Annotated in this window: 95 protein-coding genes, 1 other RNA gene and 3 pseudogenes (1 of these 99 cut by a window edge); 59 read left to right on the plus strand and 40 right to left on the minus strand. The window is 60.2% G+C overall.

The genetic code is table 11. The features are described 5' to 3' along the window. From sctC to AACY42_RS03910, 21 genes and pseudogenes are all read left to right on the plus strand, one after another. On the plus strand, positions 1-1345 hold the 3' portion of the coding sequence (sctC, locus tag AACY42_RS03815; protein WP_339476659.1) for a type III secretion system outer membrane ring subunit SctC. It extends 251 nt beyond the left edge of the window; only the last 1345 of its 1596 coding nucleotides appear in the window; the start codon falls outside the window, past its left edge; its stop codon occupies positions 1343-1345. Then, complete coding sequence (gene sctW / locus AACY42_RS03820) at positions 1342-2448, plus strand: type III secretion system gatekeeper subunit SctW (protein ID WP_339476662.1); 1107 nt, start codon at positions 1342-1344, stop codon at positions 2446-2448. Before sctC ends, sctW begins: the two co-directional genes overlap by 4 nt. Before the next feature lie 23 nt (positions 2449-2471). Further along, on the plus strand, positions 2472-4523 hold the full coding sequence (locus AACY42_RS03825; protein WP_339476665.1) for an EscV/YscV/HrcV family type III secretion system export apparatus protein: 2052 nt from the start codon (positions 2472-2474) through the stop codon (positions 4521-4523). A 14-nt stretch (positions 4524-4537) separates the two neighbouring features. Further along, positions 4538-4945 (plus strand): InvB/SpaK family type III secretion system chaperone, encoded by a 408-nt coding sequence (locus tag AACY42_RS03830; RefSeq protein ID WP_339476668.1) that lies wholly within the window; start codon positions 4538-4540, stop codon positions 4943-4945. Further along, positions 4942-6228, plus strand: a complete 1287-nt coding sequence (gene sctN, locus AACY42_RS03835) for a type III secretion system ATPase SctN (protein WP_339476671.1) — start codon at positions 4942-4944, stop codon at positions 6226-6228. Before AACY42_RS03830 ends, sctN begins: the two co-directional genes overlap by 4 nt. Next, a complete protein-coding gene (locus AACY42_RS03840; protein ID WP_339476673.1) occupies positions 6212-6667 on the plus strand; it encodes a type III secretion protein in 456 nt (151 codons plus the stop codon). Before sctN ends, AACY42_RS03840 begins: the two co-directional genes overlap by 17 nt. Further along, positions 6664-7527 carry a SpaN/EivJ family type III secretion system needle length determinant gene (locus tag AACY42_RS03845; protein WP_339476675.1) on the plus strand — a complete coding sequence of 288 codons (864 nt, stop codon included), beginning with the start codon at positions 6664-6666 and terminating at the stop codon, positions 7525-7527. Before AACY42_RS03840 ends, AACY42_RS03845 begins: the two co-directional genes overlap by 4 nt. After that, positions 7524-8450 carry a FliM/FliN family flagellar motor switch protein gene (locus AACY42_RS03850; RefSeq protein ID WP_339476677.1) on the plus strand — a complete coding sequence of 309 codons (927 nt, stop codon included), beginning with the start codon at positions 7524-7526 and terminating at the stop codon, positions 8448-8450. The genes AACY42_RS03845 and AACY42_RS03850 overlap by 4 nt, the downstream gene beginning before the upstream one ends. Beyond that, positions 8443-9102, plus strand: a complete 660-nt coding sequence (locus tag AACY42_RS03855) for an EscR/YscR/HrcR family type III secretion system export apparatus protein (protein WP_339476679.1) — start codon at positions 8443-8445, stop codon at positions 9100-9102. The genes AACY42_RS03850 and AACY42_RS03855 overlap by 8 nt, the downstream gene beginning before the upstream one ends. Positions 9103-9110: 8 nt before the next feature. Then, entirely contained in the window at positions 9111-9365 is a 255-nt protein-coding gene (locus AACY42_RS03860) for an EscS/YscS/HrcS family type III secretion system export apparatus protein (RefSeq protein ID WP_014337351.1), read from the plus strand. 4 nt (positions 9366-9369) lie between these two features. Further along, complete coding sequence (sctT, locus tag AACY42_RS03865) at positions 9370-10173, plus strand: type III secretion system export apparatus subunit SctT (RefSeq protein WP_339476682.1); 804 nt, start codon at positions 9370-9372, stop codon at positions 10171-10173. Further along, positions 10148-11182 carry an EscU/YscU/HrcU family type III secretion system export apparatus switch protein gene (locus AACY42_RS03870; RefSeq protein ID WP_339476683.1) on the plus strand — a complete coding sequence of 345 codons (1035 nt, stop codon included), beginning with the start codon at positions 10148-10150 and terminating at the stop codon, positions 11180-11182. The genes sctT and AACY42_RS03870 overlap by 26 nt, the downstream gene beginning before the upstream one ends. A gap of 265 nt (positions 11183-11447) precedes the next feature. Further along, positions 11448-11930 (plus strand): type III secretion system translocator chaperone SicA, encoded by a 483-nt coding sequence (gene sicA, locus AACY42_RS03875; RefSeq protein WP_339476686.1) that lies wholly within the window; start codon positions 11448-11450, stop codon positions 11928-11930. A 2-nt stretch (positions 11931-11932) separates the two neighbouring features. Continuing rightward, positions 11933-13702 (plus strand): type III secretion system translocon subunit SctE, encoded by a 1770-nt coding sequence (gene sctE, locus AACY42_RS03880; protein ID WP_339476689.1) that lies wholly within the window; start codon positions 11933-11935, stop codon positions 13700-13702. A gap of 24 nt (positions 13703-13726) precedes the next feature. Then, complete coding sequence (locus AACY42_RS03885; RefSeq protein WP_339476691.1) at positions 13727-15100, plus strand: cell invasion protein; 1374 nt, start codon at positions 13727-13729, stop codon at positions 15098-15100. A 13-nt stretch (positions 15101-15113) separates the two neighbouring features. Then, positions 15114-16214: an IpaD/SipD/SspD family type III secretion system needle tip protein gene (locus tag AACY42_RS03890; protein ID WP_339476694.1), complete on the plus strand. Its 1101-nt coding sequence runs from the start codon at positions 15114-15116 to the stop codon at positions 16212-16214. Between the two features lie 61 nt (positions 16215-16275). Then, positions 16276-16485 carry a phosphopantetheine-binding protein gene (locus AACY42_RS28520; protein ID WP_445261734.1) on the plus strand — a complete coding sequence of 70 codons (210 nt, stop codon included), beginning with the start codon at positions 16276-16278 and terminating at the stop codon, positions 16483-16485. A 1080-nt stretch (positions 16486-17565) separates the two neighbouring features. Continuing rightward, positions 17566-18096 (plus strand): hypothetical protein, encoded by a 531-nt coding sequence (locus tag AACY42_RS03895; RefSeq protein WP_339476695.1) that lies wholly within the window; start codon positions 17566-17568, stop codon positions 18094-18096. A gap of 31 nt (positions 18097-18127) precedes the next feature. Further along, positions 18128-18304, plus strand: a complete 177-nt coding sequence (locus AACY42_RS03900; RefSeq protein WP_339476696.1) for a hypothetical protein — start codon at positions 18128-18130, stop codon at positions 18302-18304. Between the two features lie 21 nt (positions 18305-18325). Next, positions 18326-18574: pseudogene (locus AACY42_RS03905) on the plus strand (IS66 family transposase); the annotation flags it as partial. A 99-nt stretch (positions 18575-18673) separates the two neighbouring features. Further along, on the plus strand, positions 18674-18967 hold the full coding sequence (locus AACY42_RS03910; protein WP_339477063.1) for a transposase: 294 nt from the start codon (positions 18674-18676) through the stop codon (positions 18965-18967). A gap of 266 nt (positions 18968-19233) precedes the next feature. Here the strand turns inward: AACY42_RS03910 and AACY42_RS03915 are convergent, their stop codons facing one another. After that, positions 19234-21135 carry a hypothetical protein gene (locus tag AACY42_RS03915; RefSeq protein WP_339476698.1) on the minus strand — a complete coding sequence of 634 codons (1902 nt, stop codon included), beginning with the start codon at positions 21133-21135 and terminating at the stop codon, positions 19234-19236. A 32-nt stretch (positions 21136-21167) separates the two neighbouring features. After that, the gene (locus AACY42_RS28525; protein ID WP_445261733.1) at positions 21168-21329 is read right to left on the minus strand and encodes a hypothetical protein; all 162 of its coding nucleotides are present in this window, start codon (positions 21327-21329) and stop codon (positions 21168-21170) included. Positions 21330-22150: 821 nt separating this feature from the next. Between AACY42_RS28525 and AACY42_RS03925 the strand changes: the two genes are divergently transcribed. The 11 genes from AACY42_RS03925 to AACY42_RS03975 all read left to right on the plus strand — a co-directional run bounded on the left by AACY42_RS03925 (position 22151) and on the right by AACY42_RS03975 (position 30613). After that, on the plus strand, positions 22151-23332 hold the full coding sequence (locus AACY42_RS03925) for a winged helix-turn-helix domain-containing protein (protein WP_339476700.1): 1182 nt from the start codon (positions 22151-22153) through the stop codon (positions 23330-23332). Then, a complete protein-coding gene (locus AACY42_RS03930; RefSeq protein WP_339476702.1) occupies positions 23329-23793 on the plus strand; it encodes a transglycosylase SLT domain-containing protein in 465 nt (154 codons plus the stop codon). The genes AACY42_RS03925 and AACY42_RS03930 overlap by 4 nt, the downstream gene beginning before the upstream one ends. Before the next feature lie 116 nt (positions 23794-23909). Next, positions 23910-25082: a PrgH/EprH family type III secretion apparatus protein gene (locus AACY42_RS03935; RefSeq protein ID WP_339476704.1), complete on the plus strand. Its 1173-nt coding sequence runs from the start codon at positions 23910-23912 to the stop codon at positions 25080-25082. Between the two features lie 7 nt (positions 25083-25089). Next, a complete protein-coding gene (sctF, locus tag AACY42_RS03940; RefSeq protein ID WP_339476707.1) occupies positions 25090-25350 on the plus strand; it encodes a type III secretion system needle filament subunit SctF in 261 nt (86 codons plus the stop codon). A gap of 59 nt (positions 25351-25409) precedes the next feature. Continuing rightward, complete coding sequence (sctI, locus tag AACY42_RS03945; RefSeq protein WP_339476710.1) at positions 25410-25718, plus strand: type III secretion system inner rod subunit SctI; 309 nt, start codon at positions 25410-25412, stop codon at positions 25716-25718. Further along, positions 25715-26434: an EscJ/YscJ/HrcJ family type III secretion inner membrane ring protein gene (locus tag AACY42_RS03950; protein WP_339476712.1), complete on the plus strand. Its 720-nt coding sequence runs from the start codon at positions 25715-25717 to the stop codon at positions 26432-26434. Before sctI ends, AACY42_RS03950 begins: the two co-directional genes overlap by 4 nt. Then, a complete protein-coding gene (locus AACY42_RS03955) occupies positions 26421-26987 on the plus strand; it encodes a secretion system protein (RefSeq protein ID WP_339476715.1) in 567 nt (188 codons plus the stop codon). Before AACY42_RS03950 ends, AACY42_RS03955 begins: the two co-directional genes overlap by 14 nt. Next, complete coding sequence (locus AACY42_RS03960) at positions 26959-27666, plus strand: oxygen-regulated invasion protein OrgB (RefSeq protein ID WP_339476718.1); 708 nt, start codon at positions 26959-26961, stop codon at positions 27664-27666. The genes AACY42_RS03955 and AACY42_RS03960 overlap by 29 nt, the downstream gene beginning before the upstream one ends. Beyond that, complete coding sequence (locus AACY42_RS03965) at positions 27656-28093, plus strand: hypothetical protein (RefSeq protein WP_445261534.1); 438 nt, start codon at positions 27656-27658, stop codon at positions 28091-28093. The genes AACY42_RS03960 and AACY42_RS03965 overlap by 11 nt, the downstream gene beginning before the upstream one ends. 47 nt (positions 28094-28140) lie before the next feature. Next, entirely contained in the window at positions 28141-29496 is a 1356-nt protein-coding gene (locus AACY42_RS03970) for a hypothetical protein (RefSeq protein WP_339476720.1), read from the plus strand. A gap of 97 nt (positions 29497-29593) precedes the next feature. Next, entirely contained in the window at positions 29594-30613 is a 1020-nt protein-coding gene (locus tag AACY42_RS03975) for a quinone-dependent dihydroorotate dehydrogenase (RefSeq protein ID WP_339476723.1), read from the plus strand. 293 nt (positions 30614-30906) lie between these two features. Here AACY42_RS03975 and rmf read toward each other — a convergent pair whose 3' ends face one another. After that, positions 30907-31122: a ribosome modulation factor gene (gene rmf, locus AACY42_RS03980; RefSeq protein WP_003223300.1), complete on the minus strand. Its 216-nt coding sequence runs from the start codon at positions 31120-31122 to the stop codon at positions 30907-30909. A gap of 531 nt (positions 31123-31653) precedes the next feature. On the opposite strand from rmf, the gene rlmKL reads away from it, so the two are divergent. Together rlmKL and AACY42_RS03990 are read left to right on the plus strand one after the other, a co-directional pair. Then, positions 31654-33924, plus strand: a complete 2271-nt coding sequence (gene rlmKL / locus AACY42_RS03985) for a bifunctional 23S rRNA (guanine(2069)-N(7))-methyltransferase RlmK/23S rRNA (guanine(2445)-N(2))-methyltransferase RlmL (RefSeq protein WP_339476727.1) — start codon at positions 31654-31656, stop codon at positions 33922-33924. A 143-nt stretch (positions 33925-34067) separates the two neighbouring features. Beyond that, entirely contained in the window at positions 34068-36452 is a 2385-nt protein-coding gene (locus AACY42_RS03990; protein WP_339476729.1) for a sensor domain-containing diguanylate cyclase, read from the plus strand. A 71-nt stretch (positions 36453-36523) separates the two neighbouring features. Here AACY42_RS03990 and dacB read toward each other — a convergent pair whose 3' ends face one another. Beyond that, positions 36524-37990, minus strand: a complete 1467-nt coding sequence (gene dacB / locus AACY42_RS03995) for a D-alanyl-D-alanine carboxypeptidase/D-alanyl-D-alanine endopeptidase (RefSeq protein ID WP_339476731.1) — start codon at positions 37988-37990, stop codon at positions 36524-36526. Between the two features lie 230 nt (positions 37991-38220). On the opposite strand from dacB, the gene AACY42_RS04000 reads away from it, so the two are divergent. Then, complete coding sequence (locus AACY42_RS04000) at positions 38221-38565, plus strand: YggL family protein (protein WP_025212695.1); 345 nt, start codon at positions 38221-38223, stop codon at positions 38563-38565. A 116-nt stretch (positions 38566-38681) separates the two neighbouring features. Here AACY42_RS04000 and AACY42_RS04005 read toward each other — a convergent pair whose 3' ends face one another. Next, entirely contained in the window at positions 38682-39872 is a 1191-nt protein-coding gene (locus AACY42_RS04005; protein WP_339476733.1) for a benzoate/H(+) symporter BenE family transporter, read from the minus strand. A 244-nt stretch (positions 39873-40116) separates the two neighbouring features. Here AACY42_RS04005 and AACY42_RS04010 point away from each other — a divergent pair, with 244 nt between their 5' ends. Continuing rightward, on the plus strand, positions 40117-40881 hold the full coding sequence (locus tag AACY42_RS04010) for a GntR family transcriptional regulator (RefSeq protein WP_339476735.1): 765 nt from the start codon (positions 40117-40119) through the stop codon (positions 40879-40881). Positions 40882-41012: 131 nt separating this feature from the next. Here the strand turns inward: AACY42_RS04010 and guaD are convergent, their stop codons facing one another. The 4 genes from guaD to xdhA all read right to left on the minus strand — a co-directional run bounded on the left by guaD (position 41013) and on the right by xdhA (position 47140). Further along, positions 41013-42317, minus strand: a complete 1305-nt coding sequence (guaD, locus tag AACY42_RS04015) for a guanine deaminase (protein WP_339476737.1) — start codon at positions 42315-42317, stop codon at positions 41013-41015. A gap of 19 nt (positions 42318-42336) precedes the next feature. Beyond that, entirely contained in the window at positions 42337-43179 is an 843-nt protein-coding gene (xdhC, locus tag AACY42_RS04020) for a xanthine dehydrogenase accessory protein XdhC (protein ID WP_339476739.1), read from the minus strand. Between the two features lie 114 nt (positions 43180-43293). Then, on the minus strand, positions 43294-45693 hold the full coding sequence (xdhB, locus tag AACY42_RS04025; protein ID WP_339476742.1) for a xanthine dehydrogenase molybdopterin binding subunit: 2400 nt from the start codon (positions 45691-45693) through the stop codon (positions 43294-43296). Next, positions 45686-47140, minus strand: coding sequence for a xanthine dehydrogenase small subunit (gene xdhA / locus AACY42_RS04030; protein WP_339476744.1), 1455 nt, complete (start codon positions 47138-47140; stop codon positions 45686-45688). The genes xdhB and xdhA overlap by 8 nt, the downstream gene beginning before the upstream one ends. Before the next feature lie 345 nt (positions 47141-47485). On the opposite strand from xdhA, the gene AACY42_RS04035 reads away from it, so the two are divergent. The 7 genes from AACY42_RS04035 to ffs all read left to right on the plus strand — a co-directional run bounded on the left by AACY42_RS04035 (position 47486) and on the right by ffs (position 57777). Then, on the plus strand, positions 47486-48145 hold the full coding sequence (locus tag AACY42_RS04035; protein WP_339476747.1) for a GntR family transcriptional regulator: 660 nt from the start codon (positions 47486-47488) through the stop codon (positions 48143-48145). Between the two features lies 1 nt (position 48146). Continuing rightward, on the plus strand, positions 48147-51635 hold the full coding sequence (gene smc / locus AACY42_RS04040) for a chromosome segregation protein SMC (protein ID WP_339476750.1): 3489 nt from the start codon (positions 48147-48149) through the stop codon (positions 51633-51635). Positions 51636-51892: 257 nt separating this feature from the next. Beyond that, on the plus strand, positions 51893-52738 hold the full coding sequence (gene zipA, locus AACY42_RS04045) for a cell division protein ZipA (RefSeq protein WP_339476753.1): 846 nt from the start codon (positions 51893-51895) through the stop codon (positions 52736-52738). 194 nt (positions 52739-52932) lie between these two features. Continuing rightward, entirely contained in the window at positions 52933-55290 is a 2358-nt protein-coding gene (gene ligA / locus AACY42_RS04050; protein ID WP_339476755.1) for an NAD-dependent DNA ligase LigA, read from the plus strand. A gap of 148 nt (positions 55291-55438) precedes the next feature. Then, positions 55439-56599 carry a zinc-binding metallopeptidase family protein gene (locus AACY42_RS04055; RefSeq protein ID WP_339476758.1) on the plus strand — a complete coding sequence of 387 codons (1161 nt, stop codon included), beginning with the start codon at positions 55439-55441 and terminating at the stop codon, positions 56597-56599. Between the two features lie 154 nt (positions 56600-56753). Then, complete coding sequence (locus tag AACY42_RS04060) at positions 56754-57137, plus strand: hypothetical protein (RefSeq protein ID WP_339476761.1); 384 nt, start codon at positions 56754-56756, stop codon at positions 57135-57137. Between the two features lie 543 nt (positions 57138-57680). Further along, an RNA gene (gene ffs, locus AACY42_RS04065) (signal recognition particle sRNA small type) lies at positions 57681-57777 on the plus strand. A gap of 186 nt (positions 57778-57963) precedes the next feature. Here the strand turns inward: ffs and AACY42_RS04070 are convergent. After that, on the minus strand, positions 57964-58278 hold the full coding sequence (locus AACY42_RS04070) for a helix-turn-helix domain-containing protein (RefSeq protein WP_339476763.1): 315 nt from the start codon (positions 58276-58278) through the stop codon (positions 57964-57966). A 339-nt stretch (positions 58279-58617) separates the two neighbouring features. Here AACY42_RS04070 and AACY42_RS04075 point away from each other — a divergent pair, with 339 nt between their 5' ends. Next, entirely contained in the window at positions 58618-60366 is a 1749-nt protein-coding gene (locus tag AACY42_RS04075) for a putative bifunctional diguanylate cyclase/phosphodiesterase (RefSeq protein ID WP_339476765.1), read from the plus strand. On the opposite strand, the gene AACY42_RS04080 is transcribed toward AACY42_RS04075, so the two are convergent. Beyond that, entirely contained in the window at positions 60312-61082 is a 771-nt protein-coding gene (locus AACY42_RS04080) for a substrate-binding periplasmic protein (RefSeq protein WP_339476767.1), read from the minus strand. The two genes, AACY42_RS04075 and AACY42_RS04080, sit on opposite strands and share 55 nt — an antisense overlap. Before the next feature lie 143 nt (positions 61083-61225). Here AACY42_RS04080 and dnaX point away from each other — a divergent pair, with 143 nt between their 5' ends. The 4 genes from dnaX to recR all read left to right on the plus strand — a co-directional run bounded on the left by dnaX (position 61226) and on the right by recR (position 65683). Continuing rightward, positions 61226-63301, plus strand: coding sequence for a DNA polymerase III subunit gamma/tau (dnaX, locus tag AACY42_RS04085; RefSeq protein ID WP_339476770.1), 2076 nt, complete (start codon positions 61226-61228; stop codon positions 63299-63301). Between the two features lie 64 nt (positions 63302-63365). Beyond that, a complete protein-coding gene (locus tag AACY42_RS04090) occupies positions 63366-63704 on the plus strand; it encodes a YbaB/EbfC family nucleoid-associated protein (RefSeq protein WP_339477066.1) in 339 nt (112 codons plus the stop codon). 275 nt (positions 63705-63979) lie between these two features. Then, a complete protein-coding gene (locus AACY42_RS04095) occupies positions 63980-65014 on the plus strand; it encodes an NADP-dependent oxidoreductase (protein WP_339476772.1) in 1035 nt (344 codons plus the stop codon). A gap of 66 nt (positions 65015-65080) precedes the next feature. After that, positions 65081-65683: a recombination mediator RecR gene (gene recR, locus AACY42_RS04100; protein ID WP_339476775.1), complete on the plus strand. Its 603-nt coding sequence runs from the start codon at positions 65081-65083 to the stop codon at positions 65681-65683. Between the two features lie 70 nt (positions 65684-65753). Here the strand turns inward: recR and AACY42_RS04105 are convergent, their stop codons facing one another. The 22 genes and pseudogenes from AACY42_RS04105 to ccoN (AACY42_RS04215) form a co-directional block, all read right to left on the minus strand. Continuing rightward, complete coding sequence (locus AACY42_RS04105; protein ID WP_122567915.1) at positions 65754-66302, minus strand: adenine phosphoribosyltransferase; 549 nt, start codon at positions 66300-66302, stop codon at positions 65754-65756. A 76-nt stretch (positions 66303-66378) separates the two neighbouring features. Next, positions 66379-67113: a fumarate/nitrate reduction transcriptional regulator Fnr gene (gene fnr, locus AACY42_RS04110; RefSeq protein WP_339476781.1), complete on the minus strand. Its 735-nt coding sequence runs from the start codon at positions 67111-67113 to the stop codon at positions 66379-66381. Between the two features lie 94 nt (positions 67114-67207). Further along, positions 67208-68590, minus strand: a complete 1383-nt coding sequence (gene hemN, locus AACY42_RS04115) for an oxygen-independent coproporphyrinogen III oxidase (protein WP_339476783.1) — start codon at positions 68588-68590, stop codon at positions 67208-67210. 185 nt (positions 68591-68775) lie between these two features. Then, a complete protein-coding gene (locus AACY42_RS04120; RefSeq protein ID WP_339476785.1) occupies positions 68776-69459 on the minus strand; it encodes a sulfite exporter TauE/SafE family protein in 684 nt (227 codons plus the stop codon). Beyond that, positions 69452-69670, minus strand: a complete 219-nt coding sequence (ccoS, locus tag AACY42_RS04125) for a cbb3-type cytochrome oxidase assembly protein CcoS (protein WP_003183505.1) — start codon at positions 69668-69670, stop codon at positions 69452-69454. The genes AACY42_RS04120 and ccoS overlap by 8 nt, the downstream gene beginning before the upstream one ends. Positions 69671-69694: 24 nt before the next feature. After that, complete coding sequence (locus AACY42_RS04130) at positions 69695-72145, minus strand: heavy metal translocating P-type ATPase (RefSeq protein ID WP_339476788.1); 2451 nt, start codon at positions 72143-72145, stop codon at positions 69695-69697. A gap of 180 nt (positions 72146-72325) precedes the next feature. Continuing rightward, positions 72326-72865 carry a FixH family protein gene (locus tag AACY42_RS04135; protein ID WP_339476791.1) on the minus strand — a complete coding sequence of 180 codons (540 nt, stop codon included), beginning with the start codon at positions 72863-72865 and terminating at the stop codon, positions 72326-72328. 11 nt (positions 72866-72876) lie between these two features. Further along, positions 72877-74292: a cytochrome c oxidase accessory protein CcoG gene (gene ccoG, locus AACY42_RS04140; RefSeq protein WP_339476793.1), complete on the minus strand. Its 1416-nt coding sequence runs from the start codon at positions 74290-74292 to the stop codon at positions 72877-72879. Positions 74293-74633: 341 nt separating this feature from the next. Further along, positions 74634-74918, minus strand: a pseudogene (locus AACY42_RS28530) (RHS domain-containing protein); the annotation flags it as partial. A 185-nt stretch (positions 74919-75103) separates the two neighbouring features. Further along, on the minus strand, positions 75104-75463 hold the full coding sequence (locus AACY42_RS04150; protein WP_339476798.1) for a DUF6124 family protein: 360 nt from the start codon (positions 75461-75463) through the stop codon (positions 75104-75106). A 648-nt stretch (positions 75464-76111) separates the two neighbouring features. Beyond that, positions 76112-77122: a hypothetical protein gene (locus tag AACY42_RS04155; protein WP_339476801.1), complete on the minus strand. Its 1011-nt coding sequence runs from the start codon at positions 77120-77122 to the stop codon at positions 76112-76114. A gap of 396 nt (positions 77123-77518) precedes the next feature. After that, positions 77519-81473: pseudogene (locus AACY42_RS04160) on the minus strand (RHS repeat-associated core domain-containing protein); the annotation flags it as partial. A gap of 90 nt (positions 81474-81563) precedes the next feature. Then, on the minus strand, positions 81564-81974 hold the full coding sequence (locus AACY42_RS04170) for a type II toxin-antitoxin system VapC family toxin (RefSeq protein WP_339476803.1): 411 nt from the start codon (positions 81972-81974) through the stop codon (positions 81564-81566). After that, positions 81974-82228 carry a type II toxin-antitoxin system Phd/YefM family antitoxin gene (locus tag AACY42_RS04175; protein WP_339476806.1) on the minus strand — a complete coding sequence of 85 codons (255 nt, stop codon included), beginning with the start codon at positions 82226-82228 and terminating at the stop codon, positions 81974-81976. Before AACY42_RS04175 ends, AACY42_RS04170 begins: the two co-directional genes overlap by 1 nt. A gap of 148 nt (positions 82229-82376) precedes the next feature. Beyond that, a complete protein-coding gene (ccoP, locus tag AACY42_RS04180; RefSeq protein WP_339476809.1) occupies positions 82377-83360 on the minus strand; it encodes a cytochrome-c oxidase, cbb3-type subunit III in 984 nt (327 codons plus the stop codon). Beyond that, positions 83357-83542, minus strand: coding sequence for a CcoQ/FixQ family Cbb3-type cytochrome c oxidase assembly chaperone (locus AACY42_RS04185; RefSeq protein WP_003183474.1), 186 nt, complete (start codon positions 83540-83542; stop codon positions 83357-83359). The genes ccoP (AACY42_RS04180) and AACY42_RS04185 overlap by 4 nt, the downstream gene beginning before the upstream one ends. A 5-nt stretch (positions 83543-83547) precedes the next feature. Next, a complete protein-coding gene (gene ccoO, locus AACY42_RS04190) occupies positions 83548-84156 on the minus strand; it encodes a cytochrome-c oxidase, cbb3-type subunit II (RefSeq protein WP_018925301.1) in 609 nt (202 codons plus the stop codon). Beyond that, positions 84156-85598, minus strand: coding sequence for a cytochrome-c oxidase, cbb3-type subunit I (gene ccoN, locus AACY42_RS04195; protein WP_339476815.1), 1443 nt, complete (start codon positions 85596-85598; stop codon positions 84156-84158). Before ccoN (AACY42_RS04195) ends, ccoO (AACY42_RS04190) begins: the two co-directional genes overlap by 1 nt. A 480-nt stretch (positions 85599-86078) precedes the next feature. Next, positions 86079-87032, minus strand: a complete 954-nt coding sequence (gene ccoP, locus AACY42_RS04200; protein ID WP_339476817.1) for a cytochrome-c oxidase, cbb3-type subunit III — start codon at positions 87030-87032, stop codon at positions 86079-86081. After that, positions 87029-87232, minus strand: a complete 204-nt coding sequence (locus AACY42_RS04205) for a cbb3-type cytochrome oxidase subunit 3 (protein ID WP_058544618.1) — start codon at positions 87230-87232, stop codon at positions 87029-87031. The genes ccoP (AACY42_RS04200) and AACY42_RS04205 overlap by 4 nt, the downstream gene beginning before the upstream one ends. A gap of 3 nt (positions 87233-87235) precedes the next feature. Next, complete coding sequence (gene ccoO / locus AACY42_RS04210; RefSeq protein WP_339476822.1) at positions 87236-87844, minus strand: cytochrome-c oxidase, cbb3-type subunit II; 609 nt, start codon at positions 87842-87844, stop codon at positions 87236-87238. A 10-nt stretch (positions 87845-87854) separates the two neighbouring features. Next, positions 87855-89279, minus strand: coding sequence for a cytochrome-c oxidase, cbb3-type subunit I (ccoN, locus tag AACY42_RS04215; protein ID WP_339476824.1), 1425 nt, complete (start codon positions 89277-89279; stop codon positions 87855-87857). A gap of 96 nt (positions 89280-89375) precedes the next feature. Between ccoN (AACY42_RS04215) and AACY42_RS04220 the strand changes: the two genes are divergently transcribed. Then, complete coding sequence (locus AACY42_RS04220) at positions 89376-90068, plus strand: alpha/beta family hydrolase (RefSeq protein WP_339476826.1); 693 nt, start codon at positions 89376-89378, stop codon at positions 90066-90068. 177 nt (positions 90069-90245) lie between these two features. Here the strand turns inward: AACY42_RS04220 and AACY42_RS04225 are convergent, their stop codons facing one another. The 3 genes from AACY42_RS04225 to acnA form a co-directional block, all read right to left on the minus strand. Further along, the gene (locus tag AACY42_RS04225; protein ID WP_339476828.1) at positions 90246-91811 is read right to left on the minus strand and encodes a methyl-accepting chemotaxis protein; all 1566 of its coding nucleotides are present in this window, start codon (positions 91809-91811) and stop codon (positions 90246-90248) included. A gap of 87 nt (positions 91812-91898) precedes the next feature. Then, positions 91899-92687 carry a CPBP family intramembrane glutamic endopeptidase gene (locus AACY42_RS04230; protein ID WP_339476830.1) on the minus strand — a complete coding sequence of 263 codons (789 nt, stop codon included), beginning with the start codon at positions 92685-92687 and terminating at the stop codon, positions 91899-91901. Positions 92688-92971: 284 nt separating this feature from the next. Next, positions 92972-95713 (minus strand): aconitate hydratase AcnA, encoded by a 2742-nt coding sequence (gene acnA, locus AACY42_RS04235; protein WP_339476831.1) that lies wholly within the window; start codon positions 95711-95713, stop codon positions 92972-92974. 172 nt (positions 95714-95885) lie between these two features. On the opposite strand from acnA, the gene rlmM reads away from it, so the two are divergent. Continuing rightward, complete coding sequence (rlmM, locus tag AACY42_RS04240) at positions 95886-96959, plus strand: 23S rRNA (cytidine(2498)-2'-O)-methyltransferase RlmM (protein ID WP_339476832.1); 1074 nt, start codon at positions 95886-95888, stop codon at positions 96957-96959. 248 nt (positions 96960-97207) lie between these two features. Then, positions 97208-97459 (plus strand): sulfurtransferase TusA, encoded by a 252-nt coding sequence (tusA, locus tag AACY42_RS04245; protein ID WP_339476835.1) that lies wholly within the window; start codon positions 97208-97210, stop codon positions 97457-97459. Here the strand turns inward: tusA and AACY42_RS04250 are convergent. Next, on the minus strand, positions 97456-98853 hold the full coding sequence (locus tag AACY42_RS04250; RefSeq protein ID WP_339476837.1) for an MATE family efflux transporter: 1398 nt from the start codon (positions 98851-98853) through the stop codon (positions 97456-97458). The two genes, tusA and AACY42_RS04250, sit on opposite strands and share 4 nt — an antisense overlap. Positions 98854-99148: 295 nt before the next feature. Here AACY42_RS04250 and pdxB point away from each other — a divergent pair, with 295 nt between their 5' ends. Continuing rightward, positions 99149-100303 (plus strand): 4-phosphoerythronate dehydrogenase PdxB, encoded by a 1155-nt coding sequence (gene pdxB, locus AACY42_RS04255; protein ID WP_339476839.1) that lies wholly within the window; start codon positions 99149-99151, stop codon positions 100301-100303. Between the two features lie 195 nt (positions 100304-100498). Here the strand turns inward: pdxB and AACY42_RS04260 are convergent, their stop codons facing one another. Next, on the minus strand, positions 100499-100678 hold the full coding sequence (locus tag AACY42_RS04260; protein ID WP_339476842.1) for a PA1571 family protein: 180 nt from the start codon (positions 100676-100678) through the stop codon (positions 100499-100501). A gap of 249 nt (positions 100679-100927) precedes the next feature. Between AACY42_RS04260 and AACY42_RS04265 the strand changes: the two genes are divergently transcribed. Next, entirely contained in the window at positions 100928-102709 is a 1782-nt protein-coding gene (locus AACY42_RS04265; RefSeq protein ID WP_339476844.1) for an ABC transporter transmembrane domain-containing protein, read from the plus strand. Positions 102710-102912: 203 nt separating this feature from the next. Here AACY42_RS04265 and AACY42_RS04270 read toward each other — a convergent pair whose 3' ends face one another. Next, on the minus strand, positions 102913-104841 hold the full coding sequence (locus AACY42_RS04270; protein WP_339476846.1) for a transglycosylase SLT domain-containing protein: 1929 nt from the start codon (positions 104839-104841) through the stop codon (positions 102913-102915). A 215-nt stretch (positions 104842-105056) separates the two neighbouring features. Here AACY42_RS04270 and AACY42_RS04275 point away from each other — a divergent pair, with 215 nt between their 5' ends. After that, the gene (locus AACY42_RS04275; RefSeq protein ID WP_339476847.1) at positions 105057-106970 is read left to right on the plus strand and encodes an ATP-binding cassette domain-containing protein; all 1914 of its coding nucleotides are present in this window, start codon (positions 105057-105059) and stop codon (positions 106968-106970) included. Between the two features lie 164 nt (positions 106971-107134). On the opposite strand, the gene AACY42_RS04280 is transcribed toward AACY42_RS04275, so the two are convergent. Continuing rightward, a complete protein-coding gene (locus AACY42_RS04280; protein ID WP_339476848.1) occupies positions 107135-107575 on the minus strand; it encodes a universal stress protein in 441 nt (146 codons plus the stop codon). Positions 107576-107677: 102 nt separating this feature from the next. Between AACY42_RS04280 and AACY42_RS04285 the strand changes: the two genes are divergently transcribed. The 5 genes from AACY42_RS04285 to topA all read left to right on the plus strand — a co-directional run bounded on the left by AACY42_RS04285 (position 107678) and on the right by topA (position 115137). Next, on the plus strand, positions 107678-108115 hold the full coding sequence (locus AACY42_RS04285) for a hypothetical protein (RefSeq protein ID WP_339476850.1): 438 nt from the start codon (positions 107678-107680) through the stop codon (positions 108113-108115). 594 nt (positions 108116-108709) lie between these two features. After that, positions 108710-110857, plus strand: a complete 2148-nt coding sequence (gene fadB, locus AACY42_RS04290) for a fatty acid oxidation complex subunit alpha FadB (protein ID WP_339476851.1) — start codon at positions 108710-108712, stop codon at positions 110855-110857. A 30-nt stretch (positions 110858-110887) separates the two neighbouring features. Then, positions 110888-112063, plus strand: a complete 1176-nt coding sequence (gene fadA, locus AACY42_RS04295) for an acetyl-CoA C-acyltransferase FadA (protein ID WP_018604861.1) — start codon at positions 110888-110890, stop codon at positions 112061-112063. Between the two features lie 109 nt (positions 112064-112172). Further along, positions 112173-112409 carry a DUF1653 domain-containing protein gene (locus AACY42_RS04300; RefSeq protein ID WP_339476853.1) on the plus strand — a complete coding sequence of 79 codons (237 nt, stop codon included), beginning with the start codon at positions 112173-112175 and terminating at the stop codon, positions 112407-112409. Between the two features lie 115 nt (positions 112410-112524). Continuing rightward, the gene (gene topA / locus AACY42_RS04305; RefSeq protein WP_339476854.1) at positions 112525-115137 is read left to right on the plus strand and encodes a type I DNA topoisomerase; all 2613 of its coding nucleotides are present in this window, start codon (positions 112525-112527) and stop codon (positions 115135-115137) included. The last annotated feature ends 206 nt before the right edge of the window (positions 115138-115343 follow it).

Raw genomic sequence — 115343 nt, forward strand, 5'->3', positions numbered from 1 at the left:
CTCGGAAATCAAGAGCGCGATGATGTCGCTGCAGACCCTGACCGTCGCCAAGCTCCAGGCGTTCCTGGGGCGTTCGGGCTTGCACGATGCGCGTTATCCGCTGCGCCACGACGGTTTGCGGACCTTCCATGTGTCGGGCCCGCCGATGTATGTCGACCTGGTGGTGCAAGCGGCCGGGTTGATGGACAACCAGCGTTCGGAGCTGTTGCTGGGCAAGCAGCAGATTGGCGTCATCCATGTGCGCAACACCTTCGTCAGCGACCGTAAATATGAGCTGCGAGACGACAAGGTGACCATTCCCGGGCTGGCCACCGTGATCGAAGCGCTGTTGCGCGGCGAGAAGCAGCAGGTCGAGCCAACGGTGGCCCAACCTTCGACCCAGCAGCCACGAGGCGCGATGCCGGTGTTTCCCCTCGAAGGCCTGGCGAACAACTCTTCGGAGCAGGACCCGACGGCACCGCGAATCATTGCGCGTGAGGTGGCCGCCGGCAACATTCGGGTGGTGGCCTACCCGGACACCAACAGTCTGTTGGTCAAGGGGCTGCCCGAGCAGGTGCGTTTTATCGAGAACCTGGTCAATGCCCTGGACACGCCGAAACGCCATGTCGAGTTGTCGTTGTGGATCATCGATCTGCACAAAGACGAACTCAATCAGTTGGGTATCAACTGGCAAGGCGCGGTGAATTCAGGCGGCCAATTCAGCGCCTCGCTCAACGCCGGTTCGGCCACCACCCTCGACGGCGCCTCGTTCGTGACCCAGGTCATGGCGCTGGAGCGGACCCATCGTGCAAACGTGGTCTCGCGTCCGGTCATCCTGACGCAGGAAAACGTGCCGGCGATCTTCGACAACAACCGCACGTTCTACGCCCCGCTGGTGGGGGAGCGCAGCGTTGACCTGCAGCACATCACCTACGGCACGCTGGTCAGCGTACTGCCGCGTTTCGCCCAGGCGGACGAGATCGAGATGTCGCTCAACATCGAGGACGGCAACGAAGTCGAGAACCCCGGCCGGGGTGAGCAACAGAGTGCGTTGCCGACGGTCGGTCGTACCCGCATCAGTACCGTGGCGCGGGTGCCCCAGGGCAAGAGCCTGCTGGTGGGCGGCTTCACCCGTGATGACCATGGTGAGCAGATCGGACGCGTGCCGGTGTTGGGATCGATTCCGTGGATAGGCCGCTTGTTCAGCTATCGCCAGAGCCGCTCGGCGAACACAGTGCGGGTGTTCTTGATCCAGCCCAAGGAGATCCGCGACGCTCTTGAACCCGTGGAGTCGGGTATGCCGTTGCTGAGCCCCGAGCAGCACGAGCGTGTACGTCGAATGTATTTCCGGATGTCAGAGCAATGATCCTGCCACCGGTTTCCAGCGGTGGCCGGGCCGCCCAGGCGCGGTTGAATGCCGAGAAGGCCGCCGAGCATCCGCAACCGCAAGTCGACGCCGAGGCGGCGCTGGACGACAGCGCAACGGCGGCGGTGGCGCAGCGCATCGTGCAGATCAGCGACGAGCTGTCGGCGGCGCTGACGCAGTTCCGTGGCCGACGCTTGTTCGAGCTCAAGTCCGAGACACTGACCGACACCTTCGAACGCGTACTCGAGGACGACACCGTGCCCAAGGCGCGGCAAGTGTTGAGCCTGGCGCGGCTGGCAGACAAACCCGTGGCCTGGTTGCTGCAGATGGCACGAAGCCTGTTCCCCGATGACAGCGACCTGGCGCTGGTGCTGCGGGCGCTGTTGCGCCGCCGGAACCTGGAAACCCGTACCCGCCAACGCCTCGAAACGCTCTTGCAGACGGTGGTCGCCCAAGGCTCGCCCAAGCGCATGAACGCCGGGATCAACGCGGCGCTCAAGGCCAGGTTGTTCGGCAGGAGCATGGCGGTGCGGGCCGGTCTGCTGCGCGAGACCTACCGGGATTTCCTCGAGTCCGACGAAGGCTCGCTCAGTTGCTACCAGGACTGGATTGCCCTGTACGGTCCGGCACAGCGCACGAATGTGCTGGCCTTTATCGAAGCGGCGCTGCTCACCGATATCGGCGCCCAGGACCCCAGTTGCTCGCGCGTCGAGTTCGGCCAATTGTTGAGCCGGGTCACCGACCTCAAGCGCCTGCGCTCGGCCGATGCGCTGTTTATCGGCGCCGTGCTCGGCGATGCACTGCTCTGTCGGCACAACCCCCATGAGGCCGATTGGCTGGTGTTCCTGTTCGGCGTGTTGACCTATCCCGATGACCTCGACCAGTTGTTGCTTGGGGCGTTGGGAGAAGGTGTGTTGCTCAGTGCCCACCGGGAGCGTTCGACAGTGTTACAGGCCGTGCGTCGGCTCAGCCTGCAATTGCCGCTGCAACTGTTTGCCGATGAAGAGGCGCCACAGCGCCTGGCTCTCCAGTTCTCCCGCCTGGCCGACGTTGCCTATGCCCACGAATGCGTCGAACAGCGGCTGCCCGGTGGCCGTCCATGATCTTGTCCTGGAGCCAAGCCTGAATGCTCAATATGTTCTTGCGCAATGTCAGCGCGCGCCCGGAGCTGCTGATCCTCACCTTGATGGTGATGATCATCGCCATGCTGATCATTCCCCTGCCGACGGTGCTGGTGGATTTTCTCATCGGCTTGAACATCGTCATCTCGTTGCTGGTGTTCATGGGCTCGTTCTACATCGAACGTATCCTCAGCTACTCGACGTTCCCGGCGCTGCTGCTGTTGACGACCTTGTTCCGCCTGGCGCTGTCGATCAGCACCAGCCGGCTGATTCTCAGCCAGGCTGATGCCGGCGAGATCATCGCATCGTTCGGTGACTTCGTGATCGGCGAAAGCCTGGTGGTGGGTTTCGTCATTTTTTCCATCGTCACCATTGTCCAGTTCATCGTGATCACCAAAGGCTCGGAGCGGGTCGCCGAAGTGGCGGCGCGCTTCTCGCTGGACGGCATGCCCGGCAAGCAGATGAGCATCGACGGCGACCTCAAGGCCGGCGCCATCGATGCGGCCCAGGCCCGCGAAAAACGCAGCGTGCTGGAGCGTGAAAGCCAGTTGTACGGTTCTTTCGACGGCGCGATGAAATTCATCAAGGGCGATGCCATCGCCGGCATCATCATTATCTTCGTCAACTTCATCGGCGGCATGGCCATCGGCGTCGGGCAGCTGGGCATGGACATGTCCACGGCCTTGTCCACCTACACCTTGTTGACCATTGGCGATGGCCTGGTCGCGCAGATCCCCGCGCTGCTGATCGCCATCGGTGCCGGCTTCATCGTCACCCGGGTCAACGGCGATGACAGCAACCTGGGCCGCAACATGCTCACCCAGATGCTGGGCAATCCGTTCGTGCTCGGTGTCACCGCATTGCTGGCTGTGGGCGTGGGCATGTTGCCCGGTTTTCCGCTGCTGACGTTCCTCTCGATTGCCAGTGTGCTGGGGCTGGTGGTGTTTGTGCGCCATCGCAAGTCCTTGCGCCAGGCCAGCCCGGGCGAAAGCCGCAGCGAACCTGCCGAGCCAGGCGCGGGGCAGGGCGAGTCGGGATTGCTCGATGACGTCGACAACGTTGCCACCGAAACCATCGCCCTGATGCTGCTGGTGCCCCCAGCGCGCCTGCAAGCGTTGGAGAAGGAGCGTTGGGCGGCGCGCTTTCGTAGCCAGTTCTTCGTCGATTACGGGCTGCGCATTCCCGAACCGCGGTTGCGGGCCAGCGATGCGCTGCCGGTCCATCAAGTGGCGGTGCTGATCAATGAAGTGCGCGCCGAGCAGTTCGATATTCATTTCGATCACTGGCGCCTGCTGGATTATTCGCCTGAGTTGGAGCCATTGGGCTTCGCCCTGGTGCGTGGCAACGACAGCAATCGCCTGGGCGGCGTCTGGGTCAGCGCTGCCGACCGGGAACGGGTGCAGCAGCTGGGTTATCACCTGCGGCCTGCCGACGAAGAATGCTATCGCTGCCTGGTCACGCTGCTGGCGCGCAACATCCAGGAGTTTTTCGGCGTGCAGGAAACCAAGCAGTTGCTCGACGAAACGGAGGCGCGCTACCCGGACCTGCTCAAGGAAGTGTATCGCCACGTCACGGTGCAGAAGATCGCCGAGGTGCTGCAGCGCTTGATCGGCGAGCGCATCTCCGTGCGCAACATGAAGCTGATTCTTGAAACCCTCGCCCATTGGGCCACCCGGGAAAAGGATGTGCTGGCGCTGGTCGAGCACGTTCGCGGTGCGATGGCCCGCTACATCAGCAACAAGTTTGCCCAGGGCAACGATCTGCGCGTGCTGCTGTTGTCGGCGGAGTTCGAAGACGTGGTGCGCCGGGGCATCCGGCAAACCTCTGGCGGCAGTTTCCTCAACCTGGAACCGGCCGAGTCGGAAGAGCTGATTGACCGCCTCGGTGTCGGCCTGGACAGCGTGCACATCGCCCACAAGGACATGGTGCTGCTGTGTTCGGTCGATGTGCGGCGCTACATCAAGAAACTGGTCGAGGGACGTTTCCGCGAGCTGGACGTGATGTCGTTCGGTGAAGTCTCCGAGACGGTCTCGGTCAATGTCATCAAGACGCTTTGAAGGAAATCCTGCAAATGGTACCAACGGATATCGCCGAACTCTTACGCCAAGCGCTACGGCACAGCGGCTGCGTGGACAGTCAGATAGGGCATTTCGACAGTCACAGCACGATAGAAATGCAGATGAAGAATCTGCCGGATATCAATGTGGCTGAGGTGGACGGCGATGTGTGGATCTGGACGGTGGTTGCCGAAGCGACGCCCCGGACATTGAACTATTGTGCTTTTGACCTGATGCAGTTGCTGCTCGAAGGCAACCCGTTTTCCCGCACCGGGCAACTGCACTTTTGCGAAGTCGAGGGGCGGCTGGAGTTGCGTTTGATGGCCAGTGCCTATGCCTTGAGCGATGCCGAGCGTATGGCCCAAGCGCTGGATTCCTTTGTGCAGGCTCTGGAAGCACTGCTGGATATCCTGCGTCGATGAGCCTGCGTCTGGAACGACTGGCGGCTCATCCCTTGCGTTTGAGCGGCCCCTTGATCGAAGCCGCACTGAGCGAGGTGGTGGTTGGCGAAATCTGTGAGGTGCGCCGGCATTGGCGTTCGCCCCAGGTCGCCGCCCGGGCGCAGGTCATCGGCTTCAAGCCCGGCGCGGTGCTGCTCAGTTTGCTGGGCGAGGCGAAAGGCTTGTCCCGGGAGTCGATGATCGTGCCCACCGGCTCGACCCTGCAACTGACCTGCAGCGACGCCTTGCTCGGCAGTGTGGTCGATCCCCAGGGCGTGATCGTCGAGCGCCTGGCGCCGTCGACGGCGGTCGCCCAGCGCGACTGCGCGGTGGATGCCGACCCGCCGTCGTACCAGCAGCGGCGGCCGGTGGTGGAGCCGTTGCGCACCGGCATTCGGGCCATCGATGGTTTGCTGACCTGCGGCGTTGGCCAGCGCATCGGCATTTTTGCCGCCGCCGGTTCCGGCAAGACTACCTTGATCAACATGCTGATCGAACACACGGACGCGGAGGTTTTTGTCATTGGCCTGATTGGCGAGCGCGGGCGCGAAGTGACCGAATTCATCGAGCATCTGCGCCAGTCGCCCAAGCGTTCCCGGTGCGTGGTGGTGTACGCCACGTCGGATTTTTCCTCGGTGGATCGCTGCAACTCGGCGCTGCAGGCCACCACCATCGCCGAGTACTTTCGCGACCAGGGCCGGCGCGTGGTGTTGTTGCTGGACTCCTTGACGCGCTACGCCCGCGCTCGCCGCGACCTGGCCTTGGCGGCCGGTGAAGCACCGGCGCGGCGCGGCTATCCGGCCTCGGTGTTCGATGCCTTGCCGCGCTTGCTCGAACGTCCGGGCGTGACCGCGTCGGGCAGTATCACGGCCTGGTACACGGTGCTGCTGGAAAGTGACGACGAGCCGGACCCGATCGCCGAGGAGATTCGCTCCATTCTCGACGGCCACGTCTATCTCAGCCGGGCCCTGGCCGCCAAGGGGCATTACCCGGCCATCGATGTCTTGCGCAGCGTCAGCCGGGTGGCGACGCAAGTCACCTCGCCCGAGGTTCGGCAACTGGCGGCCGCGACCCGCGACACCCTGGCGCGGATTGAACAATTGCAGGTGTTTCTCGACATGGGCGAATACAGCCCAGGCGCGGACGCCGCCAATGACCGCGCGCTGCAACGTCGCGATGCCCTCGACCAATGGTTGCGCCAGCCAACGGATCAACGTAGCGAAGCGGATGAAACTTTACGGAGCCTGCATGAAATCATTGCTTGAGCGACGGCGTCTGCTGGCCTTCAGTCAGTTTCGTCGGCAACGCGGCGAACAGGCGGTGTTGCGTGTCCAGCGCCAATTGGAGCCGCTGCTCCAGGAACAGTCTGGCTTCGAGGAGCAAGAGACTGCGTTGCAACGTTTGTTGATCAGCTATCGGGCGAATGACTGTGTGCTGGATCACGGCCAGTTGTTGGCGCTGTTGCGAACCCAGGCGGTTATCCGTCGGCGCATCGATCTGCTGCGAGTCGAGCGTGACCGGGTGGATCAGCAACGTCGGCAGGTCGAGCAGCAGTTGCAGGTGCAGCGCGAGCAATTGCTTGGGCTGCGGCGTAAACACGACACGTATGAGCGCTCCGTCCAGCAGCTGTTGCGTGTGCAACGGTTAGAGGCGGTGCGCCGGGAAGAGCGGGAGCTGGAAGAGATGATTGGGGTACGACGATGAATCCGGTCCATGCAGTTTCCCCCCGACCGGTCCAGGCACTGGAACCCGTCGACGAAGGTTCGCTGGATCAATGGCTGGACCCACTTGTCCCGGTGCAAGAGGATGAACTACCGCAAGGCGTATTGCAGCTGATGGCGTCGCTGATCCTGCCTCCTCAGCGACCCATGAGCGAAGCCGCCCGGGCGCTGGCCCGGCAGGCGCTGAGTGTCGGTCAGGGCGTGCTGGCGGTTGAGGGCGATGAGGCACGGTCGGTTGTCCAGGAGACGCTGGCGGTTGAGTCCGATGGAAAACGCTTGGCGGCCCGTGAAACCGTGGCTTTTCCACCGCTTCACCCGCAGCTCGGAAAATTGGCACAGCACTCGTTGCCGCAACGCCTGGAACCTGTGGTTTCGGGCATCGATAAAACCATGGGGCCGACGCCAGTCGAGCCGCCGGAGGTGGAGCCTTTCACCGCCCCCCGTCTAGATGAACAACCGCTGCCCCAGGCGCCGTTGAGCGTTCAAGGCGCGCGCCAGATGCCGGCCGTTGCGCCAGCGGCCCTCCCTTCACCGGTACTGCCGCCTGTGCTTGAGGTCACGGTCGAGACGCTGCCGGACACGGGCCGGGGCGTGCTGCAAGTACCGTTCAATAAAGGCGCGGCCAGTGGGCAGATCACGATTACGCGGGGGGCCGAAGAATTCACCCGGAGCCTGACGCTCAACCCCAGCAATGCCTTGGTGTTCGAACAACTCAAGGCGCCTTTCGAGCTCGCCCGGGAACCGGCCTGGCAGTTGTCCGACAGTGGCGGCGAGCAGCCGCGCCAGGATTCGCATCAGGCGCCGGATGAGGAACCGGACGAACAGACTGAGCGGCCGGCATGAGCGCGTTGCAGCTACGCCGGGTCGAGCCTTTGGCCCATGCCCAGGCCCAGGCGATTCAGCGCTGGCGGCGTGCCAGTCGTGAGGCGGGCTTGGGTCGGGTGCCCGGGCACTGTGACTACTTACGCTTTCGCGCCCAGGGCGACGGCGGCGACTGGCAAGGGCTGATCGCGGCCCAAGACTGGCTGTATCGAGTGTTTCCACAATTGCAGTCCATGTTGAAGCTGGAAACCTCGTTGGCGAATGTCCTCGGATTGTTTCGCGCCGCGCCGCGCCCTCTGCTGTTGGAGCTGGGCGAACTGCACGACCGGGCACTGTCCGATATCGAGTGCGTCGTCTCGGCGCGATTGCCCACCTGCCAGTTGCCATGGCTGCAAACCCCTCGGGGCCGCATGTGGTTGCTGCAATTGCCCACGGCGCCCCCCGCTGTGAGCGAGCGCTTGGGCGTTGGGTCGTGGTTGGACGAATTGCCGTTGCGCCTGGAACTGATCCTCGGCGTCAGCCAGGTGAGTCAAACCGGCCGGCTCCGCCTGCATAAGGGCGATGTATTGCGCATCGTCCAGCGCACTCAGCGGTGCTGTTTGGCTGGCCGTTGCCTTGGCACTTTCACTTTTACCCAGGAGGGCCTACAGATGCAGCCGACCGTGACCGATGCCAATCCGGATAACCCGCCGGATGCCGACGCAAAGGTCGACTTGGGAGCGCTCCCGGTGCGCCTGGAGTTCCTGCTTGCGCCCCATGAAACCGACTTGGCGACGCTGTCGCGCATCATCGAGGGGCAACTGATCCCGTTGGCCGAGGACGCGGCACGGCACATCGAGGTACGCGCCAACGGCAAGCCGGTGGCCCTGGGGGAACTGGTGCAGTTGGACGGCCAGTTGGGCGTCGAACTGCTCCAGGTCTATCGGGCCCGCGACGATGAATGACGTTTCGCTGATCGCACTGCTGGCGTTCGCTTCGCTGCTGCCGTTCCTGGTGGCGGCGGGCACCTGCTACATCAAGTTTTCCATCGTCTTCGTCATCGTGCGCAACGCGCTGGGCCTGCAGCAGGTGCCGTCGAACATGGCGCTCAATGCGATTGCCCTGATGCTGGCGATTTTCGTCATGACGCCGGTGATGAAGCAGGGCCATGACTACTACAAGACCGAGGCGGTGGCCTTTACCGACATCGCCTCGGTGGTGGATTTTGCCGAGAACGGTCTGGGCAGCTACAAGGATTACCTGCGCAGATACACCGACCCGGAGCTGGCGCAGTTTTTCGAGCGGGCCCAGGCAATCCAGGATGAAGCCGACCCAGGCCTGCCTGTCGATGACGAGGTCGAGCCTTCGCTGTTTTCGCTGCTGCCGGCCTATGCGCTGAGTGAAATCAAGAGTGCCTTCAAGATCGGCTTCTACCTGTACTTGCCCTTTGTAATCGTCGACCTGGTGATCTCCAGCATCCTGCTGGCGCTGGGCATGATGATGATGAGTCCAGTGATCATATCGGTGCCGATCAAACTGGTGTTGTTTGTCGCACTGGACGGCTGGGCGTTGCTGTCGACCGGGCTGGTCAAGCAATACCTGACCTTGCTGGCGTAGGTGCACCGATGAACGATCTGGTCTATGCCGGCAACAAAACCTTGTACCTGATTTTGCTGATGGTGGCCTGGCCGATCATCGTCGCCACGGTGGTCGGCCTGGTGGTCGGGTTGATCCAGACCGTGACGCAGTTGCAGGAGCAGACGCTGCCGTTTGGCTTCAAGCTGTTGGCGGTGGCGGCGTGCCTGTTCCTGCTCTCGGGCTGGTACGGCGAAACCTTGCTGGATTTCAGTCGTGAAGTCATTCGCCTGGCGTTGAGTTAGGCCGATGTCGTTGACGTTGTTCTTCGAGCTGTACGCCTGGTTCGCTGCGGCGGTGTTGGGCGTGGCGCGTCTGGCGCCGATTTTCTTCATGTTGCCGTTTCTCAATAGCAGCGTGCTGACCGGTGTCACGCGCCAGGCGGTGATCGTGCTGGTGGCGCTGGGCTTCTGGCGCTACGTCGGCGTGCCTACGCCAGCCCTCGACAGCGTGGCGTTCCTCGGTCTGGTGCTGCGAGAGGTGGGTATTGGTGTGCTGCTGGGCGTGCTGCTGGGCTGGCCGTTCTGGGTGCTGCATGCCATGGGCAACCTGATCGACAACCAGCGCGGGGCCATGCTCAGCAGCACGGTGGACCCGGCCAACGGTGTCGACACCTCGGAGTTGGCGAATTTTCTCCAGTTGTTTGCCGCGGCGGTTTATCTCGAAGGTGGCGGCCTGTTGTTGATGCTCGAAACCGTCGGCCACAGTTATCGCCTTTGCGCGCCAGCGAGCAGTTGTGAGCTGCACCTGCCTGCACTCTATTCATTGCTCGATGCACTGGTGAGCAAGACCCTGGTCATCAGTGCGCCGGTGGTGGCGACCTTGCTGGTCAGCGAGGCGCTGCTTGGGTTGCTCTCGCGGTATGCGCCGCAGATGAATGCTTTCTCGGTGTCGCTGACGGTCAAGAGCCTGGTGGCGCTGGTGGTCTTGATGCTGTATTTCGGCGTGCATCTGCCGGACGAAGTGCTGCGCATGGGCGTGCTGTCCGACGGCTTGGCGCAGTATCTGGATGGCGGGGAGGGCGGAGATGTCATCCAGCGCCTCGAAGACTGAAAAGCCCACCGCCAAGCGCCTCAGGGATGCCGCGCGCAAAGGGCAGACGTTCAAGGCCAAGGACCTGGTCGTCACCTGCCTGACCCTGTGCGGTATCACCTACATGGTCTTCAACAGCTCGTTGATCGAGATCATGGAGGTCTACCGGCGCATCATCGCCAGCGATTTTGACGCCGACCTGCAAGCCTACTCGGCGATGCTGGTGCTGGTTGGCCTCAAGGCGTTGCTGCCATTGTTGCTGGTGTGCGTGCTGACCAGTGCCTTGCCGGCGTTGCTGCAAAGCGGGTTTGCCTTGGCCAGTGAAGCGTTGAAGTTGAACCTAGGGGCGTTGAACCCGATCAACGGGTTCAAAAAACTGTTCAGCCTGCGCACGGTCAAGGACACCTTCAAGGCGTTGTTGTACCTGGGCAGTTTCGCCATGGCGCTGTGGATTGTCTGGATCACCCAGCGCCAATTGCTGTTTGCCCAACTGTTCGCCCAGGCGCCGGGGCTGTTCGCGATCTGGGGGCATTTGTTGCTGGTGCTGGTGCTGGCGTTCCTGGCTTGCGTCCTGCTGATCGTTGTGCTCGATGCCCTCAGCGAATACTGGTTGTTCATGAAAGACCAGATGATGGACAAGGATTCGGTCAAGCGCGAACACAAGGAGCAGGACGGTAACCCACAGATCAAGGGGCGCCGCCGCGACTTGCACATGGAGCTGTTGTCGGAGCAGGTCAAATCCGATGTGCGCAGCTCGCGCATGATCATCGCCAACCCCACCCACATTGCCATCGGCGTGTATTTCCGCCCGGAGATCACGTTGCTGCCGTTTATCTCCCTGATGGAAACCAACCAGCGCGCCCTGGCGGTTCGGGCGTACGCCAAGGAAGTGGGGGTGCCGGTGATCAACGACATCGCCTTGGCCCGCCGCATCTTCAAGACCCACCAGCGCTACAGCTTTCTCCAGGTGCAGGAAATCGAGGAGGTACTGCGGTTGCTGATCTGGCTTGAGCAGGTTGAACAGGCGTGAAGTCAAGCAAAGCCAGGCACAGCCCTTTGTGATGGGAACCTGTGGGAGCAAGGCTTGCCCGCGATGCAGCCGCCTCGTACTTGCGCAGACCGCATCGACTTTATCGCGGGCAAGCCTTGCTCCCACAGATAAATCCCCTCGCTACAAGAGCGGTCTCGTCGGCTTGGGTTTTTAGTGGCATGAGCGCAATTTGGCAGCGGCCTCGCCGGCATTTTGGCCCAATGCACCGGTCAGCGACGCTGACGTTTTTTCAGGAGTGTGGCTGATGAGTCGCGATAACAAACAAGACGAGCAGGTGGCCCTGGACGTCGTCGATGCAGTGCTCGGTGGTGCGGCGTTGAAAGACGTGCAAGGCATCAGCGACGAGCACATGGGCAGTCTCTATGCCTTCGCCTTCCAGTTCTATGAACAGGGGCGATTGGACGATGCCGAGAAGTTCTTTCACTTCCTGTGCATCTACGACTTCTACAACAGCCATTACTGGATGGGACTGGCTGCGGTGCACCAACTCAAGCAAAACCACCAAAAAGCAATCGACCTGTACGCGATCGCCTTTGCCCAGGGCAAGAACGACTATCGGCCAATGTTGTACACCGGCCAATGTCACTTAGCCCTGGGTAAGGTCGGCAAGGCCCGGTTGTGTTTCGAATACGTGCTCGAGCAAGCCACGGAAGACGATCTGCGCGAGCAAGCCAAGGTGTATCTCGACACCTTGGCCCACATGGAACAGCACTGTTCGGAGGAGTGAACATGAGTGAAATAAGGACTGCTTTCAACCCGGCGCTTCACGGCGCGATGAGCCGCAGCGAGGCCTTTGAAAAATACGGCGCGGCGGCCAGCAAGGCCGCCAGGACCGCGGATTTTCAGGAGGCCGGTCAGAAAGCGCTGGCGGACCTGATGTCGGTGAAATACGAAGGTCACGACGGCCCGTCCACCGCCAGTACCGGCCGGCCCGCATTGCACCCGCCAGCACCGCGGGCCGATGGCAATAAACAGGAAACCAGCGGCGATCTGTTCACGTTATTGATGGCGATGATCAGCGAGCTGATCGGCGAGGTCGACGTCAAGAAACTGAAAAATCGCCTGGCGATGCTGCAGAGCATGGCTGGCGCCAAGCAACAGGCCCATGAAAACCTATCGGCTGAATACACCGCTGCCGTCGAGGCCATGACGGCGGCCGAGGGCAATGTCGGCAGCAGCCAGGAACACCTCGAACAACTGCGCGATCGGGTCTTGCACTTCCAGGGACTGCTGGATGAAAGCGAGGCGCGGCTGGCGCAACTGGACCCTCAATCGCCTGAATATGCACAGGAGCTGGCCCGTCGCGACCAGCTAAAAGGCGAAGTGGCGAACCATACCCAAGCCTTCAATGTGGCGACCGATGCGCATCTGAAGCTGATCGAGGTCGCCACCGCCTGCGCCAAGGCTGTGGGCACGGTATTCGCGAAAGTGGTCTCATCCAGCGTGAACAGCTCGACCCCCAAGCCAACCGATGAAAAGGCCCTCAGCAGCAGTGCGCTGGCGTTGTTGAACCGCTTGAAAATCATCGAACTGCTTGGCGAGTCGGCGCAGAACAAGGAAGAGCTCAACCAGGAGCTGTTCCAGGAGTTGCAGGCCAGGCTTCAGGCACACATGGAGCGTGAGTCGGAAAAATACCTGGAGGAAGTGCGCAAGGCCGAGGCCTTGCAAAAAACCATGGGCTGCATCGGCAAGATCGTCGGGGCGATCCTGACGGTCGCGACCATCGCCGCCGGGGTCCTGACCGCCAACCCGGTGCTCATCGCCGTGGGCGTGGTCGGCGCGGCCGTGATGATTGCCGACTCGGTGATCCAGGACAAAACCGGCGTGTCGTTCATGGCTGAAGCCATGAAGCCGCTGACCATTGTCATGCAAGAAGCCATCAAGCTGTTCACCGAGATCTACACCAAGTTGCTGATTGGCCTGGGCGTTGATGAAGACACGGCCAAGAAAATCGCGCAGATCGCCGGCATGATCCAGGGCATCGCTTCTACCTTGGCGGCTGTCGCGTTGGTGGCCGTGGTCGGGGTGCAGGTGATCGGGCCGATGGTCAGTGCCATCGCTTCGAAACTGGCCTCGGTGGTCGCCCAGGCCACGCCTGCCGCGATGCAAGCGATGAAGCAAGTGGCAACTTCGGTCGGTAACACCTTGACCCAGATGCTCACCCAGTTGCGCGGGTTCATCACCAATGGTGCTGATCCGGTATTGCTGGCGCGTTACGCCGCCAACCTGGAGATCGCCCAGGCTGTTACCGAGTTCGGCAACGTGGCGGTGCAGGGTGGGCTGCAAATCAAGAGCGGCCAGCACCAGGCCCAGGCCGCCGTGCACCTGGCCGATGTGCGGGTACGCATGGCCATCAGCGAGGAAATCAGCGCCTACCTGACCCAGGTGGTCGAGAACTATGGGCAGGCGATGCAGGAGCGAACCCGGCAAATAGAGCATGTGTTTGCCGATATGCAACGCAGCCATTCCGTCAGCCTGCAAATGGTTCGACATGTCTAACATCATTCTCGAAAGGTATTTCTGATGATTGCTATCGGCGCTACGAACAGAGGCGTACCCACTGTCGTTGAACATGATCCGAGCAACGACACTGCGCTGATTGAGTCAGTCGGCCAAGACCAGGTTTTGAAGAAGCTCAAAAGCGAGGCTCTTTTCGGCTCTTCCGCACTCGACAAAATCACCGCAGAGCAAGTGCTCCGCAACGACAACTTCACCGTGCCTTCGCCTGCGGAACTCGAACGTGCAATCGATGCGTATCAACCCGCGGAATCGGATTGGGAGGATTTCGGCGTGGCGTTGCTGATGGTCAGCGACGAAGTGCGCAACGAGCTGGCCTTCGATCCAGGCGCCTGGGAGAAACACGCCAACGTACTGGTGGCCGCGATCATCGCCCTGAACATCGCACGAGTCGCCAATGCGCAACTGCGCGGCCATTTCAGTGTCATGGCTTCCGAGGCGGCGAAGTCCCAGGGCGCGGCCATCATCGAGTCCGGCAAGGCGGCGCTGAACAGCGCCATTACCGCCGCGGTGGTGTCCGGCGCCATCGCCGGGTTCGCCTTGGTCAAGACGTTCCAGGGCCAGGCGTTGAAGCATGCGGACATTGACCTGCATAAACGCAACGCCATGGACGCCCGCAATATCGAACGCGACCTCAAGCTTGAGCGCAGTCGCAGCGAGTGGAATCCGCAGACCACCTACAAGATCAATACCCTTGACGATTTTGGCCGCCCGACGACAGTTGATTTCAAACTCAATGCTCCGTCCAGATCGCCCGAGGATCTGAAATGGTTCGACAAGGAAATCGTCAAGGCGCAGGAGGTCGGTCGGAACGCCAAATGGCTGAGTGAGACAAACCCCCAGAACCGGTTGAACCTGCACAAGCCTAACGCCCTGCATGCCAAGAACATCGAGCGTGACCTCACGCTTGAGCGCAACCGCACTGATTGGAATTCGGACACCACCTATAAAGTCAGGACGTTCGATGAGTTCGGTCGTCCGACGCTGGTCGATTTCAAACCCAAGGGTTCGCCCCTGTCACCCAAGGATCAAGCCTGGTTCGACAAGGAAATTTCCAAAGTCCAAACGGTCAGCGAGACCTCCGACTGGCTGAGCCAGATGGGCAGCAAAGGCATCGAAAAGAAACTGGAAATCGGCCGCGCGCTCAATGCCATGTCGATGAGCATGAGCCAGGTGGTGGCGAACATCGTGCGCATGAACGAGCACGCCGCCCGTGAAAAAGAAGTGCTGATGCAAAGCGCGCAGAACAGCCAGAAGAGCCTGAGTGATGAGGTCGGCCAGAAAGACGCGGCCGAGGCGGCGTTGGTGCAGAAGCTGATGGAGATGGTGATGCAGCTGTTTCAATCGCGTAGCGAAGTTATCGGTGCCCTGAGGGGATAAGAGGAAGAGATCTATGGAAATCACCCAAACCCTTCATTCGCCAGTCCCATTGTTGCCGAACCTGAAGGCCGTCACGGTTACCGCGCCGCCTGCGGACGTACCTGCCGATATCCAAACGGTCAGTCCTGCGGTGCATTTGCTCGAGAGGTCCATGAACGCGATGAATCGCAGCCTGGGCCATTTGCTCAAGTGCCCATCGATCATTGCCAAGCCTCTGGAAGGCACGGCCGCCGAGTCTGCAACGCAACACCTGGTCGCGGAGTTCGTCGAACAGATCCACTCAAAACGTGACCGAGCGCAAATGTGGGCCGTGCAGGTGCGCCAGTGCTGTGCGGTGATGACCCACAGCCAGAAAACAGGGCCCTTGGATGAAAGTCAGCGCCAGCCGTTCAATGACGAACAAAGCAGGATCCTTCGCGCCCTCCAGGAACATCTGGAAGAGCAGAAGCCCCGTGAGATCGCGGAGGCTTTGGATGCGACGATCAACTCATCGAATGACTTCTTTGAAAAACTGCTCGAACTGATCGACCTGATCAAGAACGGTTACCTCGCCGGCTACGAGCACATCATCGCGGCCTATTCGGACTTTTTTTCCGACTTCAACAGCGAAATCACCGCGATGATGAAGGACTGGATCGAAGGGGCGAACGATGGCAAGGAGGTCACATTGAATGTGGGAGCCTTGTGCAGTGCATTGACCAGGCTGATCAACAAATACTCCCATCCCAACCCGGCCTCTGTCCTGTTCCCGAAACCTGGCGAAGGCGGGGCCAGCAAGGAAGAAGCCGAAAACTGGCTCAAGGCCCTGAGCCTGCCGGCCAGCTGTCTCAAACAAAATGCCGACGGTACCTGGTGTGTCGTTATCGACACCGGGCCGCTGACGACCATGTTAAGTGGTCTGCCGCCGGGTGGCGGCAAGGTGACCTGGGATACCGCCAAATTCAACGCCTGGCAAACCGGCTTCAACGCCCAGGAGGAACGCATGAAGAACATGCTGCAGTCGTTTACGCAGAAGTATTCGAATGCCAATTCTTATCATGACAATTTTAATAAAACGTTGTCGGCGCATTTGAATCAGTATGCGGATATGTTGAGGGCGATGTTGAATTTTTAATTGTGTAAGGAGGGGGTGGATGCATTCGCTAGATGCCGTAGTGTGTCTCGAGTCTGAAGTGATGAAATTGCTGTCTGATTATTTTTTGTCTGAACGGCAGAACATAAGCAGGAATTCACGGTTAATAGAGGATTTAAGCGCTGATTCTGTGGATATAGTGGAGCTTGTTATGATTTTTGAGGGGGCCTTCAACATAGAGTTATCCTCGGGGCAGATAGCTGGATGGCGGACAGTGTCCGATATCGTGAACACAGTGATGGAGGAGTTTTAGACGTGAGCTTGGGAAAGTAGGCGAAGGGTGAGCTGACGGCTTTTTATATGGAAGGGTTTGATAGCGTGGCCGAAACGGTAGAGCCTTTAGTGGGTCATATATCCGGGTCTCCGGCTGAAATTGTACAAGCTTGGGGCGTGCTGCGCGAAAATTAACTCGAATACCAGTTCTTAACATCGCACCAGCAGGAACAACAGCTAGCCCGTGCAGCAGGTGCCGGCGCGTTCCTGGTTGAACTGGGCTACCATAGCGCCGTAGAGGTCCTGGAAGGTACGCTGCTATACACCGGTCAATCGATACGTCACGACAAAATATTGAGCGCAGGATAAAAAAATTCGGACCATCTGTTTGGACAAGGAGCGGCCACCAGTCTGATGTCCGAATTTTTTCAAGCGCACGCGGCAAATGTAATGTAAGCGAACGCGTAAAGAGGCTAGTTTATTTCGTAGTCTGTCAAAAATGGTTCTAATGTTTCTGAAAGGCATTCTGTAATGCACAAGGTAGGGGGAGTGTGGCTTTTTTTGTGTCGTTGGAGTGTAAGCGCTCCATAATGCCCACCTAGTCAGACGCGGGCGGCGCGTTTACTGTGGGGTCGTCAGCAAGTTCTGACTATGGCTAATCACTATCTCATCATGGCGGGAGATAGTGATTGCTTTCTGGAAGTGATGCAACTTAAACCTGTTTGCAGGTTTATAAGTTACTGTCAAAATTTTCTTATGTCTAGCTCTGTAGTCATCATGTCTTGTTGGATAAATCCAACTTTAGCTGCTCGCACGATTCAGTGCGCCATGTGGCCTGCTGCTAATGCGAAAATGTCGAAAAGCCAGGCGGGTATATTTGGTGGTATTTTCAATATAAATTGAATATGGATAAAGATTATGTCGAGAGCAAAGCTATGCATATAAATTCTTCGTTGGCGCCATTCAATACGCGATCAATAACAGACTCTGCGCGGGAGTCCAGATCTATATTTATTACTACAAGCAAAATAGATTATTCCAACATGTCTTACGCTGAGTTATTTGATGAGGCAAAAACACGTATAAAAGCCCTTGGTGTAGATAAAGAAGGTTTATTTTTTTGCAAGGTAACAATGAAGAAAGCCGACCTTTTAGTAACTCTACCGCTCAGGAATTACAAGGATTGCTGGAGGCCTGTGATCGCTCCAGTTCTTTTCAACACATAATTTCTTTTGGTGCTCGTGGAGGAGGTTTCGAAGTAGCCATGCAGATTCAGTATGATCTTCGTAACCGTTCAATTAAAAATACGGATTTATTAGAAAGTAGTCCAGCAGGTAACCATACGACTTATCTCGATGCTACCTCTCTGGAAGGATGTTATGGTACAGGCTACAATGCCGTAGCTGAAGATGTAGATGTAATAAAGATGAGTAATCCGTTCTGGGATGTTGCCTACCAGAATGCCATTCAGAGTGCTACAGCTATGACCTTTCTGATAACTCCCGAATGGGCTGATTCTGGATTCTGCCGACAGGAGTTAAACTGGTCTGAATCCAACCCTGATCTCAATAGAATTTTTATTATGTTTGATGGTATAGAAGATACCGACAAAGGAAAAGAAGCGATAATTGACATAAAAAAGCGCCAGTAGACAATCTCCAGACAAAATTCAATTTGTCACCATGAAGAAAACATTCAACACCGAGATTGGTAGTGTTGCCGTAGAAAAAAGAGATCCAAAAACATCCGAACCCTTGAAAGGTGAGAGTGGAGAAGAAATAAAATTCAAGCCGCTGGAGTTTAAATATGAGCTTGATCGTGAAGCAATTTCAGTAATAAGAGAAAAGTTCAGGCATTAAAGATTTTTCTGAAAGCAGCGGGAGTATCTACAGCCGCTGCTGAACCTGATGCGCGACAAGTTGCTTGAAGCACGCGTTATCCACTGCAATGAAACTTCCGCTCAGGTGCTCAAGGAAGACGGTCGCGCGCCCAGCAGCCAGTCTTGGATGTGGGTGCAACGGGCGGACTGCCCATCACCCCATCACCCTGTCGTACTGTTCGATTATGCCTCCAGCCGTGGACAGGACGTTCCTGTGCGCCAGCTTGAAGGCTATCGCGGCTATGTCATCTTAAAGGGAAAACTGTGAGTTAAGGAAACTCTGAAAAAGACTTCCTGATTTGGCAAAATCACCTGACACCAGTCGTCGAGCTTTTCAATGATGAAACAGATGGCTTTAGCCGACGCCGAGTATGCCGGTAAGCGCAAGCAGACCCGCAAGGAGTTGTTCCTTATTGAAATGGATCAGGTGGTGCCCTGGAAGGGGTTGATCGCCTTGACCGAGCCGCTTCGTGCCAAGGTCGAGCACCCGTTTCGGGTGATCAAGCGCCAGTTTGGCTATGAAAAGGTGCGCTTTCGAGGGTTGGCCAAGAACACGGCTCAGATGGTGACGTTGTTCGCCCTGTCAAACCTGCGGATGGCGCGTCGACATTTATTGGCGGGCACAGGAGAGGTGCGCGTGTAATGCAGCAAATGGGCGCTGCGAAGCGCCTTGCTGCGCCCGGAAGGGCTGAAAAATGAAGATAATGGATCAAATTTCGACCGGGGTCGTTTTTTGAAAAATACTGACGGCTCGATAGCCGGATAGCATCCGGCTATTTCAAACCTTCCCTAAACAGTGTCGTACAGTTGAATGTCGCAGGAGCAGATAGATGTAGGGGTAATATAGCTGAACAGTTGTCGTAATGACAGTCAGCAAAATACCGTTTTGAAACCACTCTGTCTGCTCAATTATTTTTCATGTCGAATAGCATTGTCTAGAGTTTGGGCTACAAATTTACCCAGATTTCTGTATGCGAAGTCGGCGCTGATTTTTTCATCCAAAGGATGCGTTCCGACAATGTCTGATATAAACATTCCGGCTGTAACAGATAACGGGCTTTGATGTTGAAGTAGTGCTTTGAAAATGTGAGCAGTCTCGACATCAACTGTGCCAATGTTCTCTTTGGTGTTGTTTTCTAACCAGTCTGTTGTTTCGACAAGTGGTGAGTCTACCGTGGTGTTGGATGCTGCTTCGCAAGTAACAAAGTAGTCGCGTGGTGCCTGAGCCATCATGTTCTTGGGAAGTTGGAGTGTTTGATTGTTATAATGGCTGCGATTCAGTAATACATAATCGCCGATATTTGCAGTGGTTGAAATACTTCCTCCGGCACCACACATAACAAAATGAGTATACCCTGCGGAGAGGAAGGCCTCTATTGCGTCCTCAGAGAGATCCCCGTTTGGCATTCTGAGAGCCGCTATCTGAAGCTCCTTACCTTCATGGTTGATGGAGGTCACATCAAATACAAAACTGTCAACTGTGTATGTTGACGGTTGTAATTCTTGATAGGCCTCCCTCTCGGTTAGGCTGGGCTCAAGCTTGTTTATATGGCGCGCAACAAACTCTGTGACTTTTCGACGATTGCCAATGTATAGAATTTTGGTGTCGCTGTCTGGAAGTTCTAGAAGTTTTTCTTTTAGGCGGATAGTTGATTCGCTTTTTAAGTCATAAACAGAGCCTAGCATTTTGATTTTATTTACGTCTACGCCGGCGAAGTGTAACTGTAGGAGTTGATGGCGCACGCGTGCTACGGAGGTCATGTTACTCATGACTATACGGCTTTCGCCCGTCTCAGGATGTAACATTAAATAATTTTTTGTTGAGGTGTTGCTTGATATGGAAAACGCCTTGTTAAAGCCCAAGCCTCTATAGTACGAGAGAAGATCTTGCTCGTTGCCCGCACAGAAAAAGTCGCATCGATTGTGCTTGCACGAATCTATGAGCCCAGATGATACGCGGTTGGATATATAGGACTCGATATCAATTGTATGTGCAGCGTCAACGGATGGGAGGTCTACGGGGACCACAGATATTGCTGGATTGGTCTGAAGAGGAACATGCAGATGACTTGGAGGAAAATCCAAGGGGGTACTGTGTATTTTGTTTAGCTGGTGGAGTTGTGCATCCGAGATGCCAGATACTTGGTTTTTGTCGACATTTTGTTGTAGTGAGACTTTAATAATTCCTTCGCCAAAGTCTAGAAGTCCTCGTTTGAAAAGGAAGTTTTTCCTGTCGCCAATGTCGTGGATTTGCTGTTTTAGGGGAGGCCATTGCGAAGACGATTGCAAATTGTTTTTATATGATTCTAGAGGGCGAGCATGGGGTAACGCATCGGGTAGCGTTGTGGCACGGTTAAGTGGGCGTTCTTCCATTGTGTCAATATTTATAAATTCACCACGTCCAGCTGCATGCTTGAGATTGCTATCTAAATCTTTCAGTGTTTGCTTGGGATCAAGGGTGATATAAAATTTTCCTATTTCGGTTTTCTGGGGCAGGATCGACTTTTCATATCCAATCGTCAGTGTGGCGACTCCCATTGTGTTTGCCAATGAAACTATATGGTTCGTCTGATTTTTGGTTTGCGGTGAGACTATAAGTACATTGTTTATTCCGTGTTTCTTCACGGCTGCCTCTACAATGTCTTGTATGTTGGCTGATAACTGAGCAGGATGTGTGCCAGTTGGTTCGCTGAAGCAAATTACATATTTGTTAAGGCAGTGTTTATCAATTTTTTCGCGAGTTGAGTCGAAAGTGTTTTGTGGGGTTTCTTGGTAAAGCCTGAGTGACGAGTCGATGAGTGGGACGGGCATGATATTAATCTCCATAAAAAATTGTTACGCATTTAACTTTTAAGCATTAAAAGATGCTTATGACTTTCGGGGTTCACGTCATCACATGCATGATCGATCAGCCCGGCGAATTCGAGTAGCTGGCCAATTCCGGCAATGCACACGGTGCGATAGCCGTAGCGCGCCGAGTTGCTGGCCGACAGCAGGTTGTTCATATGTAACCCACAAGCAGCACATTCTCTTGAGTGTGGCGCTTAAGTTAGGCAGAGTATCTATTGGGACCCGGATATCGTAAACACTCCATGAACCCCACCTAGTCAAAGGTGAGCGGCGCATTTAACTGTCGGGTCGAGGCATGCAGTTCCACGGCAACGGGGCTTAGTAATCTTCGATCCGATGATGCCTGTGGCAGGCGCTCCAGTGCGAAGATCCTTTTTTGCGATGGGCTCGATATCCGAAATTACTCCTGGATGTTGTTGAAAGCCGAGCTCGGTTGTCTGATTGGAGGTGAGCGTGGTGCTCGCTGATCATTTAACGGGCATTTTTATAAGGTTTTCATTTTCTTAATTTGTAGGGGCGGATTAACTGGCGGTTCTGGTAGATGAGGTTTCATTTGTTGTACGGTCTGTTGCGAGGTTAGATGAGGTGCTTATTTTGTCCATGGATTTGTGTGCTTGGAGTGTGGGTCGGGGTGATAACAATATGTTTCTTTTGAAATGTTAGCTTTTAAAAAGCGCTCATGGTTATTTTTCGATGACTAGTGGCGCAAGAGTCAAGTTTTGATGGTGTATTGATATTTGCCTACAGCCATTGTCGAATTTTCTTACAGCTATAAAGTTAAAGCCCTACGGAATTCCCCTGTGCATCTTCCTATAGTCACGCAGCTCACGATCCCGAGCCTGTGCCCGCCACAGGCTCAATCGCGCTTCAGTAACTTTCTATAGAGAAGTCTCAACGTATGGACAGTGCAACTGATCAAACCCCAGTCAAGTCATTCGTTTTTGACCACTGGCTACTGCAAAGCGATGGAACGCTGATGCGAGATGGACAAGGAGTTCATGTTCCACCCAAAGAACTGCACGTACTGCGCCTGCTGCTGAAGTCGGCGGGTACGGTCGTGAGTAAGGATTATCTGCTTGATCATGTCTGGCCGCGGATGGATGCGGCGGAAGAGTCGTTGACCCGGTGTATCTATGCCTTGCGCAAGTTGTTCAAGGAGCACAAGGGCTACATTGCGACGGTTTACGGCCAGGGTTATCGGTTCACCGGTTCCGTGGTCGAGCTCGATGTGACGAGCCAGGCGAGGGCGGTGGCGCCGTCGTTGGCGGTGTTGCCTTTGCGCAATCTGGACGAGATCGCCGCGCTGGATCTGCAGGATCTGATGATCCGCCAATTGACCACAGCATTCGGTGAGGCGTTGCATGTCATCCCCTCGGGGCTGATCGCGGCCAGCGGTGTATCGGACGATGTGCGGGCGTTGGCCGGGCGGTTGCCGGCGGATTACTGCTTGAGCGGGCGTTTTATCGGTGCGGGCGGGTTGCAACACTGGTCGGTCGAGTTGATTCGTGGCTGCGATCAGTCTCTGCTGCATGGGCAGACGCTGGATGCCTGTGATCTTGGGGAGGCGCTTGGCGTGTTGACCAGCCTGGTGGCCCAGTGTGTACCCGGGTTGCGTCCGGTCGGTGATCGCTGCGGGTCCTATTCGGCGGCGGTGGCGTATCTCAACGGGTTGTGCAGCGTGCAGCAGCACACGGTGCAAAGCCTCGGCGATGCCCTCGTGCTGTTCAGGCAGTGCGTGAAGCTCGACGCCGGGTACGCACCACCCTGGTGTGGCTTGGCGGATGTGTGGCTGGGGCGGGCGATGATGGGCCTGGGTGATCCGGCTCGCGCCATCGAGGAGGCGCATTCGGTGGTCTCCCGTGCGTTGGCACTGGACCCCGCCAGCCTCCCGGCGTTGACGCGCCTGGCGTTGCTCACCAGTTTGCGCGGTTGCGAGCAGGCGGCCCAGGTGTTGTTCCGCCAGTGCCTGTTGTCGGCCGATCAGGCGGACGTGTTGTACTTTCATGCCTGGCATCACTGGTTCTGGCGGCGCAACGAGCAGGCAACGCAGATGATCGACCAGTGCTTGGAGCATGATCCGGGTTGTGTCCGGGCGCAGATCTTGCGCGTGCGCATTCACGAACAGCTGACATGGATCGGCGAGAGGCGCTTGGCATGAAGCGGCGCCGCAAAACCTGGCTGTGCCTGCCGGTGTACCTTGGCCTGGGTTTTGGCATGGCCCAGGCGCATGCCTGGTGCTGGAACAAGGCGGGACAGATGTATGCCATCGAACCCGAATTGCTGCAAGCGATTGCCGATGTGGAATCGGGCCTGCGCTCCGATGCCATCAACCACAACCGCAACGGCACTCGCGACATTGGGCTGATGCAGATCAACAGCATTCATCTATCACGCCTCAGCGCGGAGGGCATTACCGAGCAGCGCTTGCTGGATGAGCCTTGCCTGTCGGTGGAAGTCGGGGCGTCGGTGCTGGCCGGTTTTATCGCCCGCTATGGCTATAACTGGACGGCGGTCGGCGCCTACAACGCCGGCAACGCTCCCCATCGCCAGGCCGCGCGGCTGCGTTATGCGCGCAAGGTCTGGCAGCGCTATCAGGTGATCACTCGGGGGCGAGAGTAACGGCGTCATGAGGGATTCTGATCTTTTGCCACGCGTAATCGGCAGAATCGGATCAGGAATCCCGCGGCCGGTTTTTCTAACCTACCCGCTCATTCGACCTTCCTGGAGTTTGGACGGTGACAGTCCCTACGGCCCCCACGCTACAGCCCTGCATCCTGCGGATCCTCAACGGTCCGTTGCAGGGCTGCGAATTCCCGCTCGGCGAGGGCACGACCCTGTTCGTCGTCGGGGCCGTGGAGGTGTTGGGGGACGGCGCACGTGTTGCCAGCGTGCCGGTGGATGCGATTTTCGTTCCCCTGGAGGAGGGTGGCTGCAATTTCGAGGTCCTGGCCGACCAGGCCACGCCGGACGGTGTGCCGGTGCGCTTGCTCGGTGATTCGATCGAAGTACGTCACTGCGTCTTCCAGGCCCGTATGCAACTCGGCGGGTTGCAAGTGGCTCTGCGCCCAGCAGATCAATCCTGGGCGCCCGAGTGTCTTGGTCCGGCAGATAGTCCGTGCAATACCGCCGCGTTCAGCGGATGGCGTGTCCATTGGACCCGCTGGATTGCCGGTGCTCTGGCGTTGGCTGCGTTGGTCACCGTGGTCAGCCTCTGGTCGATGCCGGGGCCGTCGCCTGAAACCGATATTCGTGCGTTGATCGCCGGCGCCAGTGCGCCCGTCCAGGTGCTGCGCGGTCGTGACAATGCGGTTTATGTCTTCGTGTCTTCCGAGCGCGATGCCGGTTGGAGCCGACAGGTGCTGACACGCCATGCCAGTCTGCACGGCAAGGTCCTGTTGCCGGATCAGGAGCGGCGTCGCCTGGAGCAAGTGTTGGTCGATCACGATCCGCAGCTGGCCTGGCATTTTCTCGACCTCAAGGACCCCTCGGTGCCGCGGCTGCTGCTCAGCGCGCAACGCAATCTGCTCACGCCGGACAAGCAGGCCAGGCTACTCGATACGTTACTCGCGGCGGCACCGTATGCCCGGGACATCGTGGTGCAGATGCAGGACGACGCACTGCTCGCCGATCTGGCGCAGGGTGGCTTGCAGCGTCTCGCACTGACCTTCAGCCGGGTCGAACACACGGATGCTGTCTCGTACGCCATCGGCGGCAATCTGCAGGACGTCGAACTGGCCGCTGCGCGCCAGTACGTCGAAGATTTTTATCGGCAGTGGGGTGATCGCTACGTGCACTTCACGGTCGAGCTCAAGAACGATGCGCTCAAGGGCAAGTCGTTCCAAACCGGCCCGCAGGGCTACGTCAAGACGAGTCCTTCGTCTTGGTATTTTTCCAAACAGATACCGTAGGTGAGCAATGGCTGATATCGGTTTACCCATCAAATTTCCCGACGACTTCCTCGGCGACCAAGCCTCCGCGTTCGAGGAAGGGGCAAAGCTACTCAAAGAAGCTTTGGACGAAGCGCTTATAAAGCTGCAAGGCGATGCCTCTGATCCCGGACTGTTGGCGGCCTACCAGACCGCGTTTTCCTCCTACACGGTGTTCCGCAACGCCCAGACCAACACGATCAAGGGCTTCAAGGACATCGACATGGCGATCATCCAGGCGGCTCGCTGACGCTTTTCCTTTCAACTGGTCATCGCTCGTGACGATGGCCTTTTTCATGAGTGCATCGTATGTCCATCCAGAGTCTTGCCCCGTCGCTTATCGCCCGCTCCGCCTTTGTTGAGTTGCGCGGTCCGCAGGAAGGCCCGATCGTTTCCCTGGAATCGCGCTTGATCGAAGCGTTTGCCGGTTCCGCCGTCGACAGCGCGCAAGACGCTTCGTCGATCAATCAGTTGTTGCAGCGCCCGGATATCACCGACCCTGAAGTATTGGCCCAGTTGCAGGAGCTGACAGGGCAGTACAACGTGGATATCAACTTGCTCAACGTGCTGGTGCGCAAAGCCGTGGGCACGGCAGAAACGCTGTTGCGTGCCTCATGAAGACCGGCGTGCTGGCGTTGCTGTTGTGCCTGGCGCTAGTGGGGTGCCGTCAGCCGAACCTGCTGGAAGGGCTGGATCAGCAGCAGGCCAATGAAGTGCTGTCGGTGCTGCAACGCAACAACATCGCGGCGGTGAAAGTCGACACCGGCAAAACCGGGTATGCGGTGAAAATCGACGCCCTCGATTTTTCTGCTGCCGTCGATCTGCTCAATCTCTATTCGTTGCCATCCCGGCCACGCCTGCAAGTGGCCGAGATGTTCCCCTCGGACTCATTGGTGGCCTCGCCCCGGGCAGAAAAAGCCCGGCTGTACTCGGCGTTGGAGCAGCGCATCGAGCAGTCGCTGGGAGTGCTCGAAGGTGTGATTTCGGCGCGGGTCCACGTCAGCTACGACCTGGATGCCGGCGAGGGCGGGCGCAAGTCGCCGCCTGTCCAGCTCGCGGCGGTGGTGTTGCATGAGCCCGATGCCGAACCGCAATTGCTGATCACCGATATCAAGCGTTTCCTCAAGAACAGTTTCGCGACCGTGGAGTACGAGAACGTCTCGGTGGTGCTGTCCAAGCGCTCGCCGATCCAGCATGTGGCGCCGTCGGCAGTCGCCGCACAGGGGCCTTCACCGTGGCCGTGGTGGGCGGCGATCAGCGCGCTGCTGCTGGCCGGTGGCGGCGCTTGGGTCTATCGCCAGTCAAGCGCAGGGCGGCGTGATGTCGGAGCTTGAGTGCCTGGAACAGATCCTCGCCGAGCCTTTGGCGTATCTGCACCCCCAGCGTCTGGTTGTACCGTCGGGATTCGAAGGCGTCGAGGCACGCACGTTGCTCAACCGGATCGTGCTCGAAGGGTTGGGACTGCAAGGACCGTGGCCTTCGACGCCGGTGACGGGTGTGGCGAAGCAATGGGTTCGCCATTGGCGACAATTGCCCTATATCGCCTTGCTGATGGGTGCCTATCGCTTGATGCCCGACCTGACGCGCGGCGCCGCACTGCTACGCCTGCCGGGGGCGGTTCGCCGGTTCGCCAGCTTCAACCTGGGCCCGCGAGGCGGCCTGCCGACCGAGTGCGCGCCGGTTTCGATGGCGCAGGTCGAAGCGGCCGGCCTCAATGCGTTGTGGAGCTGGAGCGAGCACGTGCCTCGTCTTTTGCTCGAACGCCTGGACCTGCAGTTCCCCGAGCCGGTCGTTCGCCTGCATCGGCAATGGCCGATCACCCAACCGGATCCAACCCTGTTCTTTTTGGCGGTGCAGCATGCTCGACTCCATCCGAACCCTGACTGACCTGCCTGCTGGCGAAGAGGTGCGCCTGGCCCGCGAAGACATCGCTGCCGCGCGTCGTCGTCACGCTTTGCAGCTCGAAGCGCAGCGCCGGGCACGCGATTGTACGGAGCAGGCCCACCGTGAGGCCGAGGCGGTGCATGCGCACGCGTTCCAGCAGGGTTACGCCGAAGGCATCCTGCGCGCGAGCGAGCATCTGGCCGATGCGTTGCTGAAGACGCAAACCTTGGGTTTGCAGTTGCGCAACGCTCTCGCCCAAGCCGCTGGTGAACTGCTCGGGCAAGCCTTGAGGCGCCCCGAGTGGCTGGATGAAATGCTGGAGCGCTGGCTGGCCGGGCAACCGGGTGACCCGGGCGCCGTGTTGCACCTGTTGCTGCCGCTGCATTGTCGTGCGCGCGGCCTTGAGCTGCGCGAAAGCCTGGGCAAGCGCTGGGCCGGCGAACTGATCCTGGAATATCACCCGCAGGACCGCTACGTCTTGCGGGTGGGGGATCAGTTGCTGGAGTTCGATGTCGAGGCGAGCCGGGAACGGCTGGAACCCCGGTTGCTGGCGAGCCTCGCCCATCTCCCGGAGACGGTGCGTTTGTTGGATCAGGCCTCAAGACAGGCGCTTGCCGACGTGTACGCCGGCTTCGCCGATTCCGCGCCGACCGACGGAGCCGAGGTTTGCCATGAAGATTGAATCCATGACGGTTTCCAGCCTGCTCGATCACGACGCGAATGAGTCGGTCCAGACACTGGAATCACGGCTGCTGGCTGCCCGCGAGCAAACACCTGAAAGCAAACGCCCTAATCCCGAGTTCGAGCACTTGTATCAATTGCTACTGGCGATGGAGGGGCAGGGGGAAAAGGCGATTCATGAATTCCTCCGCACACTGCGGGGACCGGATGGTGAAACGGCTGCGTACCCCACCGCCCAGGCGTTGATGGCGATCACGCTGCAGGTTTTGGTGCGATTGAAGGACGAGGGGTTGGAAAAGTCGCAGCTTTATAAAGAGGTCAGCGGTGCCAATGGGTTGGCATTTGCGATGGATGTTTTCGTCAAGGGTTTTATGCGGGAGGTGTTCCAGCCGATGGAGGATGAGGCTTGGGAGAAGAGTGAGTGGTGAGAGACGCTTAAGAATAACGCTTATAAAAATAACAAGGAGAAACAAATATGCGAGTTGATACTTCATTTGCCCCTTCAATAGCTTCCACGGCGTCCGGCAGCGTTTCATCCTTAGGATCTACGATCAGTCCACTTGATGCTTCGAAGTTGGAGATTGGGGGTTTTAGGGTGAAGTCGCTAGGAACAGATCGAGAAATTACAGCCGGTTTCGAGCTTTTGGACCGCGCGACAAATCAATACGTTGAGGAATTAAAGACTGGCTTGGGGGAGTCGGACATGGATGCGGTGTTGCAAATTGAGCGATACGTCTACAACGGTGACATACCCGAAGGAGATGAAAAAAACGGGATTTTTGCCACCTTAGATGTAGGAACCACAGGCACCGAAACCCAAGAGGGTCGACTGAAGGCTGTGCTTGAGGCAGGGTTGGGATTACTCGAAGCCGCCAAGGGGCCAGGGCTCAATGCGCTGAATATCGCCATGCACACAGGGACAATCATTGTGCTGGCTACCCTTTTGCGCGAGTACATTGCCTCTCTGGTTGTGGATGCTATTGGCGAAGGTGATACACCTGAGGCCTCTCAGGCGTGGGCGGCTGTTGCGCTGGCGATGACGGGCCCTGCGCTAATGTTGGCGGGAAAAATCGGCGAGTGGTACGCAACTGGGGAGCGACCGACCGCGCTTTCGATAGTGTCGTGTCTCTGCATGGCAAGCGCGGTGATGGGAAGTACGATCGCGGCAAGTGTGACGGGCACGGCCTCGAAGCTACTCCCCTCAGTCGGCGGCCTTGCCTATAACGGGGCCAGGGCTGCGGCTGAACTCGTCAGTCATTTGAAAGTTGACAACGCAGGACTTCCGAATTTGAAGTCAAACGTGGCTACAGCTGCGTTTCATGGAGTAGTCTTCGGTGCGTTGAGGGAAGTGGTTAGCCTTATGCCGTGGAGCGGTCCTGCCAGGGCGGCCGCGCAGTTGAGTTACGATTTCGGTGCGGATGCTATTCAGGCTGGGCTGAACGGTTTCGCAATGATAGGCGATAAGGCCTTCTCGATTTTCTCCAGATGTTTGCTATCCCCCTCGCGAGGACTGGACTCGGTATTTTCTGATCCGGAGTCTTTGCAACAAATGAAATTGAAGGTGCGCGCTGGCCTCCGGCAGCCCACTGGAACCCATTTGGCGGATGGGGCGATCCTTTTGGGGCTACGTCTCTCGTTTGGTTTCGCTGTCAACCAGTTCGAAGGCGCAGTAGGGTTATGGCTAAATGGAACCGAGATCAGCGACGATAACCAAGGCCATATTGTCAACTGTTGTCTTGCTGCGACGATGATGCTTCTTTACGTCTTTCTCAGCTATGGCACCTCAAAAGACACTAGCAACACTTATGCCCTGGATACGCCCCTTCCTTGACCGAAACCGAGGAGCCGACAACCATCGGCTGCTCGCTCCCATCCCACCACCCCGCTATAATCCGCGCCTCATTTCTTCGAACGAGTCAAACCCACCCATGTACACCCTGGCCCGTCAGCTGCTGTTCAAACTTTCCCCGGAAACCTCCCACGACTTGTCCCTGGACCTGATCGGCGCGGGCGGACGTTTGGGCCTCAATGGGTTGCTGTGCAAGGCCCCGGCGAAATTGCCGGTGACGGTCATGGGCCTGGAGTTCCCCAACCCGGTCGGGTTGGCGGCGGGCCTGGACAAGAATGGCGCGGCCATCGACGGGTTCGCCCAGTTGGGTTTCGGTTTCGTGGAGATCGGCACCGTCACCCCCCGACCGCAGCCGGGCAACCCCAAGCCACGGCTTTTCCGCCTGCCGCAAGCCGAGGCGATCATCAACCGCATGGGCTTCAATAACCTGGGCGTCGATCATCTGCTGGCTCGCGTGGCCGCGGCCAAATACAAGGGCGTGCTGGGCATCAACATCGGCAAGAACTTCGACACGCCGGTGGAGCGCGCCGTCGACGACTACCTGATCTGTCTGGACAAGGTCTACGCCCACGCCAGCTACGTGACCGTCAATGTCAGCTCCCCCAACACCCCGGGGCTGCGCAGCCTGCAGTTCGGTGATTCGCTCAAGCAACTGCTGGCCGACCTGGCCCGTCGTCGCGCAGAACTGGCGTTAATTCACGGCCGGCACGTGCCGCTGGCGATCAAGATCGCCCCGGACATGACCGACGAAGAGACCACCCAGGTGGCCCAGGCCTTGATCGAGACGGGCATGGACGCGGTAATCGCCACCAACACGACCCTGGGTCGCGAAGGTGTCGAAGGGCTGGAACACGGTGAGGAGGCGGGCGGCTTGTCTGGCGCGCCCGTGCGTGACAAGAGCACCCACACTGTGAAGGTGCTGGCCGCTGAATTGGCGGGGCGTTTGCCGATCATTGCGGCGGGCGGGATTACCGAAGGCCGCCACGCCGCCGAGAAGATCACCGCAGGGGCGAGCCTGGTGCAGATTTATTCGGGTTTTATCTACAAGGGGCCGGCGTTGATTCGTGAATCGGTGGATGCCATTGCGGCGTTGGGTTGATTCAGGAACGGTCGGCATCTATTGATGCGAACAAGTTGTGGGAGCAAAGCCGGCTTGCTCGCGATGCAGGCGCCTCGGTTCCAGGTAGACCGCGTCGTCTTCATCGCGGGCAAGCCTTGCTCCCACAGGGTGTCGCCACAACAGTGTTTGCAGCCCAAGTTCATGAAACCCAGGCATTAAAAAGGGCTCCTCGAAGGAGCCCCCTGGGCCGTAGCCCGCCGTCCGGATGGGACGTGCGTGGTTAAATCGATAGGGGTGTCAAATTGTCGAGTTCTTGAGTATTAAGCCCTGTGTCAGCCGACGGCGTGAAGTTCGTTGAGTCTGTGGATACCCGCAGTGCCGGTCATACCGTCCCAGTTGTCGCCGCGTCCTTCTCGCCAGCCATTGATCCAGGCTTGACGTACCGACGGTAGAGTAAAGGGGCAAAGCTCACGGGATTTACCACCAACGCCATATTGGTAACCGCGTAAAAATGCTCTTTCCAACGGATCACGCTTAAGTCTTCTCATAGGGTGTTGCCCTCACTTGTTGACTGTTACTTAGCGTCGACCTCTATCGAGGCCGGGGCAGAATCATTCTGCCGTTGGTGGCTCGTTGCCGGCGTGACGAGCCAAGGCGTTGACGCCGTTGCGACGTCAACCTGTGTTGAGTTCTAACCAAAGCGTCACAGGGATGGAATGATCGTTTTGTCATAAGCACGTAACAATAAAGATGTTAGGGCGATAAGTAACTTGATGTTAGTTGACCGCTTTTGAGCTAGACCCCTGTATGATCGGCCCTGCGCCGAAAGGGGGAGGTCTGGCTTGGATGAGAATCTCCTCCTGTTGCACTCGGGTACTATTCGACGAAAGGGTCGAGTTTTCATAATTTGTTGCACAGAATCTTTTATCTGCCTTCGCATCTAAGCTCTTTTAACCTGAGCGGCGAGGGTGGCACGGCACACTTTCGTGCCACGCGGGTGCTCTTGAGAAAAGCACCTGATTGAACCCGGCCCGGCAATGCGTTGCCCGGTCCACTTAGCCAAAGGCGCTGGAAATCCCATGTCCGATCGTTTCGAACTCTTCCTCACTTGTCCCAAGGGCCTCGAAGGCCTGCTCATCGAGGAAGCCGTCGGGCTTGGCCTTGAAGAGGCGCGCGAGCACACCTCGGCCGTGCGCGGCATGGCCGACATGGAAACGGCGTATCGCCTGTGCCTGTGGTCGCGCCTGGCCAACCGCGTGTTGCTGGTGCTCAAGCGCTTCCCGATGAAGGACGCCGAAGACCTCTACCACGGTGTGCTGGATGTTGACTGGCAAGACCACATGCTGGCCGATGGCACCCTGGCGGTAGAGTTCAGTGGCCACGGCTCGGGCATCGACAACACCCATTTCGGTGCCTTGAAAGTCAAGGACGCCATCGTCGACAAGCTGCGCACGCCGTCGGGTGAGCGACCGTCCATCGACAAGCTCAACCCGGACCTGCGCATCCACCTGCGCCTGGACCGCGGCGAAGCGATCCTCTCCCTCGACCTCTCCGGCCACAGCCTGCACCAGCGCGGTTATCGCCTGCAGCAAGGTGCCGCGCCGCTGAAGGAAAACCTCGCGGCCGCGATCCTGATCCGCGCCGGTTGGCCGCGCATTGCTGCTGAAGGCGGGGCACTGGCCGACCCGATGTGCGGTGTGGGTACGTTCCTGGTGGAAGCCGGGATGATCGCCGCCGACATGGCGCCGAACCTGCGCCGCCAGCAGTGGGGCTTCACCGCCTGGCTCGGCCATGTGCCGGCGCTGTGGAAGAAACTCCACGAAGAGGCCAGTGAACGCGCCGCCGCCGGCCTGGCCAAGCCACCGTTGTGGATTCGCGGCTACGAAGCTGACCCACGGCTGATCCAACCGGGTCGTAACAACGTCGAACGTGCCGGCCTGAGCGAGTGGATCAAGATCTATCAGGGCGAAGTCGCCACCTTCGAACCGCGGCCGGACCAGAACCAGAAGGGCTTGGTGATCTGCAACCCGCCATACGGTGAGCGCCTGGGCGATGAGGCCAGCCTGCTTTACCTCTACCAGAACCTTGGCGAACGCCTGCGCCAGGCGTGCCTGAACTGGGAGGCAGCGGTGTTCACCGGTGCGCCGGACCTGGGCAAGCGCATGGGCATTCGCAGCCACAAGCAGTATTCGTTCTGGAACGGCGCCTTGCCGTGCAAGTTGCTGCTGATCAAGGTGTTGCCGGACCAGTTCGTCACCGGTGAGCGTCGCACCCCGGAACAGCGTCAGGCCGAGCGTGAACAGGCCGCCTACGATCAGGCCCCGCAAGTACCGCCAGAGCGCCAGTACAACAAGAATGGCAACCCGATCAAGCCAACACCGGCGCCGGCCCCTGTGGTCGAGCAGGCACGGTTGAGCGAAGGCGGGCAGATGTTCGCCAATCGCCTGCAAAAAAACCTCAAGCTGCTGAGCAAATGGGCCAAGCGTGAAGGCGTGGACTGCTACCGGGTCTACGATGCCGACATGCCGGAATATTCGATGGCCATCGACCTCTACCACGATTGGGTTCATGTCCAGGAATACGTCGCGCCGAAGTCCATCGACCCGGAGAAAGCCTCGGCCCGGCTGTTCGACGCCCTGGCGGCGATTCCCCAGGCACTGAATATCGACAAGAGCCGCGTGGTGATCAAGCGTCGCGAGCGCCAGAGCGGCACCAAGCAGTACGAGCGTCAAAGTGCCCAGGGCAAGTTCACCGAGGTCAACGAAGGGGGTGTGAAGCTGCTGGTCAACCTCACCGACTACCTGGACACCGGGCTGTTTCTCGACCATCGGCCGATGCGCCTGCGGATCCAGAAAGAGGCGGCCGGCAAGCGTTTCCTCAACCTGTTCTGCTATACCGCGACCGCCAGTGTTCACGCGGCCAAGGGCGGGGCGCGCAGTACTACCAGCGTCGACCTGTCCAAGACTTACCTGGACTGGGCGCGGCGCAACCTGTCGCTCAATGGTTTTTCCGACAAGAACCGCCTGGAGCAGGGCGACGTGATGGCCTGGCTGGAAGCCAGTCGTGACGAGTACGACCTGATTTTCATCGACCCGCCAACCTTCTCCAACTCCAAGCGCATGGAAGGCGTGTTCGACGTGCAGCGCGACCACGTGCAGCTGCTGGACCTGGCCATGGCGCGCCTGGCCCCGGGTGGCGTGTTGTATTTCTCCAACAACTTCCGCAAGTTCCAGCTCGAGGACAACCTCGGCGAGCGCTATGCGGTGGAAGAAATCACCGCCAAGACGATTGATCCGGATTTCGCCCGCAATGGCAAGATCCACCGCGCCTGGAAGATCATGGCGCGTTGATTCGGGGCTGATTGGATCCACGAAGCCTTGTAATTCAAGGCTTCTGGCCTCGTTTTGGGGGTGGCCAAAGTGATGGCTAATAGCTATAACTTAGGCTGTATCCAGGGCTGTATCTATGCCTGGTTTCTTTCTGAGTTGTGTTTATGGCATTGCATCAGGTGCGTCCCAGGATCCTGGGCTTTATCAGCGAAGACGTGTCGGCCTGGCTGGTGGCTTCGCTGGTCCTGCTGGCCGGTACGGTCCTGACCGGCTTGCTGACCTGGGCGATGATGAGCCTGTCCAATCAGCAATTGCGCCTGCGCTTCGAGCTGCAAGCCGAGGAGCGTTTCAGCCGCATCGAGGAACATTTCCAGGACCAGGAGCTACGCCTCGACAGCCTCAGGCGTTTCTTTGCCAACTCCGAAGAGGTTTCCAGCAACGAGTTTAGTGGCTACGCCGACGCGCTGTTGCGCCGTACCCGGGCCTTCGCCTGGGCGCCCAGGGTGCGGCGCGACGAGCGGCGTGCGTTCGAACAGCAAGTGCGGGCCGAAGGCGCCACGCAATTTACGATCCGTGAGGCGGACGGTGGCGGTGGCCTGCAACAGGCCGCCGAACGGAACGAATACACACCGCTGCTCTACATCCAGAGCCAGGCGCCTTACGGGGCACCACTGGGCCTGGACCTGCTTTCCGAACCCTTGCGTCGTGCCGCCGTTGAGCGGGCCCGCCGGCGAGGCGAGCCGGTGGTCTCGCAGCCATTGGACCTGATGGGGGTCGACCCGGTATTTACCCGGGGGGTACTGTTGGTCGCGCCGGTCATCCGGGAGTCGGCCAACGAACCATTCGGATACGTGGTGGCGGCCATCAGCATGCGCCAACTGGTGGGCAGTGGGCTGCCGTCGTCCGGTCACGACAATCTGTCGATGCGTGTCATGGACCTGTCTACCGAGCACGCGCAGGAGACGCTGTTCGAATCCCACAACCCGCCGGGTCGCAGCGATTTTTCGGCGACTCGCCTGTTGCGCCTGGCCGATCGCGCCTACCGGGTGGAGTTGCGGCCTAGCCGGGTGTTCCTGTCCAGCAATCATTCTTCGATCACCAGCCTGGTGATACTCGGCGGCTTACTCAGCCTGCTGCTCAGCGCCTTGCTCTATGTACTGGTCAGCCAGCGGCAGCGGGCCTTGAAACTGGTAGAGCAACGCACCCGTGAACTGCGCGCCCGGGAACAGGAGCTGCGTGGTACCCACGGCCAGTTGCGCGGGGTGTTGGATGCCGCGACCCAGGTCGCGATCATCGCCACCGACCTGCGCGGTGTCATCACCACCTTCAACGTCGGTGCCGAACAGATGCTCGGCTACCCGAGCTGCGAGGTCCTGCAAAGCATGACCCTGGAGGGCCTGCATGTACCACGCGAACTCCAGGCGCGCGCCGCGCAGCTCGGTGCGCGCTTTGGCAAGCCGATTCCGACGTGCCATGCGATGCTGCTCGAGGGCGGCGAACAGGGTGGGCAACAGGCGCGGGAGTGGACTTTGGTGCGCCGCGATGGCAGCCACCTGACCGTGAACATGCTCGCCACCCCGATGCTCGATGACCAGGGGCTGTGGGTCGGGCACCTGGCAATCTGCATCGACATCACCGAACGCAAGCGCGTCCACGAAGCATTGGCAGCCCGTGACCTGTTGCTGAAAAAGCTCAGCGCCCATGTGCCTGGGGGGATCTACCAGTTCAGAATGGATTTCAATGGTCGCTTCAGCGTGATCTATGCCAGCGACGGTATTCGCGACATCTATGAATTGGAACCCGATGTATTGGTGCAGAACGCCGAGGCGATGTTCTCGCGTATTCACCCGCTGGACAGCACGCGTGTCCGCGCTTCGATTCGCGCTTCGGCCCATACCTTGAGCCCGTGGCGGGAAGAGTACCGGGTGCAATTGCCCTTGCGCGGCCTGCGCTGGGTACGCGGCGAGGCCACGCCCGAGGAGCTGCCCGGCGGCGGGGTGTTGTGGCATGGCTATGTCTCGGATATTTCCGACCTCAAGCGGGTGGAAGAAGAGCTGAGGGCCTTGTCCGTCACCGATGCCCTGACCGGCATTCGCAACCGCCGCTATTTCCAGGATCGCCTGACTTCGGAGATGGCTCGGGTCGAGCGCGGTTCCGGGGGGCTGGCGGTCATCATGCTCGACATCGATCATTTCAAGCGCATCAACGACCAGCACGGCCACGCAGTGGGTGACCGGGTGTTGCAGGCGGTCTGCCAGCGCGTCGCCCAACGGTTGCGTCGCACCGATGTGTTCTGCCGGCTGGGTGGCGAAGAGTTCGTGGTGCTGTGCCCGGACACCGACAGCGATAGCGCCTACACCTTGGCATTGGAGCTGTGGGAAGGTTTGCGGGCGGCGCCCATCGAGGATGTGGGGTTTGTCACCGCCAGCTTCGGTATCGCCACCTGGCGCGCCGGGGAGGGCGCCGATGCACTGCTGCTAAGGGCTGACTCGGGCGTGTATGCGGCCAAGCAGGCCGGGCGGGATCGGGTTGAGGTGCAGTTGGGCTAGCCACTTTGGCTAGGTATATGGGGGTAAAGTGTGGGAGCGGGCTTGCTCCCACAGTTGATCTCTGGTGGGGGTTAGAGCACCGAAGCCGTCTGCGGCAGTTTCGGCTGGCGGTACAGGTCCAGCAGCACCTGGTCCAGCACCGACGAAGCGCCCCAAGGCTTCGGATCGTTGAGAATCGCCACCACCGCCCACGTGTTGCCATTGATGTCACGGCTGTAGCCAGCGATGGCGCGGACGGTGTTCAGGGTCCCGGTCTTGACGTGGGCTTCGCCGGCCATGGCGGTGGTCTTCAGGCGTTTGCGCATGGTGCCGTCGGTACCGGCAATCGGCATCGAACTGATGAACTCCGCCGAGTACGGGCTGCGCCAGGCGGCCTGCAGCATTGCTGCCATTTCCCGGGCGCTGACCCGTTCGGCGCGGGACAGGCCGGAGCCATTTTCCATCACCAGGTGCGGCGCGGTGATGCCTTTCTTCGCCAACCACTGGCGCACCACTCGTTGCGCCGCCTTGGCGTCATCACCGTCGGCCTCGTTACGGAACTGCTCACCGAGGCTCAGGAACAGCTGCCGGGCCATGGTGTTATTACTGTATTTGTTGATGTCGCGGATGATTTCCGCCAGGTCCGGGGAGAACGCCCGGGCCAGTACCTTGGCGTTGCTCGGGGTCGCGGCCAGGCGGTCCTTGCCCTGAATGCTGCCGCCCAACTCTTTCCAGATCGCCCGCACCGCCCCTGCGGTGTAGGTGGGATGGTCCAGCAACGACAGGTAGGTCTGGGAGCTGCAACCGTCTGCGAGTTGGCCGCCGACGGTCACCGTCACGCTGCCGTCCGCCTGGGACACCGGGTTGTAGCGCACGCCGCCGGCGCATTGCTTGGAATTAACGGCCTTGACCTGGTTGTCGATGCGAACGCTCGCAATCGGCGGCTCCACCGACACCATCACCCGGCCGCCGTCGTTGCGGGCGACGAAGCGCAGGGCCTTGAGGTTGACCAGCAACGAGTCAGGCTTGACCAGGAATGGTTTGTTTTCGTCGTTGCCGTCGTCGTTGAACGCGGGCAGTTGCGGCTGGATGAAGAAGCTGCGGTCCAGCACCAGGTCGCCGGTAACCTGCTGCACGCCGTTGGCCCGCAAGTCGCGCATCAGCAGCCAGAGTTTTTCCATGTTCAGCTTGGGATCGCCGCCGCCCTTGAGATACAGGTTGCCGTTGAGGATCCCGCCATTGAGGGTGCCATCGGTGTAGAACTCGGTTTTCCACTGGTGATTGGGGCCGAGCATTTCCAGGGCTGCGTAGGTGGTCACCAGTTTCATGGTGGACGCTGGATTGACCGAGACGTCGGCGTTGTACAGGGTCGGGGTGCCGGGACCGTTGAGCGGCACCATTACCAGCGACAGTGCGTCATTCTGCAGCTTGCTGGCCTTGAGGGCCTTTTGCACGTTGGGCGACAGGGCGGTGTTGATCGTGGCGGCGTGGCTGGTAACAGGGAGGGCCAGGGGAAGAAGAAGGCTGGCCAGAAGCAGTGGACGCAAAGATTTGATCATTTGAAATAAAACCCTACAGGCGAGGGGGAAAGACGAGGGCATGAAAATGAACGCCCTCAACGGTCATGAAAGTCTCGGCATTATGCCCCAAGCCGCAACGGCTTGGGCCGTGCCTGAGCCCTTCAGCTGCTATTTTTTACCGACGGTAGGTCGATACGCCCGATCAGTCGGGCAATCGACGCACCAAACTGGTAAAGTGCCGGCCGTTATTACTTATGAGGATTGTTCCAATGGCGACTAACCGTTCCCAGCGTCTGCGCAAAAAACTGTGCGTGGATGAATTTCAAGAGCTGGGTTTCGAATTGAACCTGGATTTCAAAGAAGATCTGGCCGATGAGGCTATTGACGCTTTCCTCGACGCTTTCCTGAAAGAAGCCATGGAAGCCAACGGCCTGGGCTACGTCGGCGGCGACGACTACGGTCTGGTTTGCCTGCAGAAGCGTGGCTCGGTCACTCAGGAGCAACGTGCTGCTGTTGAAGCCTGGCTCAAGGCGCGTCCTGAGCTGACCAGCGTTGAAGTCAGCCCGCTGATGGACGTCTGGTACCCGGAAAAGCCGATCAATCCGGTCGCTTGATGGTCTGAAACTGGCAGCCCGTTATTCGGGTTGCCGGTCAAAAGATCGCAGCTTTCGGCAGCTCCTGCAGGATGCACGCATTCCAATGTAGGCGCTGCCGAAGGCTGCGATCTTTTTTAGGCGCTACGCCAGTTCAGGATCAGCAAGGTCAACACCCCCGCCACAATCCCCCAGAACGCCGAACCGATGGAAAACAGCGTCAGCCCCGACGCCGTGACCATGAAGGTGACCAACGCAGCTTCCCGTTCCTTGACTTCGCTCATGGCGATGCTCAAGCCATTGATGATCGACCCAAACAGCGCCAGGGCCGCGATGGACAGCACCAGTTCCTTGGGCAGCGCCGCGAACAATGCTGCCAGCGTCGCGCCGAACACCCCGGCAATCCCGTAGAAGATCCCGCACCAGACCGCCGCCGTGTAGCGCTTGTTGCGATCTTCGTGGGCGTGGGGCCCGGTGCAGATGGCCGCGCTGATGGCCGCCAGGTTGATGCCATGGGAGCCGAACGGCGCCAGCAGTAGCGAGGCGATGCCGGTGCTGGTGATCAGCGGCGAGGCCGGCACGTTGTAGCCGTCGGCCCGCAGTACGGCGATGCCGGGCATGTTCTGCGAGGTCATCGCCACCACGAACAACGGAATGCCGATGCTGATGGTGGCCGCCAGGGAAAAGTGTGGCGTGGTCCAGACCGGCGTCGCGACTTCCAGGGCAAAGCCGCTGAAGTCCAACAGCCCCAGCAGGCCCGACAGCGCCGTACCGATCAACAGTGCCGCCAGAACCGCGTAACGGGGTGACAGGCGCTTGACGATCAGGTAGGTGAAAAACATCCCCAGCACCAGGCCGGTGCGATGCTGGGTGGCAACGAAGATCTCGCTGCCGATCTTGAACAGGATCCCCGCCAGCAACGCCGCCGCCAGCGAGGCAGGAATACGCTTGACCAGGCGCTCGAAGCTGCCGGTCAGACCGCAGATCGTCACCAATATGGCGCAGGTGATATAGGCGCCGATGGCCTCCCCATAACTCACGCCGCCCAGGCTGGTGATCAGCAGCGCCGCGCCGGGTGTCGACCAGGCGATGGTGATCGGCGTGCGATAGCGCAGCGACAGCCCGATGGAACACACCGCCATGCCGATGGAAATTGCCCAGATCCACGAGGAAATCTGCCCGCTGGTCAGCCCGGCTGCCTGCCCGGCCTGGAACATCAGCACCAGGGAACTGGTGTAGCCGGTCATCATCGCAATGAACCCGGCGACGATGGCTGAAGGCGAGGTGTCGGCCAATGGACGAAGTGGCGTGGTCGTGACTTCGGTCATGGTGGGCGGTGGTCCTTGTTGTAGAGTGGCTGGGCTTGATCGCGCCGCAGGTTTTGGGTTTCAAGCCTAAACTCAACGCAGTAGCCGATTGCAATACAGCCATGCCCGCAAACAGCCGTACAGTCGTGTTGCCATCAGAGGTTGTGTACAATCGAGCTGTTTTTTACGCGATACTTGCCAGCGACCCGCTGTGCCGTATTACAGTCACGGTCAATTCGCCGCAGTTCTCCCGACTCGAGTGCCCATGAACGAACAGTTGCAGCCCCTCAAGAAACAACCGCGAACTGGTAAAGCCGGCCGCAGCGGAACCCAGGACGATATTGTCTATGCGCATATCTTCGAGGCCATCCTCGAGCAACGCCTGGCACCCGGTACAAAGTTGAGCGAAGAGGCACTGGGGGAGATTTTCGGGGTCAGCCGCACGATCATTCGCCGGGCGCTGTCGCGCCTGGCCCACGAAGGCGTAGTGTTGCTGCGACCCAATCGCGGTGCCGTGGTGGCGAGCCCGAGTGTCGAAGAGGCTCGCCAGGTGTTCATGGCCCGGCGCCTGGTGGAAAGGGCGATCACCGAATTGGCGGTCCAGCATGCCACTGCCGAACAATTGACTGAGCTGCGGCAGATGGTCAGCGATGAGCGCGACAGTTTCTCCCGTGGCGACCGCGGCGCCGGCATCCGCTTGTCGGGAGAGTTCCACCTCAAGCTGGCCGAAGCGGCGAAAAACGCCCCGTTGATCAGCTTCCAGCGCAGCCTGGTGTCCCAGACGTCGCTGATCATCGCTCAATACGAAAGCGGCAACCGTTCCCACTGTTCCTATGACGAACACACCCAATTGATCGACGCCATCGAGGCCCGCGATGCCACGCTGGCGGTGGACTTGATGATGCATCACATGGACCACATCGACAGCAAGCTCAACCTCGACGAGGAAAGTGCCTCGGATGACTTGCATGCGGTGTTCTCGCACCTGCTGCAGAGCAAGAAGCCTGGGCGGTCGACGGCTAAGCTCTGAGGGTTGAATCAGTCATACCGAGTCGCCTTCATCGCGAGCAGGCTCGCTCCCACAGGGGATTTGTGTCGTTCACAACAACCCTTGTGGGAGCGAGCCTGCTCGCGATTGGCGGCATGACAGGCGAATGAAGTTTATCGCTGATGCACCAACTGACCGGCCGCATACGTCTGCGCCACCGTCCGGTCATCCCCCAGCGTCATCAACACGAACAACCGCTCGGCAATGTCCTTGGCCTGCTTGAGGCGATAGCCCAGCAGCGGTGTGGCGTTGTAGTCCAGCACCAGGAAATCCGCGTCGGTACCCGGCTGCAACGTCCCGATTTTGTCCTCCAGTCGCAGGGCCCGGGCGCCGCCGAGGGTGGCCAGGTACAACGACTTGAACGGGCTCAGCCGCGCGCCTTGTAACTGCATCACCTTGTAGGCTTCGTTCAGGGTTTGCAGCAGCGAAAAACTGGTGCCGCCACCCACATCGGTGCCCAGCCCCACGTTCACTTTATGTTTCTCCGCCATCGGCAGGTTGAACAGGCCGCTGCCGAGGAAGAAGTTTGAGGTCGGGCAGAAGGCGATAGCCGAACCGGTCTCGGCCAGGCGGGCGCATTCGTCGTCACATAAATGCACGCCGTGAGCGAACACTGAGCGCTCGCCGAGCAACTGGTAGTGGTCGTAGACGTCCAGGTAACCCTTGCGCTCCGGGAACAGCGCCTTGACCCACTGCACTTCCTGCAGGTTCTCGCTGATGTGAGTCTGCAGGTACAGGTCGGGGTATTCCCCCAGCAACTGGCCGGCCAAGGCCAGTTGTTCCGGAGTGCTGGTGGGGGCGAAGCGCGGGGTCACGGCGTAGTGCAGGCGGCCCTTGCCGTGCCAGCGCTCGATCAGCGCCTTGCTCTCGGTGTAGCTCGATTCGGCGGTGTCGACCAGGTAGTCCGGGGCGTTGCGGTCCATCATCACTTTGCCGGCGATCATCCGCAGGTCGAGCTTCTGGGCCACTTCAAAAAACGAATTTACCGATTGCGGGTGCACACTGCCGAAGACCAGCGCGGTGGTGGTGCCGTTGCGCAGCAGTTCCTTGACGAAAATGTCGGCCACGGCATCGGCGTGGGCCTTGTCGGCGAACTGGCTTTCGCAGGGGAAGGTGTAGGTGTTGAGCCAGTCCAGCAATTGCTCGCCATAGGCGCCGACCATGCCGGTCTGTGGCAGGTGGATGTGGGTGTCGATCAACCCAGGGGTGATGAGCGCGTCCGGGTAATGAGTGACTGCGATGTCAGTTGCCAGGGTCGGCAGCAGGTCGTGGGCGTGGCCGATGGCGCTGATCTGGCCGTTTTCCACCACCAGCAAGCCGTCTTCGAAATATTCATAGGATGCCTCGATCCCGACTTCGGTCGGGTCGGCGAGGCTGTGGAGCAGGGCGGCGCGGTAGGCTTTGCGTGTCAGGGGCATGGGCATTCTCAACGAGTGTTCAACGGTTTGCCTGGCTACGGCGCGAGGCCGGCAGCAGCTTGGCAATCGGTTCGGCGCGGGCGGTGTGCTGGCCGAAATCGGCGTTATAGGTGGCGATGATTTCGCCGGCGATGGAGATGGCGATTTCCACAGGCAACTTGCCTTTGACTTCGCCGATGCCCATCGGGCAACGCATGCGTTGCAAGGTGCTGCTGGCAAAACCACGATCACGCAGGCGATGCTCGAACTTGACCCGCTTGGTCTTCGAGCCGATCAGGCCGAAGTAGGCAAAGTCGTTGCGCTTGAGGATCGCGGCGCTCAGTTCCAGGTCGAGCTGATGGTTGTGGGTCATGACGATGCAGTAGCTGCCTATGGGCAATTCGTCGACTTCATCCAAGGGCTCTTCGGTCACGATCTTGCGCACGCCATGGGGCAGCTGTTCGGGGAACTCCGCCTCCCGCGAGTCGATCCAGCGCACCTTGCAGGGCAGGCTCGCCAGCAGCGGTACCAGGGCGCGGCCGACGTGGCCGGCGCCGAACACGGCGATTTGCGCCTGAACCAGGCCCATGGGTTCGAACAGCAACACGGTCACGCCGCCGCAGCACTGGCCCAGGCTCGCACCGAGACTGAAGCGCTCCAGATGGGTGTTCTGCTGGCCGCTGGCGAGCATGTGCCGGGCGATTTCCATAGCCTTGAATTCCAAGTGCCCGCCACCGATGGTGTCGAACGTCTGGCTGGCGCTGATGACCATCTTCGAACCGGTGTTGCGCGGGGTGGAGCCGAGCTCTTCGATGATTGTCACCAGCACGCAGGGTTCACCGCGGGTTTGCAGGTCGGCGAGGGCGCTGATCCAGTTGTACATATTCACCTCGACATCTCTGTTGTCTGTTCGGCCGCTTTCGCGAGCAGGCTCGCTCCCACATTGGATTGCGTTCCCCTGTGGGCGCGAGCCTGCTCGCGAAGGCCGCACTGCGGCCTAAAGCGAAACCGGCTCGGCCGCGGCTTGTGCAGGCTTCACAGTCTTCAACTGCCGCATCTGCTCACACCCCCACAACACCCGCTCCGGCGTTGCCGGGGCGTCAATGTTCGGTTGGTGCTGGTAATTCCCCAGGCTCGCCACGGCGTCCTTGATGGCGCACCACGCGGCGATGCCGAGCATGAACGGCGGCTCGCCCACGGCCTTGGAGTGGAACACCGTGTCTTCGGGGTTCTTGCGGTTCTCCACCAGCTTGACCCGCAGGTCCAGCGGCATGTCGGCCACGGCGGGGATCTTGTAGCTGGCCGGGCCGCAGGTCTCTAGCTTGCCCTTGTCGTTCCACACCAGTTCTTCCATGGTCAGCCAGCCCATGCCCTGGATGAAACCGCCCTCGACCTGGCCAATGTCGATGGCCGGGTTCAGCGAGGCGCCGACGTCGTGGAGGATGTCAGTGCGCAGCATCTTGTACTCGCCGGTGAGGGTGTCGACGATCACCTCGGCACACGCCGCGCCATAGGCGTAGTAGTAGAACGGTCGACCACGGGCCTGGCTGCGGTCGTAGTAGATTTTCGGGGTCTTGTAGAAGCCGGTGCTCGACAGTGAGACCTGGGCGAAATACGCCTGCTGCACCAGCGCCTCGAACGTCAGGATGTGATCGCGTACCCGCACATGGCCGTTGTGGAATTCGACGTCCTCTTCGCTGACCTTGTGCTGCCGCGCGGCGAACTCCACCAGGCGCCGCTTGATGGTTTCGGCGGCGTTCTGCGCGGCCTTGCCGTTCAGGTCGGCACCGCTGGAGGCGGCGGTGGGCGAAGTGTTCGGCACCTTGTCGGTGTTGGTCGCGGTGATCTGTACCCGGTCCATTTCCACTTGGAATACCTCGGCCACCACTTGGGCAACCTTGGTGTTCAAGCCCTGGCCCATTTCGGTGCCGCCATGGTTCAAGTGGATGCTGCCGTCGGTGTAGATGTGAATCAAGGCGCCGGCCTGGTTGAGGAAACTGGCGGTAAAGGAGATGCCGAATTTCACCGGGGTCAGCGCCAAGCCTTTTTTCAGGATCGGGCTGCCTGCGTTGTAGCGACGGATCGCTTCGCGGCGTTCGGCGTACTGGCTGCTTTCTTCAAGCTCGGCGGTCATTTCCTCGAGCATGTTGTGCTCGACGGTCTGGTAGTAGTGGGTGACGTTACGCTCGGTCTTGCCGTAGTAGTTGGCCTTGCGCACGGCCAGCGGATCGAGTCCCAGGTGCCGGGCGATGGCATCCATCACCTCTTCGATGGCGACCATGCCTTGGGGCCCGCCGAAACCCCGGTAAGCGGTGTTCGACGCAATGTTGGTCTTGCAGCGGTGGCCGTTGATGGTTGCATCGCCCAGGTAGTAGGCATTGTCGGCATGGAACATTGCCCGGTCGACGATCGAGGCCGACAGGTCCGGCGAGCAACCGCAGTTGCCGGCCAGTTCCAGGGCGATGCCGTGCAGGCGCCCGCAGCTGTCGAAGCCGACGTCGTATTCGATGTAGAAGGGGTGGCGTTTGCCGGTCATCAGCATGTCTTCCACGCGGGGCAGGCGCATTTTGGTCGGCTGGCCGGTGAGGTGCGCGATGACGGCGCACAGGCACGCCGGACTGGCGGCCTGGGTTTCCTTGCCGCCAAACCCGCCGCCCATGCGGCGCATGTCCACCACGACTTTGTTCATCGACACGCCCAGTACCTCGGCCACCAGTTTTTGCACTTCGGTGGGGTTCTGGGTCGAGCAGTAGACGAGCATGCCGCCGTCTTCGGTGGGCATCACCGAGGAAATCTGGGTTTCCAGGTAAAAGTGTTCCTGGCCGCCGATGTGCAGCGAGCCTTGGATGCGATGCTCGGCGCTCGCCAGTGCCGTGGCCGAATCGCCGCGCTGATGGGTGTGGCTGTCGAGCACGAAGTGCCGCTTGCGCAGGGCCTCGACCACGTCCAGCACCGGTTCCAGGTCTTCGTATTCGACGATGGCTGCCATCGCCGCCTTGCGCGCGGTGTCCAAGTCCTTGGCGGCGACGGCCAGCACCGGTTGGCCGACGAACTGCACGTCATCGATGGCCAGTAGCGGATCGCCGGGCAGCAGTGGACCGATGTCCTTCAGGCCGGGGATGTCTTGGTGGGTAATGGCGATGCGCACGCCTTCGAAGGCGTAGCAGGGCGCGGTATCGATACGGATGATCCGGGCGTGGGCGCGGTCCGATAGCCGGGCATAAACGTGCAACTGGTTCGGGAATTCCAGGCGGTCATCAATGTACTGTGCTTCGCCGGACACATGCTTGGCGGCGCTGTCATGCTTGACGCTGCGGCCCACGCCGGTGGTCAGGTCGCGGGCGAACAGTTCGGCGAGTTCGGCTTGGGGCTTCTCTACGGTGTGATGGTTAGACATAAGCGGTCACCCGAGTCTCGATGTGCGGCGTTTGCAGTTCGATGAAGTATTTGCGCAACAGGTTGCGGGCGCTGAGCAGGCGGTATTCCTTGCTGGCGCGGAAGTCCGACAGCGGCGTGAAATCCTCGGCCAGGGCCGCGCAGGCGCGTTCAATGGTGCTGTCGGTCCACGGCGCACCGATCAATACCGTTTCGCAATGCTTGGCGCGTTTTGGGGTCGCGGCCATGCCGCCGAAGGCCACGCGGGCGTCGCGGACCACGCCGTTGTCGATGCGCAGATTGAACGCCGCGCATACAGCGGAAATATCATCGTCCAGACGCTTGGACACCTTGTAGGCGCGGAACGCCTGTTCGGCACTGGCCCGCGGCACGATGATCTTTTCGATGAATTCGCTTTCCTGGCGGGCGGTGACCCGGTAGTCGATGAAGTAGTCCTCCAGGGCCAGGGTGCGGCGGGTCTGGCCTTTGCACAGCACGATCTGCGCGCCGAGGGCGATCAGCAGGGGTGGCGAGTCGCCAATCGGTGAGGCGTTGCCGATGTTGCCACCCAGGGTGCCCTGGTTGCGGATCTGCAGCGAGGCGAAGCGCTGCAGCAATTCGCCAAAGTCCGGGTACTCGGCTTTCAAGACCTCGTAGCAATCGGAGAGGGCGGCGGCGGCACCGATCTCAAGGCGATCGTCGAAGCGTTCGATGCGCTGGAGTTCGGCGACGTTGCCCACGTAGATCATCACCGGCAGGGTGCGGTGAAATTGCGTGACTTCCAGGGCCAGATCCGTACCGCCGGCCAGCAAGCGCGCCTGGGGATACGCATCGTAAAGATCGGCCAGGTCGGCCACGGTCAGCGGCACCAGACAGCGTTTGTCGCCGCTGTTGAGCTCGCCGGTCTCGGTGGGGGCGATGGCTTTGAGGCGGGCGATGGTTTCGGCCTCGCGGGCGTCGAACTGATCTGGTTGTTTCCCACAGCAGGCCTGCTCGGCGGCGGCCAGGATCGGCCGGTAGCCGGTGCAGCGACAGAGGTTGCCGGCCAAGGCTTCGTGGGTTTTATGGGCGTCGGGTTGTTCGCTGTTCTTTTGCAGGGCGAACAATGACATGACGAAGCCCGGTGTGCAGAAGCCGCATTGTGAACCGTGGCAATCGACCATCGCCTGCTGGACGCTGTGCAGTTGGTCCTGATGCTTGAGGTCTTCGACACTGATCAGTTGCTTGCCGTGCAAGGACGAGACGAAGGTCAGGCACGAATTGAGGCTGCGATAGCGAATGCGCTCGCGGCCATCGGCGTCCGTGTGCAATTCGCCCACCACCACGGTGCACGCGCCACAGTCGCCGCTGGCGCAGCCTTCTTTGGTGCCTGGCTTACCAACGTGTTCGCGCAAATAGTTGAGCACGGTCAGGTTCGGGTCCAGGGCGTGCTCGCTACGGAGTTCCTGGTTGAGTAAAAACTGGATCACGGAAGGCCTCGCAGACTCATTATTGTTGTATCGACTTGGGCCTGAATTTATCAGGTCTGACTTTTCGGTCAACGATTTTCTGACTTAAGGGTCAAGAAATCGCACTCAATCGATGAGCAACGGTCTATGGACACTGTAGAACTCTGGGGGAGCCGAGCTTGCTCGCGATGACGACGATACATTCAGTATGGATGCAAGCTGCCATGCCACTATCGCGAGCAAGCTTGGCTCCCATAGGATTTTTGCTTATATCGTGCCAAAAACCCGGTACAGGCCCTGCGCCATGACGTATCGAGTGCGCTACACTGCGCCGCTTGTGCAAATCGAAGAGTTTGAAGGACAACCATGACGTTCAAGGCCCCGGACAGCCTCGCCGAGCAAATCGCCCATCACCTCGCCGAACGCATCATTCGCGGCGAAATGAAACCGGGAGAGCGCATCCAGGAGCAGAAGGTCACGCTGGCGCTCAACGTCAGTCGCGGCTCGGTCCGCGAGGCCTTGCTGATCCTGGAACGACGCCACTTGATCGCGATCCTGCCGCGCCGCGGCGCCCACGTCACCGAACTCACCGAACACAAGGTGCGCAGCCTCTGCACGCTGATGAGCGAGCTGTACATCCTGCTCGGCAACGCCGTAGCCCATGGCTGGAAAGAACAGGTCGACATGGCGCCGTTCGTGGCGATCCAGCAGCGTCTCAACGACGCCTACGCGCGCCAGGACATCCGCACCTTTGTCGATGAAAGCTTCAGCGTGATGCGCGCTGCCTATCCCTTTGCCAACAACCCGTATTTGCAGGAAACCGTCGAGAACCTGCAACCGGCCATGAGCCGTGCCTATTTCCTGGCCCTGGATCAGCGCAAGGCGGAAATGAGCGAGTTCCTCGACCTGTTCCAGCGCCTGCTCGCCGCCGTGCTGGCCCGTGATTTGCCGCAGATCCGCATCGTGCTCACGGCCTACGCCCAGCGCAGTTGTGATCTGGTGGTTTCTGCCCTGACGGCGGCCTGACGTGCGGCTCAAGTGCATCAAGCTGGCGGGGTTCAAATCCTTCGTCGACCCGACCACGGTGAACTTCCCCAGTAATATGGCGGCGGTGGTCGGGCCCAATGGTTGCGGCAAGTCGAACATCATCGACGCCGTGCGCTGGGTAATGGGCGAAAGTTCGGCCAAGAACCTGCGTGGCGAGTCGATGACCGATGTCATCTTCAACGGCTCCACCAGTCGCAAGCCGGTGAGCCAGGCCAGCATCGAGCTGGTGTTCGATAACTCCGACGGCACCCTAGTGGGTGAATACGCGGCCTATGCGGAAATCTCCATTCGTCGCAAAGTGACCCGCGACAGCCAGAACAGCTATTTCCTCAACGGCGCCAAGTGCCGGCGTCGCGACATCACCGATATTTTCCTCGGCACCGGCCTGGGCCCGCGCAGCTACTCGATCATCGAACAGGGCATGATCTCCAAGCTGATCGAGGCCAAGCCCGAAGACCTGCGCAACTTCATCGAAGAAGCCGCCGGTATTTCCAAATACAAGGAGCGGCGGCGCGAGACTGAAAACCGCATTCGTCGCACCCACGAGAACCTGGCGCGCCTGACCGACCTGCGTGAAGAACTCGAACGCCAACTCGAGCGTTTGCATCGTCAGGCCGAGGCCGCGAAGAAGTACCAGGAATACAAGGGCGAGGAGCGCCAGCTCAAGGCCCAACTTTCGGCCCTGCGTTGGCAGGCGCTGAACGAGCAGGTCGGCCAGCGTGAGGCGATCATCGGCAATCAGGAAGTCAGCTTCGAAGCCCTGGTGGCCGAGCAGCGCAACGCCGATGCCGCCATTGAGCGCCTGCGCGACGGGCACCATGACCTGTCCGAGCGCTTCAATCTGGTGCAGGGACGCTTCTATTCCGTGGGGGGGGACATTGCACGGGTCGAGCAGAGCATCCAGCACGGTCAGCAACGGCTGCGGCAGTTGCAGGATGACTTGAAGGAAGCTGAGCGGGCGCGCCTGGAAACCGAATCACACCTGGGACACGACCGCACCTTGCTGTTGACCCTCGGCGAGGAGCTGGACCGACTCACGCCGGAGCAGGAAATCACCAGCGCCGCCGCCGAAGAGGCTGCCGCGGCCCTGGAAGAAGCCGAACTGACCATGCATGGCTGGCAAGAGCAGTGGGACAGTTTCAACCTGACCTCGGCCGAGCCACGGCGTCAGGCTGAAGTCCAGCAGTCGCGCATCCAGCAGTTGGACACCAGCATGGAGCGCCTGGCCGACCGTCAGCGCCGCCTGTCTGAAGAGCGCGCCTTGCTCGCGGCGGATCCGGAAGACGCGGCGATTCTGGATCTGAGTGAGCAACTGGCGGCCAGCGAAGCCACCCTCGAAGACTTGCAAGCCAGTGAAGACGCCCAGGTCGAACGGCTTGAGCAACTGCGCCAGGCCTTGCTGCTGGCCTTGCAGAACCAGCAACAGGCCCAGGGCGAATTGCAGCGGCTCAATGGACGCTTGGCCTCGCTGGAAGCCTTGCAGCAAGCCGCGCTGGACCCGGGCACCGGCACCGCCGAATGGCTGCGCGACCAGCACTTGGCCGAGCGTCCGCGACTGGCCGAGGGCCTGAAGGTCGATGCCGGTTGGGAGCTGGCGGTGGAAACCGTGCTGGGTGCCGACCTGCAAGCGGTGCTGGTGGATGACTTCGCTGGCTTCGACCTGTCGGGTTTCACCCAGGGCGATCTGCGCCTGCTCAGCCCGGCTGGCGACGGCGTACGAATCCCCGGCAGTTTGCTGGACAAGGTCGAGGCCCAGGTCGACCTGTCGCCCTGGCTGGGGCAGGTCAAGCCGGTGGACAGCCTTGAGCAGGCCTTGGCCCTGCGTGGGCAGTTGGCGGCCGGCGAAAGCCTGATCAGCCGCGACGGGTATTGGGTTGGTCGGCATTTCCTGCGGGTGCGCCGGGCCAGCGAAGCCGAGAGCGGCATGCTCGCTCGGGGTCAGGAAATCCAGCGCCTGAGTGCCGAGCGCGAAGAGCGCGAGGCCAGCGTCGAAGCCCTGGAAACCGAATTGCAAAACCTGCGGGCGCAGCAGCGTCAGCAGGAGAACGGCCGCGAACACCTGCGTCGGCTGCTGCAGGATGAAGCGCGCCAGCAAGGCGAGCTCAAGGCGCAGTTGTCGGCCGGCAAGGCTAAAGTCGAACAGCTGGCGCTGCGCCGCACCCGTCTGGAAGAAGAAATCACCGAACTGGGCGAGCAACGGGCGCTGGAGCACGAACAGATCGGCGAGGCGCGCTTGCAACTGCAAGAAGCCCTCGATGCCATGGCGCTGGACACCGAGCAGCGCGAGCTGCTGCTGGCCCAGCGTGACAGCTTGCGAGAACGCCTGGACCGAGTGCGCCAGGAAGCACGCCAGCACAAGGACCATGCTCATCAATTGGCGGTGCGCTTGGGCTCGCTCAAGGCCCAGCACGATTCCACGCGCCAAGCATTGGAACGGCTGGAAATGCAGTCCGAACGCCTGACCGAAAAACGCGAGCAGTTGAGCCTCAATCTGGAGGAGGGCGAAGCGCCGCTGGAAGAGCTGCGCCTCAAGCTCGAAGAGTTGCTCGACAAGCGCATGAGCGTCGACGAAGAGCTCAAGACGGCGCAGATCGCCCTGGAGGATGCCGACCGTGAACTGCGCGATGCCGAAAAGCGCCGCAGCCAGGCCGAGCAGCAGTCGCAACTGATCCGCGGCCAGATGGAACAGCAGCGCATGGAGTGGCAAGCCCTGACGGTGCGGCGCAAAGCTTTGCAGGACCAACTGCTGGAAGACGGCTACGACCTCGACGGCGTGCTCGCCACCCTGGTGACCGGGGCGAACGAGAAGGACGCCGAGGAGGAACTGGAGCGCATTGCCCAGCGCATCCAGCGCCTGGGGGCAATCAACCTGGCGGCCATCGACGAGTACCAGCAGCAGTCCGAGCGCAAGCGCTACCTGGACGCCCAGAACGACGATCTGGTGGAAGCGCTGGAGACTCTGGAAAACGTCATTCGCAAGATCGACAAGGAAACCCGCAACCGCTTCAAGGATACCTTTGATCAGATCAACGGCGGTTTGCAGGCACTTTTCCCAAAAGTTTTCGGTGGTGGCAGCGCCTATTTGGAACTGACGGGCGAAGATTTACTCGATACAGGAGTGACAATCATGGCGCGTCCTCCTGGCAAGAAGAACAGCACCATCCATTTGCTCTCCGGTGGCGAAAAGGCACTGACCGCGCTGGCCCTGGTCTTTGCCATCTTCAAATTGAACCCGGCGCCGTTCTGCATGCTCGACGAAGTCGACGCGCCACTGGACGACGCTAACGTAGGCCGTTACGCACGGCTGGTGAAGGAGATGTCTGAAACGGTGCAGTTCATCTACATCACCCACAACAAGATCGCCATGGAAATGGCCGATCAGTTAATGGGCGTGACTATGCATGAGCCGGGCTGTTCGCGGCTGGTGGCGGTGGATGTGGAGGAGGCCATGGCCATGGTGGATGCTTGAAAAAGGGCTTGTAGGGTTTCTACCTGGAACGCTGTAGGTATTTTTTACCCTGGGCCTGTCGTTCAAATCACAGTTTGGGCACAAGCCTGTGCGACAGACGGTGTAAAGTTATCTTTGGTCGTGCTAGTTTAATGTCAATTTTTCGTATGCGTGGGCAAAATGCCATTCAGAACATAGAGTTGGCACCACGTTTTAAAGCGGTTTGCAAATAGCTAAGCCCCTTATTTTTCAGCATTTTTATAGAGGCACGGGATTACATGGAAATCGGTCTGCGCGAGTGGCTGATCGTCATCGGCATCATTGTCATTGCCGGTATTCTTTTCGACGGCTGGCGTCGTATGCGCGGCGGCAAGGGGAAACTGAAGTTTCGCCTGGATCGCAGCCTGTCGAACCTGCCCGATGAGGATGACAGCGCCGAACTGCTGGGCCCGCCGCGGGTGCTGGACACCCACAAGGAGCCGCAGCTGGACGAACACGACTTGCCGTCGATGAGCGCGCCTGCCCGTGAGCCACGGGAGTCGGGTTCCAAGCGCGGCAAGCGCAATAGCGAGCCATCCCAGGGTGATTTGAACCTGAACCTCGACCTGGACGGTGGGCCGAGCTTCAGCAGCCGCGACAACGATTTCCCGGACGAGAACAAAACCTCGAGCGCCGACAAAGACCAGGCCCAGGCTGAGGAAGTGCTGGTGATCAGCGTGATCTGCCGCGACCCGGCCGGTTTCAAGGGGCCGGCGTTGCTGCAGAACATCCTGGAAAGTGGCCTGCGTTTTGGCGAGATGGACATTTTCCATCGTCACGAGAGCATGGCCGGCAATGGCGAGGTGCTGTTTTCCATGGCCAACGCCGTCAAGCCTGGCGTGTTCGACCTGGACGACATCGATCATTTCAGCACGCCGGCGGTGAGTTTCTTCCTCGGTCTGCCGGGCCCGCGTCATCCCAAGCAAGCCTTCGACGTGATGGTGGCCGCGGCTCGCAAGTTGTCCCAGGAGCTCAATGGCGAACTCAAGGATGATCAGCGCAGTGTGCTGACCGCCCAGACGATCGAGCACTACCGCCAGCGCATTGTCGAATTCGAGCGCAGGGCATTGACCCAGAAGCGCTGAGGCCAAAGATCGCCGGCCTGTAGGAGCTGTCGAGTGCAACGAGGCTGCGAGCTTTTGATCTTTCGCTCACGACCCAATCGTCAGTGGTAAGATCGCAGCCTCGTTGCACTCGTCAGCTCCTACGCGCCTACATGCGATCGAAGTATTGAGAATGAGCAGCCTAGGCTGCTCTTTTGCTTTATGAGAGAACACCCATGAACGCCGTCGAAACCCGTATTCAACAGCTGCGCACCGAGCTGGATCAGCACAACTACCGCTACCACGTCCTCGACGAACCGAGCATCCCGGATGCCGAGTACGACCGCTTGTTCCACGAGCTCAAGGCCCTGGAGGAGCAGCACCCGGAGCTGGTGACCCGTGATTCCCCGACCCAACGGGTCGGCAGCGTGGCGCTGTCGGCGTTCAGCCAGGTGCGCCACGAGATCCCGATGCTCAGCCTGGGCAACGCCTTCGACGAAATCACCCTGCGCGAATTCGACCGGCGGGTGACCGAAGGCCTCGACCTGCCCGTGGGCGATTTGCTGGGCGGTGGTGCGGCGGTGGAGTACAGCTGCGAACCGAAGCTCGATGGCCTGGCGGTCAGCCTGTTGTATCAGGACGGTATGCTGGTGCGTGGTGCCACGCGTGGTGATGGCACCACGGGCGAGGACATCAGTGTCAACGTGCGTACCGTGCGCAATATTCCCCTCAAGTTGCAGGGCAGCGGCTGGCCGCCTCTGCTGGAGGTGCGCGGCGAGGTGTACATGTCCAAGGCCGGCTTCGAGCGCCTCAACGCTACGCAGTTGGAAGTGGGTGGCAAAACCTTCGCCAACCCGCGCAACGCGGCGGCGGGGAGCCTGCGCCAGCTGGATTCCAAGATCACCGCCAACCGCCCGCTGGAGTTCTGCTGCTATGGTATCGGCCAGGTGACCGTGGACATTGCCGATACCCACATCGGCAATCTCAAGCAGCTCAAGGCCTGGGGCTTGCCCATCAGCCGTGAATTGAAGCTGGCCCACGGTATTGACGAATGCCAGGATTACTACCGCGACATCGGCGAGCGGCGCAATGCGTTGCCTTATGAAATTGATGGGGTGGTGTTCAAGGTCAACAGCATCGCCTCACAGCGCGAGTTGGGTTTCCGTGCCCGGGAACCGCGTTGGGCCATCGCTCATAAATTCCCGGCCTCAGAAGAACTCACCGAGTTGCTCGACGTCGAGTTCCAGGTCGGCCGCACCGGCGCTGTCACGCCCGTGGCGCGCCTCAAACCGGTCAAGGTCGCTGGCGTGACCGTGGCCAACGCTACCTTGCACAACATGGACGAAGTGGCGCGCCTGGGTCTGATGATCGGCGACACCGTGATCATCCGCCGTGCCGGCGATGTGATCCCGCAAGTGGTGCAAGTGATCACCGAGCGCCGCCCGGACGATGCCCGCCTCGTGGAGATCCCCCGGCAGTGTCCGGTGTGTGGTTCCCACGTCGAGCGCACGCAACTGATCAAGCGCAGCAAGGGCCGTGAAACCATCAGCGAAGGTGCGGTGTATCGCTGCGTCGGTCGCCTGGCCTGTGGCGCGCAACTCAAGCAGGCGATCATTCACTTCGTCTCGCGTCGGGCCATGGACATCGAAGGCCTGGGCGAGAAGAGCGTCGAGCAACTGGTGGATGAAGGCCTGGTGGGGTCGCCCGCCGATCTGTATGCCTTGACCTTCGAACAGGTGGTCGACCTGGAAGGCTTTGCCGAACTGTCGAGCAAGAACCTGCTGGCCGCCATCGTCGACAGCAAAAAGCCGAGCCTGGCGCGCTTCATCTATGCCCTTGGCATCCCGGACGTGGGCGAGGAGACCGCCAAGGTCCTGGCTCGCTCCCTCGGTTCCCTGGAACGCGTGCAGGCGGCCTTGCCCCAGGTGCTCACCTACTTGCCTGACGTCGGCCTGGAAGTGGCCCACGAGATTCACAGCTTCTTCGAAGACCCACACAACCGCCAAGTGATCAAGGACCTGCTGCGCCACGGTCTCGAGATCCAGGACCAAGGCGAGCTGGGCGCCGAGTTCTCCGCCAGCACGACCCTGGGCGGCTTTCTCGACAAGCTGAACATCCCTTCGGTCGGCCCGGGAGGGGCGCAGAAACTGGCAGATAAATTCGGTTCACTCGAGGCGGTGATGAACGCCGACTGGCTGGACATGCGCCAGGCGTTGCCGGAAAAGCAGGCCAATGCCGTGCGCGAGTTCTTTGCCGTTGCCGCCAATCGTCAGCAGGCCGAGGCAGCGGAACAACAATTGCGCGACTTTGGCATGCATTGGCAGAGCGAGAAGAAAGTCGTCGAAGGCTTGCCCGAGGCAGGTCATACCTGGGTGCTGACCGGTTCGCTGGAGTTGATGAGTCGCGACGTCGCCAAGGACAAGCTGGAGAGCCTGGGGGCCAAGGTCGCCGGTTCCGTGTCGGCGAAAACCCACTGCGTGGTGGCGGGGCCGGGTGCTGGTTCGAAATTGACCAAGGCCAATGAGCTGGGCCTCAAGGTGCTGGATGAAGAGGCGTTTGTTGTCTTCCTGAGTCAGCATGGCATCACGGTTTAACCATGAGCTTTCCCTCGGGCGACATTCATGCTCTTGTGGCGAGGACGCTTGCTCCCTCGCCGCGGTTCATTGGGCGCTATGGCGCAGGGCGGGGAACGATCGGCTCTTGGCGATGATCTAGTCTTGCAGGCTCCAGGGAGAGATCGCCATGTACCGCTTCTTCGAACAACTGAGCTCACGCATCGCCGCGCCGTTCCTGGGTGATCGTTCACGTAACAGCAAAGTCTGGCCGTGCCGCTGTGGTCAGTCATTGTTCTTTCGCAACAGCCAATGCCTGGCCTGCCTGGCGGCGCTGGGTTATCAACCCGAGCAGAGTCGCCTGAGCTCCTTGCAACCCGGCGAGCAAGCCGGGACTTGGACACTGGACGCCGATCCCCAAGCCGGGCTGTTTCGCCGTTGCGCCAACCTTGACACCCCGGCGGCCTGCAATTGGCTGCTGCCGGACAATGGGCGCGATACCCTGTGCATCGCTTGTAGCCTGAATCGCACCATTCCTGACCTGTCGATCCCGGAAAATCCCGAACGCTGGTGCAAGGTCGAGACCGCCAAGCGTCGACTGGTCGGGCAGTTGATTACTTTTGGCCTGCCGGTCATCCCGAAAACCGTCGACGAAAGCATCGGTTTGGCGTTTGATTTCATCGGTGTCGATCCCGACGGCACGCCACCCACCACCGGTCACGCCAGTGGACTGGTCACCCTCGACATCAAGGAAGCTGACGACGCCCATCGCGAAAATATGCGCCAGCAGATGCGTGAGCCGTATCGCACCTTGCTCGGGCATTTCCGGCATGAGGTGGGGCACTACTACTGGGACCGGCTGGTCGCCAACAGCCATTGGCTCGAGGCGTTTCGCGAGCTGTTCGGCGATGAGCGCGCCAGCTACGCTCAAGCCCTGGAACGGCACTACCAGCAAGGCGCGCCGCAGGACTGGCAAACCTGCTACGTCAGCGCCTATGCCACTATGCACCCATGGGAGGACTGGGCGGAAACCTGGGCCCATTACCTGCACATGATGGACGCGGTGGACACTGCTCTGGGTTTCGGTATGAGCGCCCGGGAAATGGATTTCGACTACCAGCCGTTCCCGCCCGAAACCCTATACGATTCCGAGCGCGCTGGCGGTGCGGCCTTCCTCTCGTTCGTCAACGCCTGGATCGAACTGGCAGGCATGCTCAACGAACTGTCCCGCAGCATGGGTCAACCGGATTTCTACCCGTTCGTCGTACCGGCCGCCGTTATTACCAAGCTGCATTTCATTCATCTGGTGATCCAGGAGGAGGGTGGCCGGGCGGATGAGGTGCTGTTGTAGTTTTGCTCGCGCGGCGAATGGATTGAACATCCAAGTCGGTATTGAACGTATCAAGTGCATTGCCCGCTCTTCATGAGAGGTTGGCAAAGTTAAGTGATACCATTTGTTTTGATTATACCTGTCGTTCATATTTTCCTTTAGCATGAAAGCCGCCATGGATGATGGCTTTTTTATTAGGGAAGATACGATGGAAAATAATGATATGGATGCAATGGTGGTAGTGCCTAACGCGCCACGCAGGCTTTCCCAGGCCGGGCAAAGCCGATACACGATCATATTGGCTTGGCAGATCCCGGATAATATCCGCCCCGACCAGATTGCCGCGCACACCTTCAGGGTGCAGGCTGTGGCGGGTGGTGAGGGAGAATTTGTCCCTGCAACCAGAGTGCGGCCGGACCACCGTGGCTGGTATCGACATGAGATCGGCGTCAGCGGGGCAGCCCGGCCGGTTTATTTCAATGTTCAAGTTCGAGCTCAAGCGCTCAATGGCGAGTATGGGCCGTTCTGCCCGGTAGTCGTCTGTAAAACCTCGTCGTGATTGAGAGAAATTTCAGCAATAACGTCCACTATTTTTAGTGGGCGTTATTGCCTTTGCCGGAAACCAATCTGCTGGCGAAAGAAAAACGATTGATGGTCGTTAAATAATAAAATTGGCAGTTGCTGAGGTTTAATGTTGATAGCTATTTGGAGGGTTAGTTGTGAGTGCCTAGTGTCCGGTATCACAAATGCTGTTCCTTTTTGACGTGGCTGTTGTTGTCATGCTGCGTGCCGCTCCTCGCCATAGCGGGCCATGACTCGTCGCGTCCAGACGACAACAGCCATTCGTCAAAAAACGAACGTATTTGCGACACAGGACACTAGTGCAAGCATTGATGTTGAATGTACCGACGCCTTCGCGAGCAAGCGGTGGGTCAGCTTGCAACCATGGCTAATGGGCCGACGTCATCGCGAGCAAGCTTTGTTCCCACGGCAAGTGCTTGAACACCTTCAGTTTTTTAATCCGGCACGAACGGTTGTAACTTCCCACCAGATAGGTACAATGGCGCGGCTCGCCGTCAGGCGGGCGTCGTTATGGTGACCCCATCGGTCCCCCCGCAACGATTACCCGTGAACCTGGTCAGATCCGGAAGGAAGCAGCCACAGCGGGAACATTGTGTGCCGGGGTGTGGCTGGTGGGGTTGCCTCCATAACGCTCAGGCCTTCGTTCGCAAGGTCTGCCAAATTCAAAATTTCTTTTTGTGTTGCTGATCGAATCGATCAGTGCGTTCTGCTGTTCAGGTTTTGGCCAGGCAGGACAGGCCGAAGTCAAAGAGAAACCCGGCCTGCCTCCCATCGACAGTCCCGGCTTCTCTTTCACATCTGCATCAAGGCTTGGACAAGGCCTGATCGACCGCTGCGATCAGCTTTCCCAGGTCCTTGGAGGTGGCTTTGTGTATGACGCCGAACAGATACGCTCGCTGTTCGTCCTCATTACCCATGTCGGCAAAAAAGGCTTTCAGCTCTACATCCAGCACATTGGCAAGCAGGAACAAGGCTTCGACGCTGGGGGTGTAGGTGCCGGTTTCGAAGCGGCTGATGGTTTTGGGGTCGAAACCGGTTTTTTCGCCAAGTTCAGCCTGAGTAAGCCCCGCTACTTTGCGGTAGCGTCTGATGGCCGGACCCAAACTTGAAATTCGCATCGCTTAATTCCCATTTAGAATCAAGAACTTAACGATAGATTTTCGCATTAGGCAACCGCGTGATCCATCACCTTGCTTTGCAAAGTGTGATGTGTTTCGTAGAATCGGCCTTTGGCACGGGTATTTGGTGACCTGCTTCAGGCGCCGGAGTGTGTACAGAGACCGGGTCTTGCGTTTCTTGCCGTGATACAAGGCAAGGGCTGAAGCCCTCCCTTAGCACCGCCAGAAGCCCGCGCTCCAGCTTTTCTCAAAGTGTTTGAGCCTAGTTGATTTTCGCCTGTCTTGAAGGCGGTGCAACCGCGCGCGACAAATGAGCCTGACTCATGGATGACTGCTTCGATGGATAAGAAGTACCGCAGAGCCGTTGACGCCGCCGCGATTTTTTCCGAAACCGATCTGAGCGGGCGCATCACCTACGTCAACGATCAATTTTGCAGCCTTTTTGGTTACCGGCGCGATGAGTTGCTGGGCGTGAATCATCGGCTGCTCAATTCCGGTGAGCACCCTGACGAATTCTTCAACAGCATGTGGCGCACTATTGCCCTGGGCCAGGTTTGGAAAGGGGAAATTTGCAACCGGGCCAAGGACGGTACGCTGCACTGGGTCGACACCACCCTGGTGCCGGTGATTGATGACGAGACAGGGCAAATCGAACGCTACCTGGCGATTCGTTTCGACGTCAGCGAGAAGCGTCGCCTGCTGCATTCGCTGCAATGGCGGGTAGGTCACGATGTGCTGACCGGATTGCCCAACCGCACTTATCTGTCCGATCTGTTGGATCAGGCCCTGGCGTTTTCCCGGGCGGAGAACCTGCCCCTGGCGGTGTGCATGCTCGACCTCGACGGCTTCAAGGCGGTCAATGACGGTTATGGCCATGCCAGCGGTGATCGGCTGCTGGTGGAGGTCGCCAGGCGCCTGCGCAGTATCGTGCGTGGCGAGGATGTGGTGGCGCGGCTGGGTGGGGACGAGTTCGTGCTGGTGCTGCGCCATGTGCGTGGGATGGATGAGTTGCACGCCGCCTTGAACCGGGTGTTGATCGCCGTTTCCATGCCGTATGGCATTGACGGGAAGGACATCAAGGTCTTTGCCAGTATTGGCGTCACACTGTTTCCGTGGGATAACGAAGACGCTGAGACGTTGTTGCGCCACGCCGACCAGGCGATGTACGTGGCCAAGCAAAGCGGGCGCAATCGTTTCCACTTGTTTGATGTGTCCCGGGACAAGGAAGTGCGCGCCACTTACCAGACAGTCGAGCGGGTCCGCCAGGCGCTGGCCGATAATGAACTGCGGCTGCATTTCCAGCCCAAGGTCAATATGCGTCATGGCACCGTGGTTGGGCTTGAGGCGCTGCTGCGCTGGAAGCATCCGCAACGCGGCCTGGTACCGCCTCGGGAGTTCCTGCCGCTGGTGGAAGAGACCGACCTGATCGTCGAGATCGGCGAGTGGGTCATGGAGCAGGTATTGACCCAGTTGCAGCAATGGCTGCAAGCGGGGCAGGGTTGGCCGGTGAGCATCAATATCTCGGCGCGGCATTTCCAGCGGGCGGACTTTGTCGAGCGGCTGCGACAGGTGCTGGAACGGCATCCGGCGGTACCGCCACGCCTGTTGGATCTGCAGATTGTCGAATCTGTCGCGGTGGAAAACCTTGCCCACGTCAGCGCCTGCCTCCAGGCCTGCCATGCTCTGGGCGTGGGGTTTTCGCTGGGCGGTTTCGGCACGGGCTACTGCTCGCTCAACGATCTCAAGCATCTGCGCACGCAAACCATCAAGATCGACAAGACCTTTGTCCGCGACATTCTCCACGACCGCGACGACCTGGCACTGACCGAAGCGGTGATCGGCCTGGCTCGGGCGTTTGGCCGTGAGGTGGTTGCCGAAGGGTTGGATAGCCTTGAGCATGGTCAACTGCTGTTGAGCCTGGGCTGCGAGGTGGCACAAGGTTATTTCATCGCTCGGCCCATGCCACCCGAACAGATACCCGGCTGGGTGCAGGGGTTCATCCCGCCTTCGCAATGGCAGCAGCGGCCCGGCGATCAGGGGGAGGGCGCCTCGCTCCTGGCCTGCGATGCGTCACTGCGGCCAGTGTAAAGCTGGATGATCGCGTCGATTTCCCCGGATGTTTTCATGTCCAACAAGGTACTCAGAATGCGTTGTGCTGGAATGTTCGGGTCGTTGCGCACATAACAGCTCAACTGCTGTTCCTGAAGCACTGCCACTTCATGGAGCTGCCGATCAGCGGTATGACGTTGATTGAACCAGTCCAGCGCCCATTGGTTGCTGATCCCGTAGCGATAACGTCCGGCCAGCAGTTTCGCCAGCACTTGTTCCTGGCTGCGGGCATCGTCGCGGTGCAGTCGGCTGCGGTCGAACCAGGGTTGCAAGGTCGGGTAGCTATAGCCGAGTACCGTGCCGATGGGCTGCTCCGGCAGCGTGGCTATTGTGACCGCCGCAGGGGCGCTTGCCGTGGCGACGAGCAGGTCGCGCTGGAAAAACAACGGGATGCTCCAGAGGTAATCGCCACTGTCCTCCAGCCAGTCGGGGCTGACGTAGCAACGCATGTCGATTTCGCCGTGTTTCATGGCGCCGTCGAGGCGGGCGCGGGACAGGACATGGAATTGCGCCGGCAGCCCCACCTGGGTCGCCAGGCTGGTCATTATATCGGGAAGGATGCCCTGGGTCGGGCGCCCTCGTTCGATCTGCACCATGGGCATCGCCCAGCTGTCGGTAACGGCGAAACGCAAGGGTGCTTGCTCGGCAAAGCAACTGGTACCCAACAACAGCAAAGCCCCCATGGCTGAACGCATAAACTCTCCTGACTGTGCAAAACCGTGTCGACAACCGGGTTTCTGATCCAATCTTAGTCAGATTAGACGAGCACACCGGATGCAATTTCGCCCCTGCTCCGCTAGCATTAGCCGCTTATGTTCCTTCGTTGCGACGGTTTTCGATGAGTTATCAGGTTCTTGCACGTAAATGGCGTCCGCGCTCGTTCCGCGAAATGGTCGGCCAGACCCATGTGCTCAAGGCTCTGATCAATGCCTTGGACAGCCAGCGGCTGCACCATGCCTACCTGTTCACCGGTACCCGTGGCGTGGGCAAGACCACCATCGCGCGGATCATTGCCAAGTGCCTGAACTGTGAAACCGGCATCACTTCCACGCCTTGCGGCGAGTGCTCGGTCTGCCGGGAAATCGACGAGGGCCGTTTCGTCGACCTGATCGAGATCGACGCCGCCAGCCGCACCAAGGTCGAAGACACCCGCGAGCTGCTCGACAACGTGCAGTACGCGCCGAGCCGTGGGCGCTTCAAGGTCTACCTGATCGACGAAGTGCACATGCTCTCCAGCCATTCCTTCAATGCGCTGCTCAAGACCCTCGAAGAACCGCCACCCTACGTCAAGTTCATCCTGGCGACCACCGACCCGCAGAAACTTCCTGCAACGATTTTGTCGCGGTGCCTGCAGTTCTCCCTCAAGAACATGACGCCGGAGCGGGTGGTCGAGCACCTGACCCACGTACTGGGCGTAGAGAACGTGCCCTTCGAGGATGATGCGCTGTGGCTGCTGGGCCGCGCCGCCGATGGTTCGATGCGCGACGCCATGAGTCTGACCGACCAGGCCATCGCTTTCGGTGAAGGCAAGGTCATGGCTGCGGATGTCCGGGCCATGCTCGGCACCCTCGATCACGGCCAGGTTTATGACGTTTTGCATGCGCTGATCGAAGGCGACGCGAAAGCGTTGCTCGAAGCGGTGCGCCACCTGGCCGAGCAGGGCCCGGACTGGAATGGCGTGCTCTCGGAAATCCTCAACGTGCTGCACCGGGTCGCCATCGCCCAGGCCTTGCCTGATGGCGTCGACAACGGCCACGGCGACCGTGATCGCGTACTGGCCCTGGCCCAGGCGTTGCCGGCCGAAGACGTGCAGTTCTATTACCAGATGGGCCTGATTGGCCGTCGCGACCTGCCCCTGGCACCAGATCCGCGCGGGGGCTTCGAAATGGTCCTGCTGCGAATGCTGGCGTTCCGGCCAGCCGACACGGCGGACGCCCCGAGGCAAGCGCTAAAGCCAGTGGGGATCAGCCAGGCCACAGCTGATTCCGCCAAGCCAGTGGCTGGCGCGCCAGTCGTTGCGCCGGCAGTGGCTTCGGCTCCGGTAGCACCGGCACCTGTGGCGCCACCGGCCCCGACACCTGTTGTTGCGGCCCCTGAGCCAGAACCTGAACCGGTTGTTGAGGTGCTGTCAGACTCTGTCGCCGAAGCCGTCGTCGATCTGCCCTGGAACGATCCGGTCGAGCCTGAGGTTGCCCAGCAATCTGCCGTGGAGCCGGTCTTGGAGACCATCGCCGAGCAGCCTGAGTTGCCGCCGATGCCTTTGCCGGCGCCCGACAGCGTGGTGCCCGATGCGCCGGAGTGGGTTGCCGCGGCGGTGCCCGAACCGACCGTGGCCGACGTCGATGTCGCCACGCCAGGCATCGACCAGGACGACGAACCGCCGCTGGACGAGGATTACATCGAGCCAGACATGGATTCGGCCTACAGCTACCTGGACGAACTGGCCAGCGAGCACGCCGCGGAGCCGGCCCCCGAGCCTGAGCCGGAACCCGCGGCGATGCCGGCCACCGGGCTGGCCCTGCAATGGCTGGAGCTGTTTCCTAAACTGCCGATCAGCGGCATGACCGGTAGCATCGCCGCCAACTGCACGCTGATCGCCGTGGAAGGCGACCACTGGCTGCTGCACCTGGACCCGGCCCACAGCGCCCTGTTCAACGCAACCCAGCAACGTCGCCTAAACGATGCGCTGAACCAGTATCACCAACGCACCCTGACGCTGACCATCGAGCTGATCAAGCCCGAGCAGGAGACCCCGGCCCAGGCCGCGTCCCGGCGCCGTGCCGACCGTCAGCGCGAAGCCGAGGAGTCGATCCACGGCGATCCATTCATCCAACAGATGATGCAACAGTTCGGCGCCGTGGTCCGTCACGATACTATTGAACCTGTCGAGGCCCCGGTCATCCAGGGCTCATAACTGAAGGCGCCGGGCCGAACGGGCCGGGCGCGTTGTTTATCCAAGTACTTTCGAGGTGATTTCCATTATGAAAGGTGGCATGGCCGGCCTGATGAAGCAGGCGCAGCAGATGCAGGAAAAAATGGCCAAGATGCAGGAAGAACTGGCCAACGCCGAAGTCACCGGCAAGTCCGGCGGCGACATGGTGACCGTGGTCATGACCGGTCGCCACGACATCAAGCGCGTCAGCATCGACCCAAGCGTGGTCGAAGGCCTGAGCGAAGACGACAAGGAGATGCTCGAAGCGCTGTTCGCCGCCGCCGTCAATGACGCGGTGCGCAAGATCGAAGCCAACAGCCAGGACAAGATGTCTGGCGTGACGGCCGGCATGCAAATGCCGCCGGGCATGAAACTGCCGTTCTGATTCGCCATCCTGGTCGGGATGGGCTACACACAATGCCAGGCATCGCGCCTGGCATTTTTGTTTCTGTCATTGGAGCGTGCGGTGGCCGAAATCATACCTGGGGGAGCCAGGCTTGCCCGCGATGAACGATGACGTGCGGCTCCGACGAACCGAGGTGTCTGCATCGCGAGCAAGCCTTGCTCTCACAAGTACCCGCTGAACACACATCGAACGCCGCCCCCTCGGCAATGGTCTGCTCCCTATACGTGCTACTCAACGATCAAGGAGACGCTTCCATGTCACAAGCATCGACCTCCAACCAGCGCATCGTCCTGGCCTCCCGTCCTCACGGCGCCCCGACCCCGGACAACTTTCGTCTGGAGCACGTGACGCTGCCGGAGCTGGCGCAAGGGCAGATCCTGCTCAAGACGCAGTTCCTTTCCCTGGATCCGTACATGCGCGGGCGAATGAGTGACGCGCCTTCCTACGCTGCTCCGGTAAAAATCGACGAGGTGATGACCGGCGGCGCCGTCAGCCGCGTGGAACGCTCGATGCACCCGAAATTCCAGGAGGGTGATCGGATGGTGGGAGCCACCGGTTGGCAGAGCCACAGCATCAGCGACGGACGCAACGTGATGCCCATCCCTTCGGGGCTGCCGAGCCCGTCGATGGCCCTGGGCGTGCTGGGCATGCCGGGCATGACCGCTTACATGGGGCTGATGGACATTGGCCAACCCAAGGCCGGGGAGACCCTGGTGGTCGCGGCGGCCTCAGGTGCGGTGGGCTCGGTGGTCGGCCAGGTGGCGAAGATCAAGGGCCTGCGTGTCGTCGGCGTCGCGGGTGGCAGCGAGAAATGCCAGTACGTGGTCGACGAGCTGGGATTCGACGCCTGTGTCGACCACAAGAGCCCGAGTTTTGCCCAGGCGCTGGCGCAGGCTTGCGACAAGGGCATCGATATCTATTACGAAAACGTCGGGGGCAAGGTGTTCGATGCCGTCGTGCCATTGCTCAACGCCAAGGCGCGGATCCCGCTCTGTGGCCTGATCGCTTCCTACAACGATCATCAGGCACCGAGCGGCCCGGATCGCTTGCCGCAACTACAGCGCACCTTGCTGAACAAGCGCGTGCGGATCCAGGGGTTTATCGTGTTTGATGACTACGGTGACCGTCAGCCGGAGTTCATCAGCGCCATGGTCCCTTGGGTGCGTGATGGCAAGGTCAAGTTCCGTGAGGACGTGGTCGATGGCCTTGAGAATGCGCCACAGGCGTTTATCGGCCTGTTGGAAGGGCGCAACTTCGGCAAGTTGGTGGTGCGGGTCGCGCAGGATTGAGTATTTGACGCTAATCGGAGGCGCAGGTATAAACCGCGTCTCGTTGTTATGTCGGACATTTCCTCCATGAGCTTCAGCCCTTTGATTCGCCAACTGATCGATGCCCTGCGAACGTTGCCGGGCGTGGGTCAGAAAACTGCCCAGCGCATGGCGTTGCAATTGCTTGAGCGTGATCGCAGCGGCGGTTCGCGTCTGGCCCAGGCCCTGAGCCAGGCCATGGAAGGCGTAGGGCATTGCCGTTTATGCCGCACCCTCACCGAAGACGACCTCTGCCCACAATGTGCCGACCCGCGTCGAGACGACGGCCTGCTCTGCGTGGTGGAAGGGCCGATGGATGTGTATGCGGTCGAGCAGACCGGTTTTCGTGGCCGTTATTTCGTGCTCAAGGGCCATTTGTCACCGCTCGACGGCTTGGGGCCTGAAGCCATCGGCATTCCACAGTTGATTGCGCGGATCGAAGAAGCGGGTACGTTTACGGAAGTCATCCTTGCTACGAACCCGACGGTCGAAGGCGAAGCCACCGCCCATTACATCGCCCAACTGCTCAACCACAAAGGCCTGATCGCCTCGCGCATCGCCCACGGCGTACCGCTGGGTGGGGAGCTCGAGTTGGTGGATGGCGGGACGCTGGCGCATTCGTTTGCGGGGCGCAAGCCGATCGCGTTGTAACAGCAACACAACCCCCTGTGGGCGCGAGCAACCCCGCACACACACATTCGGTTCGATTATCGTTCGTTGATTATTTTTCGCTGAGCGAGAACTGCGTCAGGCAGAACGTGGCAATCCCCATGTCTTCCAGGCGCTGGGATCCGAGCAGTTCCGGCAAGTCGATGATCGCCGCGGCTTCATGGACCTTGGCGCCCATGCGGCGGATCAGGTTGGCAGCGGCGATCAGCGTGCCGCCAGTGGCGATCAGGTCATCGAACATCACCACCGAATCACCCTCGCACAAGCTGTCGGCGTGCACTTCAAGGAAGGCTTCGCCGTATTCGGTCTGGTAACCCTCGGCCAGTACATCAGCCGGCAGCTTGCCTTGCTTGCGAAACAAGATCAGCGGCTTGTTCAACTGATAGGCCAGGATCGAGCCAATCAGGAAACCCCGCGCATCCATCGCGCCGATGTGAGTGAACTCGGCCTCGACATACCGGTGGGCGAAACTGTCCATGACCAGCCGCAGGGCGGTCGGGGATTGGAACAGGGGGGTAATGTCGCGAAAGATCACGCCGGGCTTGGGGAAATCGATCACCGGGCGAATCAGGGATTTGATATCGAAGGAGTCAAAAACCATCGTGGAGGTGTCCTGGCTGAGCTGCAAACGCGGCAGTATAGCGCGGCTGGGCACATCTCTCAGCCGCGCAGGCGCCTCAGCCGTCGATCGAGCCGCCGGCCAGGGCGCAGAGCTGGATCGGGTCGAGAATGTGAATTTCCTTGCCTTCGGCGGCAATCAACTCGTTCTGTTGGAAACGGGTGAATACCCTGGATACGGTTTCCACCGCCAGGCCCAGGTAGTTGCCGATTTCGTTGCGCGACATGCTCAAGCGGAACTGGTTGGCCGAGAACCCGCGGGCGCGAAAGCGTGCCGAGAGGTTGACCAGGAACGTGGCGATACGTTCGTCGGCGGTTTTTTTCGAAAGCAGCAGCATCATTTGCTGATCGTCACGGATTTCCCGGCTCATGACCCGCATCAACTGGCGGCGCAGTTGCGGCAGCTGTATGGCCAGTTCGTCCAGGTGATCGAAGGGAATTTCGCACACCGAGGTGGTTTCCAGCGCTTGGGCCGAGACCGGATGGGATTCGGTGTCCATGCCGGACAGGCCTACCAGCTCGCTGGGCAGGTGGAAGCCGGTGAGCTGTTCTTCGCCGCCGTCGCTCAGGTTGAAGGTCTTCAAGGCGCCCGAGCGCACCGCATAGACCGAATCGAAGGTATCGCCCTGGCGAAACAGAAACTCGCCTTTCTTTAACGGTCGGCCGCGTTTGACAATGTCGTCCAGCGCGTCCATATCCTCTAGGTTCAACGAAAGTGGCAGGCAGAGGGGGGCCAGGCTGCAATCCTTGCAATGGGCCTGGTTGTGGGCGCGCAGTTTGACTGGCTCGGACATTTCTTAAATCCTTGTGGGAAATCACGCATAGGACGTAAGGGTACCCCAGAGCAGACAGTCCGGCCAGCGTGGTTTCGTCGTCAAATTGTCGCGCTCAGATGACTCGGGAGAAGCGTTGGCGATTGTGCTGCTCCAGATAAGCATCGAATACCATGCACACCGATCGCACCAGCAGGCGCCCGGCGGGCAATACCCGGATGTGGGTGTTATCCAGTTCGATCAGCCCATCCGCAGCCATGGCCTGCAATTGTGGCCACTGCGGCGCGAAGTAACCGCGAAAATCGATGTTGAAGGTTTGCTCGATCTCGGCGAAAGGCAGGTGGAAATGACAGATCAACTGCTGGATCACCGCGCGCCGCAGCCTGTCGTCAGCGTTGCAGATCAGCCCGCGACTGGTCGCCAGTTGCCCGTCGGCGAGAGTGTTCTGGTAATGGTTCAGGTCACTGCTGTTCTGGCAGTACAAATCGCCGATCTGGCTGATGGCTGACACGCCAAGGCCGATCAGGTCGCAATGGCCATGGGTGGTGTAGCCCTGGAAATTGCGCTGCAATGTGGCCTCTTCCTGGGCGATTGCCAGTTCGTCGTCGGGCAGGGCGAAGTGGTCCATACCGACATAGCGGTAACCGGCGGCGGTCAGTTGTTCGATGGTGCCTTGCAGCATTGCCAGTTTCTGCTCCGGGGTCGGCAACTCCTGGCTGTTGATGCGCCGCTGGGGCATGAAGCGTTCCGGCAGATGGGCGTAGTTGAACACCGAGACCCGGTCCGGTTGCAGGAGGATGACTTCCTGGACGGTGCGGGCGAAGTTTTCCGGGCTCTGCTTGGGCAGGCCGTAGATCAGGTCGATGTTGATCGAACGGAACTGCAAGGTCCGGGCGGCTTCGACCACAGCACGGGTTTCTTCCAGGCTTTGCAGGCGATTGACGGCCCGTTGCACCGCCGGGTCAAGGTCTTGCAGGCCGATACTGACCCGGTTGAAGCCCAGTTCCCGCAGCAGGCCCATGGTCGACCAGTCGGCTTCCCGGGGGTCGATTTCGATGCCGTAGTCGCCGGAATCGTCGTCCAGCAGGTTCAGGTGCTTGCGCAGCTTGGCCATCAATTGGCGCAGTTCGTCGTGGCTGAGGAATGTCGGGGTGCCGCCGCCAAAGTGCAACTGTTCTACGCGCTGGGTGGGGTCCAGGTGGCAGCCGATCAGTTGGATTTCCTGTTCCAGGCGTTGCAGGTAGGCGTGGGCGCGGCCGCGGTCCTTGGTGATGACCTTGTTGCAGGCGCAGTAGTAGCAAATGTTCGCGCAGAACGGTATGTGCACGTACAGCGACAGCGGCCGCTGGGCCTTTCGGCTGTCGCGCAGGGCATGGAGCAGGTCAAAGGTGCCCACCTGGCTGCCGAACTGCGCCGCAGTGGGGTACGAGGTGTAGCGTGGTCCCGCCAGGTCGTAACGGCGGATGAGATCTGAATCCCAACAAATGGTGTCGAGCATGCGGGCATTCCCCGGATAGACTGGCATGGGGCGAGTCTAGGGGGGCGTGGGCGCGGCCGTTTTGATTTGCGTCAACGGGCGAGGGTTGAGTCAGGGCCAATCGCGAGCAGGCCCGCTCCGACAAAAGTGTTGCGTACACCCACGATCAAGTGTGTGCGAGCTTGCTCGCGATTGGGGTGACTCGATCAATGCCCCATAAGCCAATGCTGATGTGGCCCCGGCAGTGTCCATACCCCGAAAACTATCACCAGCAACCCACCGGTCACGCGCACGCTGCGTTTGCGCAGCAGGGCAGTGATGCGCTCGGCGGCCAGGCCCGTGGCGAGCAGCACCGGCCAAGTGCCCAGGCCGAAGGCGAGCATCAGCAACGCGCTGTCCAGTGCATTGCCCTGGCTGGCGGACCACAACAGGGTGCTGTAGACCAGGCCGCACGGCAGCCAGCCCCATAGCGCGCCGAGCAGCAAGGCACGAGGCAGGCTCGACACCGGCAGCAAACGGTTGGCGACGGGTTGGATGTGTCGCCACAAGCCACGCCCCACACCTTCGATGCGGGTCAGGCCGCTCCACCAGCCCGCCAGGTACAGGCCCATGGCGATCAACAGCAAGCCGGCCAGAACTCGCATGATCATTGCTGCCGGGCTGTTGGACACGGCCCAACCGGCGAGGCCAATCAACAACCCGGCGGCGGCGTAGCTCAGGATCCGCCCCAGGTTGTATGCCAGCAGCAACCGAAAGCGCCGGCTGCGCTGGTCCTTTGGGATCGCCAGGGTCAGGGCGCCCATCAGGCCGCCGCACATGCCCAGGCAGTGCCCGCCGCCGAGCAGGCCAAGGATGACCGCCGAAACCAGCAGGGGTGCCAGGTCAAGCATGGGGCGGAGCCTTGTCGTCCGGCTTGCGGGCCTCGCCACTGGCTTCGTCCACCGCGGCCTTGTGGTTCGGGTCCTGATCGTCGAACAGAATGCTGTGGGCCGGACCGTCGAGGTCGTCGTACTGGCCGCTGTCCACGGCCCAGAAGAAAATGTACACGGCAATGGCCACGATCAGCAGCGCGGCCGGGATCATCACGTAGAGAGCTGGCATGTCGGAACTCCATGCCCGCGCGGCTCAGGCCGGTTGCGGGCGGGTATCGGGCGTGGCGTCGAAAACCTGCGCCTTGGGCTGACGCGTCAGCCTCAGCGCATTCAACACCACGGTCAGCGAACTGATGGACATGCCGATCGCGGCCCATACCGGCGTAATCCAGCCGAGGGCGGCGAACGGCAACATGAGGCCATTGTACAGTGCTGCCCACACCAGGTTCTCGATGATCACCCGCCGGGTGCGCCGAGCCAGGCTGAAGGCGTGGATCAGGGCGTCGAGGCGGTTGGACAGCAGCACCGCATCGGCGCTGGTCTTGGCCAGATCGGTGGCCGAGCCCATGGCGACACTGATGTCCGCGGCCGCCAGCACCGGAACGTCGTTCACCCCGTCGCCGAGCATCAGCACCTTGCGGCCCTGCTGGTGCAACTGTTGCAACACGGCCAGTTTATCGTCCGGGCGCAAACCGCCGCGGGCTTCATCGATGCCCAGTTCGGCGGCGACACTGGCAACCATGGGCGAACTGTCACCTGACAACAGCAGCGTCCGCCAGCCCCGTGCCTTGCAGGCCGCCAGCAGCGCCGGGGCATCGGCGCGCAAGCGGTCATCGAGGACGAACCAGGCCAGTGGCCCGGATTCATCGCCCAGCAATAGCCATTGCCCGGGTTCGTCCGGCATTTGCGGTACGGCGGCGCCACTCAGTTCGCAGACAAAACCGGCCTGGCCGATGCGCAGGCGCTGTTCGGCCACCAAGCCTTCCAGCCCCAGTCCCGGGGTGCTTTGCACCTGTTCGGCGGCCAATGGCGCGCGGCCGAAGGCGCGGGCGATGGGGTGCTCCGAGCGGTTCTCCAGGGCGGCGGCCAAGCCCAGGCATTGATCACTGTCGAGGGCCGTCAATGGCCGAATGGCGCGCAACGCCAGGCGGCCTTCGGTGAGGGTGCCGGTCTTGTCGAAAATGACCGTGTCGATCTGATTCAGACCTTCCAGCACATGACCGCGCGTCAGCAGCAGGCCCAGCTTGTGCAAGGTGCCGGTTGCGGCGGTGAGGGCGGTCGGCGTGGCGAGGGACAGCGCGCAAGGGCAGGTGGCGACCAGCATCGCCAGGACGATCCAGAACGCGCGCGAAGCGTCCAGTTGCCACCACACCAGCCCGATGACGGCAGCGGCGGCCAAGGAGAACAGCAAGAACCATTGGGCGGCGCGGTCGGCGATTTCCGCCAGTCGTGGCTTCTCGGCCTGGGCCCGCTCCAGCAGCCGCACGATGGCCGACAATCGGGTGTCTTGCCCGAGAGCCAGCACCTCAACCGTCAAGGCCCCTTCGACGTTCAGCGTACCGGCGGTGACCGCGTCGCCCACTTGCCGAGGTTGTGGCAGGTATTCACCGGTCAGCAGCGATTCGTCGATGCTGGACTGGCCATCGAGGATCCTGCCGTCGGCCGGCAGGACCGCCCCGGGATGCACTAGTACCCGGTCACCGGTGCGCAATTCGCTGAGCAGGATGCGTTCACTCTGGCCGTTATCCTCCAGGCGCAGGCACGAGGCCGGCAACAGATTGACCAGTTGGGCGGTGGCGGCCGCCGTGCGCTCCCGGGCCCGGCGTTCCAGGTAGCGGCCGGCCAGCAGGAACAGGGCGAACATGCCCACGGCATCGAAGTACAGCTCACCCACGCCGGTGATGGAAGTCCAGATCCCGGCGACATAGGCGCCGCCAATGGCCAGGGACACCGAAACGTCCATGGTCAGGTGCCGGGTGCGCAGGTCGCGCATCGCGCCCTTGAAGAACGGCGCACAGCTATAGAACACGATAGGTGTGGTGAGGAACAGCGCGACCCAGCGCAGGATGGTGTGCATCTCCGGGCTCAGGTCGATGTTGAATTCCGGCCAGGTGGCCATGGTCGCCATCATCGCCTGGAACCAGAGCAGACCGGCTACACCCAATTGGCGCAGGGCCAGGCGGTTTTGTGCGGCGAGTTGTTCACAGGCCTGGTCGGCCTGGTACGGGTGCGCTACGTAGCCGATCTGGCGCAATTCGGCGAGCAGCGTGCTCAGCGGCAGTTGAGCGTCGGCCCAGCGTACATGCAGGCGGTGATTGGACAGGTTCAGCCGCGCCTCGGCCACGGCGGGCAGGCTGCGCAGTTGTTTTTCGATCAACCAGCCGCAGGCGGCGCAACTGATGCCTTCCATCAATAGGGTGGTTTCGGCCAATTCGCCTTCATGGCGTACGAATGATTGCTGCACGTCGGGGCGATCGTACAGGGCCAGTTCATCGGTCAATTGGACGGGCAGGGACTCGGGATTGGCCGACGCTTCACTGCGATGCTGGTAATAACTTTCCAGGCCGCCGGCGACAATGGCCTCGGCCACCGCCTGGCAGCCCGGGCAGCACAGCTCGCGGGTTTCACCGAGGACAACGGCGGTGAAGCGACTGCCAGGAGGAACGGGCAGGGCGCAGTGGTAGCAGGGCTGTGGAGTGGTCATGGTTGTCGCATGAAGGCCTGGCATAGTGGGTTTGCAAGGGGTATACGGATTGTGGGAGCTGCCGAAGGCTGCGATCTTTTGATCTTTTGATCTTTTGATCTTTCGCTTGAGACTCAATTGTCCGGGGAAAGATCGCAGCCTCGCTTCGCTCGGCAGCTCCTACAGGGGCTGTTGACCCGCTTATTTTTTCAGGTCTTCAGCGCCTTGCAGCGGTTCATCACCGAGCAGGACGGCCTGGTCATGGTTGATCTGCTCTTCTTCGAACAACCGCCAGGTCTTGTCGTTCTCGACCCCCAGCAATTCGACAAAGCGCCGGCCTTCGATCTTGTTCGTCAACTGGCCGACGTAACGCCCCGGTTCGCTGTCGTTGCGGGTCAGGACGACCTTGCGATCCTTTTCCGGCTGGGTGGGTGAGATCAGGTTCAGTTCCAGGGTCTGGGGCCGGCTGTCGCCGCTCAGGCGCAGGTTCACTTCGCCGGTGACGTCATCCAGTTGCACGTTGGCATGCAATTGCAGGGTCTGGCCCAGCAGTTCGCGCTCCAGGGAGCGGTTGATGCCTTTGCCGGCTTCGTAATAGTTGTCGTTGACCAGATTGTCCGGGTTGTTCACGGCGATGGTCACCATGGTCAGGCTCAGTGTGACCGAGCAGGCCAAAATCCCAATGATGATCCACGGCCAGAGGTGCTTGTACCAGGGGCTGGTGGCGGTTGCTGCAGGCATGTTCAGTTCTCTCAACGAATTTGTGGGCCGATGAACCGGCTCTTGGCTTCAACATGAACGCTGTCGTCATCGGCATCCTTGAGAATGAAGGTCACCTCGTTGGTGCTCGACGGCAGTTGCTCCGGTGCACTGGACAGTTCTACCGGCTGGGTGAAGATCTCACCGGCCGCGACCTTGATTTCCCGGCGTCCCTGCAGCTTGAGGTCCGGCAGGCCGGAGGCCTCCAGTACGTACGTATGATCGCGCTGGTCCTTGTTCATGATCTTGAGGCTGTAGACGTTCTCGATCCGGCCTTCGGCGTTCTCGCGGTACAGCACACGGTCCTTGCTGACGTCGAAACCCACCAGCGAACGCATGAAGAACGCGGTCACCAGCAGACTGATCATTGCCAGCAGCACCAGGGCATAACCGATCAGGCGTGGGCGCAGTTTATGGGTTTTCTGTCCCGAGAGGTTATGTTCGGTGGTGTAGCTGATCAGCCCGCGCGGGTAATCCATCTTGTCCATGATGTTGTCGCAGGCGTCGATGCACGCCGCGCAGCCGATGCATTCGATCTGCAGGCCGTCGCGAATGTCGATACCGGTGGGGCAGACCTGGACGCACATGGTGCAGTCGATGCAGTCCCCCAGGCCCAGGGCCTTGTAGTCAACGCCCTTCTTGCGTGGGCCACGGCTTTCGCCGCGACGCGGGTCGTAGGAAACGATCAGGGTGTCCTTGTCGAACATCACGCTCTGGAAACGTGCGTAAGGGCACATGTAGATGCACACCTGCTCGCGCAGCCAGCCGGCGTTGCCGTAGGTGGCGAGAGTGAAGAAGCCGACCCAGAAATACGACCAGCCATCGGCCTGGCCGGTAAAGAACTCGAACACCAGTTCACGGATGGGGCTGAAATACCCGACGAAGGTCATGCCAGTGACGAAACCGATCAGCAGCCACAAGCTGTGCTTGGCCAGCTTGCGCAGGAACTTGTTCCCGCTCATGGGCGCCTTGTCGAGCTTGATGCGCTGGTTGCGGTCGCCTTCGGTGACTTTCTCACACCACATGAAAATCCACGTCCATACGCTTTGTGGGCAGGTGTAGCCGCACCAGACCCGTCCGGCGTATACCGTGATGAAAAACAGGCCAAAGGCGGCAATGATCAGCAGCCCTGACAGGAGGATGAAGTCCTGGGGCCAGAAGGTCGCACCGAAAATGAAGAATTTGCGTTCGGGCAGGTTCCACCAGACCGCCTGATGCCCACCCCAATTCAACCAGACCGTACCGAAGTACAGCAGGAACAACATGCCACCGCCGACCATCCGCAAGTTGCGGAACAGGCCCGTGAAGGCGCGGGTGTAGATTTTTTCCCGAGAAGCGTAGAGATCGACGCTTTGGTTCGCGTCCTTGGCAGGCGGGGTGACGTCATGTACGGGAATCTGGTTGCTCATCAAAATGCATCCCACGGCAGTGGAAAAGTGCCGGGGTCAGTACGTGCCGACCACGGTCAGAAAGGGTATTGCAGTGGCGCAATGATACGCCTGTAGGTCTAGCTCAAGGGTGCGACCTTTGGTCGCGTTGGGGGGAAGGGTCGAATGGTGTAGCAGATGTAACAAGTCATGACCCAGATCAATTGACTATAGACATTCCATGGCGTTGGCGAAAAAACCAAAGGGCCTGCCGACTCGTTCGACAGGCCTGTTTGGTTGCTTTGTGCCGCTATTTTTGGCGGCTTCGCCACCCGGCGGTCGTACATCGTAGCTCCAATCATCTGCGCTTCTGGGCTCGGTGCCCACACCCGATATGTCGCCCGCCACACGTTGTGTCCGTCGGCCTCGGTGAGTTGTTCCGGCAGGCCGTTGAGGTCGTTGTGGTAGTAGCGGATTTTTTGCAGCGCCCCGCTGCCGTAGTGCAGGCGATTGATCCAGCGGCCGTCGGGCAACTGGGTCTGGATCAGGTTGCCAAGTTCGTCATAGTGGTGTTGCAGGCTGCCGGCGGCGCTGTTTTCGGCGAGCAACTGGCCGGTGGCGTCGTAGGCGAAGCTCAGGGTTTGCGCGTTGCCTTGCCGGTCGGTGAAGGCGGGTTACACGCCTGCTTTTGAGGTGTAGGCGATCCGTGGCGAGGGAGCTTGCTCCCGCTCGGCGGCGCAGCCGTCGTAAACCGGCTGATGCGGTTTATCTGGAGAATGCGCCGGCCTGTTTTGGGGCGGCTTCGCCATCCAGCGGAAGCAGGCTTCCTCGTCACGGGTTGGTGGTGTCGCGGTTAGCGCGGGTCGACGTTATCCAGCACTCGGTTCGCCAGCATTGAACTCAGTTCGATCAGTTGCTGGATGCCGAGGGCGATGTGGCGGCGGGGGCCTTCCAAGTCGAAGGCCAGGTTGCTAATCATCGCGTCGGCTGAGGCCAAGTTTTCGCTGAGGTTGGCGAGCAGGCATTCGTTGTCGGCGTTTTTTTTCACGGTGAAGAGCTGGTCTGGTTTGGATGCTTCTTCGGACTTTTCCGGTTTGGGTAGCAGGTAGTGATCCAAGACGCGTTTGGTGGTTTCGTCGTGCTGCTTGTTTTTGCGACCGGAATGGGTAGAGGTTGAGTCAGTTTCCGGAGGGTTCGGAGTTATCTTGAACATATGCATTTTTCCTTCTAGTAGGCCGCAACCATCTCGCTACTAAACGAAGGGGTGGCAGCTGTGCGCAAGTTAGTAGACCGGTGGAAAATACATAAAAACCCGGCGCGCCCGAAGGCGCCATGCGCACAGCCACCATCAAATGCAGGCGACGCCTGACTGATGAGACTCATGCAACCATTATGTATTTCCAACCAGGGCTACTAAACCCGACCACTGATGGGCAGTGGCAGGCAAACGATAGAACCCATGGGCAAGGCGCACAAGCGGGCGGATTCTGGCGTAGTTGTAGGCAATGGCGCAAGGATTCGTAGCTTGGCGGAAGCGTTGCGCAGGGAGAATAAACACGTCTTCGTAATGCCCTGGATTCGGGGCGAGGGAGCTTGCTCTCGCTCGGTGGCGCAGCGGTTTTTCTGTAGGAATTCGTCAGCCTTTTTGGGGCGGCTCAGCCGCCCAGCGGGAGTAAGTTCCCTCGCCACGGGGATTTGCGCTTAACCTGCGCCTGGTCATTTGTTCGCAAGGCCAGATCGAACTGCTTGTTTCCCAATTTGATCTAGCCGCCAGGGTTTTCTTGAGCACAGCCGAATCCCGGCTCTGATTATTTTTGTGCCCTGCAAAGAGAAGCGTCAGGCGCACAAATGCATCAAGTTTCTACTGGCGGTACAAAATGTTGTAGAACGCGGTTTGCTCATCCTTGATCAAGGACAGATCGTGCCCCGTGGGAATTTTTTCGAACAGCGCTTTGTTGACTGCCATCCGACGCATGATGATCACCTCCAGCAATTGGCCGAACAGCGCTTCATCACGGACGTGTTTTTTCAGTTTTAGAATTTCGTGAGGCTTGTCTTTCAGGACGTGAAAGGCGTAATTCATCACCACCATATTGGAGACGAACAGGTTTGCCGTTGACTGAAGCGGATTGACCGCGTCGATCAAAGCATCAAATATTTTTTGCCTGTCCTGAGCATAGGTGGGCAAAAAAACGTCGGGGTACATAAGCTCGCTGTGACGATCATTGATCGCGAAGCGGTAATGGGTATCGTCGGGCTCGCTGAGTAATCTGACTGTGCTTGTTTGAAACGTTTTCAACGTACTCAGCAGTTGATGCTCTTTCCTGCTGTCGGCCTTGATCGCTTTGTAAACCAGATCAATCACATCCAGAAAAGCCACGGACCCCAGCCCATCGCTCGCCATCATCAACTGATTGCCCTCGATGCTGAAACGACGATACGCCTCGTCATCGATGCTCAATTCGAAGAGGAGGAACCTAAGCATGTAGTTCCTGAGGCGCGCATCCGCATCCAGGGTGCTGTTCTTCAAGCTGATCAGTTGGATCAGGTAGAAGAAAATAAAGTAATCCTTGTTGGTTCGTTGACGGTTGTCGATTTCAAGCAGGTAGCCAAAGCGCGACAGGACCAGGAGGAGGGCGTAGCAGTCGGGTTCCGTGAAGCCGTTCTTCAGCATGGCTTTTTCGAAAGCGCTGGTGGAAAACAAGTCCCGCCAGCGGCTAACGCTGAAGGGAGCGCCATTGTGTTTTTTCGCGACGACGTTCAGTAGCGAAGGCTCGTCTTCTTCGTAAAAAACAGCACCCAACGCCTTCGGATACGGCCGGACGTTCAGGAAATTTTCAAGTTTGTATGAGAGAAGATCGAATATGTCCATCTGGCTTTATCCGCAGGTCTTCCATTTTCCGTTCGGGCCTTTCTTCTCGACACGAAATGACGTAATGGTTTTATTGAATTTATCCAGTAACCGGAAACCGATACCTCTGGCCTTGGGCTCATTCGTTTTGGATAGCACGCCATCCTTAAGGCCCGTCTCCTTATAGTCAACGGTAGAAATATCCTTGTGGTCGTTGAGCATGCTAACCCCTTCATTATTGACGGTGGCGACTACCCGATACTTTTCGTTGCCCGGATTGAAGCCGGGATTGCTGTCCTGATTCACCCAGACGGCTTTCTCACCTCTGATATTCGGAACAAGCCCACCTTTGCCTCCGTTGGCGGCCTTGGACGAGACGGTTTCGCTCTCGCCCATGTACCGGATAATCTCATTCTCTTTAAGCCCCAGCGGGTCGATCCAGGTAAATGGATTCGGTGCGTAGCGATAAAGATTCAGGCTTGCGGCCAGGCCCAAGGGGTCGGGCGTGGTAAAGCGGCCTATGTCGGGATCATAGAAGCGGAAGGTGTTGTAGTGCAGGCCTGTTTCCCGGTCCAGGTATTGCCCCTGAAAACGCAGGTTCTGTTCTTCGATGTAGTACGGCTCACGGACTTCATCAGTGGTATTGCCCCATACCTGGTAGTGAGCGTGCCATAGCGGATAGCCGTCACTTTCCGTCAAGGCCTGTGGCTGACCATTGGGGTCGTTGTGGTAATAGCGGATGCGTTGATGTTCACCGATGCCGTCGACCCGGGCCAAGGGTTCGTGACTGTCGCCAATATAGAGGTACAGGCTGGTCAGGCTATTTTTATGTTCCTTGAGTAATTGCAGGCCATCCCAGTCGAAACGCGTGCGGGCGATGAGACGCCCGTTGTCGTCATGTTCGGTTTTCTCAATCCTTCGACCCAACGGGTCGTAGCGCATCCTGACGACGTTTTCACCGTCGGATTTCTGGGTTCGAACTTCAACCAGCCGGTGATCCGAGTCGTAACTGAAGCGCTGCAGGCCATGTCGCCCACTGCGCTTTTCAATCATTCGGCCAAAACCATCGTAGCGATAGTGCTTATCCTGATAGCGCTTGAGTTGGTTGTGCGTAACCCGCCCACCTGTACCAGGTGAACTGTCGAGGAGATTGGCGGCGGCATCGAAGGAAAATGTTTCATTCTGGCCTTGTCGAGTGCCCTGGCTTGCCAGGATGCGGCCGGTCACATCGTAGTGCAGCAATTGGCGTTGTTGACCTTTTGGCTGCCGTTCAAGGCGCGCCACCAGGTGGTCGCCAGGATCAAACTCAAAATGGGTTTGATCTGCGGCAGGCATCAATGACGGCTGGCTGGTATGCCGGCGTTGGCGGCTGCGTAAGCGCCCGCTACGGTCATATTCACTCCGTGTGCTGATTTGGCCTTGGGTGCGCAGCACCTCTCGATGCAGCCGGTCGCGTTCGAAGTCGCTGATGACGTGGCCGTCGAGGTTGATTTGGTGCAGATGACCACTGCCGTAGTACAGGCGGCTGACCCAACGGCCGTCGGGTAGGTGGGTCTGGATCAGGTTGCCGAGTTCGTCGTAGTGATGCTTCAGAACGCCCGCTGAACTCTGCTCCTCAATCAGATAACCCAGCGCGTCATAAGCAAAGCCCAGTCGTTGTTCGTTGCCGTCGTTAGCGATGACGGTGGCTTCGATTAACTGATTCAACGGGCTATAGCTGTACCGGGACTGTCCATCAGGTGTGATTCGGGTGGTCAGCCGGCCAATGGCATCACGTTCGAGATGATGAACAATGGTCCTTTCACTGGGCTGATGATCACCTCGCGGCGCTGCGATGGTTTCGACTCGTTTTACGTTGTTGAGGACGTCGTACGTGTAGCCTTTGGCGCTGCCATCAAGGTTGCGCTGTTCGGCCAACCGATCACCCGCATCCCAGGCAAACCGATAACTTTCACCGTTCTCATTGACCAGCGCTTGCAGCCGCCCGTAGCTGTCGTACGCGAATTGCACCTGCCGGCCGTGGGCGTCGGTGCGTTGGCGGACCTGACCGCGACGGTTGTGCTGGTAGAGCGTGGTGTGCCCGGCCGGGTCGGTGTAGCCGGTCAACTGCCCGGCGAGGTCGCGCTGGTAGTGCTCGGTGCGGCCATCCGGCAATTGGCTGCTGAGCAAACGGCCTTGGGCGTCGTAGCTGAACTGGGTGCGCTCGCCGAGGGGGTCGGTGATGGTCTGCAGGTAGCCGCGCTGGTCGTAGCTGAACCGTGTCGGGTAACCCGAACAATCGGTGTGCTCCACCAACTGCCCGAACGGATTCCAGCGCAGCTTTTTAAGCTTGCCGGTGGCGTCAATGATTTCGATGACCTGACCGTGGGTGTCGTAGCGGTAGCGGGTGACGTGGCCCAGGGGATCGGTTTCGGCGGTGCAGTTGCCGCGTTGATCGTAGCGGTATTTCCAGCTGTGGCCGGCGGCATCGGTGTCCACCAGCGGCAGGGCCCAGTGTTCGAGCCAGAGGGTGGAATCGCTGCGGCCCAACGGATCGGTTTCGCCGATCAGGTTACCGGCCTCGTCATAGCTGTATTCATAGCGCCCGCCCTGTGGGTCGGTGGCGCTGAGCAGTTGGCGTTCGTCGTTCCACTCGAACAGCCAGGTCTGGCCGAGGTTGTCGCTGTATCGGGTGATCTGGTGTTGGCGGTTCCAGTGGCGCGTGCTGACGCGCTGCAAACTGTCGGTGATGCGGGTTACACCGGCCTTGAGGTCATAGTCGAACTGGTAGGTGTCGCCCTCGTCGGTCCAGTGCCGGACCACGCGCCATTCCTGGTCTTCGACCAAGGCCCATTCGTAGAAGCAACGCAGCCCGGTGGGCAGTTGGTGCTCCAGCATTCGCTGGCCGGCGTCGTAGCTGAAACGCCGTTGCACCTGGCCGGTGGCGTCGCGTACTTCGCTCAGGTTGTTCGCCGTGTCGTAGGCGTAGCTGACCAGCACTTCGCGCTGTTGGTCGGGGTAGAGACGTTCTATCCGCGTGACGCGTTCGCGCTCGCGGATCAGTTCGACTTGCACCAGATCGAAGGTGTCGCGCAGGCGTATCAGCCGTCCGGCGGCGTCGTAGTCGAGGAAGATGCGATTGTCGTTGCGGTCACCGAGTTGGCTCAGGCGCAGCAGGGATGTGTGGTCCGGCGTGGGTTCGAACGGGCGATACACGCCGTCGTCGCTTTCGATCAGCAACTGCCCGTTGAGATGACGTCGCACGGCCAGGCCTTCGCCAGCACTGAACACCGCGCCGCCCAACGGGATCGAACCCATGTCGATGGGCCGGGCCTGTTCGTCGGTGTAGAGCAGGGTCTCGCCACCCTCGGGATGGGCCAGGATCTCCACCTGCACCTCGTAGGCCACGCTCCAGCCGGCGCCGAACATCCCGCCACGTCGTTCGTCGCGGCTGTTGTAGAAGCGTTGCCAGTCGATTGGCAGAACACCGGGCAAAACGAAGTCCAGCTCTTCATCGCGGCCCAGCACCTTGGCGCCGGTCGCGGCATGCACCGGGTTCGACGAGCCCATGGCGGCGTTGGCCGCGGCGCCCATGGCGCTGCTGACCGCCATCGACGCCGCGCCACCGGCCAGCATGCACGGCAGTTTGCTGAAGAACTTGCCCTTGCCACCCTTGAGCATTAGTAACGCGGTGACCGCCAGCCCCACGCCCGGGGTCTTGCCGCTGCGAATCTCGCGCACCACCACTGAGCCGCCGCCAATGGTCACGTCCGGGGAAATCAACCCGGCCGACACCACCGTCGCATCGCAGGTGCTGCGGTCGCCGCTGCGCACGGCGGGCTGGCCGTTGATGGTGACCTTGTCCGAGCCTTCGGCCATGAACTGCGGCGGCATCGGTGGGTGCTTGGTGCAGATCACCAGGTCTTCCGGCCGGGTCTCCGTGCCGGGGGCGGGCGATGCGACGGTGGGGCGCCACATCTGCGAGAAGAAGTTGCCGGCCATGTCCAGGTAACTGGCCTCGGCTTCTTCTTCCGGCGCGGGCCGAGGGGATGTTGTTGGTAAAGGTGTCCTTGGAGCCGGTGAGGATGTTGGCCTGCACCGTGGGCGGGAAGAGCGCGTTGCCGATGCCTTCGCAGATAGTACTCAGGCCTTCGTCGGCCCCGGTTTTGCTCATGGCAATGCCCACGACCGCCCCCACCACCGCACCGAGCAGGAAGCAACCCAAGCCACCCGTGGCGACGGTGATGCCGGTGGCGGCCACCACCGCCGCCGTCGCCAGGGTGGTGATGGCGATGTTGGCCGCCACTTCCAGCACGCCGCCGAGGATGTCGGCCATCATGGAGGTGTGGTTCAGTGCATCGCCCAGGCGAGCGGCCCAGAGCGCGTCAGACATGCCGGGGGCTCATCGTTGCGCGCTGAAGTGTTTCGATGCCCATTGCGCCTATCTCCTTGGCGGTAATTGATGGTCCGTCGCGACGTTATATTAGCTTGACCATGGATTGATCAAGGCCACGCCGCTGCTTTGAAAATCACTCACATTGCGCGTGACCACGGTCAGGCCATGGACCAGCGCGGTGGCGGCAATCAATGCATCGCATTCATTGCTGCGATCCGGTACGTGCAGGCGAGCGCAGCGCAGCGCGACGGTGCGGTCGACTGCCAGGATCCTGCCGGCAAATGCGGGCATGACGTGGTTATCCAGCCACGCGCGCAGGCGGCTGCCTTGCGCCGGGTCCTTGCGTTCGAAGCGCAACACACCGGTTTCCAGTTCCAATACGGTGATTGCCGAGACGTACAGGTGGGGGGCGGACACGCTCCGTGCCCAGGCCTGTACGTTTTTATCTGCTTGCGGCTTGCGCAGTTCCGAAATGACATTGGTGTCGAGTAGAAACATCAGGACAGGTCCACTGGCCGGGGAGTGATGACGGCACGTTCGGTATCGAAATCGATATCCTGCGCATCGGGCATGACCAGCAACTCGACAATGCTGGTGCCAATGCCGGTCAGTTTCTGGTACTCCTCAATGCTTAGCAGTACGTGGGCCGGCCTGCCACGGTCAGTGATGATGACCGGCCCCTGGCGGGCGGCTTTTTTGGCACCACTTGTGTCGTGATTGAATTCGCGGCTGGAAATGGTCGTGATGGACATGGCGGTGCCCTCATGAAACTAGAATGTAGGCACGTTACTACCGGCGCAAGCGGCGAGCAAGTGAAACAGCTTCGCCTCTTGATACCCACCAATAAAAAGGCCCCGCCAACATGGGTTGGCGGGGCCTTTGGTGCATCAGGCGTGTGCCTTACTGGGCATCGGCGGCTGGCGCCGGTTCCCCATGAGACAGGCTGTAGACGTACGCAGCCAGCAGATGGACCTTGTCGTTGCCATGCAGGTCGGCCTGGGCAGGCATCTGGCCCTGGCGACCGTAACGGATGGTCTGCTGCAACTGAGCGAAGCTCGAGCCGTAGATGAAACCGGCCGGGTGCGTCAGGTCAGGTGCGCCCATGGCAGGCGTGCCCTTGCCGGCTGGACCGTGGCAGGCCACGCAGTTGGCCGCGAACAGCTTCTGGCCGTTGGCCGGATCGGCCTTGGCGCCTTCCGGCAGTTTACGACCGTGCAGGCTGGTCACCACGTAGGCGGAGACGTCGGCAACCCCTTGCTCGCCAACCACGGCAGCCCAGCCCGGCATCACGGCATGACGACCGCCCATGATGGTGGTCTTGATGGTTTCCGGCTCACCACCCCAGCGCCAGTCGGCGTCGGTCAGGTTCGGGAAACCGTAGGCACCCTTGGCGTCGGAACCGTGGCAGACCGAGCAGTTGGAGGCGAACAGGCGGCCACCCATCTTCAGGGCTTGCGGGTCCTTGGCGACTTCTTCGATCGGCATGGAGGCGAACTTGGCGAAGATCGGACCGAACTTGGCGTCCGAGCGTGCCATTTCCTTTTCCCACTCGTGAACGCCTGTCCAGCCGGTCTGGCCGTTGGCGAAGGCGGTCTGCTTCTCGGTGTCCAGGTAGTTGTAGCCTGGCAGCAGGCCTTTCCAGTTACCCAGGCCCGGGTAGAGCACGAGGTAGCCGAGGGCGAACACAATGGTGCCCACGAACAACATGAACCACCATTTCGGCAGTGGGTTGTCGTACTCTTCGATGCCATCGAACGAGTGGCCGACGGTCTCGTCCGTTTGTTCGGCGCGCTGGCCCTTACGGGTCGACAGCAGCAGCCAGGTCAGGGCGAAGATCGTACCCAGACTGAGGACTGTGACGTACAGACTCCAGAACGTAGTCATTCTTTGTTACTCCTAGAAGCTTGCTCGACGTGCTTGATGGCTTCGGGATCATCCGCGAACGGCAGCAAGGTCGCGTCGTCAAACTCCGACTTGCGCTTGGGGCTGAACACCCACAACGCCAGACCGATAAAGGCCACCATCACGACGACGGTGCCCAGGCCACGAATCATCCCGATATCCATCTAAATCACCGTTTGCTTTTGATGATGGTGCCCAGGCCTTGCAGATAGGCCACCAGCGCGTCCATTTCAGTCTTGCCCTTGACGGCATCCTTGGCACCGGCGATGTCTTCATCGGTGTAAGGCACGCCCAGGGTACGCAAGACTTCCATTTTCTTGGCGGTGTCTTTGCCGTCGAGCTTGTTTTCTACGAGGAACGGGTAGGCCGGCATTTTCGACTCTGGCACCACGTTGCGCGGGTTGTACAAGTGCGCACGCTGCCAGTCGTCGGAGTAGCGGCCGCCAACGCGGGCCAGGTCCGGACCGGTACGTTTGGAACCCCACAGGAACGGGTGGTCCCAGACGCTTTCACCGGCGACCGAATAGTGGCCGTAGCGTTCGGTTTCAGCACGGAACGGACGGATCATCTGCGAGTGGCAGCCGACACAACCGTTGGCGATGTAGATGTCGCGGCCTTCCAGTTCAAGGGCGGTACGTGGCTTCATGCCTTCGACCGGCTTGTTGGTCACGTCCTGGAAGAACAGCGGGACGATCTGGGTCAGGCCGCCGATGCTCACGGCGATGACCATGAAGAAGGCCAGCAGGCCGATATTCTTCTCTACTGCTTCGTGCTTCATCAGTGAGCTCCAACTACGGCGATCTTGGCGGCGGCTTCAGCTTCAGCCGGGTCAGAGGCACGAACGGTGCGGTACACGTTGTAGGCCATGAACAGCATGCCGCTGGCGAAGAACGCGCCGCCCAGGGCTCGTACGATGAAACCAGGATGGCTGGCTTGCAGTGCTTCGACGAACGAGTAGGTCAGGGTGCCGTCGTCGTTGATTGCACGCCACATCAGGCCCTGGGTGATGCCGTTGACCCACATCGAGGCGATGTAGAGCACGGTGCCGATGGTCGCGAGCCAGAAGTGCGCGTTGATCAGGCTGGTGCTGTGCATCTGCGCACGACCGAACAGTTTCGGGATCATGTGGTAGATGGCGCCGATGGAAATCATCGCAACCCAGCCAAGTGCCCCGGCGTGTACGTGGCCGATGGTCCAGTCGGTGTAGTGGCTCAGGGAGTTGACGGTCTTGATGGCCATCATCGGGCCTTCGAAGGTCGACATGCCATAAAACGCCAGCGACACCACCAGGAACCGCAGGATCGGGTCGGTGCGCAGCTTATGCCAGGCGCCCGACAGGGTCATCATGCCGTTGATCATGCCGCCCCAGCTTGGTGCCAGCAGGATGATCGACATCGCCATGCCCAGGGACTGCGCCCAGTCTGGCAGTGCGGTGTAGTGCAGGTGGTGCGGACCGGCCCAGATGTACAGGGTGATCAGCGCCCAGAAGTGCACGATGGACAGGCGATAGGAATAGATCGGACGCTCGGCCTGTTTCGGCACGAAGTAGTACATCATCCCCAGGAAACCGGTGGTCAGGAAGAAGCCTACGGCGTTATGGCCGTACCACCACTGGATCATCGCATCGGTCGCGCCCGAGTAGGCCGAGTACGACTTGAAGAAGCTGACCGGCAGGGAAGCGTGGTTGACGATGTGCAGCATGGCTGTCACGACGATGAAGGCACCGTAGAACCAGTTACCGACGTAGATGTGCTTGGTCTTGCGCTTGACGATGGTGCCGAAGAACACCAGACCGTAGGTCACCCAGACGATGGCCAGCAGGATAGCCAGGGGCCATTCCAGTTCCGCGTATTCCTTGGTGGTGGTGAAACCCATTGGCAAGGTCACGATCGCACCGACGATGACCGCTTGCCAGCCCCAGAAGGTAAAGGCGGCGAGGCCGTCGGAGATCAGTCGCGTTTGGCAGGTTCGCTGCACGACGTAGTAAGAAGTGGCAAACAACGCACAACCACCGAAGGCGAAGATCACCAGGTTGGTGTGCAGCGGGCGCAGGCGTCCAAATGTCGTCCATGGCAGATCGAAGTTCAACTCCGGCCAGACCAGTTGCGAGGCGATGAAGACACCGAGCCCCATGCCAAGGATCCCCCAGACCACCGTCATGATGGCGAACTGGCGGACTACCTTATAGTTATAAGCAGTCGGACTGATTGCTGTGCTCATTCTAAGGTTCCACGGTTTGGGTGTTTTATTAGGATAAAAATCGGTCGCAAGTATGGAGAAAGCGGGGGGTCATTGCAACGCGCCATGACCTGGGTCAATGCTTTCCAAAGCTGATTCTGCGGCCTTTCCATGTTCCGTGTAGGGACAAAAATGGCCCACGGCAAAAAGTCGCAACGAAGGAACGAGGCGAGGGGGTCAGGTCGGTTGTAACGGGGTGTGTTCAAACACAGCGTTCGGGTGATGCCAGGCAACTGTCGCAACAGCCGGTATTCACCAGCCTTTGCGGCCTTTTTGACGAACGATTGTCGAACGCATCGGGTCGGGTCGACCTGAAACCGGCAGTCGCCAGTGCACGCAAAGGCAAGCTTAGACCCGATTCAGGGGAACCGAAAGAAAGACTATGGGAGGGTGCGACAATGCGTCGCGCAGGGACAGGGAGCAGCCGCATCCAGATGAATGCGGCTGTTTAACGGTCAAGATTTATTCGCTTTTGTGTTCAGCTTGCAGGCGCTCGGCACCGGCTGTGTGGGACAGGCTGTAGACGTAGGCGGCAAGCAGTTGCACCTTGTCATTGCCCAGCAACTCATTCTGCGCCGGCATGTGACCCTGGCGACCATGGCGAATGGTCTGCTGCAACTGTGCCAGGCTGGTGCCGTAGATGAAGCCGGCCGGTTGCGTCAGGTTCGGCGCGCCCATGGCTTCGGTTCCCTGGCCGTTGGCGCCGTGGCAGGCGACACAGGTGGTGCTGAAGGCCTGCTGGCCGGCTTGCAGGTCGGCACCGTTGTCCGCCGGCAGAGGCAGGCCGGCCAAGTCATGGCGTACGTACGCGGCCACGTTCTTGACCCCGGCCTCTCCCAGCACCTCGCCCCAGGCCGGCATTGCCGCGATGCGGCCGCCCATGATGGTGGTCTTGATGGTGTCGGCAGTGCCGCCCCAGCGCCAGTTGCTGTCGGCCAGGTTGGGGAAGCCGAAGGCACCCTTGGCGTCCGAGCCGTGGCAGACCGAGCAGTTGGAGGCGAACAGGCGGCCACCCATCTTCAAGGCCTGTGGGTCCTTGGCCACTTCTTCCACGGGCATGGCGGCGAACTTGGCGAAGATCGGCCCGAACTTGGCGTCGGCCTTGGCCATTTCCTTTTCCCATTCATGGACGCCGGTCCAGCCGTTCTCGTAACCTGGCAGGATGCCTTTCCAGTTGCCCAGGCCCGGATAGAGGACCAGGTAGCCGACGGAAAACACCAGGGTGCCGGCGAACAACAGGAACCACCACTGCGGCAGCGGGTTGTCGTACTCCTCGATGCCGTCGAAGCTGTGGCCCATGGTCTGGTCGACGCTGCCCTTGGTCTCGCCCTTGCGCGTGCCGATCAGCAGCCACGTCAGGCCGATGAGGCTGCCGATGGTCAGCACGCAGATCCACGTACTCCAGAAGGTGGTCATGGCCGGGTACTCCTTGTTGCAGGGTCTTGGGGGGTGGCAATGTCGGCAGGTGGTTCGTCGGCGAACGGCAGCAGGCGCGCTTCGGCGAACTCTGGACGACGTTTGCTGCTGAATACCCACAGGGTCAGGCCAATGAAGGCCACGAACACCACGACCGTGCCCAGGCCGCGGATCATTCCAGTACTCATTTCAAGAACCATGGCTCACCTCTTGCTCTTGATGGCAGTGCCGAGCACTTGCAGGTAGGCCACCAGCGCGTCCATTTCGGTCTTGCCCTTGAGCGAGGCCACGCTGCCGCTGATGTCGTCGTCGGTGTACGGCACGCCCAGGGTGCGCATGGCGCGTAGCTTGCCTTCGGTGTGGCTGCTGTCCACCGCATGGGTCACCAGCCACGGGTAGGCCGGCATTTTCGACTCGGGCACCACGTTGCGCGGGTTGTACAAGTGGGCGCGGTGCCAATCATCGGAGTAGCGCGCGCCGACCCGTGCCAGGTCCGGCCCGGTGCGCTTGGAGCCCCACAGGAATGGATGGTCCCAGACGCTTTCGCCGGCGACGGAGTAGTGGCCGTAGCGCTCGGTCTCGGCGCGGAACGGACGGATCATCTGCGAGTGGCAGCCGACGCAGCCTTCACGGATGTAGATGTCACGGCCTTCCAGCTGCAGGGCGGTGTAGGGCTTCATGCCGTCCACCGGTTTATTGGTCACGTCCTGGAAGAACAGCGGCACGATCTGGGTCAGGCCGCCAATGCTCACGGCCAGGACCATCAGCAGCATCAGCAGGCCGACGTTTTTTTCGATTGTTTCGTGTTTCATGGTGGACTCCTCAGGCCATCTGCGCGGCAGCGGCAGCTTCGGCAGGCTGGTAGGCCCGCACGGTGCGCCAGGTGTTGTAGGCCATCAGCAGCATGCCGAGGAGGAAGATCGCCCCGCCTGCCAGCCGCACGACGAAGCCAGGGTGGCTGGCCACCAAGGTTTCGACGAAGGAGTAGGTGAGGGTGCCGTCCTCGTTTACCGCACGCCACATCAGGCCCTGAGCGATGCCGTTGACCCACATCGAGGCGATGTACAGCACGGTGCCGATGGTCGCGAGCCAGAAGTGCGCGTTGATCAGGCCGATGCTGTGCATCTGTGGCCGTCCGAAGACTTTCGGGATCATGTGGTACAGCGCACCGATGGAAATCATTGCCACCCAGCCGAGCGCGCCGGCATGGACGTGGCCGATGGTCCAGTCGGTGTAGTGGGAGAGGGCGTTGACGGTCTTGATCGCCATCATCGGACCTTCGAAGGTCGACATGCCGTAGAACGCCAGGGACACCACCAGGAACCGCAGGATCGGGTCGCTGCGCAACTTATGCCAGGCCCCCGACAGGGTCATCATGCCGTTGATCATGCCGCCCCAACTTGGCGCCAGCAGGATCAGCGACATCACCATGCCCAGCGACTGCGCCCAATCCGGCAGCGCGGTGTAGTGCAGGTGGTGCGGACCGGCCCAGATGTACAGGGTGATCAGCGCCCAGAAGTGCACGATGGACAGGCGATAGGAATACACCGGACGCTCGGCCTGCTTCGGCACGAAGTAGTACATCATCCCCAGGAAGCCTGCGGTGAGGAAGAAGCCCACGGCGTTGTGGCCATACCACCATTGCACCATCGCATCCGTGGCCCCGGCGTACACCGAGTAGGACTTGGTGAGGCTCACCGGCAGCTCCAGGTTGTTGACGATGTGCAGGATCGCCACGGTCAGGATGAACCCGCCGAAGAACCAGTTACCGACGTAGATGTGCTTGGTATTGCGCTTGGCCACAGTGCCGAAGAACACGATGGCGTAGGCGACCCAGACAATGGTGATCAGGATGTCGATCGGCCATTCCAGCTCAGCGTATTCCTTGGAACTGGTGTAGCCCAGTGGCAGGCTGATAGCCGCCAGCAGGATCACCAGTTGCCAGCCCCAGAAGCAGAACGCGGCGATTTTCGGCGCGAACAGCTGTGTCTGGCAGGTGCGTTGCACCGAATAGAACGAACTCGCAAACAACGCACACCCGCCGAAGGCAAAGATCACTGCGTTGGTGTGCAGTGGGCGCAGGCGGCCGAAGCTGGTCCATGGCAAATCGAAGTTGAGTTGTGGCCAGACCAATTGGGCTGCGAGAAAAACCCCGAGCCCCATGCCGACGATGCCCCACACCACCGTCATAATGGCGAATTGGCGGACCACCTTGTAGTTGTAGGCGGTACTGATAGAAGTGTTCATGGTTCCCCATCCACGGTTCAGCCGAAGTGAGCGCCTGCGCAAGGCAGTGCGGCGTTCTTCGCCTGGAGTTATAGGCAGACTAAAAGCGAGGTAAGCATGGACAAACAGCACAAGGCCAGTATTGACGGGGATCAATGGGCGCGGTGCCTGGAGCAAAACGGCTGGCTGTGGACAGCCGGGCAATCGATCGCCAGCGCCAAGGCGCCAACCCTGATCCTGGCCCATGGTGCCGGTGCGCCAATGGACAGTGGATTTATGGAGGAAATGGCCGCGCGCCTTGCCGCACAGGGCATCAACGTGTTGCGCTTCGAATTTCCCTACATGGCCCAGCGGCGCCAGGATGGGGGTAAACGGCCACCCAACCCGGCCCCCAAGCTGCTGGAATGCTGGCGTGAGGTGTACGCCACGGTGCGGCCTTATGTCACTGGGCGGCTGGCGGTGGGGGGCAAATCCATGGGGGGGCGCATGGCGAGCCTGCTGGCCGATGAACTGGAAGCTGATGCCCTGGTGTGCCTGGGATATCCCTTCTACGCGGTGGGCAAACCGGAGAAGCCGCGGGTCGAGCACCTGGCGGAATTGAAGACGCGGACCTTGATCGTCCAGGGCGAGCGCGATGCGTTGGGCAATCGTGAAGCGGTGCGGGGCTATGACCTGTCAGCGAGCATCGAGGTGATGTGGCTGGTGGCGGGGGATCATGACCTGAAGCCGTTGAAGGCTTCGGGATTTAGTCATGAGCAGCACCTGGAGGCTGCTGCGCAGGGAGTGGCCGGGTTCCTGTCTCAAGATTGATGCTGCCAGTCATGACCTCTTCGCGAGCAAGCTCGCACACTGGATTTGCGGCGTTCACAAGCCCCTGTGGGAGCGAGCCTGCTCGCGAAGGCGGGTTACGCGACGCTATTTTTTAAAATGGTAAGAAAAAACCCTGAAGCTTTCGCTGTCCGGGTTTTTTGCTCAATCCGACATCTATCAGCGGTTAAACCGCTCCACCAACGAGTACTGCGTGTTGGCCGTACGGGTCAGTTCTTCGCTCAGCAGCGCCGAGCTGTGGGCCTGGCCAGAGGTCTGGTCGGCCAGTTCCGAGATATTGCTGATGTTGCGGCTGATCTCCTCGGCCACTGAGCTTTGCTCCTCGGTGGCGGCGGCGATCTGGGTGGTCATGTCGGTGATGTGGGCCACCGCTTCGCTGATCCCCACCAGCGCCTTGTCCGCTTCCATGACCCGTGCCACGCCTTCTTCGGCCTGGCGATGGCCAGCGTCCATGGTCTGCACGGCGTTGGTGGCGGTCTGCTGGAGCTTGGCGATCAGGGCGTGGATCTGCCCGGTGGATTCGCTGGTGCGTTGTGCCAGTTGCCGCACTTCGTCCGCCACCACGGCAAAGCCGCGACCCATCTCACCGGCGCGGGCCGCTTCGATGGCGGCGTTGAGGGCCAGCAGGTTGGTTTGGTCAGCGATGCCTTTGATCACGTCTACCACGCCACCGATCTCGTCGCTGTCCTTGGCCAGTTGGGTCACGGTGTGGCCGGTTTCACCGACCACCACCGACAGGCGCTCGATGGCTTCGCGGGTTTCGCCAGCGATGTCGCGGCCGCGGCTGGTCAGGCGATTGGCTTCCTGGGTGGCGTCGGCGGTGCGCTGCACGTGGCTGGCGACTTCCTGGGTCGTTGCCGCCATCTGGTTGACGGCAGTGGCGACCTGTTCGGTTTCCACCCGCTGGCGCTCCAGGCCGCTGGAGCTGTCATGGGCCAGGGTGTTGGACTGGCGAGCCTGGTCGTTAAGGTGTTCGGCAGTGTCCTGCAGACGGGTCAGGCAGGTTTTCAGGCGCGCTTCCTGACTGAGAATCGACATCTCCAGGCGTGCCTGGGCGCCGCGGCTGTCGGTATACATCCGGGCGATCAGCGGGTCGGACGTGGTTTGCTCGGCCAGGCGCAGCAGGCGCTTGATCCCGCGTTGCTGCCATTGCAAGCCCAACAGCCCCAGCGGCACCGACAACAGGGCGGCCAGGGCAAAGCCCCAGGAGGAATCCAGGAAAGCGCCGACGATGAAACTCAACTGGCTGACCAGGATAAACGGTAGCCAGTCCTGCAGTACGGGCACCCATTTGTCGCTGCCCGGAACGGCGGACTTGCCTTGGTTGAGGCGTTGATAAAGCGCTTCGGCGCGGGCGATCTGTTCGGCGGAGGGTTTGACCCGTACCGACTCGTAGCCGATCACCTGATTGCCCTCGAACACGGGCGTGACATAGGCGTTGACCCAGTAATGGTCGCCGTTCTTGCTGCGATTCTTGACGATGCCCATCCATGGCAAGCCTTGTTTCAGCGTGCCCCACATGTGCGCGAACACCGCGGATGGGACGTCGGGATGGCGCACGAGATTGTGCGGTGAACGAATCAGTTCTTCCTTCGAATACCCGCTGATGTCAACGAACGCGTCGTTGCAGTAGGTAATTACGCCCTTGGCGTCGGTGGTCGAAATCAATCGTTGCTGGGCCGGGAAGGTCCTTTCGCGTTGTGTGACGGGTTGGTTGTTACGCATGATGTGTCGATCCGCAAGGCTCTGAAAGGCTATGAAAGGTTGTCGGCGCTATCAGGTTTTAATTGAGGTTATTTTTGCCTGTCGCTATCACGCTAGCATCGGATAGGTAAATAGGGCGAAATGAAGCAGGTTGAGGAGAAAGTGCGTGGCAATCGCCGCGCCCAGTCCGCCAAAACGATACGCCAGGCCATAACCGACCCCCGCCAGTCCCGACAGCAGCACCCATTGCCAACCTGCGCCAGCGTGTACCAGGCCGAACAGCAGTGAGGCCAGGAGCAGTGCCAGATTGTCGCCGTGGGCCAAATGTTTGAAGCGCCGACTCAGGCCTCCCTGAATGTAGCCACGAAACAGCGCTTCCTCCACGAGCGTCACCAATAAAAGATTATTGAACACCCACAACCAGGCGTGATCCGGCCACTTTGGCGCCCAGTGGATCATGCCCAGCAGCACGGCCCCGCCGAGGGCCAGCACCGCACTCAACGCCAGGCCCAATGCCGTGGCCTGGGCCGACAGGCGCAACGGGCGCCGACCGATGATCCAGGGGCAGGCCAGCAACAGCCAGAAGCCGATCAGCGGCTTGTCCTGGTTGAGGTACATGGCAAACGGCGCGGCGTCGTCGGTCAAGCGTTGCGCCGCAATCACCCGCCCGTTGAAGAAGCCAGGCATCCAGTGCAGGGCCAACGCCAGGGCCATGATCAGGAACAGGGCGTGCCCGAGAAACTGGCCTACCGGCGTTTGCTGTTGGCGAACCGCATACCCGGCAAACAGCAATAGCGCGACCGAGATGACAGCCGTCCAGGTCAAATGGCCGTAGACCAGCGCCAGACCGTAGCCTGTGGAGAGGAGGGCCAGGTGAAGCCAGGGTAAAGCGGGCATACAACATCCTTTTAGCGGAAGAGCTCGGGGCGAGAGCGGCCGTTGGGGCTTCGACGCCACCGTGTCGCGCAAAGGGCACATTTGTGTCCATGCAGGCTCATGCGCAGGAGGGGCAAGCCGTTGGCGGACTCTGCTCCGTGAGTGCCGGCGGGATTATAGGCGGGCCCCTATAAAAACAGCGCCTAATAAATAACTGGCAATAACTTACCGAACCTGTGGGAGCGAGCAGGCTCGCTCCCACAGGTATTTGTCCAGGCTTGTATTCGCCATAGAGGCGGTTTTTTTCAAGCGGCAATCAATTGCCGCAACACATAGTGAAGGATCCCGCCGGCCTTGAAATATTCCACTTCATTCAAGGTATCGATCCGGCATAGCACTTCAATTCGCTCCTGGCTGCCGTCCTCGCGGGTAATGATCAGGGGCAGGTTCATGCGCGGCGTCAGTTCGACGTTATTGAGTCCCAGGATCTCCAGGGTTTCCTTGCCCGTGAGGTTCAGGTTCTTGCGGTTACGGTCGAGCTTGAACTGCAACGGCAGCACGCCCATGCCCACCAGGTTGGAGCGATGGATGCGCTCGAAGCTTTCGGCGATCACCGCCTTGACCCCCAGCAGGTTCGTGCCCTTGGCTGCCCAGTCCCGGCTCGACCCGGTGCCATATTCCTGGCCGGCGATCACCACCAGTGGTGTGCCCGCAGCCTGGTACAGCATGGCCGCGTCGTAGATCGGCATTCGTTCGCCACTGGGAATGTAGATCGTGTTGCCGCCCTCTTCGCCGTCGAGCATTTCGTTGCGAATGCGGATATTGGCGAAGGTGCCGCGCATCATCACCTGATGGTTGCCGCGCCTGGAGCCGTAGGAGTTGAAGTCTCGCGGTTCCACACCCTGTTCGCGCAGGTAGCGACCGGCCGGGCTGTCCGTCTTGATGTTGCCGGCCGGGGAGATGTGGTCGGTGGTCACCGAGTCTCCGAGCAGGGCCAGGATCCGGGCGCCTTCGACGTTCTTGACGGTCGGTGGCGGGCCGTCGATGTCGTCGAAGAACGGCGGGTGCTGGATATAGGTCGAGTCGTCCTGCCAGACGTAAGTCGCCGCTTGCGGCACTTCGATGGCCTGCCATTGCTCGTCACCGGCAAACACCGCGGCGTATTCCTTGTGGAACATGCTGGTGTTGACCTGGGCCACAGCGGCGGCCACTTCCTGGCTGCTGGGCCAGATGTCCCGCAGGTACACCGGCTTGCCGTCCCGATCATTGCCCAGTGGCTCGCTGCTGATATCGATGCGCACGGTGCCGGCCAGGGCATAGGCGACCACCAACGGCGGCGAGGCCAACCAGTTGGTTTTCACCAGCGGGTGCACCCGACCTTCGAAGTTGCGGTTGCCCGACAATACCGAGGCTACCGTCAGGTCGGCTTTCTGGATGGCTTTTTCGATCGGTTCCGGCAACGGTCCGGAGTTGCCGATGCAAGTGGTGCAACCATAGCCCACCAAGTCGAAACCGAGTTTATCCAGGTATTCGGTCAGGCCGGCTGCCTTGTAGTAGTCGGTGACCACCTTGGAGCCCGGCGCCAGGGAACTCTTGACCCAGGGCTTGCGGACCAGGCCTTTTTCCACGGCTTTTTTGGCCAGCAGCCCGGCGGCCATCATCACACTGGGGTTGGAGGTGTTGGTGCACGAGGTGATCGCTGCAATCACCACCGCGCCGTTTTTCAGGCGATGGGTGTGGCCTTCGAATTCGTATTCGGCTTCGCCCACCTGATCGGCATTGCCCACTGCGACGCCACCGCCGCCTTCACTTTCCAGGCGACTTTCTTCTTTGCTGGTGGGTTTGACCTGCAACCCCAGGAAGTCGCTGAAAGCCTGGCCGACATTCGGCAGCGAGACCCGGTCCTGCGGGCGTTTTGGTCCGGCGAGGCTGGCTTCGACGCTGCCCATGTCCAGCTCCAGGGTGTCGGTGAACACCGGTTCCTGGCCGGGCAAGCGCCAGAGGCCTTGGGCCTTGCAATAGGCCTCCACCAATTTCACCGTTTCCGTAGGGCGTCCCGACAGGCGCAAGTAGTCCAGGGTCACATCGTCCACCGGGAAGAAGCCGCAGGTGGCGCCGTATTCCGGGGCCATGTTGGCGATGGTAGCGCGGTCGGCCAGGGGCAGGTCGGCAAGACCATCACCATAGAACTCGACGAACTTGCCCACCACCCCTTTCTTGCGCAGCATCTGCGTGACGGTCAGCACCAGGTCGGTGGCGGTGATGCCTTCGCGCAGCTTGCCGACGAGTTTGAAGCCGATGACCTCGGGAATCAGCATCGACACTGGCTGGCCGAGCATGGCGGCTTCCGCTTCGATCCCGCCGACGCCCCAGCCCAGTACGCCGAGGCCGTTGATCATGGTGGTGTGGGAGTCGGTGCCCACCAGGGTGTCCGGGAAGGCGTAGGTGCGACCGTCTTCTTCTTTGGTCCACACGGTGCGGCCCAGGTATTCGAGGTTGACCTGATGGCAGATCCCAGTGCCCGGCGGCACCACGCTGAAGTTGTCGAAAGCGCTCTGGCCCCAACGCAGGAAGGCGTAGCGTTCGCCGTTGCGGTGCATTTCGATGTCGACGTTCTGCTCGAACGCCTGGCTGCTGGCGAATTTGTCCACCATCACCGAGTGGTCGATCACCAGGTCCACCGGCGACAGCGGGTTGATCCGCTGGGGATCGCCGCCGGCCTTTTCCACGGCGGCACGCATGGCGGCCAGGTCGACCACGGCGGGGACGCCAGTGAAGTCTTGCATCAACACCCGGGCGGGGCGGTATTGAATCTCGCGGTCGGAACGGCGCTCCTTGAGCCACCCGGCCAGGGCCTGGAGGTCGGTGCCGGTGACGGTTTTTTCATCTTCCCAGCGCAGCAGGTTTTCCAGCAGTACCTTCAACGACATCGGCAGTTTGTCCAGATCGCCCAGGCTTCGGGCGGCATCCGGCAGGCTGAAGTAGTGGTAGGTCCTGGTGTCGACTTGCAGTGTCTTAAGGGTTTTCAGGCTATCGAGGGATGGCATTGAAATCACTCCTTTGAGTCCGCACGGCTACGGACTGACGGAACGGACAGAGCCTTTAACCTAGCCCTGTTTTGAGCGTATGACTAATCACTGGACTCTATGGGCAGGTTCGCGGTTCCGAACTCCGCTATCATGCGGCGGTTTTCGTGACAGGCTTTGCTACGGAGTTTCAATGAACACGCTTTTCATGCACTGCCGGCCGGGCTTCGAAGGCGAGGTCTGTTCCGAGATCGCCGAGCACGCGGCCCGCCTCAACGTGGCCGGCTATGCCAAGGCCAAACCGGCCAGTGCCTGCGCTGAATTTGTCTGCACCGAAGACGATGGTGCCGAGCGGCTGATGGGCGGCCAGCGTTTCGCCGAACTGATTTTTCCGCGCCAGTGGGCGCGCGGCACCTTCATCGATTTGCCGGAAACCGATCGCATCAGCGTCATCCTGGCCCACATGGCCGCTTTCCCGACCTGTGGCAGCCTGTGGCTGGAAGTGGTGGATACCAACGACGGCAAGGAACTGTCGAACTTCTGCAAAAAGTTCGAAGGCCCCTTGCGCAAGGCGCTGATTGGCGCCGGCAAACTGGTGGACGACCCGCGCAAGCCGCGCCTGCTGCTGACCTTCAAGAGTGGCCGCGAAGTGTTCCTGGGCCTGGCCGAATCCGGTAATTCGGCGATGTGGCCCATGGGCATTCCCCGCCTGAAGTTTCCCCGGGAAGCGCCGAGCCGTTCCACCCTCAAGCTTGAAGAGGCCTGGCACCATTTCATTCCCCGGGACCAGTGGGACGAGCGCCTGCACAGCGACATGACCGGCGTGGACCTCGGTGCCGCGCCGGGTGGCTGGACCTGGCAACTGGTCAACCGGGGCATGCTGGTGACCGCCATCGACAATGGCCCGATGGCCGAAAGCCTGATGGACACCGGCCTGGTGCAGCATCTGATGGCAGACGGCTTCACGTTCAAGCCCAAGCAGCCGGTGGACTGGATGGTCTGCGATATTGTCGAGAAACCGGCCCGCAACGCGGCAATGCTGGAAGAGTGGATTGGCGAAGGGCATTGCCGCGAGGCCGTGGTCAACCTCAAGCTGCCGATGAAACAGCGTTATGCCGAGGTCAAACGCCTGCTCGAACGCATCGCCGAGGGTTTCAAGGCTCGGGGGATCAAGGTCGAGATCGGTTGCAAGCAGCTGTACCACGACCGCGAGGAAGTGACGTGCCATCTGCGGCGGTTGGATACCAAGAAGCCGAAGTCCCGCTGAAGCATGTAGCGAGCTTTTGTGGCGAGGGAGCTTGCTCCCGCTGGGCGGTGTAGGAGCTGGCGAAGCCTGCGATCTTTTGATCTTTCACTTGGAACTCAAGCGCCAATGGAAAGATCGCAGCCTCGCTTCGCTCGACAGCTCCTACAGCGCAGCCGAGTGGGAGCAAGCTCCCTCGCCACAGGGGTGATGCACCTCTGTTAAGCGCGCCGACATTGCGCGACAATGCCGGCCAGTTTCAGGAGTAGAACATGAGTGACATGAACGATACGCCGGTGGACGGCACGCTGGATGCCACCGGTCTCAATTGCCCGGAGCCGGTGATGATGCTGCACCAGCACATCCGCGACCTAGCCCCCGGTGGGTTGCTGAAAGTGATCGCCACCGACCCCTCGACTCGCCGTGATATCCCCAAGTTTTGCGTGTTCCTGGACCACGAACTGGTGGCCCAGCAGGAGGAAGCGGGCACTTATCTCTACTGGATTCGCAAGAAACTTGCTTAATCCGTCGAGCGGCTGAGGCGGATCTGCTTGCGCGCGCTGCGTGCCAGGCGGATCGATAGCATCAGCGCCGCGCAACTCAAACCCACGATCAGGCCTTGCCACAATCCGCTCGGGCCGCTGGCGGTACCGAGCCAGTCGGTCAGGCCCAAGGTGTAACCCACCGGCAGGCCGATGCCCCAATAGGCGAACAGGGTCAGGATCATCGTCACCCGGGTGTCCTGGAAGCCGCGCAACGCGCCTGCCGCCGTGACCTGGATCGCATCGGAAAACTGGAACAGCGCCGCGTAGACGATCAGCATCGAAGCTACTTCGATCACCACCGGGTCGGCGGTATAGATCGCCGCGATAGGCCCGCGCAGCGCCAACATCAGGCTCGCCGACAGACAGGCGTACGCCAGGGCCGTGGCCATGCCCACCCCAGCAGCGAAGCGCGCTTCGCGAGGCTGACGACGGCCCAGGGCCTGGCCGACCCGCACCGTGACGGCCATGCCCAGGGAGTAGGGGATCATGAACACCAGGGAACTGAAGTTCAGCGCGATCTGGTGTCCGGCCACCACCGTGGCACCAAGGCTGCCGATCAGCAGTGCGATCACCGCGAAAATACTCGACTCGGCGAACACCGCAATGCCAATCGGCAGGCCGATGCCCAGCAGGCGCTTGATGACCGCCCATTGCGGCCAGTCGAAACGGCTGAACAACTGGCTCGACTGATAGGCCGGTGCCCACCGGGCCCAACCGGCCATGCCCAGGGCCATGACCCACATGACGATGGCCGTAGCCCAGCCGCAACCGACGCCGCCCATGGCGGGCACGCCTAGGTGCCCATAGATGAAGATGTAATTGAGCGGAATGTTCAGCGCCAGGCCGCACAGCCCCAGCACCATCGCCGGCCGTGTGCGCCCCAGGCCGTCACTGAAGCAGCGCAGGACGTGATACAGCGCTACGGCCGGAAGGCCCGTGCCGATGCCTTGCAGGTATTCCATGCATGGGCCAATCAATTCAGGATCCACATTCATGATATGCAGGATCGGTTCGGCGCTGAGCAGCGCCAGCGTCGCGATCAACCCCACCACCAATGCCAACCACAGCGCCTGGCGCACCAGCGGCCCGATCTCGTCGAACGTAGCGGCACCGAAACGCTGGGCAACTTTCGGCGTTGTCGCTAGCAATGTGCCGGTCATCAACAGGAACACCGGCACCCAGATCGAGTTGCCCAGGGCCACGGCCGCAAGGTCCCGTGGGCCGACCCGGCCGGCCATGACTGCATCGACGAACCCCATGGCGGTGGTTGCCAGTTGCGCCACCATGATCGGCAGGGCCAGGGCCAGCAAAGTCTTGAGTTCCAGGCGAACCCGGGCCGGGCGGGATAGGGGGGTGTCGATGACAGGATTCACGGGGCAAGCGTCCGAAAAGGTTAAGCGCAAGGCGGCGAATTCTACGCCTTGACGCAGTGGTCAGGAAAAAACCTGTGTTGTGGATTTGTAATCGCTTTTTCAGTGTTCGAGCACCGGTGGGAGCAAGGCTTGCCCGCGATGAAGATGATGCGGTCTCCCTAGGAGCCGAGGCGCCTGCATTGCGAGCAATGCTTTGCTCCCACATAAATCCCCTTGCCACAACATCATGCGCTCCGGGTAATGCACAGGCCCAACGGAACGCCTACACTGCCCCTCCCGCCAAAGGAGCTTTGCCATGCTGATCGTCGCCGACGAAAACATCCCCCTGCTTGATGCATTTTTCCAAGGGTTCGGCGAAATCCGCCGGGTGCCGGGCCGGGGGATCGACCGGACGATGGTCGAACACGCCGACGTGCTGCTGGTACGTTCGGTCAGCCAGGTCAATCGGGCCCTGCTGGAAGGCAGCAAGGTGCGCTTCGTCGGCACCTGCACCATCGGCACCGATCACCTGGACCTGGATTATTTCGCCGAGGCCGGTATCCGCTGGGCCAGCGCGCCGGGCTGCAATGCCCGTGGCGTGGTGGACTATGTGCTGGGCAGCCTGATGACCCTGGCAGAAATCGAAGGTGCAGCGCTCGCGCAACGAACCTTCGGCGTGGTTGGCGCAGGCCAGGTGGGCGGTCGGTTGATCGAGGTGCTCAAGGGGTTGGGCTGGGCCGTGAAGGTCTGCGATCCGCCGCGTCAGGCCGCCGAGGGGGGCGAATATGTGAGCCTGGAGCAGATCATCGAGCAGTGCGATGTGATCAGCCTGCACACACCATTGACCCGAGACGGTGAGCAACCGACCTGGCACCTGTTCGACGAGGCGCGTCTGAACCGGCTCAAGCCCGGGACCTGGTTGATCAATGCGGCCCGAGGCCCGGTGATCGACAACGCCGCGCTACGCGAAGTGTTGCTGGAGCGCGAAGACCTGCAAGCGGTGCTGGATGTCTGGGAGCAGGAGCCCACCGTGGATGTGGACCTGGCCGATTTGTGCGTGATCGCTACCCCGCACATTGCCGGTTATAGCCTCGATGGCCGCCAGCGTGGCACCGCCCAGATCTACCAGGCCTTGTGCGCTTTCCTGGAGCGGCCGGTTGAAGTCAGCCTCAGCGACCTGTTGCCTCGGCCTTGGCTGGGCGGCGTTACCCTGGATGCCGAAGCCGACCCGGCCTGGGCCTTGGCGGCGCTGTGCCGGAGCGTGTACGACCCCCGTGGCGACGACGCGAACTTTCGTCGCAGCCTGGTGGGCACAGTCGGCGAACAACGCAGTGCGTTCGATGCCTTGCGCAAGCATTATCCGCCACGGCGGGAAATCGACAACTTGAAGGTTCGTATCGAAGGGCAGTCGGCGGCCTTGCAACAGATCGTGGCGGCGCTGGGCTGTGAGAGCAAAGCTTGCTCGCGATGAACGCTGACGCGGTCAGGGGGGGGCGAGGAGTCTGCATCGCGGGCACGCCTTGCTCCCACAAGCTTTCTCGCAGAGCGGGGAGAAACCCATCGCTACAGGGTTGTAGGACGCTGGCAATGGGCAGTAAGCCAGGCTCATAGAAACAGTCATAAAAAACCCGACATCAAGGTCGGGTCCAATTGAAGACGGGCTGTATCACTTTTGTTCGGCAGGCTTGGCCAGTCGCTTTTCCAGCTCGCTGCAGGCTTTCTGGATCATGTCTTCGGTGATCGGTACTTCGCGTCCTTGGGCATCAATGAACGAGCAGCCCAGAGACTGGTCCGGTTGCGTGCGGATTACTTGAATCTTGTCGTCGCTGCTGTGTTGCAAGGACATGGCCTGTCTCCTCATCAGGATGTGTGCCTACTTTAATGTCGCCAGGTGACCGAGCCATGACACTCCTTGTAGGTTCATGGCGACACCTCCACTCAATCAGAAACACAGTTGCGTTTCCAGCCAGACTTTAGACCGATAACATCTAGCCCCTAGTCGTTGTGGTCATATTTAACCTGACTCATTCTGATTCAATTTGGTTTCGCTACGCTTTGGCGTCGCTGGCCGACCTTTTTCCTGCTGCATTATCGGATGCCCTTGATGCTTTCTTCCCGACATCGCCGTGCCATACGCCTGGCCAGCGGCTTCATCGCCCCTTACCGCAAACAGGTCGCCGGCGCCCTGCTGGCCTTGATTGTCACCGCCGGTATTACCTTGTCCATGGGCCAAGGCATCCGGTTGCTGGTGGACCAGGGTTTCATGACCCGCTCGCCGCACCTGCTCAATCAATCCATCGGCCTGTTCATGGTGCTGGTGGTTGGGTTGGCGATCGGTACGTTTTCACGTTTTTACCTGGTGTCCTGGATCGGTGAGCGGGTGGTGGCCGATATCCGGCGGATGGTCTTCAACCATCTGGTGTACTTGCACCCCGGTTTCTACGAAAACAACCGCAGTTCGGAAATCCAGTCGCGGCTGACCGCCGATACAACCTTGCTGCAATCGGTGATCGGTTCGTCGCTGTCGTTATTTTTGCGCAACGCCTTGATGGTGGTGGGTGGCATCGTGCTGCTGTTCATCACCAATCCCAAGTTGACCAGCATCGTGGTGATTGCCCTGCCGCTGGTATTGGCACCGATCCTGGTCTTTGGTCGTCGGGTGCGCAGTTTGTCGCGCCAGAGCCAGGACCGCATTGCTGACGTCGGCAGCTACGTCTCCGAAACCCTCGGCCAGATCAAGACCGTGCAGGCCTACAACCACCAGGTTCAGGATGAACAGCGATTCTCCGTGACGGTGGAGCAGGCGTTCGACACTGCCCGCAAGCGCATCGCCCAGCGGGCCTGGCTGATCACTCTGGTGATCGTGCTGGTGCTGGGCGCGGTGGGGGTGATGCTCTGGGTTGGTGGCATGGATGTGATCGCCGGGCGGATTTCCGGTGGTGAGCTGGCGGCATTTGTGTTTTATAGCCTGATCGTCGGCAGCGCCTTCGGCACGCTGAGCGAGGTGATCGGCGAGCTGCAACGGGCGGCGGGCGCGGCAGAGCGCATTGCCGAGTTGCTGCGTTCGGAGAACATCATCCAGCCGCCGGCCTCAGGGCTTGTGACCTTACCGGAGCGGGTCCGAGGCGATTTGCGCCTCGAAGGTGTGCGTTTTTCCTATCCCTCCCGGCCGGACAGTTATGCGGTCGACGGCCTCGACCTGACCATCAAGGCCGGCGAGACCCTGGCCCTGGTCGGGCCTTCCGGTGCGGGCAAGTCAACGGTGTATGACCTGCTGCTGCGCTTCTACGATCCGGTGCAAGGGCAGATCCTGCTCGACGACGTGCCGTTGACTCGACTCGATCCCCTGGACCTGCGCCGCCACTTCGCCCTGGTTTCACAAAACCCGGCGCTGTTTTTCGGCACGGTCGAAGAGAACATCCGCTATGGCAACCCGAGCGCGACGTCCGAGCAGGTGCGCGAGGCCGCGCAGATCGCTCACGCCCATGACTTCATCGAAAAAATGCCCAACGGCTACCAGACTCACCTCGGCGACGGCGGCCAGGGCTTGTCCGGCGGCCAGCGCCAACGCTTGGCCATCGCTCGGGCGTTGCTGGTGGACGCTCCGATCCTGCTGCTGGACGAAGCCACCAGCGCCCTCGATGCGCAAAGCGAACACCTGATCCAGCAAGCCCTGCCCAACCTGATGAAAAACCGTACGACCCTGGTTATCGCCCACCGTCTGGCCACGGTGAAAAATGCCGACCGGATCGCGGTAATGGACCAGGGCAAAGTGGTTGCGGTGGGCACTCACCAGGAGCTGGTTGCCAGCAATGCGCTGTACGCGCGGTTGGCGGCGTTGCAGTTCAATGTGGGGTTGGAGACGGCAACCGACTAAGAGCCCGAGTGTTCGCAGGTTCAGTGTTTCCCCCGGTCTGTATGTGGGGCTTGCTCGCGAAAGCGGTGTGCCAGCCAGCATCACCGTCACTGATACACCGCCTTTTCGGGCAAGCCCCCACAAGGTCTCGCGCCGAGCAAAAAGAAATGCCCGCATCTTTCGATGCGGGCATTTCTTTTCTCAGGAACAGCTTGCGCTAATAATCACTGATCATCGAAATACCGCTCATGCCAATCCACCAGCGGTTGCGGCGAATTGAGTTTCTGGCCGTAGATCACCGAGTACGACAACACGTTCTGCACGTATTTTCGGGTTTCGTCGAACGGTATGCTTTCGACCCAGACGTCGAAGCTCAAGTGGTCGGCGCCGCGCAGCCACTGGCGTACGCGACCGGGGCCGGCGTTGTAGGCCGCCGAGGCCAGGACGCGGTTGCCGTTGAACTGGCTGTGAACCTGGCTCAGGTAGGCCGTGCCCAACTGGATGTTCTTGTCCGGGTTCAATACTTGCCGTGGTGAGGCCAGGGGAATGCTGAACTTGCGCGCGGTTTCCTTGGCGGTGGCAGGCATCAGTTGCATCAGGCCGGAGGCACCGACGTGGGAGCGGGCGTCGTCCATGAAGGCGCTCTCCTGGCGGGTAATGGCGAACGCCCAACTTGGATGCAAACCACGGATCTTGGCTTCGCGCACCAGGGTGTCGCGGTGGGCCATCGGGAAGCGGATGTCCAGGTCGTCCCAGTACTTGGCTTGGCTGATGGTGCGAATGGCCGGGAAATACCACTTCAGGTCATAAGCCAGTTTTGCCTGGGCGACCATTTCGTCCCGGTTGAAATGACGGCTGACGTGATACCACTCGCGGCGTCCGTCGACGATGTCCCCGCGGGCATGAAATTCCAGTGCCCGACGCACACCGGGGGTGTTGCGCACTTTGTTGATCAGCGCCTGGTTCATCACCAGCGGCTTGTTGATGAGCGAGTACGGCGACTGGGAACGGTCGGCGGCCAGGAAACCATAGAAATCCCGTTCGCGGGCCAGGTGCTTGTAGAGCGCCAGCGCCTCGGGGTTTTGCGGCTGCGCCAGTTCCAGCGTGCGGGCCTGCCAGTACCGCCAGCGATTGGTGCTGGACAGCGATTCGGGCAGGCGACGGGTCAGTTGGTACGCATCGTCCCAGCGGGCCAGGCGCAGCAGCAGACGCAAACGCCATTCCGAAACGCTGTCATCGCGCAATTCCGGGTCGTATTTCGTCATCACGTCCAAGGCTCGGCTGTCGAAGCGCTTGGCCAGGGTCAGGCCGATTTCCCGGGCAATCGCGACTTTTTCATCGCGAGAAAAATGCATGCTGCTGGCGTAGCCGTCCAACAGCGCCAAGGCCTTTTTCGGATCCTGGCGGGCCAGACGACGCAGGCCGAGGCTGACGATATCGGACATCGGTCCATCGGCCGGGGTGAAGCGCGAGGGCTGGTTGAGCAATTCGGGTTTTTGCGCCACGTCCACGAGCAACTTGCCGCGGGGGGCGAGGGTGGTCAGGCCACTGACCAGGCTTTTGGCCAGCGGAAAGTTGCGGGCCTGGGCCGCCAGTTTTATGCGTTCCCAGCGTTTCTGTTCGGTCAACTGGCCTTGGGAAGCCCATAGGCCGAACAATGCATCGCACGCCTGGGGTTGGGATTTGCCGGAGAGCCAGAGCTTTTCGGTATTGGCATAGCCTTCGGCCTTCAAGCCATGGCTGAGCTGGTACCGGGCGTTAAGGCAGTCCAGTTCGGTGAAATTGAGCTTGGGGTTGTAATACTTGACGAAGGTCTTCCAGTCGCCGCGTTCGGTCAGCCAACGCAGCCAGCGCAGCTTCATCCAGTTGGCCTGGGGCAGGTCACCATGTTCGGCGAGAAACTTCTCGATTTCGGCGTTGCTGGCGCTCTTGAGGCGAGCGGTCAATTCGTCGTAGGCCAGGTAGGGCTCCAGTGGATAATCGCGCAGGGCCTGGCTGTAGCGAAAGTAGGGGGCGGAATCACCCTTGGCCAAGGCGCGCTTGGCCTCGTCGTAATACTGGCGTTGAGTAGATATATCCACCGCCTGTGCGGATTGAACGGCTGTGGCACATACAAAAAGACACGAGATAACACTGAAAAGGCGACTGCGCATGAGACGTCCGGGCATAAAAAAACATGACAAGCCCAAGGGGTAACCCAGGGTAACTGTCTGTAGCTTAGCCTTTTGCCAGCAGTCGGCGAAAGCTTTGCAGGGCTGTCGGTGCAAGTTCGCAACATTTGTTGTGCGCAGAGCTTCGATGGCGAAATTGGCGGACCCTTTGGGGTCTCATCTCAGGTAGAATGCGCGCCCGGTTTTTGGAGAAGCTCATGACCCTGCTCAAATTCAGCGATGTGTCCCTTGCTTTCGGCGCGATGCCGTTGCTGGACAAGGTGTCCTGGCAGATCGCCCGTGGTGAGCGGGTGTGCATCATCGGCCGCAACGGCACTGGTAAGTCCAGCATGATGAAGCTGGTCAAGGGCGATCAAAAGCCTGACGACGGCTCGGTCTGGCGCGCGCCAGGCCTGAAAATCGGCGAATTGCCCCAGGAACTGCCGGTGGCCGACGAGCGGACCGTATTCGACGTGGTCGCCGAAGGCCTGGACGGTGTCGGTGCGCTGCTGGCCGAGTATCACCATCTGAGCCAGAACATCGTCACCGATGCCGACCTGGACAAATTGATGCACGTGCAGCACGACCTTGAAGCCCGAGACGGCTGGCGTCTGCAGCAACTGGTCGACAGCACCCTGAGCCGCCTGCAATTGCCGGCCGACAAGACCCTGGCCGAGTTGTCCGGTGGTTGGCGTCGCCGCGTCCTGCTGGCCCAGGCCCTGGTCTCCGAGCCGGACCTGCTGCTGCTCGACGAACCGACCAACCACCTGGACATCGGCGCCATCGCTTGGCTTGAAGAAGCCTTGAAAGATTTCCAGGGGGCGGTGCTGTTCATCACCCACGACCGTTCCTTCCTGCAAAACCTGGCGACGCGCATCCTCGAACTGGACCGCGGCGGCCTGATCGACTGGAACGGCGACTACGCCAGCTTCCTGGTGCACAAGGAGGCGGTGCTGGCGGCGGAAGAAACCGCCAACGCCCTGTTCGACAAGCGCCTGGCCCAGGAAGAAGTCTGGATCCGCCAGGGAATCAAGGCCCGTCGTACCCGTAACGAAGGCCGCGTACGGGCCCTCAAGGCCTTGCGCGTGGAGCGCAGCGAGCGTCGTGAGCGCACCGGCAAGGCCAACATCCAACTGGAAACGGCTGACAAGTCCGGCAAGCAGGTGATGGTGCTGGAAAACGTCAGTTTCGCCCATCCAGGCGGCCCGTTCCTGGTCAAAGACTTTTCCATGGTTCTGCAACGTGGCGATCGCATCGGCCTGCTGGGTGCCAACGGCACCGGCAAGACCACGCTGCTCAAGCTGATGCTCGGTGGCCTGGTGCCCACCAGCGGCAAGGTTGAAGAGGGCACGAAGATCGACGTTGCCTACTTTGACCAGTTGCGTCATCAACTGGACCTGGAAAAGACCGTGATCGACAACGTGGCCGAAGGTCGCGATTTCATCGATATCGATGGCCAGAGCCGCCATGTGCTGAGCTACCTCGGCGATTTCCTGTTCAGCCCCCAGCGTGCTCGTACGCCGGTCAAGGCGCTGTCGGGTGGCGAGCGCGCCCGTCTGTTACTGGCCAAATTGTTCAGCAAACCGGCGAACCTGCTGGTGCTCGACGAACCGACCAACGACCTGGACGTGGAAACCCTGGAGTTGCTGGAAGAGGTGTTGCTGACCTTCAACGGCACCGTGCTGATGGTCAGTCACGACCGGGCATTCCTCGACAACGTGGTCACCAGCACCCTGGTGTTCGAAGGCGAAGGCCTGGTGCGTGAATACGTCGGTGGTTATCAGGACTGGCTGCGCCAGGGCGGTTCGCCGCGTCTGCTGGGGGTAACCGAAAGCAAGTCCGGTAAGGCCGATCTGAATTCGGCTGTGGTCAAGGCCGAGCCAGTACCGGTAGCTGCCGCAGCGGCCCCAGCCAAGAAAAAGCTCAGCTACAAGCTACAGCGCGAACTGGAGGCGCTGCCGGGCGATATCGATGCGAAGGAACAGCAGATCGCCGCCGTTGAGGCCGAGATGGCTGACGCCGGCTTCTACCAGCGGCCAGCGGCCGAAACCGCCAAGGTCATCGCGCGTCTGGAGCAGTTGCAGGCCGAGCTGGACGCATTGGTCGAGCGCTGGGCTGAGCTGGACGCTTGATCCCATGCTGTAAAAAAAATCCCGGTGTTGCGTGGTGAGCACCGGGATTTCTATTTGAAACACTATTGCTGTGGGGGCAGGCTTGCTCGCGAAAGCGGTGTATCAGTCGACTTCGATATTGACTGTTATGACGTTTTCGCGAGCTAGCCCGCTCCTACACAGGGTTACGTGCGCTTGATCAGATGTACTGCCAGCACGTCGCAGGGTGCGCCATGCAGCACGTCATTGGCAGTCGAGCCCAGCAACAGCGCCAGGCCGTGGCGACCATGGCTGCCGACCACAATCAGGTCGCAACCCTGCTCCTTGGCCAGGTGATGGATCTCCTGGCGCGGCTGGCCGTAGGTCAGGTGGCTGAACTCCTTTTTCAGGGTAGGGTATTTCACGATCAGTCGGTCAAGGCGTTCTTTGGCCTGGTCGAATTGCTGTTGTTGCAACTGGGAAAGGTCCATGGGCACGTCGCCGCCGAAGGCCATGGCCATCGGTTCGACGATGTGTACCAGCGACAGCTTGGTGTCCCGGCCTTCGCAAAGGGCGAGGGCGCGCTTGACGACCGGATCGCATTCTTCGGTGAGGTCGACGGCGACCAGAACATGTTCGTAGTACATGGGAAACACTCCAGAGAATTGCAATACGGTAAGTATGGCTGGTTTCAAGCGCATTGATGGCGACGTGGCTCAATGGGCTCATCAGAATTCGGGAGTACGAATATGACGGTCTGGATAGTGGTGTCAATCCTGTTGGTGGTGTTAAGTCCGTTGGCATGGTTGCGACCGTCCCGTGTTCAGAGCGCTCGCATGACCCTGCGCATGGAGGCGCGACGCCTGGGCCTGGCCATGCAGCTGGCGCCGCAGGAGTGGCCGCACTGGCTCGGTCAGCAGCCGCCAAACCCCTGCGCCCAGTACCACCGGCCCCGGCGGGGCAAGGAGCCGGCGGTCTGGAGCTATTGGCAGACTGCGCCAGGCGTCTGGGTCAACCAGTGGCGGGAAGTCTGCCAGGACGAGGTGCTGGTCAATCATTTCGAAAAATTGCCGGCCAACGTCTACAAAGTCGAAGCTGACCGGCAAATGATCGCCTTGTACTGGGGCGAGAAGGGCGAAGCCACTGTTTTGCAGGATATTTGCGCGGTGCTCAAAGCGCTGGCCTGAGCGGATTTAGCTGCGTAGGAGCCGTCGAGCTGAGCGAGGCTGCGATTTTTACCCGGGCCATTGAGTCTCAAGATCAAAAAATCGCAGCCTTCGGCAGCTCCTGCCAGCATAAAAAAGCCCGACAGTCTCATCGGGCGGGTTGGCCAGGCAGGCCGGTAATCAAACGCGTACCAGGGCGTGCGTTCGTAACGCCCTTCACTCCCAAATGTTCAATCGCGCTCCCGACAGCGTAGACGGCTGGATCCGGCCTGTCTGGAATTAGGGCGATTTTTCTAATTATTGATCCTATGAATAGCGGCTCATGCGGCGCCGTGTTGTGGACCCGTGCGATACGGAATATGACCGTGAAGTCGCGTTCACGCCTGTGTTTAGGGCGATTGACAATTGTCGGAAATTCCGTGAAGGTGACGTACCCAAATCAAACGGGCGTATGAATTGAGCGTTTGTATTTTCAGAATGCTCCTACAGACCCCGACTATCGCGTTGACGGGTGTGCCTGGCGGATTGGCGTAGCATCGACGGTAACGTCAATGCCGAATCAGTGGTCAGCGTTCAACGTGTACTGTTCAGCTTCCATATCGTGGAGATCAGTTGATGATTTACGAAGGTAAAGCCATCACGGTTAAGGCTCTTGAAAGTGGCATCGTCGAATTGAAATTCGACCTCAAGGGTGAGTCCGTCAACAAGTTCAACCGTCTAACCCTGAATGAATTGCGTCAGGCCGTGGACACTATCAAGGCAGATGCTTCGATCAAGGGTGTGATCGTCAGCAGCGGCAAGGACGTGTTCATCGTCGGCGCCGACATCACCGAATTCGTCGACAACTTCAAGCTGTCCGATGCCGAACTGATCGCTGGCAACCTCGAAGCCAATCGTATTTTCAGCGACTTCGAAGACCTCAACGTACCGACCGTCGCGGCCATCAACGGCATCGCCCTGGGTGGCGGTCTGGAAATGTGCCTGGCAGCGGATTACCGCGTCATGTCCGCCACGGCCAGGATCGGCCTGCCGGAAGTCAAGCTGGGCATCTACCCAGGCTTCGGCGGCACCGTGCGCCTACCGCGTCTGATCGGTGCCGACAACGCTATCGAGTGGATTGCCGCAGGCAAGGAAAACCGTGCCGAAGACGCGCTGAAAGTCGGTGCCGTGGATGCTGTGGTCGAACTTGGCAAGCTCCAGGAGGCGGCCCTTGAAACCATCAAGCGCGCCATCAGCGGCGAATTCGACTACAAGGCCAAGCGTCAGCCGAAGCTGGAAAAGCTCAAGCTCAACGCCATTGAACAAATGATGGCCTTCGAAACCGCCAAGGGTTTCGTGGCCGGTCAGGCAGGCCCGAACTACCCGGCGCCGGTCGAAGCGATCAAGACCATCCAGAAAGCCGCGAACTTCGGTCGCGACAAGGCCCTGGAAGTCGAGGCCGCCGGCTTCGTCAAGCTGGCCAAGACCTCGGCTGCGCAAAGCCTGATCGGTCTGTTCCTCAATGACCAGGAACTGAAGAAAAAGGCCAAGACCTACGACGAAATCGCCAGTGACGTGAAGCAGGCTGCCGTACTCGGCGCCGGCATCATGGGCGGCGGTATCGCCTACCAGTCGGCGTCCAAAGGCACGCCGATCCTGATGAAGGACATCAACGAGCACGGGATCGAGCAAGGCCTGGCCGAAGCCGCCAAGTTGCTGGTCGGCCGTGTCGACAAAGGTCGCATGACCGCTGCGAAGATGGCTGAAGTGCTCAACGGCATTCGTCCGACGCTGTCCTACGGTGATTTCGGCCATGTCGATCTGGTGGTTGAAGCCGTTGTCGAGAACCCGAAGGTCAAGCAGGCGGTACTGGCTGAAGTCGAAGACAAGGTCAAAGAGGACACCATCCTGGCCTCGAATACCTCGACCATCTCCATTTCGCTGCTGGCCAAGGCTCTCAAGCGTCCGGAGAACTTCGTCGGCATGCACTTCTTCAACCCGGTGCACATGATGCCGCTGGTGGAAGTGATCCGCGGCGAGAAGTCCAGCGAACATGCCGTTGCCACCACCGTGGCCTACGCCAAGAAAATGGGTAAGAACCCGATCGTCGTCAACGACTGCCCGGGCTTTTTGGTCAACCGCGTACTGTTCCCGTACTTCGGCGGGTTCGCCAAGCTGGTCAGCGCCGGTGTCGACTTCGTGCGCATCGACAAGATCATGGAAAAATTCGGCTGGCCAATGGGCCCGGCGTACCTGATGGACGTGGTCGGCATCGACACCGGCCACCACGGTCGCGACGTCATGGCTGAAGGCTTCCCGGACCGCATGAAGGACGACCGCCGTTCGGCTGTCGACGTGCTCTACGAAGCCAAACGCCTGGGCCAGAAGAACGGCAAGGGCTTCTACGGCTATGAGACCGACAAGCGCGGTAAGCAGAAGAAAGTCGTCGACTCGTCGGTGCTGGAAGTGCTCAAGCCGATCGTCTACGAGCAGCGCGAAGTCACCGACGAGGACATCATCAATTGGATGATGATCCCGCTGTGCCTCGAAACCGTGCGTTGCCTGGAAGATGGCATCGTCGAAACCGCCGCCGAAGCCGACATGGGTCTGGTCTACGGTATCGGTTTTCCTCCATTCCGTGGCGGTGCGCTGCGTTACATCGATTCGATCGGTGTGGCCGAGTTCGTTGCCCTGGCTGACCAGTACGCTGATTTGGGCGCGCTGTACCGCCCGACCGCGAAGCTGCGTGAAATGGCCAAGAACGGCCAGTGCTTCTTCGGTTAAGCGCCCAACGACTAGAGCGAGAGAACATTTATGAGCTTGAATCCTAGAGACGTCGTGATTGTCGACTTCGGTCGTACGCCGATGGGCCGCTCCAAGGGCGGCATGCACCGCAACACCCGCGCCGAAGACATGTCGGCGCACCTGATCAGGAAGCTGCTGGAGCGCAACGTCAAGGTTGACCCCAACGAAGTCGAAGACGTGATCTGGGGCTGTGTGAACCAGACCCTGGAGCAGGGCTGGAACATTGCCCGCATGGCCTCGCTGATGACCCAGATTCCTCACACGGCGGCGGGACAGACCGTCAGTCGCCTGTGCGGTTCGTCCATGAGCGCACTACACACCGCCGCCCAGGCGATCATGACCGGCAACGGTGACGTGTTCGTTGTCGGTGGTGTCGAGCACATGGGCCACGTGAGCATGATGCATGGCGTCGATCCGAACCCGCATATGTCGCTGTACGCGGCAAAAGCCTCGGGCATGATGGGCCTGACTGCGGAAATGCTTGGCAAAATGCACGGCATCACCCGCGAACAGCAGGACGCTTTTGGCGTGCGCTCCCACCAGCTCGCCCACAAGGCGACCGTGGAAGGCAAGTTCAAGGATGAGATCATCCCGATGCAGGGCTACGACGAGAACGGCTTCCTGAAGCTGTTCGACTACGACGAAACCATTCGTCCGGAAACCACCCTGGAAAGCCTGGCGGCCCTCAAGCCGGCATTCAATCCGAAGGGTGGCACCGTGACAGCTGGTACCTCGTCGCAGATCACCGACGGTGCCTCGTGCATGATCGTGATGTCGGCCCAACGTGCCCAGGACCTGGGTATCCAGCCGATGGCGGTGATTCGTTCGATGGCCGTGGCGGGTGTGGACCCCGCGATCATGGGCTATGGTCCAGTACCGGCCACGCAGAAAGCCTTGAAGCGTGCAGGCTTGGGTATTGCCGATATCGACTTCTTCGAACTCAACGAAGCTTTCGCCGCGCAGGCCCTGCCAGTGCTGAAAGATTTGAAAGTGCTCGACAAGATGAACGAGAAGGTTAACCTGCACGGCGGCGCGATCGCCCTGGGTCACCCATTCGGTTGCTCCGGTGCACGCATCTCCGGCACGCTGCTCAACGTCATGAAGCAGAATGGCGGCACCTTTGGTGTGTCCACCATGTGTATTGGTCTCGGCCAGGGCATTGCCACTGTCTTCGAACGCGTCTAAGCGTTGCGTCGATGGAAGCCGGGGCCAAGTGCCCCGGTTTTTGTTTTTTCGGGTTTAGTAAAAAAAAGATTTTGTTTTTATTTTGAAAAAATTTGAGTGAGTGCCGAGCATGCCGATACAACCTGGGCTCTACCAGCATTACAAAGGTCCGCAGTACCGTGTATTCAGCATCGCGCGGCATTCCGAGACCGAGGAAGAAGTGGTCTTCTATCAAGCCCTGTATGGCGATTACGGCTTTTGGGTGCGCCCCTTGAGCATGTTCGAAGAGTCCGTCGAGGTTGACGGGGAACAGGTGCCACGCTTTGCTTTGGTGCAGGCCGAGGAAAGCATTTTTCCCAAGCCTTGAGGCCGGCATGCGGGCAACCCTGCGCTTGACCTCACCTTGCAGCCACTATATATAGCGGTGCCGCGTCAGGCGCCAACCGCCTTTCACTTTTTAGAATTCAGGAATTTTCTGATCCATGGGCAAATCGCTGGTCATTGTGGAATCCCCGGCTAAGGCCAAGACCATCAACAAGTATCTGGGCAACCAATACGTGGTGAAGTCGAGTATCGGCCATATCCGAGACCTGCCCACCAGCGGTTCGGCTAGCGCCAACAAGGAGCCAGCCGCCAAGCGCGGCAAGGCTGCCGCCGGTGAAGTGCCGGCGCTGTCGCCGAAAGACAAGGCGCGCAAGCAGCTGGTCTCACGCATGGGGGTCGATCCGGAACACGGCTGGAAAGCCAAGTACGAGATCCTTCCGGGCAAGGAAAAGGTCATCGAAGAGCTGCGCCGGCTCGCCAAGGATGCCGACACCATCTATCTCGCGACGGACTTGGACCGCGAAGGGGAAGCCATTGCCTGGCACCTGCGCGAAGCCATTGGTGGGGATGACAGCCGCTACAAGCGCGTGGTGTTCAACGAAATTACCAAGAAGGCCATCCAGGAAGCCTTCTCCCAGCCGGGCGAGCTGGATATCGATCGGGTCAATGCTCAACAGGCGCGTCGCTTCCTCGACCGCGTGGTGGGTTACATGGTCTCGCCCCTGCTGTGGGCCAAGATCGCCCGTGGTCTGTCGGCCGGTCGTGTGCAGTCGGTCGCGGTAAAGCTGGTGGTGGAGCGCGAGCGTGAGATCCGTGCGTTCATCCCTGAAGAGTACTGGGAAGTCCACGCCGACCTCGGCACCGCCAAGGGCGCCACCGTACGCTTCGACGTGGCCCGGGAGAAGGGCGAGGCCTTCAAGCCGCTCAACGAAGCCCAGGCCATGGTGGCGCTGGAGAAGCTCAAGGCTTCCAGCTACAGCATCGTCAAGCGCGAAGACAAACCGACCAGCAGCAAGCCGTCGGCGCCGTTCATCACCTCCACGCTGCAACAGGCCGCGAGCAATCGCCTGGGTTTTGGCGTGAAGAAAACCATGATGATGGCCCAGCGTCTTTACGAAGCTGGTTACATCACCTATATGCGTACTGACTCGACCAATCTTTCGGTCGATGCCGTGGCGATGGCGCGCACATATATAGAAAGCGAGTTCGGCAAGAAATACCTGCCGGACACGCCGAACGTCTACAGCAGCAAGGAAGGCGCGCAGGAGGCTCACGAAGCGATTCGTCCGTCCGACGCCAATACCGAGCCAAGCAAGCTGTCGGGCATGGAGCGTGATGCCGAGCGTCTCTACGAGCTGATCTGGCGCCAGTTCCTGGCCTGTCAGATGCTGCCGGCGCAATACCTGTCGACTACGGTCAGCGTCGGTGCTGGCGACTTCGAACTGCGTGCCAAGGGTCGCATCCTGAAGTTCGACGGCTACACCCGCGTCATGCCGCAAATCACCAAGCCTGGGGATGACGACGTCCTGCCGGACATGGCCCAGGGCGACGTGATGAAGCTGATCAAGCTTGATCCGACTCAGCATTTCACCAAGCCACCGGCTCGTTACTCCGAAGCCAGCCTGGTCAAGGAAATGGAAAAGCGCGGCATCGGTCGTCCTTCGACCTACGCAGCCATCATCTCCACCATCCAGGACCGCGGCTATGTGGCGCTGCACAACCGTCGTTTCTATTCGGAAAAGATGGGTGACATCGTTACCGAGCGTTTGTCCGAGAGCTTCTCGAACCTGATGGACTACGGCTTCACCGCCGGTATGGAAGAGAACCTCGACGATGTGGCCCAGGGCGAGCGCGACTGGAAAAACGTTCTCGACGAGTTCTACGGCGACTTCAAGAAAAAGCTCGAAGTGGCCGAAAGCCCTGACAGTGGCATGCGCGCCAATCAGCCGGTCATGACCGATATCCCGTGCCTGACCTGCGGGCGTCCGATGCAAATCCGTACCGCCTCGACCGGTGTATTCCTGGGTTGCTCGGGCTACAGCCTGCCACCCAAGGAGCGCTGTAAGGCGACAGTCAACCTGGTGCCGGGCGACGAAATCGCTGCGGACGACGAGGGGGAATCGGAATCCCTGGTGCTGCGCGGCAAGCATCGCTGCCCGATCTGCAGCACGGCGATGGACGCCTACCTGCTGGATGAAAAGCGTAAGCTGCACATCTGCGGCAACAACCCGGACTGTGCTGGCTACGAGATCGAAGAGGGCACTTATCGCATCAAGGGCTACGAAGGCCCGAGCCTGGAATGCGACAAGTGTGGCAGTGAGATGCAGCTCAAGACCGGCCGTTTCGGCAAGTTCTTCGGTTGCACCAACCCGACCTGCAAAAACACCCGCAAACTGCTCAAGAGTGGTGACGCGGCGCCGCCGAAGATGGATCCGGTGAAGATGCCTGAGCTCAAGTGCGAGAAGGTCAACGACACCTACATCCTGCGCGACGGCGCCTCCGGCCTGTTCCTGGCGGCCAGCCAGTTCCCGAAAAACCGCGAGACCCGCGCACCGTTGGTGATGGAAATCGTGCCGCACAAGGACGAGATCGATCCGAAGTACCATTTCCTCTGTGCAGCGCCGCAGAAGGATCCGGAAGGGCGCCCGGCGGTCATTCGCTACAGCCGCAAGACCAAGGAGCAGTACGTGCAAACCGAAGTCGAGGGTAAGCCGACTGGCTGGAAAGCGTACTACGACGGTGGTAAGTGGGCGGTGCAAGACAAGAGCTGATGGCAGCACTCACGTGTGACGAGGGGGCTTGCGCCCGCTGGACCGGTCCGACGTTTCGGGCGTAGCTGCCCCAATAAGTCTCAAGTGAGCAAAAGGCCGCATGACAACCCATAGGTTTTCATGCGGCCTTTTTGTTTTTGGCTTGCAGTGGCCTCGGTTGATCCATGACACTGTCGCACTTGCGTGACGCTTTCATTTCGTTGGGG

This window comes from Pseudomonas sp. RL_5y_Pfl2_73 (assembly GCF_963970515.1).
Lineage (GTDB): Bacteria > Pseudomonadota > Gammaproteobacteria > Pseudomonadales > Pseudomonadaceae > Aquipseudomonas.

What these genes read in the sequence shown, in the direction of transcription:
- sctW (WP_339476662.1), top strand. Translation starts at nt 1,342, where the DNA reads ATGATCCTGCCACCGGTTTCCAGCGGTGGCCGGGCCGCCCAGGCGCGG.
- AACY42_RS03825 (WP_339476665.1), top strand. Translation starts at nt 2,472, where the DNA reads ATGCTCAATATGTTCTTGCGCAATGTCAGCGCGCGCCCGGAGCTGCTG.
- AACY42_RS03830 (WP_339476668.1), top strand. Translation starts at nt 4,538, where the DNA reads ATGGTACCAACGGATATCGCCGAACTCTTACGCCAAGCGCTACGGCAC.
- sctN (WP_339476671.1), top strand. Translation starts at nt 4,942, where the DNA reads ATGAGCCTGCGTCTGGAACGACTGGCGGCTCATCCCTTGCGTTTGAGC.
- AACY42_RS03840 (WP_339476673.1), top strand. Translation starts at nt 6,212, where the DNA reads ATGAAATCATTGCTTGAGCGACGGCGTCTGCTGGCCTTCAGTCAGTTT.
- AACY42_RS03845 (WP_339476675.1), top strand. Translation starts at nt 6,664, where the DNA reads ATGAATCCGGTCCATGCAGTTTCCCCCCGACCGGTCCAGGCACTGGAA.
- AACY42_RS03850 (WP_339476677.1), top strand. Translation starts at nt 7,524, where the DNA reads ATGAGCGCGTTGCAGCTACGCCGGGTCGAGCCTTTGGCCCATGCCCAG.
- AACY42_RS03855 (WP_339476679.1), top strand. Translation starts at nt 8,443, where the DNA reads ATGAATGACGTTTCGCTGATCGCACTGCTGGCGTTCGCTTCGCTGCTG.
- AACY42_RS03860 (WP_014337351.1), top strand. Translation starts at nt 9,111, where the DNA reads ATGAACGATCTGGTCTATGCCGGCAACAAAACCTTGTACCTGATTTTG.
- sctT (WP_339476682.1), top strand. Translation starts at nt 9,370, where the DNA reads ATGTCGTTGACGTTGTTCTTCGAGCTGTACGCCTGGTTCGCTGCGGCG.
- AACY42_RS03870 (WP_339476683.1), top strand. Translation starts at nt 10,148, where the DNA reads ATGTCATCCAGCGCCTCGAAGACTGAAAAGCCCACCGCCAAGCGCCTC.
- sicA (WP_339476686.1), top strand. Translation starts at nt 11,448, where the DNA reads ATGAGTCGCGATAACAAACAAGACGAGCAGGTGGCCCTGGACGTCGTC.
- sctE (WP_339476689.1), top strand. Translation starts at nt 11,933, where the DNA reads ATGAGTGAAATAAGGACTGCTTTCAACCCGGCGCTTCACGGCGCGATG.
- AACY42_RS03885 (WP_339476691.1), top strand. Translation starts at nt 13,727, where the DNA reads ATGATTGCTATCGGCGCTACGAACAGAGGCGTACCCACTGTCGTTGAA.
- AACY42_RS03890 (WP_339476694.1), top strand. Translation starts at nt 15,114, where the DNA reads ATGGAAATCACCCAAACCCTTCATTCGCCAGTCCCATTGTTGCCGAAC.
- AACY42_RS28520 (WP_445261734.1), top strand. Translation starts at nt 16,276, where the DNA reads ATGAAATTGCTGTCTGATTATTTTTTGTCTGAACGGCAGAACATAAGC.
- AACY42_RS03900 (WP_339476696.1), top strand. Translation starts at nt 18,128, where the DNA reads ATGAAGAAAACATTCAACACCGAGATTGGTAGTGTTGCCGTAGAAAAA.
- AACY42_RS03910 (WP_339477063.1), top strand. Translation starts at nt 18,674, where the DNA reads ATGGCTTTAGCCGACGCCGAGTATGCCGGTAAGCGCAAGCAGACCCGC.
- AACY42_RS03915 (WP_339476698.1), bottom strand. Translation starts at nt 21,135, where the DNA reads ATGCCCGTCCCACTCATCGACTCGTCACTCAGGCTTTACCAAGAAACC.
- AACY42_RS28525 (WP_445261733.1), bottom strand. Translation starts at nt 21,329, where the DNA reads ATGAACAACCTGCTGTCGGCCAGCAACTCGGCGCGCTACGGCTATCGC.
- AACY42_RS03925 (WP_339476700.1), top strand. Translation starts at nt 22,151, where the DNA reads ATGCGAGATGGACAAGGAGTTCATGTTCCACCCAAAGAACTGCACGTA.
- AACY42_RS03930 (WP_339476702.1), top strand. Translation starts at nt 23,329, where the DNA reads ATGAAGCGGCGCCGCAAAACCTGGCTGTGCCTGCCGGTGTACCTTGGC.
- sctF (WP_339476707.1), top strand. Translation starts at nt 25,090, where the DNA reads ATGGCTGATATCGGTTTACCCATCAAATTTCCCGACGACTTCCTCGGC.
- sctI (WP_339476710.1), top strand. Translation starts at nt 25,410, where the DNA reads ATGTCCATCCAGAGTCTTGCCCCGTCGCTTATCGCCCGCTCCGCCTTT.
- AACY42_RS03950 (WP_339476712.1), top strand. Translation starts at nt 25,715, where the DNA reads ATGAAGACCGGCGTGCTGGCGTTGCTGTTGTGCCTGGCGCTAGTGGGG.
- AACY42_RS03955 (WP_339476715.1), top strand. Translation starts at nt 26,421, where the DNA reads ATGTCGGAGCTTGAGTGCCTGGAACAGATCCTCGCCGAGCCTTTGGCG.
- AACY42_RS03960 (WP_339476718.1), top strand. Translation starts at nt 26,959, where the DNA reads ATGCTCGACTCCATCCGAACCCTGACTGACCTGCCTGCTGGCGAAGAG.
- AACY42_RS03965 (WP_445261534.1), top strand. Translation starts at nt 27,656, where the DNA reads ATGAAGATTGAATCCATGACGGTTTCCAGCCTGCTCGATCACGACGCG.
- AACY42_RS03970 (WP_339476720.1), top strand. Translation starts at nt 28,141, where the DNA reads ATGCGAGTTGATACTTCATTTGCCCCTTCAATAGCTTCCACGGCGTCC.
- AACY42_RS03975 (WP_339476723.1), top strand. Translation starts at nt 29,594, where the DNA reads ATGTACACCCTGGCCCGTCAGCTGCTGTTCAAACTTTCCCCGGAAACC.
- rmf (WP_003223300.1), bottom strand. Translation starts at nt 31,122, where the DNA reads ATGAGAAGACTTAAGCGTGATCCGTTGGAAAGAGCATTTTTACGCGGT.
- rlmKL (WP_339476727.1), top strand. Translation starts at nt 31,654, where the DNA reads ATGTCCGATCGTTTCGAACTCTTCCTCACTTGTCCCAAGGGCCTCGAA.
- AACY42_RS03990 (WP_339476729.1), top strand. Translation starts at nt 34,068, where the DNA reads ATGGCATTGCATCAGGTGCGTCCCAGGATCCTGGGCTTTATCAGCGAA.
- dacB (WP_339476731.1), bottom strand. Translation starts at nt 37,990, where the DNA reads ATGATCAAATCTTTGCGTCCACTGCTTCTGGCCAGCCTTCTTCTTCCC.
- AACY42_RS04000 (WP_025212695.1), top strand. Translation starts at nt 38,221, where the DNA reads ATGGCGACTAACCGTTCCCAGCGTCTGCGCAAAAAACTGTGCGTGGAT.
- AACY42_RS04005 (WP_339476733.1), bottom strand. Translation starts at nt 39,872, where the DNA reads ATGACCGAAGTCACGACCACGCCACTTCGTCCATTGGCCGACACCTCG.
- AACY42_RS04010 (WP_339476735.1), top strand. Translation starts at nt 40,117, where the DNA reads ATGAACGAACAGTTGCAGCCCCTCAAGAAACAACCGCGAACTGGTAAA.
- guaD (WP_339476737.1), bottom strand. Translation starts at nt 42,317, where the DNA reads ATGCCCCTGACACGCAAAGCCTACCGCGCCGCCCTGCTCCACAGCCTC.
- xdhC (WP_339476739.1), bottom strand. Translation starts at nt 43,179, where the DNA reads ATGTACAACTGGATCAGCGCCCTCGCCGACCTGCAAACCCGCGGTGAA.
- xdhB (WP_339476742.1), bottom strand. Translation starts at nt 45,693, where the DNA reads ATGTCTAACCATCACACCGTAGAGAAGCCCCAAGCCGAACTCGCCGAA.
- AACY42_RS04035 (WP_339476747.1), top strand. Translation starts at nt 47,486, where the DNA reads ATGACGTTCAAGGCCCCGGACAGCCTCGCCGAGCAAATCGCCCATCAC.
- zipA (WP_339476753.1), top strand. Translation starts at nt 51,893, where the DNA reads ATGGAAATCGGTCTGCGCGAGTGGCTGATCGTCATCGGCATCATTGTC.
- ligA (WP_339476755.1), top strand. Translation starts at nt 52,933, where the DNA reads ATGAACGCCGTCGAAACCCGTATTCAACAGCTGCGCACCGAGCTGGAT.
- AACY42_RS04055 (WP_339476758.1), top strand. Translation starts at nt 55,439, where the DNA reads ATGTACCGCTTCTTCGAACAACTGAGCTCACGCATCGCCGCGCCGTTC.
- AACY42_RS04060 (WP_339476761.1), top strand. Translation starts at nt 56,754, where the DNA reads ATGGATGATGGCTTTTTTATTAGGGAAGATACGATGGAAAATAATGAT.
- AACY42_RS04070 (WP_339476763.1), bottom strand. Translation starts at nt 58,278, where the DNA reads ATGCGAATTTCAAGTTTGGGTCCGGCCATCAGACGCTACCGCAAAGTA.
- AACY42_RS04075 (WP_339476765.1), top strand. Translation starts at nt 58,618, where the DNA reads ATGGATAAGAAGTACCGCAGAGCCGTTGACGCCGCCGCGATTTTTTCC.
- AACY42_RS04080 (WP_339476767.1), bottom strand. Translation starts at nt 61,082, where the DNA reads ATGCGTTCAGCCATGGGGGCTTTGCTGTTGTTGGGTACCAGTTGCTTT.
- dnaX (WP_339476770.1), top strand. Translation starts at nt 61,226, where the DNA reads ATGAGTTATCAGGTTCTTGCACGTAAATGGCGTCCGCGCTCGTTCCGC.
- AACY42_RS04095 (WP_339476772.1), top strand. Translation starts at nt 63,980, where the DNA reads ATGTCACAAGCATCGACCTCCAACCAGCGCATCGTCCTGGCCTCCCGT.
- recR (WP_339476775.1), top strand. Translation starts at nt 65,081, where the DNA reads ATGAGCTTCAGCCCTTTGATTCGCCAACTGATCGATGCCCTGCGAACG.
- AACY42_RS04105 (WP_122567915.1), bottom strand. Translation starts at nt 66,302, where the DNA reads ATGGTTTTTGACTCCTTCGATATCAAATCCCTGATTCGCCCGGTGATC.
- fnr (WP_339476781.1), bottom strand. Translation starts at nt 67,113, where the DNA reads ATGTCCGAGCCAGTCAAACTGCGCGCCCACAACCAGGCCCATTGCAAG.
- hemN (WP_339476783.1), bottom strand. Translation starts at nt 68,590, where the DNA reads ATGCTCGACACCATTTGTTGGGATTCAGATCTCATCCGCCGTTACGAC.
- AACY42_RS04120 (WP_339476785.1), bottom strand. Translation starts at nt 69,459, where the DNA reads ATGCTTGACCTGGCACCCCTGCTGGTTTCGGCGGTCATCCTTGGCCTG.
- ccoS (WP_003183505.1), bottom strand. Translation starts at nt 69,670, where the DNA reads ATGCCAGCTCTCTACGTGATGATCCCGGCCGCGCTGCTGATCGTGGCC.
- AACY42_RS04130 (WP_339476788.1), bottom strand. Translation starts at nt 72,145, where the DNA reads ATGACCACTCCACAGCCCTGCTACCACTGCGCCCTGCCCGTTCCTCCT.
- AACY42_RS04135 (WP_339476791.1), bottom strand. Translation starts at nt 72,865, where the DNA reads ATGCCTGCAGCAACCGCCACCAGCCCCTGGTACAAGCACCTCTGGCCG.
- ccoG (WP_339476793.1), bottom strand. Translation starts at nt 74,292, where the DNA reads ATGAGCAACCAGATTCCCGTACATGACGTCACCCCGCCTGCCAAGGAC.
- AACY42_RS04150 (WP_339476798.1), bottom strand. Translation starts at nt 75,463, where the DNA reads ATGTTCAAGATAACTCCGAACCCTCCGGAAACTGACTCAACCTCTACC.
- AACY42_RS04155 (WP_339476801.1), bottom strand. Translation starts at nt 77,122, where the DNA reads ATGGACATATTCGATCTTCTCTCATACAAACTTGAAAATTTCCTGAAC.
- AACY42_RS04170 (WP_339476803.1), bottom strand. Translation starts at nt 81,974, where the DNA reads ATGTTTCTACTCGACACCAATGTCATTTCGGAACTGCGCAAGCCGCAA.
- AACY42_RS04175 (WP_339476806.1), bottom strand. Translation starts at nt 82,228, where the DNA reads ATGTCCATCACGACCATTTCCAGCCGCGAATTCAATCACGACACAAGT.
- ccoP (WP_339476809.1), bottom strand. Translation starts at nt 83,360, where the DNA reads ATGACTACGTTCTGGAGTCTGTACGTCACAGTCCTCAGTCTGGGTACG.
- AACY42_RS04185 (WP_003183474.1), bottom strand. Translation starts at nt 83,542, where the DNA reads ATGGATATCGGGATGATTCGTGGCCTGGGCACCGTCGTCGTGATGGTG.
- ccoO (WP_018925301.1), bottom strand. Translation starts at nt 84,156, where the DNA reads ATGAAGCACGAAGCAGTAGAGAAGAATATCGGCCTGCTGGCCTTCTTC.
- ccoN (WP_339476815.1), bottom strand. Translation starts at nt 85,598, where the DNA reads ATGAGCACAGCAATCAGTCCGACTGCTTATAACTATAAGGTAGTCCGC.
- ccoP (WP_339476817.1), bottom strand. Translation starts at nt 87,032, where the DNA reads ATGACCACCTTCTGGAGTACGTGGATCTGCGTGCTGACCATCGGCAGC.
- AACY42_RS04205 (WP_058544618.1), bottom strand. Translation starts at nt 87,232, where the DNA reads ATGGTTCTTGAAATGAGTACTGGAATGATCCGCGGCCTGGGCACGGTC.
- ccoO (WP_339476822.1), bottom strand. Translation starts at nt 87,844, where the DNA reads ATGAAACACGAAACAATCGAAAAAAACGTCGGCCTGCTGATGCTGCTG.
- ccoN (WP_339476824.1), bottom strand. Translation starts at nt 89,279, where the DNA reads ATGAACACTTCTATCAGTACCGCCTACAACTACAAGGTGGTCCGCCAA.
- AACY42_RS04220 (WP_339476826.1), top strand. Translation starts at nt 89,376, where the DNA reads ATGGACAAACAGCACAAGGCCAGTATTGACGGGGATCAATGGGCGCGG.
- AACY42_RS04225 (WP_339476828.1), bottom strand. Translation starts at nt 91,811, where the DNA reads ATGCGTAACAACCAACCCGTCACACAACGCGAAAGGACCTTCCCGGCC.
- AACY42_RS04230 (WP_339476830.1), bottom strand. Translation starts at nt 92,687, where the DNA reads ATGCCCGCTTTACCCTGGCTTCACCTGGCCCTCCTCTCCACAGGCTAC.
- acnA (WP_339476831.1), bottom strand. Translation starts at nt 95,713, where the DNA reads ATGCCATCCCTCGATAGCCTGAAAACCCTTAAGACACTGCAAGTCGAC.
- rlmM (WP_339476832.1), top strand. Translation starts at nt 95,886, where the DNA reads ATGAACACGCTTTTCATGCACTGCCGGCCGGGCTTCGAAGGCGAGGTC.
- tusA (WP_339476835.1), top strand. Translation starts at nt 97,208, where the DNA reads ATGAGTGACATGAACGATACGCCGGTGGACGGCACGCTGGATGCCACC.
- pdxB (WP_339476839.1), top strand. Translation starts at nt 99,149, where the DNA reads ATGCTGATCGTCGCCGACGAAAACATCCCCCTGCTTGATGCATTTTTC.
- AACY42_RS04260 (WP_339476842.1), bottom strand. Translation starts at nt 100,678, where the DNA reads ATGTCCTTGCAACACAGCAGCGACGACAAGATTCAAGTAATCCGCACG.
- AACY42_RS04265 (WP_339476844.1), top strand. Translation starts at nt 100,928, where the DNA reads ATGCCCTTGATGCTTTCTTCCCGACATCGCCGTGCCATACGCCTGGCC.
- AACY42_RS04270 (WP_339476846.1), bottom strand. Translation starts at nt 104,841, where the DNA reads ATGCGCAGTCGCCTTTTCAGTGTTATCTCGTGTCTTTTTGTATGTGCC.
- AACY42_RS04275 (WP_339476847.1), top strand. Translation starts at nt 105,057, where the DNA reads ATGACCCTGCTCAAATTCAGCGATGTGTCCCTTGCTTTCGGCGCGATG.
- AACY42_RS04280 (WP_339476848.1), bottom strand. Translation starts at nt 107,575, where the DNA reads ATGTACTACGAACATGTTCTGGTCGCCGTCGACCTCACCGAAGAATGC.
- AACY42_RS04285 (WP_339476850.1), top strand. Translation starts at nt 107,678, where the DNA reads ATGACGGTCTGGATAGTGGTGTCAATCCTGTTGGTGGTGTTAAGTCCG.
- fadB (WP_339476851.1), top strand. Translation starts at nt 108,710, where the DNA reads ATGATTTACGAAGGTAAAGCCATCACGGTTAAGGCTCTTGAAAGTGGC.
- fadA (WP_018604861.1), top strand. Translation starts at nt 110,888, where the DNA reads ATGAGCTTGAATCCTAGAGACGTCGTGATTGTCGACTTCGGTCGTACG.
- AACY42_RS04300 (WP_339476853.1), top strand. Translation starts at nt 112,173, where the DNA reads ATGCCGATACAACCTGGGCTCTACCAGCATTACAAAGGTCCGCAGTAC.
- topA (WP_339476854.1), top strand. Translation starts at nt 112,525, where the DNA reads ATGGGCAAATCGCTGGTCATTGTGGAATCCCCGGCTAAGGCCAAGACC.